The organism is Fluviibacterium sp. S390 (assembly GCF_049800695.1).
In the GTDB taxonomy this organism is placed as follows: Bacteria; Pseudomonadota; Alphaproteobacteria; order Rhodobacterales; family Rhodobacteraceae; genus Meridianimarinicoccus.
Genome location: NZ_JBNAFN010000006.1, coordinates 1 through 111,397, shown reverse-complemented (window position 1 = coordinate 111,397; position 111,397 = coordinate 1). Strand labels below are relative to the sequence as shown.

Here is a 111,397-nt window from a genome sequence, read left to right as displayed (position 1 = left end):
GCAGCGCATAGTCAGACTCGCCCAGGTGCCACTTGCCGGTGAAATAGGTCTTGTACCCGGCTTCTTTCAGCACCGAAGCCAGCGTCCATTCCGCTTCGGGCAGACCGCCGCCCTGGCCCTGGAAGGCCACGGTGGTCATGCCGGACCGGTTCGGGTTGCGCCCGGTCTGCATCGCCGCGCGGCCCGGTGTGCACGAGGGCTGGCCGTAGAAGTTGGTGAAGAACATGCCTTCTTCGGCCAGCTTGTCGAAGTTCGGCGTCGGCATGCCGCGCGCGGCACCGCCCAGATAGGGACCGAGATCGCCCCAGCCGGTATCGTCCGAGACGATCAGGAGGATGTTGGGCTTGCTGCCGGCAGGATCGTCCTGCGCAAGGGCTTGCGACGCTCCGAGTCCGCCAAGGGCAAAGGCGACCCCAAGCGCAAGCGCGCGCCCCGCCATGCCGGTTTGGGTTCCGGAAGTTTGCATATGAATTTCTCCGTCAGAGGTTTCTGATCCCGGCGCTCTCCGTCCGCACGGGGATGCCATCTTTTGCCAGCTCTTTTTCGATCTCGGCTTCGAGTTCGCGGACGAGCCTGTCGTAATCCGCGATCCGACACGACGATTCTGGGTCGATTGCGCGCCATCGGTCAAGTGCTTCCCATGCTTCCCTGTAGTCGGAAAGAAGCTCTCGAAAGCCCGGATCGATGGTGCTCCGTCTACGGAGTTCGGGCATGAGGTTCGGCCAACGTTCCGCAATGATCGGACCAGGCTCCATGTCATCTCTCCGTAAAAAATGTGATCTTGCGACCATTGGTTTCACAACCGGACGGAAGACGTGTCGAAATCGCCTTGAGCTTGCCCCATGCGTGCGGTGCCCGGGAGTGGCGAACATGTTCGAACCCCTCACAAAGGGGTGCCTGGTAAGGCCGCAACACCGCAATACGGCCCTTTAATTCAGGGGGCGGGCGACTATAGTGCTGCCGAACAGGTCCCGGCCGGCATTTTCATGTGGGATCGAGACCAGCGCAGCGAGATGCCCCCGAAAATGGTAAATGCCCGCCAGAACCTGATGGACGAGAGGGGTGCGCACCCCTCGCAGGCGGATGTTCGCGCGGCGTTGGACCGAATGTTCGAGCATCCGGAATTCAGGGCCAGCGAACGGCGGCGCGCATTCCTGAGTTTCGTGGTCGAAGAGGCGCTCGCGGGTCGCGGGCCCGCCCTCAAGGGTTTCGCCATCGCCCATTCGGTTTTCGGGCGCGACGAGAATTTCGATCCCAAGACGGATCCGGTGGTGCGGCTGGAAGCCCGGCGTCTTCGGCAGGACCTCGACAGCTATTATGTCGGCCCCGGTGCCGACGATCCGGTGCGCATATCGATCCCGAAGGGCAGGTACGAACCCCTGTTCGAGGTTCGCCCCCCCCAGGTCGCCACGACTGTCGCGCCAGTTGCCCCGACGGAGGTATCATCCGTCGCGCCGCCGCAGGCGAATACACGCAAGTCCGGGCGCAAGGCACCGCTGATGGCGGCGATCTTTGCCGGGCTGGCGGTTGTTGCGGTGATTTCCTTGTGGTTGTTTCGCGCCGATGGCGTCGCGGTTACAGATCGTACCGTGGCAGAGTTTCCGCGCGTCGCGATCCTGCCCTTCGAGGCGCTCGATCCGTCGCCGACAACCCGGACGTTGTCGCTTGGCCTGAGTTCGGAACTGGTCCTGAAACTGCGCGGCTTCGACAACCTGCGCCTGTTTGCGCCGCTGGCTGCGACCAATCTGACCGAGAGAATGGCGGAACTCGGTGCCGACGGGGTGCCGACCTATCTTGTGCACGGCACTGTCCAGACAGAGGGCGAGGCGGTTTCGGTCAACGTCCAGCTTCTGTCGGCCATCACGGACGAACTGGTCTGGGGCGAAAGCTATGACCTGCATCTGAACCCCGGCGCCCTCATCGACCTGCGCAACTCCGTATCAGCCGAGATCGCGACCGCCATCGGGCAGCCCTACGGCCCGCTGTCCGCCGATATCATGGCGCGGGCAGATGCCTCTCCCGCGCCCACAAGCCTCAACAGCTACCTGTGCGTTCTCGAGGCCATCGCCTACCGGCAGAAGTTCTCGTCAACCGCCTATCAGACCGTGCGGGCCTGTCTTGAAGAAACCGTGGCGCAAAGCCCCGACTACGCCGAGGCCTGGGCAATGCTCGGGTGGCTCCAGCTTGACGCGGCGCGCTTCGGCTTTGTCCCTGCCGAGCAGGCCGATGCCGAAATCGCGGCGGCGCTGGAGGTTGCCGAACACGCCTATTCCATGGCTCCGGACAACGTACTTGCCGCGAAGGCCCTCTCCTCCATCCATCACTACACCGGCAATTATTCCGAAAGCGAACGCTACGGGCGTATCGCGCTGGACCTTAACCCGCACGATCCTGACACGCTCGCGCAGGTGGGGTGGCGGTTGTCGGTGCGGGGCAAATTCGACGAAGGCGGCCCACTCATGGCGCAGGCGATCGAGCGCACGGTCGACCCGCCCGGCTGGTACTATCACCTTCCGTCGCTGCAGCATTTCATGCAGGGCAACTTCGAACGGGCCTTGGAGGAAGCCGAAATCGCCGCGTCAAAGGGGACAGGCTTCGCGTGGTTCCTCGTTGCCATCAACGCGGCGGCACTGGGAGATGCCGAGAAGACGGCCCTGGCTTTGGACGTTTTGTCTGCACATCCATACATTTCCGCCGACCCGGCAGCGTTCTTGCGCCGCCACGGCGCCATCGATGAGATCGTGTTGAAAGCGACAGCCGCCTACGGCGCGGCTCAGCGCCTCGCGCCCTTTTAGACCGTATCGCCCCTCGGAACGCCATCCAGCAGGATGATGCCGGGAGCGTCCCCAGGCGGAACTGGCCGGTTGGTGCTCCGCGTGCTGCCCCAGCCCAAAAATGAAGAAGCACCCCCGAGGGGGTGCTTGCTTGGTCACCTGATATTGTTGGGTGATTTGGCTCCGGCGGTAGGGATCGAACCTACGACCAATTGATTAACAGTCAACTGCTCTACCGCTGAGCTACGCCGGAACATGCGGCGGTGTATAGCTATGCTGTCTGGGGGCGTCCAGAGGCTTTTGACATTTTTTTCACCCCATTTCAGGCCAGCGAAAACAGCGCCGAGGGCGACAGGTTCGGGGCGGCCTGAACCTTGCCGCGCGTGGTCAGATCTATGAGATGGGCCAGCACGTTACGCTCGGCCGCGGGCATCAGGGCGGCAGGGGTTTCGCGGTCATAGATGGCCCGGGTCAGGGCGCTCAGCCCGATGCCGTGCGGGGGAATGGCCGACAGGATCTGGGCCTCGCGGGCATGGCGATGCGCGATCAACCAGTCGATGCGCGCGGCGGGATCGGCGACCGGCAGGCCGTGACCGGGATGCAGGATGCGCGAACCAAGGTCCCGCAACCGGTGGCAGGATGACAGGAACGCCGCCAGGTCGCCGTCTGGGGGCGAGATCAGCGAACTGGCCCAGCCCATCACCAGATCGCCGGTGAACAGGATGTCGTCCCAAAGGAACGCCATGTGGTTGCCCATATGTCCCGGTGTCCACAGCGCCGTCAGCGTCCAGCCCGCGCCGGTCACCTGCGCGCCATCGGGAAGGCACCGGTCGGGCGCGAACCCCGTGTCCACGCCTTCCCCGCCCCCGGCAAGCCCATCCGCCACCAGACCTTGCATCAGCGCGCTGCGGCCCGAGGCGGCCGGTCCATAGGCCAGAACCGGGGCGCCCGTTCGGTCGGCCAGCGCGCGGGCCAGCGGCGAATGATCCCGGTGGGCATGGGTGACAAGGATCTGCGTGATCTTCTGGCCGGGGCGCAGGGCGGCAAGGATGGCCTCAAGATGCGCTGCATTGTCCGGGCCGGGATCGATCACAGCGATCTCGCGGTCGCCCAAAAGGTAGGTGTTGGTGCCCCAATAGGTCATGGGCGAGGGGTTGGGCGCCAGAACACGGCGCAGGCCGGGGGCGAGGTCCTCGACCTGTCCGGGAACGGGGGACTGCGGGGAAGGGTCCATTTGGCGCTTTCCTGTGCTGCTGCTGCATGGTCAGATGTAGCCATGCTCTTCGCCTGGCTCAAACACTCCCTTCCGCGCAGCCTGTATGGACGCGCCGCGCTGATCCTGATCCTGCCGGTGTTCAGCCTGCAACTGGTGGTCTCGATCGTCTTCATTCAACGCCATTTCGAAGGCGTCACCCGCCAGATGACCCGCAATGTGCTGGCTGAAACGCGGTATCTTGTGGACAGCGTGAACGCGGCGCCCGACCTTGCCGCGGCGCAGGCGCTGGTGGACGAGCTTGGACCGGCGCTGGAACTGGCGGTGTTCCTGCCCGCGCCGCTGCGCGATGGCGACACGCGCGCCTTCTATGATCTGTCGGGGCGGGTGGTGATCGAAACCCTGCACCGGCGTCTGACCGGTGTCTCGGGCATCGACCTTACCAGCAACCAGCGCGAGGTGCAGGTGTCGATCGACACCGTGCATGGCGGCATGGACTTGCGGATGCCGCGCGGGCGGGTGTCGGCGTCGAACCCGCATCAGCTTCTGGTGTTGATGATCGCGACCGGCGTTCTGATGACGTTGATTTCCTTCATCTTCCTGCGCAACCAGTTGCGGCCGATCAAGCGGCTGGCCCGGGCGGCGGATGCTTTCGGCAAGGGGCGGCATGTGTACTACCGTCCCACCGGCGCCAGCGAGGTTCGGCTGGCCGGGCAGGCGTTCCTCGACATGCGCAGCCGGATCGAGCGCCAGATGGAGCAGCGCACGCTGATGCTCTCGGGGGTCAGCCATGACCTGCGGACGCCACTGACACGGCTGAAGCTGGCGCTTGGGATGATGGACGACACCGAGGAAACCGACGCCATGCGGCGCGATGTTCAGGACATGCAGCATCTGGTGGACGAGTTCCTGAACTTCGTGCGCGGCGATGCGCTGGACGATGCGGAGGCCACCGATCTGACCGAACTGGTGCGCGACTGCGCCGATTCCGCCCGTCGCGGCGGTCACGCGGTGGACCTGTACCAGCTGGATGAAACCGGCGACGTCACGATCCGGCCCATGGCGATCAGCCGGGCGCTGGAGAACCTGATCGGCAACGCCGTGCGCTATGGCACCATGGCGGCGGTCACCGTCGTTGTGCGCGAGGGCACGGTCTGCATCCGCGTCGAGGACGACGGACCAGGCATTCCCGAGGACAAGTTCAAGGATGCGCTGAAACCCTTTGCCCAGCTCGATGCGGCGCGCAATCAGGATCGCGGCACCGGGGTCGGACTGGGTCTGGCCATCGCCTCGGACATCGCACGGCGGCACGGCGGGCGCCTGCACCTTGGGCGCAGCGCCCGTCTGGGCGGGTTGCAGGCCGAATTGATCGTCGCGCGATAGGCCTTGCCGGTGCGGAACCGTTGCAGGGACGGGCAGTTTCGATCAGACTCGCCCGCATGACCGACCCAACCGCCGCCGAATATCTGACGACCCAGGAACTGGCCGAGCTTCTGCGGATCAAGGAACGCAAGGTTTATGACCTGGCGGCCTCGGGACAGGTGCCCTGCATCCGGGTCGTGGGCAAGCTTCTGTTTCCGCGCGACGAGGTGAAGGCCTGGATCCAGGCCGGGCGCAGCGGACCAGAGGTGCGCGGGGATCTGCCCAGCATCGTCGTCGGCAGTCATGATCCGCTGCTGGAATGGGCGCTGCGCGAGAGCGCCAGCGGGTTGGCGGGCCTGTTCGATGGCAGTTTCGACGGGCTGGGCCGGTTTCTGGCGCGCGAGGCCATGGCCTGTGCGCTGCATGTGCATGAACCCTCGGGACATTGGAACATCGACACGGTTCAGGCGGCGGCCGGGGCGCTGCCGGTGGTGCTGGTGCGGCTGGTGACGCGGCGGCGCGGTCTGTTGCTGGCGCGGGACAACCCGCTGAAGATTTCCGGCATTGCCGATCTGGCGCCGCATCGCGTGGTCCGCCGGCAAGAGACCGCCGCCAGCGAACGTCACTTCCAGCGTCTGGCCGAGGCCGAGGGACTGACCCCGGACGCATTGAACGGACCCCAGGGGGCCGCGCGCACCGAGTTGGACCTGGCCCGCGCCGTGGCGGAAGGACAGGCTGATGCCGCCTTCGGAATCGAGTCCGTGGCAAAACCCTTCGGGCTGGATTTTCTGCCGCTGGTCGAGGAACGCTTCGACCTTCTGGTGTGGCGGCAGGCGTGGTTTACCGAACCGATGCAGGCGCTGATCGGCCTTGTGGGACGGGCGGGGTTTGCGGATCGCGCCGCCGAACTGGGCGGCTATGACGTGGGCGAGGCGCTGCGCGTCGTGATGAACGGCAGCGCCCCGTAACCGTGCGCTATGGCGCGGCGTTGGGATAGAAAAGCTGCGTGCCATCCACCTTGAAAGCGGCAATCGCGGCCTGCCCGTCGGGGCCGGTCAGCCAGTCGGCAAAGGTCTGCGCCGCGGCGGCCTGCACATTGGGATGCCGTTCGGGGTTCACCACGATGACGCCGTACTGGTTGAAAAGACGCGGGTCGCCCTCCAGCAGGATCCGGTGATCGCCCTTGTTGCCAAAGGAAATCCAGGTCGCCCGGTCGGTCAGCACATAGGCGCCCATGGCCACGCCGGCGTTCAGCGTCGCCCCCATCCCCGATCCGGTTTCGCGGTACCAGGTGCCCGAAGCCGCGGCCACATCGGTGCCGGTGTCGCCCCACAGGCGCAGTTCCGCCTTGTGCGTGCCGGAGTCGTCTCCGCGCGACGCAAAGGGCGCCTCGGCCGCGGCGATCCTGGCCAGTGCCGCCACCACGTCGGCCTCGTTGGCCAGTCCGGCCGGATCCGTCGCCGGGCCGACGATCACGAAGTCATTGTACATCACGTCGCGGCGCGGCAAGCCGAATCCCTCGGCCACAAAAGCCTCTTCGGCGGGCTTGGCATGAACCAGCAGCACGTCGCCATCACCGTTGCGGGCATTGCGCAGGGCCTGCCCGGTGCCGACGGCGACGACGCGCACCTCGATCCCGGTGGCGTCCTGGAACTGCGGCAGGATCGCGTCCAGCAGGCCCGAATTCTGGGTCGATGTCGTGGATTGCACGATGATGACGTCATCGGCGGCGGTGGCGGAAATCGCGGTGGCGGCCAGCATCAGGCCACCCAATACAATGTTTCTGAAGAACACGTTCAGTCTCGCTTTGATGGGGATTACCGAAGAAGATCGCCGGACAGAAATGCCTGTGCGGCGGCAGAGCGGGGCAGGGCGAAGAACCGGTCCGTCGGAGCCTGCTCCTGAACCTGCCCGCGATGCAGCAGGATCACCTCGGAGGCCAGCCTGCGGGCCTGTCCAAGGTCGTGGGTGACCATGACAATCTTGATGCCACTGGCGCTGATCTGACGGATCAGGCCTTCGATCTCGCGCGTGGCGGCGGGATCCAGCGGGGCAGTGGGTTCGTCCAGGAGCAGCAGGTCCGGGCCGGTGGCCAGCGCGCGCACCAGCGCCAGCCGCTGTTGTTCCCCACCGGACAGGGAGCGCGCGGGCTGTTTCGCGCGGGTCTGCAGGTGGCCCTGGGCCAGAAGTTCGTCAATACGGGCGCGGCGTGCGCGCCACGGCACCCCCTGTTGGCGCAGCACGAAGCCCAGGTTGCCCGACACGCTGCGCCGCAACAGCACCGGTTTCTGAAACAACATCGCCTGTTTGACCGCGCCGCCGCCCGAGGGATCGGTCAGCGCGATCTGTCCGGTGGTGGCGGGCAGAAGCCCGTGGATCAGCCGCAGCAGCACGCTCTTGCCCGCGCCATTGGGACCGATGATGACGCTGGGGCCGGGGGCGTTCAGCGTCAGGGCGGGAATGTTCAGCAGGGTCTTGCGATCCCGCGCGACGGTCAGATCCGACACATCGACCCGGCAGGCGGGCACGGCGGGGGCCGCGTCCTTGGCCCAGTTGGCGCGCAGTTGATCGGTGTGGTCACGCATGGCTGAGCCTTTGCGCCCGCAGCGCGGTTGCGGCCACCGCTGCGTTCACCATCAGCGCGATCATGATCAGGATCACTCCCAACGCCAGCGCCAGCGCAAGATTGCCCTTCGAGGTTTCCAGCGCGATCGTGGTGGTCATGACGCGGGTCACATGGTTGATGTTGCCGCCAACGATCAGCACGGCCCCCACCTCGGCCACGGCGCGGCCGAACCCGGCCAGCAACGCCGTCATCAGTTGAAATCGGCCATCCCACAGCAGCGTCGGCACGGTTTGCATCCGGCTCAACCCCAGAGAGCGCAACTGGTCGGCATATTCGCCGTCCAGTTCGCTGATGATCTGGCGGGTCAGGGCGGTGATGATGGGCAGCACCAGCAGCACCTGGGCGACGATCATCGCGGTGGGGGTGTACAGCAGGCTCAAGACGCCCAGCGGGCCGGAGTTCGAGAGCAGAAGATAGACCGTCAGCCCGACCACGACCGGCGGCAAGCCCATCAGCGCGTTGACCACGACGACCACCAGCTGCTTGCCGGGAAAGCGCGTCACCGCAAGGATCGCGCCCAGCGGCAGGCCAATGGCCGCCGCCACCACGGTTGCCGTCAGCGACACGCGCAGCGACAGCAGAACAATGGACCACATGTCCGGATCCCCCGAGAGGATCAGGAGCAGCGCCGCCCTGAGTTCTTCTGCAAAATTCTGCATTTCCTCCCCGGATCCGAGAATTTCGGAAATTTCCCTCATCTTGGGGCAGGAGGCGCACCCTGTCTACCGGCATCGTGAAATTTCGACTGCGGCGCGCAGACAGGTCGCCAAACGCAAAAACGCCGCCTGGGCGGCGGCGCTGGAAGGGGCAGGCTTTGAAAGGGCTTCAGCCGTTCCAGGTTCGGATCGGGCCACAATCCATATGGACGAAATTGGACCGGTAGTAGCGTCCGACACCGCCCGCCGAGACCGATTGCGCGGCTTTGGACATCTGGCTGACGCTGCGCGATTTCAACCGCAGGTCGGCGGCCTGGCCGGACATGTGCAGGGATTTCTTGGCAACCCCCCTGGTGCCCTTGCGCAGCATCGCGTTGGTGCGCGGGGTGCGATAACCGGACAGAAGCAGGTAGGGTTCGTCAATATCCAGCAGCGTATGCGACGCGGCCATGATGTCGATGGTGCGGGTGTCGATCTTGGTCGCCTTGTTCTCGCGCCAATCCCGCATGAAGTGGTTGATTTCCTTGAGGGCGGGCTTCACATAGCGGCCGTCCACCCAATAGATCATGTCGATGCTCTCGCCGGTGCGGCCGGAATACATCTTGATCCGTCGAACGTCCCCGGCCCCGCGAAGGAACCCGAATACGCCTGCGTGAACCGGTGCTGCGGTAACCGTCGTTGCGGCGAAGGCCGCCAATAGTCCACGTCTGGAAATGCGGGCTGTGCCCGCCTTGCTGTCATTTGTCATGCCCGTACTGCCTCATATTCGCCACATTCGCGGCTGTTTTGAGAACCATCCCACAGAACGGCTTTTTACACAACAGTATGAACAACCCAACAATGATTTGGACTCACACCGGAATCTGGGCCGAAATCGGCAGCTTTCTGCCAATGCAAAGTCAGGAGGGGTGTCCTAATCCACCGTTGCCGATCCGCGACATAATATTCAGCAACATCTGATTGTGATTTTGACGGATTGAACCCCGCGCGTTACCTCGGGGATAACGGTCCCTTGCGCCGCAACCCAGGAGTTCCTATGTCCGCGATCCTGCGAAGCCCGATTCTGCGCCCTTTCTGGGCGTTTCTGTCTGTCCTTCTTCTGACCGGGGCTGCCTTTGCCCAGTCCGGCGATCAGGCCCTGCGTCAGGCCATTGCCTCGTCCGTGGCGCGCGATGCCACGCTGCAACAGTTCTATGCCCAGCGGAACTATCAGCCCATGTGGATGGGCGGGTCAGCCAAGGACAAGCGCCGCCAGCGCGACTTTCTGAAGGCGCTGAAGCAGTCCGGCGATCACGGTCTGCCCACCGGGGCCTATAATGTCGCGGGGCTGAGCCAGATGGCCGGGGCCAAATCGGTGGCCGACAAGGCCAAGGCCGAGATCGCTTTCACCAAGACCTTCAGCGCGTATGCGCAGGACATCCAGTCCGGCATCCTGACCCCGTCGCGGGTCAGCAAGGAGATCGACCGCGCAGCGCCCCGGCGTGGCACGGTGCAGACGCTGGTGGCTTTCTCGAAAAGCTCGCCGTCGGGATTTCTGAAGGCGCTGCCACCGCAGCGCGCCAGCTACAAGGCGCTGATGGAGGAAAAGACCCGGCTTGAGAAGATCGTCGGCGCCGGCGGCTGGGGCTCGAAGGTGGGCGGCAAGTCCTACAAGATGGGCCAGTCGTCGCAACAGATCGTGGTGATGCGGACGCGGCTGCGGGCCCTTGGCTATGGCAAGGGCGGAAAATCTCCGACTTTCGACCAGGCCTTGCAGCAGGACCTTGCCCGGTTTCAGCGCGATCACGGGCTGGACCCCGATGGCGTGGCCGGTCCCGCCACGCTGGCGGAACTGAACCGCAGCGCGAAGGATCGCCTGACGCAGGTCATCGTCGGGATGGAGCGCGAACGCTGGATGAACTTCCCGTTGGGCAAGCGCCACGTACTGGTAAACATTCCCGACTATTCGGCCAAGATCATCGACAACGGGCGCGTGACCTTTGAAACCCGCGCCGTGGTCGGGCAGAACCGCTCGACCCACCGCACGCCCGAGTTTTCGGACCGGATGGAGTTCATGGTCATCAACCCGACCTGGAACGTGCCGTATTCCATCGCCACGAAGGAATACCTGCCGATGCTGAAGCAGAACCCCAATGCGGTCTCGCATCTGCACCTGCTGGATCAGAACGGCAACCGGGTGTCGCGCGGGTCGGTGAATTTCGCCTCCTACAGCGAAGGCAACTTCCCCTTCCGCCTGAAAGAACCGCCCAGCGACGGCAACGCCCTGGGGCTGGTCAAGTTCATGTTCCCGAACCAGCACAATATCTATCTGCACGACACGCCGCACAAATCGCTGTTTTCGCGTGGACAGCGGGCCTTCAGCCATGGCTGCATCCGGTTGGCCGATCCGTTCGACTTCGCCTACACGCTGCTGTCCAAGCAGACGTCCAACCCCAAGGGAACCTTCAAGGCGCATCTGGACACTGGCCGCGAAAGCGTTGTGCAACTGAAACAGCCGGTGCCGGTGCATCTTGTCTACCAGACGGCCTTCGTCGAAGGCTCGGGCGATGTGCAGTATCGGGTCGACATATACGGGCGTGACGCAATGATCTTCAACGCGCTGGCGAAGGCCGGGGTTTCGCTGCGCGCGATTGGGGGCTAGACAGGCCGGAACAGCTATTCCGGAGTGATCATGGCATTCAGTCTCGACAGCATTGCGCAAGCCCTGGGTGCGCGCCTTGAAGGGGACGGCGCGCTGCAGATCACCGGCGCCTCTGAGCCGGCGCTCTGCGGGGCGCGGGATCTCGCCCTGGCGATGGATCCGAAGTACGCCGAGGGTCTGCCCAAGGGAAAGGCGCAGGCCGCCATCCTGTGGGAGGGCGCGGACTGGCAGGCGCTGAACCTGAAGGCGGCCCTGTTTGTCGCCCGCCCGCGTCTGGCCATGGCGCATCTGTCGAAGATCTTCGATCCCGGCCCGCAGATTGCGCCGGGCATCCATCCCACGGCGGTGGTCGATCCCTCAGCGCGGATCGGGCCGGGGGCGGCCATCGGCCCGCTGACCGTGATCGGCGTCAATGCCCGCATCGGTGCCAACGCCCGTATCGTCGGACAGGCCACCATCGCCGAAGAGGCCGTGATCGGAGACGATGCGCTGATTTGTTCCGGTGTCCGCATCGGCGCGCGTGTCCGCATCGGCGACCGGGTGATCCTGCAACCGGGCGTGGCCCTGGGCGGCGACGGTTTTGCCTTCGTGACGCCCGAGAAATCCTCGGTCGAGCAGGTGCGCGAGAACCTTGGCGACCGCGTCGAGGTCACCAACGCCGAATGGACGCGGCTGCATTCGCTGGGCACGGTCGAAATCGGCGACGACGTGGAAATCGGGGCAAACTCGACCGTCGATCGCGGCACCATCCGGGCCACGAAGATCGGGCGCGGCACCAAGATCGACAACCTGGTTCAGGTCGGACACAACGTCGAGATCGGCGAGGATTGCATGTTGTGCGGGCTGGTCGGCGTCGCCGGATCGACCCGGATCGGCAACCGCGTCGTCCTGGCAGGCCAGGTCGGGGTGAACGACAACATCTTCATCGGCGACGATGTGGTGGCGGGCGGGGCCAGCAAGATCTTCACCAATGTGCCCGCAGGCCGGGTGATCCTGGGCTACCCGGCGATCAAGATGACCACGCACAATGAAATCTACAAGGCCCTGCGCCGCCTGCCACGGATGATGCGCGACGTTTCGGCCTTGAAGAAAGCAGTTTCCTTGCCGGATCAAAGCAACTAAATCCCCCATCAACGAACTCGGAGTGGTCGGATGAGCGTCAGAGACAAGGTGCTGGGCATCATCGCCGAACAGGCGGTCATGGATGTGGCGGATGTCACGCCGGACAAGACACTTGAAGATCTGGGCGTCGACAGTCTGGGCCTGGTGGAAAGCATCTTTGCCATCGAAGAGGAATTCGACATTCAGGTGCCCTTCAACGCCAATGATCCCGCGGCCAGCGACTTCGATATCTCCAGTGTCGAAGCCATCGTCGGCGCGGTTGAATCCCTCGTCGCCCAGCAGTCCGGATGAAGCGCGTCGTCATCACCGGTCAGGGTTCCATCAACGCGCTTGGCCACACGGCAGAAGACACATTGCAGGCCATGCGAGACGGCCGCTGCGGCATTGGCGAGCTGAATTTCCGCGACGTGGAGCGCCTGTCGATCCATATCGGCGGGCAGGTGCGCGACTATGATCCCGAGCAACGGTTCAACCGCCAACAGATCGCGCTGTACGACCGGTTCACCCAGTTCACGCTGATCGCCGCCAAAGAGGCCATCGCGCAATCGGGGCTGAGCTTTGCCGGCGACCTGGCGGCGCGGTCCGGGGTCGTGCTGGGCACCTCGGGCGGGGGCCTGAACACGCAGGATGAAAACTATCGCACGGTCTATGAAGAAGGGAAGAACCGCGTTCATCCCTTCGTCGTCCCCAAGCTGATGAACAACGCCGCCTGCAGTCATGTCTCGATGGACTACAACCTGAAGGGTCCAAGCTTCACCGTGGCCACCGCCTGCGCCTCGTCGAACCATGCCATGGGGCTGGCCTTCCACCTGATCCGGGGCGGCGGTGCGACGGTCATGGTGACCGGCGGGTCCGAAAGCATGCTGTGCTTTGGCGGCGTCAAGGCCTGGGAAGGGCTGCGCGTCATGTCCAAGGATGCCTGCCGGCCGTTTTCGGCCAATCGCAACGGCATGGTTCAGGGAGAAGGCGCGGCGATCTTCATCTTCGAGGAATACGAGCACGCCAAGGCGCGCGGCGCCGATATCCTGGCCGAGGTGATCGGCTTTGCCATGTCCTCGGATGCGGCCGACATCGTGATGCCCTCCAAGCAGGGCGCGGCCCGCACCATTGCCGGGGCGCTGGAAGACGCGAAGATCTCGCCCGACGCGGTGGGCTATATCAACGCCCATGGCACCGGCACGGCCGCCAACGACAAGACCGAATGCGCGGCGGTGGCCGATGTGTTCGGCGCCCATGCGGATCGGCTGATGATCTCTTCGACCAAGTCGATGCATGGACACCTGATCGGCGGTACAGGCGCGGTGGAGCTTCTGGCCTGTGTCATGGCCCTGCGGGACGGCATCATCGCGCCGACAATCGGCTATGAAGAGCCCGATCCCGAATGTGCGCTGGACGTGGTGCCGAACGAGGCACGCGAAGCCGATGTTGACGTTGTCCTGTCCAACGCCTTCGCCTTCGGGGGCCTGAACGCCGTTCTGGCGCTCAGGCGGATCTGACGGGGCCGTGCCCGGTTATTGCGGCCGGGGCAGGGCCATCAACTCGTTATAGGCCGCGGTGAAGCCCGACAGCGATACTGTCAGCGAAATGCGGTTGTCCGGCGCCACCATCGGGTAGATGGCGATTTCGCCGTTCGAGCCGCTGCGCATCCGCGCGATTTCAGCCTCGTTCAGCCCCAGTTGCGCGATACAACCCTGGCGGTTGCAGAACTGGAACGGATAAGTGACGGCTTCGCCGCCATCTGCGCTGAAGGACACGCGGCGGGTCAGCAGGGTTTCCAGCGGCGTGATGACGGTGGCCCCTGCGGTCAACTCGGGATTGTCCACCGGGAACAGGCTGAAATCAGCGGTCGGGTTGCCCTCGGGGTTCAGCAGCGTCTGCTGGATCTCGCAGGGATCGAAAGCCACCTGTTCCAGCCGGATGCAGCGCAGGGACCAGTCGCCATGGGTGGCAATCTCGTAGGTCTGGTTGGGCTGCGCATCGGCGCGGGACTGGGGCAGGGCAGCCGCAGTCGCCTGGGCTGCGTTGGGGGCCGCATTCGGGGCGGTTTGCTGGGCGGTGGCCGGAAGGGCCGCGATCAGGGTGCTCAGGGCACCGGCGATCAGGAAGTTGCGCATCTGAGGCTCCGTGTTGGTCGTTCTGACCTGCTCCTAGCATGGTGCAGAAAGCTTGTCAGAGGGAACCTAGGGAAGCGCGCGAAAAGTTTAAAGCACCCTTTGCAGGTCAAAGACGCGGCGCTGCGCGGGCAGGGAATGGACCGGCCCGCGGACAGGCGCTGCCGGACCTCGCCCGATCAATGACGCGCTGCTTCAATCCTGAATTGTGGTCGGGCCATTGCCCCGTGAGATCGCTGATGCGCCCCAACGGGACTATCCTCGAGATTTCTGCAGCGCAGCATAATGGAGCCATCTGCATTTTCCGCCGGATCCAGATCTCATTGCGCGAAGTCTGCTCAATATCCGGGTTGTGAGTTCTTCTGACAGAGCCGTATCGACGGGGCCGCCGACCGATCGGCAATGGACATCAACAACCGGTGCGAGACATCAGCACTGCGCGACAAGTCTCTGAATAGGCACAGCTATCAGGATGACCGGGTTTTGGGCAACATGCACCGTTGCCCCGTGGCGCGGGTCCCGAACCTGGGAAAGACCATGCTGTCAAATGCGAGATTTTCGATCTGTCTGCCGCAATTGCCGGCAAGTCCAAATCGTGGCGCGAGGGAATACACCCGGGTCGCAAAAGGGTTCCAGATCCCCAAAAAAATAAAAGGGCCCACGAAGGACCCTTTATTTTATTTTTGCTCCCTGTCGGACTGGCCGACTTATGTGGTGAACGCTACGGCGACTCGGATCAAGCGTCAACAGCCAATTACTGGTAAAACTGAAGTGAAAAGGGCCGCGCCAGAGGCGCGGCCAGTCCAACAGGGAGGAATATGCCAGGAACGGCCAAGACCGGCCCCGACAGGACCAAGGCTAGCGCGAAAAGGTTAATGCTCGGTAACCGTTCGTTCCGGCTTCGTTCGGGCCACCGACATCTTGATCTGGGTGATGCGGTTGTTCTCGCGGGCAAGGATCTCGAAGCGGAACCCGTGGAAGACGAACACCTGGCCGACGACCGGAATCATCTGGGCCTCGTGGATGACCAGTCCGGCGATGGTATTGGCTTCGTCATCGGGCAGGGACCAGTCGCGGGCGCGGTTCAGGTCGCGGATGGTCATGGCGCCGTCGATGATGAACTTGCCGTCCACATCGCGATGGATCATGTCCGCGGCGCTGTCGTCGAATTCGTCGGTGATCTCGCCCACGATCTCTTCGAGGATGTCCTCCAGCGTCACCAGCCCCTGAAGGTCACCGTATTCATCGACCACCAGCGCAAAATGGGTGTGCCGTTTCAGGAAATGGCGCATCTGGTCGTCCAGCGTCGTGGTTTCCGGCACGAAATAGGGCTTGCGGGTCACCGACATGATGTCGAAGTCCAACACATGCGAGGGGTCCTTGATGGTGCCCTCGCTGCCGATCGTTTCCAGTGCGGCGCGCAACAGATCCCGGGCGTGGATCACCCCGACGATATTCTCGGGATCGTTGCGGAACACCGGCAGGCGCGTGTGCTGGGATTGCAGGGCCTGCGCGATGATCTCGGGCACCGGCTTGCTCACGTCGATCATCTCGATGTCGGAGCGGTGGCGCATGACTTCTTCCACGGTGCGGTCGCCCAGATCCAGCGCCCCCAGAAGGCGGTCGCGATCTTCTTTCTGAACCACGCCCTCGTGGTGCCCAAGGGTCAGCGTACCGATGATTTCCTCGCGCACGGACAGGACGTTGCGGCCCGGATCGATACGCACGCCGAAGACCCGCAGGACCGAGCGCACGATGAAGCGCACGACCGACACCGCCGGCGACAGCACCGTCACGATCACGTTGATCGCCGGTGCCGCCAGCGCCGCCGCGCGCTCGGACTGGGAAATCGCATAGGTCTTGGGCAAGACCTCGGAAAAGACCAGAACCAGCAGGGTCATGACCAGCGTCGCCATCGCGACACCGCCTTCGCCCAGGTATTTGGTGAAAAGCGCCGTGGTCAGCGACGTCGCGAGGATGTTGGCCAGGTTGTTGCCCAGAAGGATGCCGCCGATCAGCCGTTCGCTGTCCTCGGTCAGTTTCAGCGCGGTGGCCGCCCCCTTGGATCCGGCATCGGCCTGGTTGCGCAACTTGCCGCGGGAGGAGGCCGTCAGCGCGGTCTCCGATCCCGAAAAGAAGGCCGAGCAGGCAAGGAGAATGAACACCGCCCCGGCGGTAATCCAGAATGCAAGGTCAAGACCCGTTGTCCCGTCGCTCATGGTGCAGATGCCTCCGTGCGTTTGCTGTCTTATGGGGGTCCGGACCGAAGGCTGCAAGGCACCTGAGTTGCACGAGGCAGGGCAGGCCGAACGCGGGCGGGCTGGCCGGACCGGCGCCCTGTGTGGGTCGGGGGGAGCGGCGAGGAGATCGAATCATCCGGTGTTTCGACGGAATCCCCGCTGCATCCCCGCTGCGCTGGTGACCCTAGGTCATCCTGCGCGTGCCTGGACCAAGACCCGCAATCTTCGTCTGCCGCGCTGCAGCAACGCAACATTTGATTGCTTACGAACCGTAAACCCTGTTCAATTTGTTCAGTAGGCAATTGCCTCCGGCCCCTAATTCGCTAGTCTCCCGTCACCGCCTGCGGCGTGGGTTCGCGCTTCGTGGGTTAATAATCAATGGGAGGTCCATACCGAATGAACCGTCGCTCTTTTCTGAAGAACTCCGCACTGGGTGGCACCGCCGCCGCCGCATCCTCACTGGCCGCGCCGCTTTACGCGCAAGGCAACCGCACGCTGACCATGGTCACCACCTGGCCGCGCGGCTTTGCAGGTCTGGCTGATGCCGCCGACCGCGCCGCAGCAAACATCAACGCGTTGACCGAAGGGTCGCTGACCGTCGACGTCAAGCACGCGGGCGAACTTGTCGGAGCCTTCGAAGTGTTCGACGCCGTGACCGCCGGTCAGGCCGACATGTACCACGGCGCTGACTATTACTTCGTCAACCAGCACCCCGCCTTCGCCTTCTACACCGGTGTGCCTTTCGGCATGACCGCGACCGAGCACAACAACTGGTACTACCACGGCGGCGGCATGGAAATGCACCACGCTCTGGGTGAGATCTTCGGTCTGAAGTCGTTCATGGCCGGCAACACCGGCGCGCAGTCGGGTGGCTGGTTCACCAAGGAAATCACCGGGCCGGAAGACTTCCAGGGCCTCAAGTTCCGCATGCCGGGTCTGGGCGGCCGCGCGTTGGGCCACATGGGCGTGTCGGTGCAGAACCTGCCGGGCGGCGAAATCTACCAGGCGCTGGCCTCGGGCGCCATCGACGGCACCGAATGGGTTGGCCCGTGGTCGGACGAGAAGGTGGGCTTCCAGGAGATCACCAAGTTCTACTACACCGCTGGCTTCCACGAGCCGTCGGCAGGTCTGTCGCTGGCCACCAACCTTGAAGTCTTCGACAGCCTGACCCAGCAGCAGAAGGCCGCCATCGAAATCGGTGCCGCCGCTGCCGACCACTGGAACCTGCACCAGTACCTGATGAACAACGGCTCGGCGCTGCAGCGTCTGGCGTCGTCGGGCGTCAAGGTTCTGGAATTCCCCGACAGTGTCTGGGATGCCTTCGGTGCCGCGTCGATGCAGGTCTATGAAGAGTTCATGGGCGATGACATCTTTAAGGAAACCTACGACGCCTATGTCGAATCGATGGCGGCGTCTTCGGGCTGGATTTCCAAGTCCGACGCCACCTATCGCAACCAGCGGGACCGGGTGCTGGGCTCCAGAACCTGACCTGATCAGAACCGGCCCGCCCCCCGCGCAGGGGGGCGGGCCTTTGTGCAAAAGCGAGGTCCGGGACAAGGGCCCGCAGCGGGGAGAGGACGATGCTGGACGGTATCCTCTGGGTTGTCACCAATATCGGGACAGCCTTTTACAATTTCGGTTATGCCGTGACCCATCCGGGGCTCTGGCTGAACTGGTCCGACACCGAAGCGATCATGCGGTTTGCCTACTACGGTGGCTCGACCCAGCTCTTCTTCGTCATCTTCACCGCTTTCCTTGTGCTGACCGCCGTCGGCCTGTGGCGCAACAGCGTGCTCTGGGGCTATGTGCGCGGCGCGGAATGGTTCGGCAACACGGTCGGACGCTTCTTCGCCTGGGCCGGCCTGCTGATGGTCCTGCAACAGACGCTGATCGTCTTCCTGCAACGGATCTTCCTTGTCTCCGAGATTTCCATCGGCCCGTTCGGGACCGTGTTTACCAAGGATCTCAGCTGGTACGCCGAGGAACTGAAGCTTTATAACGCCATGATCGTGGCGCTGTGCTGCGCCTATACCTTCATCCAGGGCGGCCATGTGCGGGTGGATCTGGTCTATGGCTCGGTTTCGCGCCGGACCAAGAAGATCATCGACATGATCGGCTGCCTGATCTTCATGATCCCGGTGCTGACCCTGACGTGGATGTACGCCTGGTTCTTCCTGTGGCGTCACCTGATCACCCCGAAGATCTCGGCCAGCGACAAGATCGAAATGCTGATGCGCAAGGCGCGGATCGTGAAATGGAACGTGGAAACCATCGGCTTTTCGCCGAACGGCTTCAACGCCTACTTCCTGTTCAAGGTGCTGATCATGGCCTTCGTTGTCATGATGCTGATCCAGGCCATGGCCTTCTTCTATCGCAATCTTCTGGAACTGATCGAAGGCGAAGAAGCCGACGGCCGGTACCATGACGAGGACGTGCTGGGCGACGATCTGCCCGAGCACTTCCATGAATCCTTCTGAGGGGACCCTGACCCATGCTATTTGGACTTGATGGAGTCGAGGTCGGCCTGATCATCGTATTCTTCTGTCTCTTCGGAGGCATCATGACCGGCTTCCCGGTGGCTTTTGCCATCGGCGGGGCCGGGGTTCTGTCCTTCGGCATCATTGCCGCGCTGGACAGTACCGGATTGTTGATCCACCAGGCGGTGGACACCACCAGCGACGCCTATCGGGCGTTGATCGCCAATGGCGCCAACCAGATCAACATATCGCACTTCCGATACCCGGACTTACCCTTGATCGATCAGCCCCTGTTCCCGGGCGGTTGGGAGCAGGCCGTGGATCGCAACCTGTCGTTCATCGTGAACCGCATGAACGAACGCGTGTTTGCCGGTCAGTCGATCGAAACCCTGCTGGCGGTGCTGATGTTCGTGATGATGGGCATCACGCTGGAACGCTCGCGTATTGCCAATGACCTGCTGACCACCATGGCGCGGGTCTTCGGGCCGATGCCCGGCGGTCTGGCCGTGTCGGTCGTGGTCGTGGGCGCTTTCCTGGCTGCTTCGACCGGGATCGTCGGGGCGACCGTGGTGACGATGGGCCTGTTGTCGCTGCCTACCATGCTGCGCAACGGCTATTCGCCGTCGCTGGCCACCGGCGTCATTGCCGCGTCTGGCACGCTGGGCCAGATCATTCCGCCGTCGATCGTGATCGTTCTGCTGGGCACCCTGGCGGGCGACCTGTATTCGGCCGCGCAGGAAACACGGGCCCAGGCGGCCGGGTGTTCCGACGCGCTGACCTACCTGGGTGAAGCCGCCGTGGTGTCGGTCGGCACGCTGTTCCAGTCGGCGATCCTGCCCGGCATCCTGCTTGCCGGCCTCTATGCGGTCTATGCCCTGGGCTTCGCCCTGTACGATCCGCGGCACGCGCCGCCGGTCGAGATTGAGGACGTCGAAGGCGGCGAAGTCATCACCCGCAGCGAAGGTCTGACCTGGTTCCTGGGTATGCCCATCGCGCTGATCGGTGGCGCCATCCTGCTGGCACAGATCGGGATTGTCGGATCACAGGACATCACCGTCGACAGTTATTCGGATGCCTCTGAATCCGCCGTCCTGCGGACCAGTGTCTCGGAACAATGTCAGGCGTCGATGATCGAACTGCACGGGCAGGAGAAATGGGATCTGGCCATCGAGCAGCAGGAGGCCATCGAGGCTTCGGGCGGGGCGCAAGCCAGCCGCGCGCTGAGCGCCGAAGAGATCGAAACGGCCCGGGTCGAGAAGATCGCCAATGCCGCGCCGATCAGCTCGGGTCTGGCGACCATGTTCATCATGCTGGCGCTGGTCCTGACCACCGCCCGTGGTGTGGCCCCGACCGCCGATCCGACCCCGCTGGCCATCGGTCTGGCGGGTGTGGGTCTGGCCTTCGTGGTGGACTGGTTCCTGATCAGCCCGACAACCAGCGAAGGGGCCAGCTTCCTGCTGTTGGTGATCCCGCTGCTGCTGATCGCCTATGGTTGCCGCGAGGCCATCACCCGCCTGTCGCAGAACGAGCTTCTGCGCGTGGTCTTTCCGCCGCTGATCCTGATTGTCGCGGTGCTGGGCTCGATCCTGGGCGGGATCACCAACCCGACCCCGGCGGCGGCACTTGGCGCATCCGGCGCGATCATGCTGGCGGCCTATCGCAAGCTGCGGGATGACAGCCGGTCGGGCAAGATCATCATCTGGGCGTCCTTTGCCATCATTCTGATGATCCTTGTGGGGGTGAACTTCGACCTGCGGATCACCCGCTCGGAAGTGATGTTCGAAGAATACATCGCCTTCATCGTGGCCCTTCTGACCTATCACTTTGCCATCTTCGGCATCCTCTACAGCTGCTGGGTGCTGCTGCGGGGCGGGGTGCTGACCCCGGTGGTGCGCGAGACGGCCAAGGTGACCTCGATGGTCTTTACCATCCTGATCGGCAGCCAGGTGCTGAACCTCGTGGTGATTTCCTTCGGAGGGGAACACTACATCCAGCAATTCCTGCGCAGTTTCGACAACGAGCTTGTCGTCTTCCTGCTGGTGATGCTGGTGCTGTTCATCCTGGGCTTCGTGCTGGACTTTCTCGAGATCATCTACATCGTGATCCCGATCGTCGGGCCGGTGATCTATGGCGGCACGATGGATCCCAAGTGGGTCACCATCATGATCGCGGTGAACCTGCAGACCAGCTTCCTGACACCACCCTTCGGCTTCGCGCTTTTCTACCTGCGCGGGGTGGCGCCGCCCGAGGTCGCCACCCGTGACATCTACAAGGGGGTTCTGCCCTTCGTGTTGATCCAGGTGGCGGGACTGGGCCTGTTGTGGCTGTTCCCCAGCGTGGTCACCATCGTACCGAACCTGCTGAACTGACCGGATCGGACACCGGGGCGCTGCAGCCCCGGCCCGGACCAACCAAGGCCGTCCCTTCGGGGGCGGCTTTTTCGTGGCGTGGCGGCGCGTGGCAGACGGAAAAACACCCCGGATACCGGGGTGTGGCAGGTCGTACGAATTGCGGGATTTCGGGCGCGCCGGACCCTAGCGCTTGATCGGCACGCTGTCGGGCAGCGAGATCCGCGCCACCTGTTCGGCAATCGGATCGACCGACAGCGGATGGGTCTCGGTCTCGTGGCATTCGGGATCGCCGATGTCCTGCCAGACCCCGTGCTTATAGACCTCAAGCGCGCTGAAGCCGGCCTTGTAGCCCATCTTCGGGCTGCTCGGCACCCAGTAGCCCAAGTAGACATAGGGCAGGCCGCTTTCGCGGGCGATCTCGATATGATCGAGGATGACATGGGTGCCCAGCGAGCGGCGGTTCTCGTCTGGTTCGTAGAAGGAATAGACAAGGCTCAGCCCGTCATCCAGAACGTCCGTCAGGCACACGGCCTTGAGGTCGCCGCGCACCAGGTTGGGCGATTCCCGGACTTCGTATTCTATGACGCGCGACCGGATCGGGGTTTCCTCGATCATCGCGGCGAATTCGAAGATGTCCATGTCGGCCATGCCGCCATCGGCGTGGCGGTTGTCCAGATAGCGGCGGAAGAGCGAGAACTGCTCTTCGGTGGCCCAGGGAGAATTGGCCCGTCGCTTGAGGTCGCCATTGCGGCGCAGGGTCTTGCGTTGCGCGCGGCTGGGTTCGAAATCCGCCACCCGGATACGGGCCGACATGCAGGCGGTGCATTCCGCGCAGGAGGGCCGGTAAAGCACGTTCTGCGATCGGCGGAACCCCTGTTTGGACAGCGTGTCGTTCAGGGTTTCGGCGGTTTCGCCCTGCAAGGCCGTGAACAGCTTCCGCTCCATCCGCCCATCCAGATAGGGGCAGGGTTGCGGCGCAGTTACATAGAACTGCGGGGCAATGGGAAGCGTATGGCGCATGGGCTCCTCGACCTGTTTCGAGGGAGCCTAGCAATCCCGAACGAAACCGCCAAGCCCCCTTGGGACACACCGCGCGTTCAGGGCTTGCGCGACAGGTTGATGGCGGCGGTGCCCAGCAGCATGTCATGCAGGCCCTGACCGCGCGACGAGGTCAGCATCAGGATGATCGAGATGATCTGAAGCACGAAGAAGGTGGTCATGAAATAGAACATCAGCACGTGCAGGGTGGCGGTTGCGGTGTCGAACCGTTCGCCGCGGCTGTTGCGGAATTCGATCGCCATCAGGCGCATGCCGGGGGTGGCAGACCGGCTGGACATGGCCCAGATCCGATAGACCAGACCCACCGCAAGGAACAGGAAGCCGAAGAAAAACAGCCCCGTGAACGCGGTGAACGGAATCGCCAGCAGGCTGATCCCCAGGATCAGGACGGTGTCGACCAGCCACGCGAAGAACCGCTTGATCGTGGTGTCGGCATAGAAGTCGCCATGGGTGTCCGGGTCGGGCAGGCCCCACAGCGCGGTGTCAGGTTGAATCATGGATGTCATTGCAATCGGTCCGCGAAGAAAAGGCAAGGCCCCCCTAGAGGGGGGGCCATGAAGGGCGTCAGGCGCTTTCCGGTGCAGCGGGGGCTGCGGCCGTCCGGACGCGTTCGTCCATGAACTGGTCGAATTCGGCCTTGTCCTTGGCTTCCCGCAGACGCTTGAGGAATTCCTGGAAGCTGTCTTGTTCTTCTTCCAGCCGGCGCAGGGTTTCGGCCTTGTAGGCGTCAAAGGCGCTGTTGCCCGAAGACTTGAAGGCATAGGTGGCGTTGCGGGTGTGGCGGGAACATTTCCCAAACATGCGTTTGCTCCAGATCATATAGGCGAGAAGGGCGAGGCCAATGGGCCAGAAGACAATGAAGCCGAGGATCATGGCCGCGATCCAGGCGCCTTTGCCGCGCTGATCGAGCCAGGTTTCTGCGGCCGTAGGCCAGGTTGCGACGGTGCTCATCGGGATCTCCGTGTTGGTTGTGTGTATGTGAACTGTCTTCACATTGAATAGATTGGGTGCGCCCGCCGCCGCTTCAAGGGTTCATGTGAAAACTTTTTACATTCGCATCTGCAGCAAGATCGGGCGGCGTGCCGTGACCCTGCGGTGCGTTGACCCCGGCGCGGCGAGACGACAGGCTCCGCCCATGACCTTTGCTGATCAGATCACCCGCGCGCCGATTCCCCATGACACCGTTCTGGCACAGGATGCCCTGTCGCAACTGGGCTGGGCCAGCGGGCGCACCCGTGACCTGCTGTGCGGTACGGCTGGATGCAGCCCTTATCTGGCCGGCCTGATGACCCGGCACCGCGACTGGCTTGAGGCGGCCCTGGACCAGGATCCCGCCACGGTCATAGCCGCCGAGATCGCCGCCCTGGAGCCAGGGCCGGCGTCGGACACGGGCAAGGCCCTGCGGTTGGCCAAGCAGCGGGTGGCGCTGTTGACCGGGCTGGCGGATCTGGGCGGGGTCTGGGGGCTGGATGCGGTCACCGGCGCCCTGACGCAACTGGCGGACCGGGCCAGCGATGTGGCGCTGAAATCCGCGCTGATCCTGCCGCTAACACGGGGCAAGATCCCCGGCCAATCGCTGGACGATCTGGATCAGGCCGCCGGTCTGACCGTGCTGGCCATGGGCAAGATGGGCGCGTTCGAGCTGAATTATTCTTCGGACATCGACCTGATCTGCCTGTTCGACGACAGCCGGTTCGAGGGCCCCGACGTGATGGAAGCGCGCGCCATCTTCATCAAGGCGGTCCGGCAGGCCATGGGGCTGTTGTCCGACAACACCGGCGATGGCTATGTGTTTCGCACCGATCTGCGATTGCGGCCTGACCCCTCGGTGACGCCGGTGGCCGTGTCGATCACGGCGGCAGAGCGCTACTACGAAGCCTTGGGCCGGGCGTGGGAGCGGGCGGCCTATGTCAAGGCGCGCCCCTGTGCCGGGGATCTGGAAGCAGGCAATCGGTTCCTGAAGGACATCCGCCCGTTCATCTGGCGCCGCCATCTGGATTTCGCGACGATTCACGAGGCGCAGGACATGCGCCTGAAGATTCGCGCCCAGAAGGGCCGGGCCTCGGACAGGCTGGACGGGCGCAACGTGAAGCTCAGCCCCGGCGGCATCCGCGAGATCGAGTTCTTCACCCAGACCCGCCAGTTGATCGCCGGGGGCCGCGATCCCGAGTTGCGGATGCGTGAAACCCGCCACGGCCTGGCCGCCCTCGCGGAAAAGGGTTGGGTGACCTCAGACGTGGCGACGACGCTGGACGCCGACTATCTTGTCCTGCGCGAAATAGAGCATCGCCTGCAAATGGTACAGGATGCCCAGACCCATGCGCTGCCTTCGGCGGACGAGGGTTGGCAACGGCTGGCGGATTTCACCGGCGTCGGGGATGTGGCGCAACTGAAGGAGTCCCTGCGCGAACGCTTTGAACGGGTCTATGCGCTGACCGAGGAGTTCTTTGCCCCTGAGCGTGCGGACTCCCTGCTGCCCGAGATGACCGGCACAGCGGAAAAAGTGGTGGACCGCTGGAAATCCTATCCCGCGTTGCGCTCGGAACGGGCGCAGGAAATCTTTGCCCGTCTGCTGCCCAAGCTTCTGGCCGGCTTTCAACGCGCGGCCGATTCCGACGAAGCGATCTTGCAGTTTGACGGGTTTCTCAAGGGGTTGCCTGCCGGCGTTCAGGTCTTTTCCCTGTTCGAGGCCAACCCGCAACTGATCGACCTGATGGTCGATATCAGTTCTACCGCCCCGGCGTTGGCGCAGTATCTGTCCAACAATTCGGGCGTGCTGGACGCGGTCATCGGCGGGGATTTCTTCGAAGCCTGGCCGGGCAGTGCCCAGTTGACCGAGGAACTGTCAGCGCTGCTGGCCAACCCCGATCTGGACTATGAATTGCGGCTGGACACCACGCGCCACTGGCAGAAGGACTGGCATTTCCGCATTGGCGTGCATCATCTGCGCGGATTGGTCAGCCCGGATGAGGCGGCGGCAGAGTATTCCGATCTGGCCGAGGCCGTGGTGCAGGGCATGTGGCAGGCCACCTGTGCCGAGTTTTCGCGCAAGCACGGGGTGGTGCCGGGCAGCCGGGCGATCGTTCTGGGCATGGGCTCGCTGGGCGCGCGCAAGCTGGGCGCGCGCTCTGATCTGGATCTGATCGTCATCTACGACGCGCCGCCCGATGCGGAGTCCGACGGCAAGCGTCCGCTGGAGGCGCGCACCTATTTCGCGCGGCTGACCAAGGCGCTGGTGACCTCGCTGTCGGCGCAAACGGCAGCGGGCACGCTGTACGAAGTCGACATGCGGTTGCGGCCCTCGGGACGGCAGGGACCGGCGGCGGCGTCCTGGACCTCGTTCCAGGCCTATCAGCGCAAGGAGGCCTGGACGTGGGAGCATCTGGCCCTGACCCGCGCGCGGGTTGTGGCCGGCACAGAGGGTCTGGGCGCGGAGTTCGAAGCCTTCCGCCGCAAACTTCTGGCCGGGCCGCAGGATCGGGCCAAGGTCCTGCAGGATCTGGCCGACATGCGTCGGCGGCTGTCCGAGGCCAAGCCGCGCAAGGGTGTGTGGGACGTGTCGAACGGCCCGGGCGGTTTGCAGGATATCGAATTGTTCGGCCAGGCCATCGCGCTTCTGGCCGGGGATCCAGAGACCGGCAGTGCCGCACAACTGCGGCTGGAGACCGATCTGGCCTCGGCCGAAGTGCGCGCCAAACTGCTCGAGATCGGCACCCTGCTGGCGGCGGTGAAATCCGTGGCGCGGCTGTTGACCGGACGCGGGCTGGAGCCGTCGCGCCTGGGGCAGGGCGGGTTGGCGATGCTGCTGCGCGATGGCAAATGCGGCGATCTTGAGGCGTTGGAGCTCGCGCTGGACACGGCCACCACAACGGCCGCAGACATGATCGATGTCGCAATCAAATCCGGGGAAGGCGCGGATGAGACGTAGCAACGGGGCCGCGACCGCTAGACAGTTGCCATGGCACCGATAACGCGAGACCCGCGCGATCCCAAGAACCTGATCGCGGACAGCTACCGGATCGACGGCATAACCGCCGCGGATTGCCGGGCGATCTTTTTTGACTGGGCGCTGTCCCTCCCCGACGGGGTGGAGGCCGCCAGTGTCGCGCAGCAGCTATTGCAGATCCACGCGCCGGAAAACCCCGATCATCCGATGACCGGGGTTCTGCGCGAGGCGATGGCCGGAACCGAGCAGCCCCGGCGGCGCGGGGGACGCGCCGCGCGGGTGCCGGGATCTAGCTGACTTCCAGGGCTGCGGCTTCGGCGGCCAGTTTGGTGATGCCGTCCCAGTCGCCCTTTGCCACCAGATCGGCCGGGGCCACCCACGAGCCTCCGGCGCAGACCGTGTTGGGCAGCGACAGATAGGTGTTGGCATTGGCCAGCGAGACACCGCCGGTCGGACAGAAGGCGATCTGCGGCAGGGGGCCAGCCAGAGATTTCAGTGCCGGTGCGCCGCCGATGGCCTCGGCCGGGAAGAACTTTTGGAAGCTGTAGCCGCGTTCCAGCAGGTACAGCGCTTCGGTCGCAGTGGCGGCGCCGGGCAGCATGGCCAGATCGATGGCCTCGCAGACATCCAGCACCTTGTCGGTTGATCCGGGCGAGACTGCGAAAGTTGCGCCCGCGTCCTGGGCGCGGCGCGCGTCATCGGGCGTCAGCACGGTGCCCGCGCCGACGATGGCGCCCGGCACATCCGACATGGCGCGCATCGCGTCCAGCGCCTGCGGCGTGCGCAGGGTGACTTCCAGCGCATAAAGACCACCGGCGACCAGGGCCTGGGCCAGATCGGCGGCGCGTCCGGCATCCGAGACCACCAGAACAGGGATGATCGGCGCCTTGCGGGCCACGGCGATCAGACGTTCGCTTGCGATTTGGGGGGTCATGTCGTGTCCTTCGATTAGCTGTCGGCAGGCAGAGCCACACTGGCCCCGGATGTAGCGGGTCCAACATTGGCGCGGAAGGCGGAAAACAACTCGCGGCCCATCCCGAAACCATTGGCCGAAAGGTCGGGTTCCACAGCAGGCCGATCGGCAACGCCTTCGGTGACCACCTCCAGCACCCCGGCCTCGGCATCGACGCGGATCACGTCGCCATCGGCGATGCGCGCCAGCAGACCGCCTTCGGTGGCTTCGGGCGTGACATGGATGCAGGCGGGCACCTTGCCGGATGCCCCCGACATGCGGCCATCGGTGACCAGCGCCACTTTCAGCCCGCGATCCTGCAGCACGCTCAGGGTCGGGGTCAGGTTGTGCAGTTCCGGCATGCCGTTGGACTTGGGACCCTGGAAGCGAACGACAACAATGGTGTCCTCGGTGAATTCACCTGCCTGGAAGGCGGCCTTGACCGATCCCTGGTCCTGGAACACCCGTGCGCGGGCTTCGATGACGCGGCGTTCTGGCGCCACGGCCGAAACCTTCATGACACCACGCCCGAGGTTTCCTGCAAGCTGCTTCAGCCCGCCGGATGTCTGGAACGGATCGGTGGCAGGACGCAGGATCTTGTCGTTCAGGCTTGTGCCCGCGCCCTTGTCCCAGGTCAGAGTGCCGTCGCTGAGCTTGGGCTCTTGCGTGTAAAGCTCCAGCCCGTCGCCGGCGACGGTCTTGGTGTCGTCGTGCAGCAACCCGGCTTCCAGCAGCTGGCCGATCATGTAGCCCAGCCCGCCCGCAGCGTGGAAGTGGTTCACGTCTGCCAGACCGTTGGGATAGACCTTGGCCAGCAGCGGCGTGATCTCGGACAATTCCGCGAAATCTTCCAGATCCAGAATCACACCGGCGGCCCGTGCCATGGCGGGCAGGTGAATCACAAGGTTGGTCGAACCGCCCGTGGCCATCAGCCCGACGATGCCGTTGACGAACGCGCGCTCGTCCAGCACGTCGCAGGTCGGGGTATAGGCGTTGCCAAGGGCTGTGATTGCCAGCGCCCGCTCGGTCGCGGCGACGGTCAGCGCCTCGCGCAGCGGCGTGTTCGGATTGACGAAACTGGAGCCGGGCAGGTGCAGGCCCATGAACTCCATCAGCATCTGGTTGGTGTTGGCGGTGCCGTAGAAGGTGCAGGTGCCCGGCCCGTGGTACGAGGCCATCTCGGCCTCCATCAGCTTGTCGCGGCCCACTTCGCCCGCGGCGAACTGGTTGCGGACACGGGCCTTTTCATCGTTGGGCAGACCGCTGGTCATGGGACCGGCGGGGATGAAGATCGCCGGAATATGGCCGAAGGTGGCCGCGGCCATGATCAGCCCCGGCACGATCTTGTCGCAGACGCCCAGATAGGCCGCCGCGTCATAGGTGTTGTGCGACAGCGCGACGCCCGCCGCCATGGCGATCACATCGCGCGAAAACAGCGACAGCTCCATGCCGGGTTGACCTTGCGTGACACCGTCACACATGGCCGGAACGCCGCCAGCCACCTGGGCTGTGGCCCCGGCCGCCTGCGCTGTGCGGCGGATCAGATCGGGAAAGGTTTCGAACGGCTGATGCGCCGACAGCATGTCGTTATAGGCGGTGACGATGCCCAGGTTGGGCGCCCGCGCTCCGGCCAGCGTGGCCTTCTGGTCGCCCATCGCCGCATAGGCATGGGCCTGGTTCCCGCAGGTCAAATGGGCGCGCGCCGGGCCATCCTCGGCGGCAGCACGCATCCGGGCCAGATAGGCGTTGCGGGGCTTGTCACTGCGGGAACGGATCCGGTCTGTGACTTTCTCGACGATTGGATGTAGGGCCATGGGACCTCCCGGCGTCTTGGCGAATTCTCGCGTCGTATAAGCCGTTAGCGCTATCAATGCCAGTGGAAACGACAGGCTGCGGCAGGAAGGAGCACGGTGATGATTGCGCATTCCGGTAAATTGCGTCAATCACCGGCAGACCCCCCAAGCAAACAGGAGCGGCCATGAACGCCCCCAGCGCATCGGCGACCGGCACCATTCGGTTGCGCCCGAAGATCGACCCCCGTCCCATTCGTCACGGGTTTCCATGGGTTTATGGCAACCAGGTGGTCACCGACCGGCGCACCAAGGCGTTGGCGCCGGGATCGCTCGCGGTTCTGGAAGATGCCGAGCGCGGGCCGATTGCCCTGGTCACCGTCAACCCGGACTCGAAGATCATCGCGCGGGTGCTGGATCCCGATCCCGCCGCGCTGGTCGATGCCGACTGGATGACGGCGCGGATCGCCCGCGCACTGGCGCATCGCGATCGGTTGTATGCCGCGCCCTTCTACCGGCTGATCCATGCCGAGGCCGACGGTCTGCCCGGTGTCATCATCGACCGGTTCGGTGATGTGGCGGTGATCCAGCCCAACGCGGCCTGGGCCGATTCGCGACTGGATATGCTCACGGACGTGCTGAGCGATGTCACCGGCGTCACCACGGTGCTGATGAACGGCGCGGGCCGGGCGCGCAAGCTGGAAGGCCTGGATGAGGCCAGCCGCCCCTTGCGCGGGGCGGTCGAGGGGCCGATCCCGGTGCCGATGAACGGCGCCACCTATCTGGCCGATGTTCTGGGCGGGCAGAAAACCGGGCTGTTCTTCGACCAGCGCGACAACCATGCCTTCGCCGCCGGTCTGGCGCAGGGCGCGCGGGTGCTGGACGTGTTTTCGCATGTGGGCGGTTTCGGGCTGGCGGCGCTGGCCGCAGGGGCTGACAGCGCGCTCGCGGTGGATGGTTCGACACCGGCGTTGGTTCTGGCCACGCAGGGGGCATCGGCCAGCGGTGTCGCGGAGCGGTTCAATACCCGGCAAGGCGACGCGTTCGAGGTGATGACCACGCTGGCGCAGGAAGGCGCGCAATTCGATCTGGTGATCTGCGACCCGCCGGCCTTTGCGCCGTCGAAACAGTCGCTGGACGCGGGCTTGCGCGCCTACGAGCGCGTGGCGCGGCTGGGCGCATCGCTGGTGGCACCGGGGGGCTATCTGGGCCTGTGTTCCTGTTCCCATGCCGCGACGATCGAGAAATTCCGCGCCGCGTCTGTCCGTGGGTTGGGACGGGCCGGGCGACAGGGGCAGGTGATCCACACCGGCTATGCCGCGCCGGATCATCCGCAGCATCCTCAGCTGGCCGAATCCGGCTATCTCAAGGCGCTGTTCTTCCGGGTCTGGTGATGCGGCTGCTGATCGATGCCTGCGTTCTGTATCCTACGGTGCCGCGCGCCCTGATCCTTGGGCTGGCGCAGACGGGCTGGGCCGAGGTGCGCTGGAGCGCACGCATCCTTGAAGAATGGCGCCGTGCCGTGCTGCGCCAACATCCTGAACAGGCCGGGCTGGTCACACGGGAAATCGCCAGTCTTCAGGCGCTGTTTTCGGGGGCAGAGGTTGCGCCGGATGCGGCGGTGGAATCGGGGCTCAGCCTGCCCGACGACAATGATCGGCATGTTCTTGCCGCAGCCCTTGCCGCGCAGGCGAGCGATCTGGTGACCTTCAACCTGCGCGATTTTCCGGGCCGAACCCTGGCCCGTCACAGCCTGCGACCGCGCCATCCAGATGAACTGTTGCTGGAGGCGCTGGACGACCGGCCAAAGCAGGTGACCCAACTGGCGCAACAGATCGTGGCCCCGCTCTGTACCGGACCCGTGACCCCGGCAGACCTGCGCCGCATCCTGAAAAAGGCGCGGCTGCCCCGGTTGGGCAAGGCGCTGGCAGCGCGGGGCAGCTGACACCCCGAGGTAAAAACGCAACGAGCCGCCCAAGGGGGCGGCTCGCAAATCCGTTGATCTGGGCTCAGAACGGGATTTCGTCGTCGTCAATGCCCGAGGAGGGAGGCTGACTGCCGCCACCGCCACCGCCGCCCTGACCGCCGCCATAGCCACCGCCCGATCCACCACGATCGTCATATCCGCCGCCGCTGCCACCACCGCCGAAGCTGCCTCCGCCGCCACCGCTACCGCCTTCGGAACGGCCATCCAGCATGGTCAGTTCGCCCTTGTAGGGGCGCAGGACAACCTCGGTGCTGTAGCGGTCATTGCCGCTTTGATCCTGCCACTTGCGGGTTTCCAGTTGGCCTTCCAGATAGACCTTCGATCCCTTGCGCAGATACTGCTCGGCCACCTTGGCCAGCGGCTCCGAGAAGATCGCGACGCTGTGCCATTCGGTGCGTTCGCGGTTCTCGCCGGTGTTGCGGTCGCGCCAACGTTCCGACGTGGCAATGCGCAGGTTCACCACCTTGCCGCCGTTCTGGAAGGTGCGCACCTCGGGGTCGCGCCCCAGATTGCCCACCAGGATGACCTTGTTCACCGATCCTGCCATGATGTTGCCTTTCGCGATTCCTGTTGTTGATCGCTTTAAACCACGCAGTCGCGGGCAGGAACAGCCGCTGCGCGACGGAACACTGGCATTGCGGGCAAAAATTGGCTATGGCTTGCCAAAAGAGCAGAGCAGGCACCTCATGCGCAAGACACCCTTGGCAGGGCTTTTGATCGGCAGTCTTCTGGCCGCCCCGGTGGCGGGCGACCAGGCACGCGTGTCCAGCAAGGCGCGCTCGTCGATCTTCAAGTCGCAGACCGATGTGCTGGATCGGCGCTCCTCGAAGCAATACGAATATTCCTCGCGCCTGCAGCCACAGACCGATTTTTCCGGTGCGATCCGCCTGCCGGGCGTGTCGAACTCGAAATACCGCGGGATTTATCTGCCGGTGGCCGAGTCCGTCGCGCGCAAGCATCGCGTGCCGCAAAGCCTGTTCACCCGGCTGGTGCAGCAGGAAAGCGCGTGGAACCCGCGCGCGGTGTCGCCCAAGGGGGCCATCGGGCTGGCGCAACTGATGCCGCAGACCGCACGGTATCTGGGCGTCGACCCCCATGACCCGCATCAGAACCTGGAAGGCGGCGCGCGCTACCTGCGGCGCCAATACGAGCGGTTCGGATCCTGGCGACTGGCGCTGGCCGCCTACAACGCCGGACCTGGCGCCGTCGAAAAATACAACGGCGTGCCCCCCTACAAGGAAACCCAGAACTACGTGCGCAAGATCCTTGGACTGCCGGGATAGTCGAGACTGACCGGCTGCACCGCCGCCGCTGAACGCGCCTTGCACGCACATGAAAAAGCCCCGGTCGATGCCGGGGCTTTCTGCGTTTCGTATGTGTTGTGGATCAGTCCAGCGCCTTGAAGTTCAGCGCCGCGCCGTCCTTGATCCCCGAGAACCACCGCGCGGTCACGGTCTTGGTCTTGGTGTAGAACCGGAAGGCATCGGGGCCATACTGGTTCAGATCGCCGAAGGCCGACTTCTTCCAGCCGCCGAAGGTGTAGTAGCTGAGCGGCACCGGGATCGGGAAGTTGATGCCGACCATGCCCACGTTCACCCGGCTGGCAAAGTCCCGCGCGGTGTCGCCATCGGCGGTAAAGATCGAGGTGCCGTTGCCGTAGTCATTGTCGATGACCAGCTGCAGCGCCTCTTCGTAGGTCTCCTTGCGCACGGTGGACAGCACCGGGCCAAAGATCTCCTGCTTGTAGATCTCCATGTCCGGCGTGACCTCGTCGAACAGGCTGGGACCGACGAAGAAGCCGTTTTCATAGCCCTGAAGCGTGAAGCCGCGCCCATCGACCACCAGCTTCGCGCCCTGGTCCACGCCGGAGTCGATCAGACCGGTGATGCGCTCCTTGGCGGCGGCGGTGATGACCGGGCCGAAGTCCACGTCGTCGCCGGCGGTATAGGGGCCGACCTTCAGCTTCTCGATGCGCGGCACCAGCTTTTCGATCAGGCGGTCGGCGGTTTCCTGCCCCACCGGAACAGCCACCGAGATCGCCATGCAGCGTTCGCCTGCCGCGCCGAAACCGGCGCCGATCAGCGCATCGGCGGCCTTGTCCAGGTCGGCATCCGGCATCACGATCATGTGGTTCTTGGCACCGCCGAAACACTGGGCGCGCTTGCCGTTGGCCGCTGCGCGGCCATAGATGTACTGCGCGATGGGGGTGGAGCCGACAAAGCCCACCGCCTGAATGGTCTCGTTGTCGAGGATCGCGTCAACAGCTTCCTTGTCGCCGTTCACCACCTGCAGCACGCCGTCGGGCAGCCCGGCTTCCTTGAAGATCTCGGCCAGCAGCAGTGCGGTCGAAGGGGCGCGCTCGGACGGTTTCAGGACCATCGCGTTGCCGGCGGCGATGGCGGGGGCCATCTTCCACAGCGGGATCATGGCGGGGAAGTTGAACGGGGTGATGCCCGCGACCACGCCCAGCGGCTGGCGCATGGAATACAGGTCGATGCCGGGACCGGCGCTGTCGGTGTAGTCGCCCTTCAGGAAGCTGGGGGCGCCCATGCAGACTTCGACCACTTCCAGGCCGCGCTGCACGTCGCCGCGCGCGTCGGGCAGGGTCTTGCCATGCTCCCGGCTCAGCACCTCGGCCAGCTTGTCCATGTTCTCTTCGATCAGCGCGCCGAATTTCATGATGATGCGGGCGCGGCGCTGGGGGTTGACCTTGGCCCATTCCTGCTGCGCTGCTGCGGCCTTGTCGATGATCGCGTCCATCTCGGCTGCGGTGGCCAGATCGACCTGCGCCTGAACCTCGCCGGTTGCCGGGTTGTAGACATCCGCCGTGCGGCCCGAAGTGCCCCGCACCTGAGCGCCGTTGATATAATGACCGATTGCTTGCATCACGTCCTCCATTGACTTGACGCGACCCTAGCATTGCGAAAATGCGGAAGCTATAGGATGTTCGGCAAAGTCATTTTGCAAAATTTCAGGTGTAGCCCATGCAGCCCGACGATCTGATGGTGTTCCTGATGGTGGCCCGACGCGGCAGCATCACCGCCGCCGCCCAGCATCTGGGCAAGGATGCGGCCACGGTGGGGCGCCGTGTGGCGCGGCTGGAAAACGATCTTGGCGAAACGCTGTTTGCGAAATCTCCCAAGGGATATCACCTGACCGAGGCCGGGCACGGCCTGCTGCCCAAGGCCGAAACGATGGAGGAACTGGTCACCGACATCAAAGGCGGCTTCCGGCAAGTGGGGCGGCACATCGACGGCAAGATCCGCATCGGGGCGCCGGACGGATGCGCCACCTTCCTGTTGCCGCAGGTCTGCGCCCGGCTGACCCGCGACAATCCCGGCCTGGTGATCGAGGTCGTGGCCACGGCGCGGGAAACCGACCTTCTGGGGCGCGAGGTCGATCTGGCGGTCACGCTCAGCCCGCCCACGGCCAAGGCGGTCGAGCATCTGCATCTGGCCGACTACGAGCTTCATCTGGCCATGGCGCGGCGGCTGGCAGGCACGGTCGCCGATCCCCTGCGCGACCTGCCGGTGATCTCGTATATTCCCGAACATCTGATCGACCCGGCGCTGGATATTCCCGACGACCTGATTTCGGGCCAGCGGGTGCTGCGGTCGAACTCGGTGCTGGTGCAATGGCAATGGCTGCGGCAGGGGGCAGGGCTGGGACTGGTGCATGATTTCACCCTGCGGCAGGACCCCGGCCTGATGCGGGTGAAACCCGACTTCACCATCCATCGCAGCTATTACCTGGCCAGCCGTCGCGCCGACAACCGGTTCGACCGGATGCGCCGGTTCCGTTCCATGCTGCTGCGGCAGGTCGCGCAGGAAATCAGCCGTCCGTCCGTGCAACCGGCAGACTGATTTGCGCAGACCTGCGGATAGTGCTTGACACTTTCTTCAAGGGGCGGAGACTCGAGGGTAATATTATTGCTCAAGAGAGAGTGTCGGGAGGCCACCATGCGAGTCCATCAAATCCTCAACTCCAAGTCCGATGACGGCGTGGTAACCATCAAGCCGGGCACCAGCGTCGAATCCGCCGCGCAATTGCTGGCCGAAAAGCGGATCGGTGCAGTGATCGTGTCGGACGATGGCGAAGTGGCGATCGGTATCCTGTCCGAGCGTGATGTGGTGCGCGAACTGGGCAAGCGCGGCGCGTCCTGCATGTCGGACAAGGTGGATGACCTGATGACTGCAGATCCGATCAGCTGCACGATGAACGAAGACAGCTCGGAAGTGTTTCAGAAGATGACCGAGGGCCGGTTCCGTCACCTGCCCGTGATCGAGGACGGCAAGATGGTCGGCCTGATCTCGATCGGCGATGTGGTCAAGGCGCAGCTCAGCACCCTGTCGATGGAGAAAGATGCCCTGCAAGGCATGATCATGGGCTACTGAAACCGGCGGGCCGCACGCCTGCGGCCCAACGTCTCTTGCAATGCGCAACTTATTATTGTTGCGTTGCCGGGCATTCTAACGACCGACGGAACATCATCATGCGCATCGGGCTTTATCCAGGGACATTCGACCCGCTGACCCTGGGACATGCCGACATCATCCGGCGCAGCTGTTCGCTGGTCGATCGGCTGGTCGTCGGGGTCGCCATCAACCGCGACAAGGGCCCGCTGTTCTCGCTCGACGAACGCGTGGCCATGGTGGAAAGCGAAGCGCCAAGGCTGAGCGCCGGCACCGGGTGCGAGATCGTGGCCCATCCGTTCGAAAACCTGCTGATCGACTGTGCCCGCGATGTGGGCGCTTCGGTCATCCTGCGCGGCCTGCGCGCGGTGTCGGATTTCGAGTACGAATTCCAGATGGTGGGGATGAACCGGGCGCTGAGTTCCGAGGTCGAGACGGTCTTCCTGATGGCCGAGGCCCAGCATCAGGCCATCGCCTCGCGGCTGGTCAAGGAAATCGCGCGTCTGGGCGGGGATGTTTCAAAGTTCGTCAGCGCCGATGTGCGCGACCAGTTGGTGGCAAAGTTCCAGGGCTAGGGCAGCCACCGTGAAACGATCGGCAAGGGATGGGGCCCCCGCAACGGGTGGCCCCTTTTTCGTGCATCAGGCGCGCGGCTTGCGCAGGCGGCGGCCGGCCACCCCAAGCGCGCCCAGCCCAAGCGCCAGCATCGGCAAGGCAGCCGGCAGCGGCACAGGTGCCGGCGTGTTGGAGGGCGCCACGGCAATGCTGTCCGTCACGGTCTTGCCGTCGATCTTGAAGTGCAAACCGGTGTAGCCATAGTTTTCATAGTAGGTCAGCACGAAATCCACCGGATTGCTGCCGACGTCATAGGACACATTGGTGTAGCCAAAGCCGCGCGGGCTGCTGCGGCGCGAAATCTCGGTGCCGTTGATGCTCAACGCGAAGCCGTCATCCGAACCGACCGAAAACGTCTTGGTGCCGCTGCCGGGCTGGAAGCGGCCCGAGATGCGGACAACGCTGGTTTGAAGGCTGGTGGGCTTGGTGCCCGTATACGAGGCCGCATCGACGCCCAGGAAGTCCGAAATGCTGCGGCGGTCCGAGATGGAGCCGATCCAGCCATTGGGATAGTCGATCATCGTCGACACGAACTGTCCCGTGGTCGTGGTCGAATTGGCAAATCCGATGGCGTCGTCAACGCTGCGGAAGCCCCGCGTGCTGTCCCAGAACTCGCCCAGATAGCTTGCGGCATGGCTGGCCCCCGACGACAGGACCAAAGTGGCGGCGACGACAATACCCGTGATTTTCATGACTTTGACTCCTAACCGGGAAACTCTACCGAGGCGGTTCTACGCTTCCGGGGCAGGCTGTCTCAAGCAAAGGGTGACCACACGGTTAATGCCGGGGCGAGGGCGGAATCGCGACCAAAAACGAAAACGGCCCCGAAGGGCCGTTGTCAGATACGTCAGGGATCGGCGGAACCGATCAGATCAGCTGACCCAGAACCCGCGCGGTATCGGCCATGCGGTTCGAGAAGCCCCATTCGTTGTCATACCAGCTGAGGATTCGCACCATGTTGCCATCCATCACCTTGGTCTGATCGGTGTGGAAGATCGAAGAATGCGGGTCATGGTTGAAATCCATCGACACGTTCTTGGCGTCGGTATAGCCCAGCACACCCTTCAGCGGGCCATCGGCGGCAGCACGGATGACCGCGTTGATCTCTTCGACGGTGGTGTCGCGGCTGGCTTCGAACACCAGGTCCACGACCGAGACGTTCGGCGTGGGCACGCGGATGGCGACGCCGTCCAGCTTGCCGTTCAACTCGGGCAGCACCAGACCCACGGCCTTGGCGGCGCCGGTCGAGGTCGGGATCATCGACATGGCAGCAGCGCGGGCGCGGTACATGTCCTTGTGCATGGTGTCCAGTGTCGGCTGGTCGCCGGTGTAGCTGTGGATCGTGGTCATGAACCCGCGCGTGATGCCGATGGCGTCATGCAGGGGCTTGGCGACCGGCGACAGGCAGTTGGTGGTGCAGGATGCGTTCGATACCACCAGATCCTCGGCGGTCAGCGTGTCGTGGTTGACCCCATAAACGATGGTCTTGTCAGCGCCCGATGCAGGGGCCGAAACCAGAACGCGCTTGGAGCCGTTTTGCAGATGCATCGCGGCCTTTTCGCGGTCGTTGAAAATGCCGGTGCATTCCAGCGCCACATCGACACCGTCCCAGGGCAATTCCTTGGGATCGCGGATTGCGGTGACCTCGATCGGGCCGCGCCCGATGTCGATGGTGTTGCCATCCACCTTTACCTCGCCGGGGAACCGGCCATGCACGCTGTCAAAGCGCAGCAAGTGGGCATTGGTTTCCACCGGGCCGAGATCGTTGATGGCGACGACTTCCACGTCGGTCCGGCCGCTTTCGGCAATGGCTCGCAGCACATTGCGACCGATACGTCCAAATCCGTTGATGGCCAGTTTGACAGTCATGGGATCCTCCAGACAGGGGCCTGTGTCGCGACCGGAAAATGGCGCGACGTTGATAGCGCTAACTTCTATGCCGGTACCTATGCCATACACGCCATCCTGGTCAACCGCGTTAACGTGTCACGCGGCAGGTGAAGACACGCGAAAAGGGCCGGCACAAGGCCGACCCTACAGGAGTCTCGCAAGGAGAGGGAATTATTTGGTCAGGCGACCCATGGCGGCGGCAACATCGGCCATGCGGACCGAGAAGCCCCATTCATTGTCGTACCAGGCCAGAACCCGTACCGTGCGCCCGCCGACGACCTTGGTCTGGTCGGGCGCGAAGATCGACGACTGCGTGGTGTGGTTGAAGTCGATGGAGACCTTGGGCTCGGGATCATAGCCCAGCACGGCGCCCATATGGCCGGCGGCGGCTTCACGGACCACCTCGTTGACGTCCTCGACGGTGACATCCTTGCCCGCTTCGAAGGTCAGATCCACGGCCGAGACATTGGGCGTCGGCACCCGGATCGCCGAGCCGTCCAGCTTGCCTTCAAGTTCCGGCAGAACCTCTGCCAGGGCCTTGGCGGCACCGGTCGAGGTGGGGATCATCGCCATGGCGGCGGCGCGAGCGCGGTACAGGTCGTTGTGGCGGCGGTCCAGCGTCGGCTGGTCGCCGGTATAGCTGTGGATCGTCGTCATGATGCCGCGTTCGATCCCGATGGCATCGTTCAGCACCTTGGCCAGCGGCGCCAAGCAGTTGGTGGTGCAGGAGCCGTTCGACACCAAGGTGTGCCCGGCGTCCAGATCGCGATGGTTGACTCCGTAAACCACGGTCTTGTGCACATTCTTGGCCGGGGCCGAGATCAGCACCTTCTTGGCGCCGCGCTCAAGGTGCACGTCGGCCTTGTTGCCGTCGTTGAACTTGCCAGTGCATTCCAGCACCACATCGACACCGGACCAATCCAGTTCGGACGGCTCATAGGTCGAGAACACCTCCATCGGGCCGCGGCCCAGATCCATGGTGTTGTCCTTGATCTTCACTTCGCCGGGGAAGCGGCCATGTACCGAGTCATAGCGCAACAGGTGGGCACTGGTTTCGATCGGGCCGGTCGCGTTGAGCTTGACGACCTGAACGTCGTTGCGCGCGCTGGCGGCGATATGGGCCAGGGTGCAGCGTCCGATGCGGCCGAAACCATTGATGCCAATCGTTACAGTCATGAATGAACTCCCACGGTGTGCGACCGGTGTCACAGTCTCTGTCTGGCGTTCCTATACGGGAGATACCGGTAAGATGGGAAGCAAAAACATATTTAAAGTGAACGTGTTAGCGCAAAAGGTGACCTGTTATCGCCAACATGTATGCGTTTGTATACCGTTGTGCGCCGGTTCCTGTTCGGCCAAATTGCCCGACCACGGCAAAAAAGGGGAGCAGCCTTGCGGCGCTCCCCCGAATTTTCATGTTTGATTCGGTGCCGATTACAGCAGCGACTTGACCTTGTCGGCCACGGCTTGCGCGGTGATGCCGAACTTTTCGAACAGGACATCCGCCGGGGCCGAGGCGCCGAAGCCCTCCATGCCGACGAAGCCGGCCTTGTTGGCCTTGCCGCGCTCGCTGGTCAGCCAGCTATCCCAGCCCATCTGAACGCCAGCCTCGACGGCGACGCGCACCGGTCCGGCGGGCAGAACCCGGCGACGATAGCTTTCGTCCTGTTCGGCGAACAACTCCCACGACGGCATGGAAACAACACGGGTGCCGATGCCTTCCGCCTGCAACAGATCGCGTGCGGCCAGCGCCACCGAAACCTCGGAGCCGGTGGCCAGCAGGATCGCCTGGCGCTTGCCCTCGGCCTCGGCCAGCACATAGGCGCCCTGGGCGACCATGTTCTTGGTCTTGAACTCGGTGCGCACGGTGGGCAGCCCCTGACGGGACAGGGCCAGAACCGTCGGCGTGCCGGTGGCGGTGGCCGCGATCTCCCAGGCTTCGGCCGTCTCGGTGGCGTCGGCAGGGCGGATCACGGTCATGTTCGGCGTGGCGCGCAGCATCGCCAGATGCTCCACCGGCTGGTGGGTCGGGCCGTCTTCGCCCAGACCGATCGAGTCGTGGGTCATGACATAGGTGACCGGCACCCCCATCAGAGCCGAAAGGCGCATCGCACCGCGGGCGTAATCGGCAAAGCACATGAAGGTGCCGCCATAGGCACGCAGACCGCCGTGCAGGGCCAGACCGTTCATCGCCGCCGCCATGCCGTGTTCGCGGATGCCATAGTGCAGGTAGTGGCCGTCGCGCGACTCGGGCAGATGCACGCCCATGTCCGACGATTTGGTGTTGTTCGACCCGGTCAGATCCGCCGAGCCGCCCACGTTTTCGGGCATCAGGGGATTGATGACGTTCAGGGTCTTTTCACTGGCACTGCGCGTCGCCATCTTCGGCCGGGTCTCGGCGTAGTCGCGCTTCATTGCCTTGATGGCCGCAGACAGTTTCTTGGGCGCTTCGCCCGCCTGCATGCGTTCGAATTCGCGCTGCTTGGCGCCCGACAGACCGGCCAGACGGGTCGACCATTCGTCGCGTTCCTCAGCGCCGCGGCTGCCGATCTCTTCCCATTGCGCCTTGATGTCGACGGGCACCTCATAGGCGGCCCAGTCGATTCCCCATGCCGCCTTGGCGTCGGCCACGACCTTGGGGTCGGTCAGCGCGCCGTGGCCCTTGGGCGTGTCCTGCGCGGCAGTGCCAAGCGCAATATGCGTCTTGCAGGCCACCAGCGCGGGCTTGCCGGTCTTCTTGGCGGCGGTGATCGCCTCGTCGATGTCCACGGGGTCATGACCGTCGCATTCATGCACGGACCAGCCCGACGCCTTGAAGCGCGCCAGTTGATCGGTGCGGTCGGCGATATCGACGGTGCCGTCGATGGTGATGTTGTTGTCATCCCACAGCACGATCAGCTTCGACAGCTCCTGCCGCCCGGCCAGACCGATGGCTTCCTGGCTGACGCCTTCCATCAGGCAGCCGTCGCCGGCGATGACATAGGTGTGGTGATCCACGACCTTCTTGCCGAACCGGGCGCGCAGGATTTCCTCGGCCAGCGCGAAGCCTACGGCATTGGCGATGCCCTGACCCAGCGGGCCGGTGGTGGTCTCGATCCCCTTGGCATGGCCGTATTCCGGGTGGCCGGCGGTGCGGGCGCCCCACTGGCGGAAGTTCTTGATCTGATCCAGCGAAATGTCTTCGACGCCGGTCAGATGCAGCAGTGCATACAGCAGCATCGAACCGTGGCCCGCGGACAGGATGAACCGGTCACGGTCCGGCCAATCGGGGTCGGCGGCATCGAATTTCAGGTGGTTCTCGAACAGGACCGTGGCCACATCCGCCATGCCGATGGGCATGCCGCTGTGGCCGGAATTGGCACCGGCGACGCCGTCCAGAGCGAGGGCGCGGATGGCGCAGGCTTTCATCCAGTGGTCGGGGTGGCGTTCGCGCAGCGTCTTCAGGGACAAGGGGCAACTCCAGTTGTCTTGGGATGGATTTTGGACTTCAGCTGCGCGGGGCAGCGCGCCCCTGCGTCTTAGCAACTGCCATGGGAAGTTCAAGCGGGGCCAAAAAACTGCTCAGAACCCGAGAAAAAGCCATTCTGACGGTTTAAAACTGTGGGATTCGATGCTGTTGCGACCTATTGTTGACGCCAGCTTCGGGGTTGGTGCGGTCAAAAAAAATGAATATGCGTACCTAAGTTGGGGCAGAAAGGGGAACCATGACGGAGATTTCCGAGCTTGAGCATCGGCTTGCCGATGCCCTTGGGCGCATGAGGATGGCGCATCAGTCCACGCGAAAAGCGTTGAGCGACGCCCTGAACCGGGTGGCCGAACTGGAAGCCGCAGCACAAGCGCAGCCCGCGGCGGCGCCTGCGGGGGACGCTGGCGACATCGCCGCGCTGGAGGCCGAGATCGAGGCAACACGCGCGCAACTGGCCATCCGCGACACCGATCTGGAGGAGGAGCGCGGGCAAGTCTCGACGCTAGTCCAGCAGATCGAAACCGATCGCGCGGCGCTGCAAGCGGCGCAGACCGAACTGACCGCGCTGAAGGCCGCCGACCGGCTTGGCGGAGTTCAGGCCAACGGCCAGGCGGAAGAGACGCAGGAGCGGATCGGCGCGCTGGAAGCAATCGTCGGCCAGCTTCAGAAAGCCAACGCCCAGTTGCGCCAGAACAACGAGTTGCTACGGCAGGCCATGGCCGAGGGCAGTGACGGCGGCGCCTTGTTCGACGACAGCCTGACCGCCGAGATCGAGTCCCTCAAGGCCGCGCGTGCCGCCGACCGGGCCGAAATCGACAGCGTTCTGGCCGCGCTGCAACCGCTGATCGAGGAGACCGCCGATGCCTGAAGTCACCATCAAGATCGGGGGCCGGTCGTTCGACGTGGCCTGTCAGGACGGCGAGCAGGAATTCCTGCATTCCGCCGCCAAATTGCTGGACGATGAAATCAGTGTCATGGCCGATCAGTTGGGCCGGGTGCCCGAGGCGCGGATGCTGCTGATGGCGGGGCTGCTGCTGGCGGACAAGACGCTGTCGGTGCAGGCCAGCACCGAGACCCTGAAAGCCGAAATCGCCGAGTTGAAATCTCAGGTCGCCACCCTGGAATCGCGTCCCGCCGAGCGGGTCGAGGTGCCGGTGATCCCGGCCGCGGTGGGCGACGGTCTGGCCGAGCTGGCCGCCCGCGCCGAAGCCCTGGCCGAAGAGATGGAGCAGGGCGCGTCCTGAGGCGCGCCCCGTCCGCCGAAATCAGGCGTTGGCTTCGCGGATCTTCTCGGCGGCGTCCTTGTCGAAGGTCACGCCGTTGGTTTCCAGCAGCGTGTCCAACTCGCCTGACAGGGTCATCTCGGTGATGATGTCGCAACCGCCGACGAACTCGCCCTTGACGTAAAGCTGCGGCACGGTCGGCCAGTCGGAATAATCCTTGATGCCCTGGCGGATCTCGTCGTTCTCCAGCACGTTCACGTCCTGGTAGTCGATGCCCATATAGTTCAGCACCCCGGCGACACGGCTGGAAAAGCCGCACTGCGGCATCGCCTTGGTGCCTTTCATGTACAGAACCACGTCGTTTTCGGTCACGGTCTGCTTGATCTGTTCTTGAACGCTCATCTGAGAGCTCCTTGTCTGTGTCGTCGGATCATCGGGTCTGACGGGCAGGTAATGTCTGTATCGGCGATACACAATATCAGGGACATCTGTCCCCGAAGCAGTGCCTGGCCGGGTTGGGGTCAGTCCGGGGCTTTGGTGGTCAGCGCCAGCGCGTGCAATTCGCCGTTCTTGCCGTCCATCTTGCCTTTCAGCGCCGCATAGACCGCCCGCTGCTGCTGCACGCGGTTCTGGCCCCGGAAGCTTTCGTCGATGACCTCGGCGGCATAGTGATTGCCGTCGCCAGCCAGATCTGTGATCGTGATCTTGGCATCGGGAAATGTTTCGCGGATCAGGTTTTCGATTTCCTGGGCTTGGATGGGCATGATCGGTCGTCCTTGGTTTCCCCCGATTTGTAGGGCGCAGCCACAGGGGCTGCAAGCGGCAACGGGCGCGCAGGTCGGGCTTTCCCCTAGGGAAATGCACTGTCTGCCGTGCTATATTGATCCGGCGTAAACCAAAAGGAGGCAAGAGATGACACATCTCGTTCGCACCTGTTTGGTGGCCAGTATCCTTGTTGTCTTCACTGCAACTGCCGGCGTGGCATCGCGGGCCCATTGGGGCACCGCAACCGTGGTCCAGGTTGCCCACGGAATCGTCAATCCGCTGGTGATCTATGGCTTCAATCCACAGCCCGAACCACCAATCCTGTTTCCCGCGTCCACCACGCTGACCCCTTTTTCGGTCGACAAGACCATTCGGGGCGTTTCTGGGGCGCAGTTCTTCCAGGTTCTGCTGGGCGGCAGTCTGGGCGGCAAGCCGCTGGATCCTGTGGCGGGAAGCCCCGGCGCGCGGTTCCCGCAGGCGGATTTCCTGGTGGACACGGGAACCGAAACCCTGACGCTGCGGCTGATGCTTCAGTCGTCTTCAGGGGGCATCGGCGCTAACCCGCTGTTCTTCAATCCGCAGCCCGAACCGCCGCCCGGTGCGGGTCTGTTCGGCACCCTTGGCATGGACTTCCAGTTCACCTCGCTGTCGGATGCGACTGTGTCGTTGCAGGTTCTGGACAGTACCGGACGCGCCCTGGGGCTGACCCGTGTGGCCGCCCCCGTGCCGCTGCCTGCCCCGCTGGCCTTGCTGGGGGCAGGGATCGGCGCGCTGATGGTGTTGCGTCGGCGGCGGCGCTGAGGCCGCCCGCGCCTAGTTCGCGAAGGTGGCCGGGAAGGTCTCTTCGTTCAGCTTCACCAGGTCTTCCAGCGGCGCGCTGGAGCCTGCCAGCGTGACCGTATCGCCGCCGAAACGTCCGATGGTGGCCAGCGGGATCTTGTGCTGGCTGGCCTCTATCATCAGTGTTTCGGCCGCATCGAACGAGCATGACACAATATAGCGTGCCTGATCCTCGCCGAACAGCGTGGCCATATCGCCTTCGTCCACGGTCAGGCCCAGCCCGGCGGCCGCGGCCATTTCGAACAATGCCAACGCCAGCCCGCCATCGGCCACGTCATTGGCTGCCGTGATCAGCCCGCGATTGTTGCGCAGGAAGATGCCGTGGCGCTTTTCAAGGTTCAGGTTCACATGTGGGGCGTCGCCGTCCTCGCGCTTGAATACTTCGGCCAGCAGCGCCGATTGCCCCAGATGGCCATGGGTTTCGCCGATCACCAGGATCAGGTCGCCGTCGTCGGGCGTCATGGGAATGAGGTTGTGCGCGAATTGCACCAGACCCACGGCACCGATTGTCGGGGTCGGCAGGATCGGCTCGCCGTCGGTCTCGTTGTAAAGTGACACGTTGCCCGACACGATCGGCATGTCCAGTTCGGCGCAGGCCTCGCCGATGCCCTGGATGGCGCCGACGAATTGGCCCATGATCTCGGGCTTCTCGGGATTGCCGAAGTTCAGGTTGTCGGTGCTGGCCAGCGGCTTGGCCCCGGCGGCCGACAGGTTGCGATAGGCCTCGGCCACCGCCTGTTTGCCGCCTTCGACCGGGTTGGCGCGCACATAGCGCGGCGTCACATCCGAGGTGAAGACCAGCGCCTTCTGGGTGCCATGCACGCGCACCGCGCCGGCACCCCGGCCCGGAACCCGGACCGTGTCGCCCATCACCATGTGATCGTATTGTTCCCACACCCAGCGTTTCGAGGCGTAGTTGGGGCTGGACAGCAGCGCCTTCAGCCCGTCGATGGGATCAATCTCGGGCACCGGCTCCATCTCGGGGGCAGGGGGCGTGGCCACCCACGGGCGATCGTATTCCGGGGCTTCGCCGGACAGCGCCTTCAGCGGCAGATCGGCCTTCACCTCGCCGCCCAGTTCCACAAGGAACCGATCCTCGGCGATGGTTTCGCCAACGATGGCGAAATCCAGATCCCATTTGTCGAAGATCGCCTTGGCGACCTCTTCCTTCTCGGGGTTCAGCACCATGAGCATCCGCTCCTGGCTTTCCGAGAGCATCATCTCATAGGCGGTCATCGCGTTCTCGCGCACCGGCACGTCGTCTAGCCGCAAGCGGATGCCCAGGTTGCCCTTGTCGCCCATCTCCACCGCCGAGCAGGTCAGCCCAGCAGCCCCCATGTCCTGGATCGAGATCACAGCACCCGTGGTCATCAACTCAAGGCAGGCTTCCATCAGGCGCTTTTCGGTGAACGGGTCGCCCACCTGAACCGTGGGGCGCTTTTCGTCGATGGTGTCGTCGAATTCGGCACTGGCCATGGTGGCCCCGCCGACGCCGTCACGGCCGGTCTTGGCGCCCAGATAGACGACCGGCATGCCGACGCCTGAAGCGGCCGAGTAGAAAATCTTGTCGGCATCCGCCAGTCCCGCCGCAAAGGCGTTCACCAGGCAGTTGCCGTTATAGGCCGGATGAAAGCGCACTTCGCCGCCCACGGTGGGCACGCCGAAGCAGTTGCCATAGCCGCCGACCCCTTCAACGACGCCATGCACAAGGCTGCGGGTCTTGGGGTGGTCCGGTTCGCCGAAGCTGAGCGCATTCATCGCCGCGATGGGACGCGCACCCATGGTGAATACATCGCGCAGGATGCCGCCCACGCCGGTGGCCGCGCCCTGGTAGGGTTCGATGTAGGACGGGTGGTTGTGGCTTTCCATCTTGAAGACCACGGCCTGACCGTCGCCAATATCGACCACGCCGGCGTTCTCGCCCGGTCCGCAGATCACCTGGTCGCCGGTGGTCGGCAGGGTCCGCAGCCACTTCTTCGACGACTTGTACGAGCAGTGCTCGTTCCACATGGCCGAGAAGATGCCAAGCTCGGTGAAGGTCGGTTCGCGGTTCAGCAGGCCAAGGATGCGGTCGTACTCTTCGGCATTCAGACCGTGGGCTGCGATCAGGTCGGGCGTGATGGCGGGTTCTTGCATGGTACTCCCCTTACGTGGGCGCGGTAATACGGGAGCCGGGCGGTCAGGGAAAGACCACATCGCCTGCGGCGGCGGGATATCTTCAAGATCGGCTGGATGTCCCTGTGTGCAGAGGCCTGCAAATTGCGTGCGGCAGTGCAGAAAAAAAAGTGGCCGAGACAAGCTCGGCCAAGTCCAACAGGGAGGTAGAAGAAGACGAAACGCCTAACTTCTATGCTTCAGTTAGACAGCCCCCCCGTTTCGATCAAGAAGAATAATGCCGCAGGGGCAACATAACCGGTATGCAGTATTTACATATCTCCTGCGCGCGAGTTATGCAGTCTGTCCAGTTATTGTGCTTTCTGACGGCTTTCGGCCAGTTGCTCGACGACGAAATCCCGGAACGCAGATATGCGTTTGGATTGCCGCAACTCCTCGGGGTAGGCAAGGAAGACCGGAACCGTGCCCGCGTCGATCTCTGGTAGGACATTGACCAGACGGGAAAAATCCTCGGTGACATAATTGGGCAGAATGCCGATGCCCAGGTTGTTGATGACCGCCTGCAGCACGCCAAAATAGTTGTTCACTGTCAACAGCGACCGAACTTCCTCGGCGATGATCGTTTGGGCGATGCGGGCACCAGCGGCGACCTGAACCGAATTTGGATTCTGGCAGATCAGGCGGTGCTGTCGCATATCTGCAACGGTTTCCGGCGTGCCGTTTTCCTCCAGATATTCCGGCGACGCGTACAGCCGCATGTGAACATTCATCAACCGCTTGCGGATCAGGTCGGCCTGGCTGGGCTCTTTCATGCGGATCGCGACATCGGCCTCGCGCATCGGCAGATCCAGCACGCGCTCTTCCAGCATCAAGTCGATCTTCAGTTCGGGATACTTTTCATAGAGCTTCGACAGACGCGGTGCCAGCCACAGAGAGCCGAATCCCGTGGTGGTGGTCACGCGCAATTCGCCGAAGACCTCTTCCTCGCTGTCGCGGATGCGGGCGGCGGCGGCATCCAGGCGCTTGGCCATCGACCGGGTGGCGTCGAACAGCAACTCGCCCTGTTCGGTCAGGATCAGGCCACGGGCATGGCGGTGGAACAGGGTGGTGTTCAGGCTGGTTTCCAGGCTGCGGATCTGGCGGCTGACGGCGGATTGCGACAGATGCAGGGCGTCGCCCGCATGGGTCAGGCTGCCGGCATCGGCAACCGCGTGGAAAATTCGCAACTTGTCCCAATCCATCGGGCGTCTCCATTCTGCAGCGCGGTTCGACAGTTCGGCGTGCACAGATAAAAATAGTACCCGTCCGGTCCGGGGGGATGGTGCGGGCTCGCTTCGCAAGAAACTGTGGCGTCGCCGCTACAGTCGGACCGGCCCGAAGGCAATGAACCTTCGTGCTGATAAGCCATTCCTGACGCAAAGGTAACCCTGCGGCCCGAATTTCAGGCGGAACTTGTCCAACATGGTTGCCGGTCCTTCGGGCGCATCATCGGGGGCAATCCGCCTCTGTGATGCTGCATAGTCTTGTATCTGGCTTCATGGAGGTGATATTTCACACCACCGGCACGTAGACCGGGGGAGACACATCGTGCGCCAGGTTCACGATACAAAAAACAAGCGGGACGTCACGCGCGAAATCAGCTACGCCCATGCCGGAGCCACGCGCGGTGGACGGGCGATGATCCGGGTGATGGAAAACGCCACCGGGCGTTTGCGCCTGATCCGCAAGGCGCAAGGCTATGAGGAGGAGGTGGCCAGCGGCCGCGACTTCTGGGATGTCATTACCGACCGCTACGGGTTGAGCCTGAAAGTCATCGATGGCGCGTTGGAGAATATCCCGCGCGATGGGCCACTGGTGCTGATCGCCAACCATCCCTTCGGCATCCTCGACGGGCTGATGATGGGGCGAATCCTGTCTGTGACCCGTGGCGATTTTCGCATTCTGGCCCACCAGGTGTTTCGCAAGGCCGAGGATCTGAACCGGGTGATCCTGCCGATCTCTTTCGATGAGACGCGCGAAGCTGTCGCCATGAACCTGCAATCGCGCAAGGATGCGCTGGAGTTGCTGAAGAATGACGGGGCGATTGGCATCTTCCCCGGCGGCACGGTCTCGACTTCGGCCAAACCGTTTTCAGCCCCGATGGACCCCACCTGGCGGTCCTTTACCGCGCGAATGATCCTGCGGTCCGATGCGCATGTGGTGCCGATGTTCTTCACAGGCCACAACTCGCGCGTTTTCCAGGTGGCCAGCCATCTGCACTACAACCTGCGGGTCGGGCTTCTGATCAAGGAGTTCAAGTCGCGGGTCAACAAGCCGGTCGAAGTCGTGATCGGCAAACCGATCCCGAAAGACCAGCTGGCGGCGCACGCAAAGGACGCAGCCGGGATGATGGACTTCCTTCGGCAGGCCACGTATCAGCTGTCTCCAGTGCCTGTCCGCGACATGGGCTATGGCTTTGAAACTGAAGACAGGTACAAGCGCTAGATGGCCGTCGGGGTTTTCGATTCTGGATTGGGCGGCCTGACCGTCCTTGACGCGGTCACGCGACGATTGCCGGGGGTTCCCTTCGTCTATTTTGGTGACAACGCCCATGCGCCCTATGGCGTGCGCGATGCCGACGATGTCTATGATCTGACGACCAAGGCCGTGGAACGGTTGTGGGAGGCCGGCTGCGACCTGGTGATCCTGGCCTGCAACACGGCGTCGGCGGCGGCGCTGCGGCGGATGCAGGATAGCTGGATCCCGCCCGAGAAACGGGTGCTTGGGGTGTTCGTGCCGCTGATCGAGGCTTTGACCGAACGGCAATGGGGCGACAACTCTCCGCCGCGCGAGGTTGCGGTCAAGCATGTGGCCCTGTTCGCCACGCCGGCGACGGTCTCCAGCCGCGCGTTCCAGCGGGAACTGGCGTTTCGCGCCATCGGCGTCGATGTCGAAGCACAGCCCTGCGGCGGTCTGGTCGATGCGATCGAGGATGGCGACGAGATTCTGGCCGAGGCGCTGGTGCGCAGCCACGTGGACGCACTGAAGCGCCGGATGCCGCACCCCGAGGCCGCGATTCTGGGCTGCACCCACTACCCGCTGATGGAAACCACCTTCCAGGCCGCCCTTGGCCCCGATGTGACGGTCTATTCGCAAGCCAATCTGGTGGCCGAAAGCCTGTCGGACTATCTGGACCGCCATCCCGACATGTTGGGGCCGGGCACCGAGCAGGCCTTCCTGACCACCGGAGACCCGCAGGCCGTGTCCTATCGCGCCACCCAGTTCTTGCGACGAAAGATCACTTTCCGCGCCGCCTGATTGCACCCGGTCTTTGGGGGCTTATGTTTTGTGAAAGTTCAAGGAGAAGGTGTCATGGCACACAGGATCGCCATACTGGGCGCAAGCGGGTACACCGGGGCCGAAATGGTCCGCCTGGTGTCGACCCATCCCAACATGGAGATCGTGGCCCTGACCGCCGACCGCAAGGCTGGCCAAAGCATGGCGCAGGTGTTTCCGCATCTGCGGCACCTGGATCTGCCGTTGCTGGTGAAGATTGACGAGGTGGATTTCTCTGACGTCGATCTGGTGGTCTGTGCCTTGCCGCACGCGACATCTCAAAGTGTAATCAGTGCCTTGCCGCGCGACGTGAAAGTCGTGGACCTGTCCGCGGACTTTCGTCTGCGCGATGCCGCAGCCTATGAAAAATGGTACGGCCAGCCGCACAGCGCCATGGATCTGCAGGCCGAGGCGGTCTACGGCCTGCCAGAATTCTACCGCGACCAGATCCGCAACGCGCGCATCGTGGCCTGCACAGGCTGCAATGCCGCCACCGGCCAATTTGCCCTGCGCCCGCTGATCAGTGCGGGCGTGATCGATCTGGATGACATCATCATCGACCTGAAGGCCGCGGTGTCGGGGGCCGGCCGCTCGCTGAAGGAAAACCTGCTGCATGCCGAGCTGTCCGAAGGCTATCACGCCTATGGTGTCGGCGGGGTGCATCGTCATCTGGGCGAGTTCGATCAGGAGTTTTCGCTGATAGCCGGGCGTCCGGTCTGGGTGCAGTTCACGCCGCATCTGATCCCCGCGAACCGCGGGATCCTTGCGACGGTCTATGTGTCCGGCGATCCGCAGACGGTACATGACACGCTGGCGCAGGCCTATGCCGACGAGCCTTTCCTGCAGGTGCTGCCCTTCGGCGAACATCCTTCGACCCGCCACGTGCGGGGATCGAATTTCGTGCATATCGGCGTGGTCGGCGATCGCCGACCGGGCCGGACCATCGTCATTGCCGCGCTCGACAACCTGACCAAGGGATCGTCGGGCATGGCCATGCAGAACGCCAACCTGATGCTGGGAGAAGAGGAGACCACCGGCCTGATGCTGGCCCCGGTCTTCCCATGAGCCAATGAAAAGTCTGAAGAAGCAACGTCGTATCCAGGTCATCATCGTCGCCGCCATCGCGCTGGCGCTGTCCACCGCGCTGATCGGCTATGCCATGCGCGACGGGATCAACTTCTTCCGCAGCCCGTCGCAGGTGGTGGCCGAACCGCCGACCGCGTCGGAGGTGTTCCGCATCGGCGGGCTGGTGGAAGAAGGCACGCTGGTGCGCGGGCAGAGCGAGACCGTCACGTTTTCCGTCACCGATGGCGGCGCCTCGGTGCCGGTGGCCTATACCGGCGTGCTGCCGGATCTGTTCGAAGAAGGCCAGGGCATGGTCGGCACCGGAAAATACGTGAACGGCACATTTGTCGCCACGGAAATTCTGGCCAAACACGACGAGACCTATATGCCCAAGGAAGTGGTGGATGCGCTGAAGGAACAGGGCGTGTATCAAGACCCCAACGAAACAGACAGCTGATCGGAGGGCACACGCCATGATCGCAGAGCTTGGACATTTCGCCCTGATTCTCGCGGCCATGGTGGCCGTGGTGCAGGCCATCGTGCCGATGATCGGCGCGCACAAGGGCTGGGACGGCTGGATGGCCTCCGCCGTGCCCGCCGCCACGACGCAGTTTTTCCTGACCGCTTTCAGCTTCTCGGCGCTGACCTATTCCTTCGTGGTGTCGGATTTCTCGCTGCGGCTGGTGGTCGAGAATTCGCACAGCCTGAAGCCGATGATCTACAAGGTCAGCGGCGTCTGGGGCAACCACGAGGGCTCGATGCTGCTCTGGGTGCTGATCCTGACCCTGTTCGGGGCCTGTGCCGCGTGGTTCGGAGGCAACCTGCCGCCAAGCCTGAAGGCGCGCGTTCTGGCGGTGCAATCCGCGGTCGCGGTGGCGTTCTTCGCCTTCATCTTGCTGACCTCCAATCCGTTCCTGCGCATGGGCATTCCGCCGATGGACGGGCAGGACCTGAACCCGCTGCTGCAGGATCCCGGTTTGGCCTTCCATCCGCCGTTCCTGTATCTGGGCTATGTCGGCCTGTCGCTGACCTTCAGCTTCGCCGTTGCCGCGCTGATCGAGGGCCGCGTCGATGCGGCCTGGGGCGGCTGGGTGCGGCCCTGGACCCTGGCGGCCTGGGTGTTCCTGACGATCGGCATCGCGCTGGGATCGTGGTGGGCCTATTACGAACTTGGCTGGGGTGGCTACTGGTTCTGGGATCCGGTGGAAAACGCCTCCTTCATGCCATGGCTTCTGGCCGCAGCACTGCTGCATTCCGCCATCGTGGTGGAAAAGCGCGAAAGCCTGAAAAGCTGGACCATCCTGCTGGCAATCCTTGCCTTCGGCTTCTCGCTGATCGGCACCTTCATCGTGCGCTCGGGTGTCATCACCTCGGTGCACGCCTTTGCCAATGATCCCGAACGCGGTGTGTTCATCCTGATGATCCTGGCGGTCTTCACCGGCGGCGCACTGACCTTGTTCGCGGCTCGCGCCTCGGCCATGCAGGCCAAGGGGGTCTTCGGGCTGGTCAGCCGCGAAAGCGCGCTGGTGGCCAATAATGTGCTGCTGGCGGTGTCCTGCTTCGTGGTGTTCATCGGCACCATCTGGCCGCTGGTGGCGGAACTGGCCTTCGGACGCAAACTGTCGGTGGGTGCGCCCTTCTTCGACGCCGCCTTCACGCCCTTCATGGTGGTGCTGGCGATCATCCTGCCCATCGGTGCGATCCTGCCGTGGAAACGCGCCAAGCTGAACCGCGCGGTCAAGCAGGTGGTACCTGCTGCCATCCTGGCCTTCCTGATCGCGGCACTGGCCTGGACCCTTCAGACCGAGAAGACCATACTTGCGCCCGTCGGACTGGCACTGGGCACCTGGGTGGTGGCCGGGTCGGCGCTGGACCTGTGGAGCCGCTGCGGCCGGGGCGACGTGGCCAGCCGCATGCGCCGTCTCATGCGTCTGCCGCGTGCCGACTATGGCAAGGCTGTGGCGCATTTTGGGCTGGGCGTGACCATGATTGGCATCTCGGCCATGAATGCCTGGCAAATCGAAGACATCCGCGTGGCCCAGATCGGCGAGCGGTTCGAGGTCGGCGCCTATGAGATCGAGCTGGCCTCGGTCGATCAGGTGCAAGGGCCGAACTACTATTCGACCATGGCCCGGATGAATGCCTATCGCGGTGACCGTCTGGTGGCCTCGCTGACCCCTGAAAAACGGGTCTATCCGGTGGCCAAGATGCCCACCACCGAAGCCGATATCGACAACGGCTTCCTGCGCGACATCTATCTGGTGATCGGCGATGCGCAGGACGACGGCGGCTGGGCGGTACGCACCTATATCAAGCCGCTGGCCAACTGGATCTGGGCCGGGGCGATCCTGATGGGGGTCGGCGGGCTGCTCAGCCTCAGCGACCGTCGCTATCGCATCGCGGCAGGGGCTGCCAAGGCCGGAGGCGGGGGCCCAACCCCCGTGGCGGCGGAATGAGCCTGCGCCCGGTTCTGGTCGCCGCCTTTCTGGCACTTGTCCCGCTGGCGGCCCCGGCGGTTCAGCCCGACGAGGTGCTCTCTGACCCGGTGCTGGAGGAACGCGCGCGCGATCTGTCCAAAGGCCTGCGCTGTCTGGTCTGCCGGAACGAGAGCATCGATGATTCCAACGCCGATCTGGCGCGTGACCTGCGGCTGCTGGTGCGCGAACGTCTGGTGGAAGGGGACAGCAACGACGAGGTCATCGACTTCGTGGTCGATCGCTATGGCGAATACGTCCTGCTGAAACCGCAGACCGATGGCTCCAACCTTGTGCTGTGGCTGGCCGGGCCACTGATGCTGCTGGTCGGCGCCAGTCTGGGCGTGGTCTATATCCGTCGCCGAAATGCGGCCCCCGAGCCCACCCTGCGCGCGTTGGATTCCAAGGAAGAACAGCGCCTGCAGGAAATCCTGAAGGAATGACCCCGCGTTCTTCTGGCTTGGGGACGATTTCCAAGTAACTTGCCCGCAACCTGGCGGAGACGGATATGGACTTTCAGACAATCGACCTGAGCATCGAGGATCACATCGCGCGGCTGACCCTCAACCGGCCCGATGTGAAGAACGCGCTCAATGCCCAGATGCGGGCCGAGATCCCGGCGGCGATCCGCATCGCGCAGGACAACGCGCGGGTGCTGGTGATGACCGGGGCCGGCGATGCCTTCTGTTCCGGGCAGGATCTGGGCGATGGCAGCGGCGCGGTGAACCTGGACATCGAACGGGTGCTGCGGGACGAATACGTGCCGATGCTGCGGGCCATCTTCGACTGCCCGATCCCGACGGTGTCGGCGGTCAACGGCACGGCCGCCGGGGCCGGGGCCAATCTTGCGCTGGCGGCAGATGTTGTCATCGGCACCGAAAGCGCGGTCTTCCTGCAAGCCTTCAGCCGCATCGGCCTGATCCCGGACGCGGGCGGCACCTATTGGCTGCCGCGCCAGATGGGCATGGCCAAGGCCATGGGGGCGGCCCTGTTCGCCGAGCCGATCCCGGCCCGCCAGGCCGCCGCCTGGGGCATGATCTGGGAAGCGGTGCCGGATGCGGACTTCAACCAGCATGTGGCCCGCCGCGCCGTGCATCTGGCCACCGGCCCGACCCAGGCCTACCGGCTGACCAAGCAGGCCCTGCGCGCCAGCATGGCCAATGATCTTGAGGCGCAACTGGCGCTTGAAGCCCAGCTTCAGGGCAAGGCCGGGGCCACCCGTGATTTCAGTGAAGGGGTTCTGGCCTTCCTGGAAAAGCGCGTGCCCGACTACCAGGGACGCTGACGGCTCTGCATGGCTGATCCCTTGCACCCCCTCAAGATGGATGCCGATGCGCTGCACGCCTTCCTGCGGGCCGAGTTCCCGCAGGTGGCCGATCTGATCGAGGTCGAAGAACTGGCGCCGATGCGCCTGCGCGTGGCCATGCCCGTGCGATCGGACAACCTGCGTCCCGGCGGCACGGTCTCTGGCCCCACCATGTTCACGCTGGCCGATCTGGGGGTCTACCTGGCGGTGCTGTCGATGGTCGGCCCCAAGGCGCTGGCGGTCACGACCAACTGTTCGATCGACTTCATGCGCAAACCCGAAGCGGGCGTCGATCTGGTGGCGGATGTAGAACTGCTGAAGTTGGGCCGCAGCCTGGCGGTCGGGGACGTGCGAATCTGGTCGCGCGGGCCGAAACGACGTGACGTCGCGCGCGCCACGTTAACCTATTCCCTGCCTTAAACTTGAACGCACGCAGGGCGCGGAGTACCTGTGTTTCAAGAGTGGGGAGCCGTGCAATGCGCGGCGTGCTTGGGCAAACCTATACCTTTGCATACGCAGCATCGCCAAAAGGGCAGATGCAAATCCGCGGCCGCCCCCCCAAATAAAGCAAGTATTCGTATGTTTATGAGTGAATGCCGCGTGCGTAACGGGGACCGCGGCCAGAAGCGTGGGAGAAGACAATGTCCAAGGCAGGGCACAAGGCGATCATCAGGGCTTTCGCCACCGCAAGTGCAGTCGCAGTTGCGGCCACAAGCGCGTTTGCCGGATCTCCCGACGCCACCACCCCCGAGCTTCTGGTCACTGAACCCCCGGTCAAGGGGTTCATCAACGATGGCGACGAATCCATCGTCGAGACGGTCTACCTGTATCTGGATGGCTGCCCGCTGGTCAGCATCACGCCCCCGGCCAATGGCAAGGGCAACCCGGTCGTCACGATGATCGAACCGGACGGCGAATGCGCCACGTCGGTGGGTCTGGCCGACAAGGCCTCGCTTGTCGTCTCGGATGAGCTTCGCGAGAACGGCGGCATGCATGTCCAGCTGTGGCAGGACGACATGTCCGACCTGGACCCGGTCGAGGACAGCCCCGGCAAATCGCTGATCGTGGAAATCTCGAACCTCTATCCGCCGGACGGCCTTCCGGGCGGCGAGGGGGAGCCGGTGTTCGCGCTTGGCACGGCCCCGTCGTTCTGGATCCCGGGTGTCTTCGGCGATCCTTCGGGCAATCTTCTGGTCGGGGTGTCCAATCCCAACGGCAATGGCGGCACGCCGCTGTTCGGCTCGGGTCCGGGAACGAACCTGGGATTCCTGGGCGGCGGTGGCGGCGGCGGGGGCAATGGATCCGGTGGCGGATCTGGCGGCGGCCCCGGCGGCGGCTCCGGCACGCCGGGCGGCGGGATCTTCCCGGGCAATGGCGGTGGCGGACCGGGCATGCCCGCGGGCGGATCGTCGCCGCAAGTTGCGCCGGTTCCGCTGCCCGCAACCCTGCTTCTGCTGCTTTGGGCGCTGACGATGATGCGCAGCTACGTGCGTCGCCGCTGACCCCGAAAACAACCCCGATTGCACGGAACATCTGCCCTTTCGGCAGATGTTCTTGTTTAACCGGGACTTAGATGGCAGAAGGTCGGGGTATTTTGATACCTTACTTGTAATACGCTCTTTTTCATCCCGAAATCCGCGTTTTCCGCTTGACCGTGGTGTCGGGTTGGCTAAAACCGCGCAATCCGAATACCGGGGGCTCTTGCCCCCAACCCAGACTAAAGGGTCATCCCAATGAAAACCTTCACAGCCAAACCGGCTGACATCGACAAGAAGTGGATCCTGATCGACGCCGAGGGCGTTGTTCTGGGCCGTCTTGCCTCGATCGTCGCCATGCGTCTGCGCGGCAAGCACAAGCCGTCCTTCACTCCGCACATGGACATGGGTGACAATGTCATCGTGATCAACGCGGACAAGATCCAGCTGACCGGCCGCAAGCGGACCGACAAGGTCTACTACCGCCACACCGGCCATCCGGGTGGCATCAAGTCGATCACCGCAGGCAAGATCCTGGAAGGCGCGCATCCCGAGCGCGTGGTGACGAAGGCCGTGCAGCGCATGCTGCCGGGCAACCGTCTGAGCCGCCAGCAGATGACCAATCTGCGCGTCTACGCCGGCGCCGAGCACCCCCATGAGGCGCAAGCCCCGGAAGTGCTGGACGTCAAGTCGATGAACACCAAGAACACGCGGAGCTGATCATGGCCGAGGAAATCAAGTCGCTCGACGCCCTGAAAGGCGCCGTTGAAACTGCCGACGTCGATCTGTCGGTTCTGGAAGATGCCGCCGAACCGCGTGAGCCGGTTCGTGACGAGCTGGGTCGGTCCTACGCCACCGGCAAGCGGAAAGACGCGGTCGCCCGTGTCTGGATCAAGCCGGGCTCCGGCAAGGTCACCGTGAACGGCAAGGACCTGAACACCTATTTCGCCCGTCCGGTGCTGCAGATGATTCTGCGCCAGCCGTTCACCGTTGCCGGTGTCGAAGACCAGTTCGACGTGATGGCCACCGTGAAGGGTGGCGGTCTTTCGGGTCAGGCCGGTGCTGTGAAGCACGGTGTCTCGAAGGCGCTGCAACTGTACGATCCGTCGCTGCGCGCCGCACTGAAGGCCGCAGGCTTCCTGACCCGCGACAGCCGCGTCGTGGAACGGAAGAAATTCGGTAAGCGCAAGGCGCGCCGGAGCTTCCAGTTCTCGAAGCGCTGATCGCGTTTCACGTTACGATCTTGCGAAAGGGCTGCTTCGGCGGCCCTTTTTGCTGTCCGGCCTCAACCGCCGCGGCTGTTCACCCCGCGTCACCGTTTTCCTTCTCGTTGTCCCTGTCTCATGCTAAGGCCGATGTAACAGCCGGTGTTTGTTGGAAACTTGTGAAAAGCGTATTCGGGAGTAGGCGATGAAATGTGTTATTCTTGCGGGCGGTCTGGGAACACGTCTGAGCGAGGAAACGGTCCGCATTCCAAAACCCATGGTCGAAATCGGCGGTCTGCCGATCCTGTGGCACATCATGAAGATCTACGGTGCCCACGGGGTCAATGAATTCGTGGTCTGCCTTGGCTATCGCGGCTACATCATCAAGGAATACTTCGCGAACTTCTATCTGCACCGGTCGGATGTCACCTTCGATCTGGCCACCGGCGAGATGACCATCAACCGCACCGAATCAGAGCCGTGGAAAGTGCATCTGGTGGACACCGGAGCCGAGTCGATGACCGGCGGGCGTCTGAAGCGGGTCATGCCCTATGTGCAGGAGGACGAGGCGTTCTGCCTGACCTATGGCGACGGGGTGGGCGATATCGACGTGCGTGCGGGGATCGACTTTCACAAGTCGCACGGCAAGCTGGCGACCGTGACTGCCGTGCCGCCACCGCGCCGGTTCGGCCAGCTGGAGCTGACCGGCCACACCGTCACCGATTTTCTGGAAAAACCGTTGGGCGACGGGGGCCTCATCAACGGCGGCTTCTTCGTCTTGTCGCCCGAGGTGGGCCGTTATCTGGATGGCGACAGCACCATCTGGGAGCGCGATCCGCTGATGAACCTGGCCCGTGATGGCGAGTTGATGGCCTTCGAGCACAGCGGCTTCTGGCAACCCATGGACACGATCCGCGAGAAACAGGAACTGGAAGCGGCCTGGGCCACCGGGAAGGCACCGTGGAAGATCTGGGAATGAGTTTCAACCGCTTCAAGGGCCGGCGCGTTCTGGTCACCGGGCACACCGGGTTCAAGGGGGCGTGGCTTTGCGCCTGGCTGGTGCGCTGCGGGGCCAGGGTGACAGGCTATGCGCTGGCGCCCGAGACCGATCCGAACCTGTGGCAACTGCTGGGCCTGTCCGAGGTCGACAGCCACATCGGCGATCTGAATGACCGCGCCGCACTGGACGCTGCCATTACCGCCAGCCAGCCAGAGTTCGTCTTTCATCTGGCCGCGCAGGCGCTGGTGCGCCGCTCATATCGCGAGCCGGTGGAAACCTTTGCCTCGAACGTGTTGGGCACCGTGCAACTGCTGGACGCACTGCGCGGGGTCGAGGGGCTGCAATCGGTGATCGTGGCGACCTCGGACAAGGCCTATGCCAATGTCGAGCAGATCTGGGGCTATCGCGAGACCGACCCGATGGGCGGGCATGATCCCTATTCGGCGTCGAAAGGGGCCACCGAACTGGCCACCGCGGCCATGCGCGCCAGTTTCTTCGAGCCGGATCAGCCGGTGCGCGTGGCCACCGTGCGCGCTGGCAATGTGATCGGCGGCGGCGACTGGGCCGAGGATCGTCTGGTCCCCGATATCGTGCGCGGCTGCCTGGGCGGTGACGGTCATGTGACCCTGCGCCAGCCGTTCTCGATCCGGCCGTGGCAGCATGTACTGGAACCGCTGTCGGGCTACATGATGCTGGCGCTGGCGCAGGTGGATCACCCAGAAATGGCCGAGGGCTGGAACTTTGGCCCCGACCGCGCCGAGGAACGCCCGGTGGACGATGTGGCGCGGGCCGTGGTGGCCGCCCTGGGACAGGGCGACATTCGCCACGATCCTGCCGCCGCCGATCTGCATGAGGCCAGATTGCTGCGTCTCGATGTGTCAAAGGCGCGGGTCGAGTTGGGCTGGCGTCCCTTGCTGGACTTCGAGCAGACCATCGACATGACCGCAGGCTGGTATGGCCGCTGGTCGCGCGGGGCCTCCGTGCGCGATCTTTGCTCTGAACAAATTGAACAGTTTGAAATGCTTATGGGGTCTTCTTGATGAATTCCGTTCCCGATTGCCGCCATTGTGGCACCCCGCTGACCCGCACCTTCGTCGATCTGGGCCTGTCGCCGCTGGCCAATTCCTATGTGCCGCCCGAGATGGCCGGCCAGTCCGAGCCTTTCTACCCGCTGCATGTGCGGGTCTGTGAAAACTGCTGGCTGGTGCAGGCCGATGACGCGGTCCCGGCGGCAGAGATCTTCTCGTCGGAATACGCCTATTTCTCCTCTTTCTCGGACAGTTGGCTGGCCCATTGCAAAGCCTATGTGGAGGCGATGACAACGCGCTTCGGGCTGGGGCCGGACGATCTGGTGGTCGAGATTGCCTCGAACGACGGCTACCTGCTGCAGTATTTCGTCGAAAAGGGCATTCCCGTGCTGGGGGTGGAGCCGTCGGGAAATGTCGCGCAGGTGGCCATCGACAAGGGCGTGCCCACGCGGGTGGAATTTTTCGGCGAGGCCTTCGCCAAGGCGCTGGTGGCCGAAGGGCAATTGCCGCGCCTGATCTGTTCGGCTAACGTGCTGGCCCATGTGCCGGACATCAATGATTTCGTGGCCGGCGTCGCCACGCTTCTGACCGGCGACGCTGTTTATACGGTCGAGTTTCCGCATCTTCTGAACCTGATCGAACAGGTGCAGTTCGACACCATCTATCACGAGCATTATTCCTATCTGTCGCTGCTGGCGGTCGAGACGATCTTTGCCAAGGCCGGGTTGCGGGTCTTTGACGTGGAAGACCTGCCGACGCACGGCGGCTCGCTGCGGGTCTTTGCCTGCCGAGATGCGGCCAGCCATGCCGAGGCGCCGGGTGTGGCCCGCGTGCGGGCCCGCGAAGCGGCGGCCAAGCTGGACCAGGTGGCGGGCTACGAAGGCTTCTCGGAAAAGGTCGAGGCGGTGCGCCGCGGGCTGCTGGGGTTCCTGGATCACGCCAAGGTCGAAGGCAGGCTGGTGGCGGCCTATGGCGCTGCGGCCAAGGGCAACACGATCCTGAATTATGCGCAGGTCGGCCCGGATCGCATCGCCTATTGCGTGGATCGCAACCCGGCCAAGCAAAACACCCTTCTGCCCGGCAGCCAGATCCCAGTGCGGCCGGTCGAGGCGCTGCGCGAGGATCGCCCGGATTACGTGCTGATCTTGCCGTGGAACCTGCGCGACGAGATCATCGCGCAACTGTCGGATCTGGCCGAGGACGGCACGCAATTCGTCACCGCCGTGCCCGAGATCCGGATTTCCTGACATGCGGGTTCTGCTGACCGGCGCCACCGGCCTGATCGGGCGGCAGACCGCCCGCGCGCTCTATGCTGCCGGGCACGATGTTTTGCCGGTGTCGCGCAGCGGGCAGGGCGGTTTGACCTGCGATCTGCTGGATGCGGGCGCCGTCGAGGGCCTGCTGTCGCGGGAGCGTCCCGAAGGGCTGATGCATCTGGCCTGGCATGCAGGGGCAGCGGATCGCTGGACGTCGCCCGCCAATCTGGACTGGGCCGCCGCGACGTTGCATCTGGCGCGACGGTTCGCCCAGCATGGCGGCAGGCGGGCGGTGTTTGCGGGCTCCTGCGCCGAATATGATTGGTCGGTATCCGAATTGTCCGAAGACTCTGCGCTGCGGCCTGCCACCCCCTATGGCGCGGCCAAGGCGGGCACCGGGCTGGCCTTGTGTGGGGCGGGATCCGCACTGAACCTGTCGCTGGCCTGGGGGCGGATCTTCTTTGTCCACGGGCCGGGAGAGCCGCGCGGGCGCTTACTGGGCGATCTGATTGCCGGGCTGCGCGCGAGGGAGCGGGTGGCCTGCACCGATGGGCTGCAGGAACGCGACTTTCTTCAGGTCGAGGATCTGGCCCGCGCGCTGGTCGCGGTGCTGGACAACGACTTGCAAGGTCCGGTCAATATCGCCAGCGGCCAGACCATCGCCGTGCGCGACCTGATCGGTGAAGTGGCGCGGCAGTTGGACGGCGAAGACCTGGTTGATCTGGGCGCCCGGCCGCGCCCCGCGTCCGATCCGGCCAGACTGGCGGCGGACACCACGCGCCTGGCCAGCATCGGGTTTCGCCCACGCCATGACCTGACGTCCGCCGTGTCGGCCACCCTGACCGACGGGAGTGCCCCGGCATGATCGGCGATCTTCTGCGTTCGCGCTTTGTGAAATTCCTTGCCGTCGGCGTGCTGAACACCGGCTTTGGCTATGCGCTGTACGCGGTGCTGGTGCTGCTGGGGCTGGGGCCGCAGGCGGCGCTGGCGCTGGCCTTTGCCTGTGGCGTGGTCTGGAACTATTTCACCCACGCGCGGCTGGTGTTCTCAGCCAAGGGCACCTCGCGGATGCCGGCCTATGCCGCTGTCTATGCCGGGCTGTACGCGCTGAACGCGGCCGGTCTGGCCGGGCTGTTGCGGCTGGGCATGGGGCCGATCGTGGCGCAGGCGGTGCTGGTGCTGCCCGCCGCCGCCCTGTCGTTCATCGCCATTTCCAAGGTGCTGACCGACCGCTTCCCGTGGGAAGGTCGCCCCGCCTAGGCGCTGTCTTCGTCGATGTTCAGACGATCTTCCTCGATCACCAGCGGGCCGCCGCGCACCTGGTTGTGGATCGCGGTGATGTATTCGCCCAGCATCCCGATGAACAGCAACTGAATGCCGCTCAGGAAGAACAGCGACACGATGATCGTCATGGTGCCGCGCGGTGCATCGCTGGGCGCGATCAGGAAGAGCAGAACCTCGAACAGCGCAAACAGGATGCAGCCCACCGCGATGACCAGCCCGGAGATCGTGCAGAACCGCATCGGCGCGCGCGAGAAGGCGAAGATCGCGTTCAGCGCCACATCGGTCAGCGCCCCCATGTTGTGCTTGGACAAACCGCGTTTGCGGGCCTTCCACGTATAGGGCACGATGATCCGCCTGAACCCGCAGGAGGCGATGATGCCCCGGATATAGGGGTAGTGGTCGTTGTGCGACAGCACCGCCTTCAGCACCTTCTTGTCAATCAGCTGGAACTCTCCGACCGACGGCTCAAGGGTCACATCCGACAGCCGGTTCAGGGTCCGGTAGAACAGGCCGCGCGCGTTGCGCAGGAAATAGCCTTCCTCGCGGATGTTGCGGGCGCCGGCCACCACGTCATAGCCGCTTTGCCACAGCTGGACGAATTCGGGGATCATCTCGGGCGGGTCTTGCAGATCGACCGGCAGCATCACCACCACCGCGTCGCCGGTGGCATAGCGCAACCCGTTGAAGGTTGACCGGAACACCCCGAAATTGCGGGCGTTTAGCACCACGCGGATCGTGGGATCCTTGGCGGCCATTTCGCGCAAGATCTCGGGCGTGCGGTCGGTCGAGGCATTGTCGACAAAGATATGTTCCAGCCGATAGTCCGGCAGGTGTTCGGCAAAGATCGCGCGGACGGTTTCATAGCATTGGAAGACGTTGTCTTCCTCGTTGTAACACGGCGAGACGACGGAAATGGTTTTCATGGTCGGCACTCCACGCAACCGTTTGACACACAACCGGCCCACCTGTGGACCGGCAGGCCTGTCCCTTGCTGATAGCGGCTGGACGGCATCGGACAAAGGGCTTTCTGGGCTTCTGTGCGCAGGCGTCACGCCCTTGGGTCAACAAGGTCAACAGGCTGTTTACAGGGGCGGGCGCAGGCACAATACTCGCCCGCAAACGGGCAACAGGAACTTCCATGACGGACTTGCGCACATCCGGGGCCAGACGCGGCCTTGCCTTGATTTCTGCGCCCTTGCTGTACGCGGTGCTGCTGCTGGCCGCGCCCATGGCCGCAATTCTGGCGTTCAGTTTCTGGACGCAGGATTATCTGACCATCGACAAAAGCTTCACCCTGACCAACTACCGCGAGGCCTTCACCGATCCGATCTATCGCGAGTTGATGATCCGGTCGCTGAAGATCGCCGGGTTGGTGACTTTGGTGACGGTGCTGCTGGCCTTTCCGGTGGCCTATTTCATCTCGTTTCACGTGCCGGCGGGGCGCAAGTCGCTGTGGATCTTCCTTGTGACGATCCCGTTCTGGACCTCCTACCTGATCCGGGTGTTTCTGTGGAAAGTGATCCTGGGCTACAACGGGGTGCTGAATTCGGGGCTGATCGGGCTGGGCCTGATCGACGAGCCGCTGACGGTGATCCTGTACAATTTCAACGCGGTGGTCATCACGCTGGCCCATGCTTTTGCACCCTTCGCGATTCTGCCGATCTTCGTGTCGCTGGAACGTATCGACCGGTCGCTGCTTGAGGCGGCGCAGGATCTGGGTGAAACGCGGCTGTCGGCGTTCTTCCGGGTGACCTTGCCGCTGGCCATGCCGGGCGTGGTGGCGGCCAGCCTGATCGTCTTCATCCCGACCATCGGGGACTATGTCACGCCACGGCTGGTGGGCGGGCCGGGTGGGCTGATGATCGCCAACATGATCCAGACGCAATTCCTGAAACTGAACAATGCGCCCATGGGCGCGACGCTGGCGGTGGTGGCCATGGTGATCGTGACGATCATTGCCCTGATCTTCGTGGCGCTGAACCGCCGCTATCTGCGGGGGCGGTCATGAGCGCGCTGTTCCGGGGCGGCTGGCTGCGGCTCTATGCGGCGCTGTACCTTGTGTTCCTGTATCTGCCGATTCTGCTGCTGCCGATCTTCGCCTTCAACAGCTCCACCGTCATCGCCTTTCCACTGAGCAACTTCACCACCGAATGGTTCGCGCAACTGGTCGAGGTCGAGGCCCTGCACGCGGCAGTTCTGACTTCGGTGCGCATTGCGATGATCACGGCCGCCGTCTCGACCCTGCTGGGCATCTGCGCCGCCCGCGCCGCCGCGCGCTACAGGTTTCCGGGCAAGGGCGGGATCATGGGGTTGATCATGCTGCCGCTGGTGCTGCCCGAAATCATCGTGGCGGTGTCGCTGCTGGTGGTGTTCCTGCAACTGGGGCTTCAGCTCAGCTCGCTGACGGTGATCCTTGGGCATGTGCTGATCTGCACGCCGTTTTCCATCGCGATCCTCAATTCGGCCTTCCAGTCGCTGGATGTCTCGCTGGAGGAAGCCGCCATCGACCTGGGTGAAAATTCCTGGGGTGTGTTCCGGCTGATCGTGCTGCCGCTGGTGATGCCGGGGATCATCTCGTCGCTGCTGATCGCCTTCACGATTTCCATGGATGAATTCATCATCGCCTTCTTCCTGTCGGGGTCTGACGCCACGCTGCCGGTCTATCTGTGGGGCCAGTTGCGCTTTCCGCAGCGGCTGCCGGTGGTCATGGCCCTGGGCACGATCCTGGTCAGCCTGTCGATCCTGCTGCTGATCCTGGCGGAATGGGCGCGGCGGCGCGGGGTGCGCAAACGCGGTGGTGCAGAAACAGGAGGGTTCCTCTGATGGCGCTCATCTCCCTTCAGGGGATCAACAAGTACTATGGCGACTATCACGCGCTGCGCGATATCAACCTCGAGATCGCCGAAGGCGAGTTCTTCTCGCTGCTGGGGCCATCGGGCTGTGGCAAGACCACGCTTCTGCGGTCAATCGCCGGGTTCGAGATGCCCGAGAACGGGGTGCTGGCCATCGACGGGCAGGACATGGCCGGGGTCGGGCCGAACCGGCGCCCGACCAACATGGTGTTTCAAAGCTATGCCATCTTCCCGCATCTGACCGTGGCTCAGAACGTCGGCTTCGGGCTGCGCAAGTCGCCCATGCCGCGCGCCGACAAGACCCGCGCCGTGGAAGAGGCGTTGGAGATGGTCGGTCTTGGCGGCTATGGCCCGCGCGCCGCGCATGCGTTGTCAGGCGGTCAGCGGCAACGGGTGGCGCTGGCCCGCGCGCTGATCCTGAAGCCAAAGGTGCTGTTGCTGGATGAACCGCTGTCGGCGCTGGACAAGAAACTGCGCGAGCAGATGCAGACCGAGTTGCGGCGCCTGCAACGGCAGGTGGGCATCACCTTCATCCTTGTCACCCACGATCAGGAAGAAGCCCTGATCATGTCCGACCGCATCGCGGTGATGTTCGAAGGCGCGATCGCGCAGGTGGATACGCCCGAAGGCCTGTACCTGCGGCCCAACAGCCGCAAGGTGGGCGAATTCATCGGCATGATGAACCTGCTGCCCGGGGCCTTGCGCCAGGATGGCGCGCATCTGCTGGCCGATATTCCGGGACTGGGCGCAGTGGCCCTGCCGCGTGACTTCCTGCCCGACGGCGCAGCACCGGGACCGATGACCTTCGGCTTGCGGCCCGAATCCATGTCGGTGCTGTTCACCTCGTCGGAACTGCCCACCGGCAAGTTCGTCGATGGGGTGGTCGAGGATCGCGCCTATTACGGCGACATGACCTATTACGAGATTGCCTTGCAGGGCGGGCAGGCACCGGTCACCTGTTCCATGAAGAACATGATCAGCCGTCCGGTGCTGTCGCGCGGCGATGCCATCCGGCTGGCGTGGGAACCCGGCGCGCTGATCCCCTTTGCCGAGACCTGAAGGTCAGCGGTCCGGGGCGATCAGACCCAGCCCGCGCAGGTAGATGCCGACGCCCGCTTCCAGCAGATCCTCGGGCGGATAGGGGGCCTGGCTGCCGGGCTCGCCCCGGCTGAACAGTTCCACCACCCCGTGGCTGAGCGCCCAGACATGGGCGCTGACCATGGCCGCCGGCGGGCGCTTTTCCTTCGGGATGTGCTGGGACAGGTTTTCGGCGGCGTGTTCCAGCACGCCGCGCGCACGGGCCGAGGCGCGTGCCAGTTCCGGGGTACGATTGACCGAGATGCCGCTTTCGAACATCGACACGTAGTGACCGGGATACTTGCGGGCGAAGGCCAGATAGGCGCGGCCCGTGGCTTCGAAGGCCGACAGGGCGGTGGGTTTGCCGCCGTCGAAGGCGAACTCCATCAGGTCGGCGAAGATCTCGTATCCCTGCCGCGCACATTCCGCGATCAGATCCTCGCGACCCTGAAAATGGCGGTAGACGGCCGCCGGGGTCACGCCAGCGGCCTTCGCCGCCTCGGAGAGGGTAAAGCCGGTGGGCCCACGTTCGGCGATCAGGTTCAGCGCCGCATCCACAAGCGCCTGCCGCAGATTGCCATGGTGATAGCCGCGTTTAGCCATTCCAGATTTCAGGGCCGCCGCAGATTGCCGGATCCGGGGCGCAGGCCACCTCGGCATCCTTGCCGGCATAGGGGATCTGGCTGAGCACCCGCTGGATCACCGCGATGCGGGCGCGGCGTTTGTCATCGGCCTTGATGACGGTCCAGGGCGCATGGGCGCTGTGGGTGCGGTCGAAGGTTTCCTGGATGGCAACGGTATAGGCATCCCAGCGGCGCAGCCCGTCCACGTCGATCTGGCTGAGCTTCCATTGCTTCAGCGGATCTTTCTCGCGCGACAGAAAGCGGTGCAATTGTTCGGCGCGGCCGACCTCAAGCCAGATTTTCACCAGATGCACGTTGTCATCCACAAGCGCCTCTTCCAGGGCGGGCACCTGATCGAAGAATTGCTCCCGTTCGGCGGTGGTGCAGAAGTCGAAGACCCGTTCGACCACGGCACGATTGTACCAGGACCGGTCGAACAGGGCGATGTGACCGGCGGCTGGGAAATGGGCGATGTAGCGCTGGAAATACCACTGCGACCGCTCGGTGTCCGAGGGTTTCGACAAGGCCACGACCCGCGCCACGCGCGGGTTCATGTTTTCCTTGAACCGCTTGATCGCGCCGCCCTTGCCCGCCGCATCGCGGCCCTCGAACACAATGATGACGCGCGCGCCCGAGGCTTGCACCCAGGCCTGAAGCTTGGCCAGTTCGATCTGAAGCTTGTAAAGGGTCTCGGAATACTCTCGCGACTTCATCCGATGGTCATAGGGATAAGGCGGGATCAGGATCACCTTGTCGCCGCCATTGATGGCGCTGCGGACGTGATCGGGGGCTTCGGTTTCGAAAAACCGGGTGATGGCGCCATCAAAGGGCAGGTCTGCAACGTCTGTCATCGTCAAAACCTAGCGACCTGAAGGAATTAGCGCAATCCGGCGCGTTCGGCGATGCGTGCGACGGCGTCCAGAACAGCCTCGGGATGGGTGTGATGCGGCATGTGACCGGCATCGTCCAGCATCGTCAGCCGGGCATCGGGCAGCAGGGTGGACAGCGGCGCGGCATGGATGTCGGGCAGAACGATGGTGTCCAGCGCGCCGTGGATCAGTTCGGCAGGCATCTGAAGCGTGCCGTAGTGGCCAGACATGGCGGTGACATGGTCCTTCAGGCCGGTGACCTGCCGGGCATTGGCCACCATTGTGGTGCGGCGCAGGCTCAGCGGCAGGCCGAAATGCGCGGTAAATCCCTGTGGCACCGGCGCGGGGGCAAAGATGCCCGACAGGATCTGATCCATCAGGCTTTGCGGCGGAAAAGCGGTCAGCAGCGGCACCAGCGTGGTGGCCCCGGCGCGGCTGGCGTTGACGTGGTACGAGGGTTTCAGCTTGCCGGGCCAGGGCATGGTGGCGCCGGATACGATCACCAGTCCGGCGGTCATGGCAGGATCTTCCAGCGCCCAGGCCATGGCGACGGCACCGCCGAAGCTTTGACCCAGCACCAGCGCGCGGGTCACGCCCAACTGTCGCGCGGCGGCCTGCAGAAGACGGGCCTGTTCGCGCGGGCTTTCGCCGCGCTTGGCCTCGGCGGCCTCGGGCACCCTGCCGGTGAAGCCGTGGCCGGGCCGGTCGAAGGCAATGACGCGGAAGTCGCGGGCCAGACGCGGGGCCAGCGCAAAGGTGAAGTCGCGCAGGTTGCCGCCCGCACCGTGCAGCAGCACCAGATCGGGGCCGCTGCCCTGAACCCAGGCATGCACCTTCACCCCGTCGATGGTCAGGATCCGGCCTTCGGGCGGAAACTCGGCCTCGGCCTGGGATTCGGCGCGCGTGGCCAGACGATCCACGCCCAGCACCGCGCCGCCGGTCAGCGCCGCCGCTGTGGCCAATTCCAGCATCCTAGTGCCCGATCTCGTTCAGATCGAACGGCGTGTGCTGGTAGATCTCGTTGATCCAGTTGCCATAAAGCAGATGCGCGTGCGACCGCCAGCGGTTCAGCGGCGTGCGCGACGGATCGTTGTCGGGATAATAGTGCCCCGGCACGTTGATTGTCACACCCGCGTCCACATCGCGATCGTATTCTTCCTTCAGCGTGCCACTGTCGTATTCGAAGTGGTTGAAGTTATAGAGCGCGCGATGGCCCTTGTCCTCGACCAGACAGGGGCCGACCTCGTCGCTGCCCAGCAGGGTCTTCAGCCCAGGGGCGGCGTCGATCTCGTCCTGTTTCATTTCGGTCCAGCGGCTGACCGGGATCACGAAATCATCCGAGAACCCGCGCAAATAGGGCGAAGCCGGATCGAGGTTCTTGTGCCGGAAACAGCCAAACGCCTTGTGCGGCAGCATGTGTTTCCGCACGCCGTGGAAATAGTTGATCATCGCCATGCCGCCCCAGCAGACGCCGAAGGTCGATTGCACATGGGTCTGGGTCCAGTCGAAGACCTCGCACAGCTCGTCCCAATAGGTGACCTCGTCGAAGGGCAGATGCTCGATCGGGGCGCCGGTGATGATCAGACCGTCGAACTTGCGGTGCTTCACCGCCTCGAAGGGCTGGTAGAACGCTTCCATGTGCTCGGCCGAGGTGGTCTTGGACTGATGCTCGGACATGCGGATCAGGGTCAGGTCGATCTGCAGCGGTGTTGCGCCGATCAGCCGGGCAAATTGCGTTTCGGTCTGGATCTTCTTGGGCATCAGGTTGAGCAGGCCGATTTGCAGTGGGCGGATGTCCTGATGCGCGGCCCGCCCTTCGGACATGACCATGACGCCCTCGCGGTCGAGAACATCATAGGCGGGCAGGTCGGAGGGGATCTTGATGGGCATGGGTTTTCCCGAGATTGCGTGAACTTAGGGATATAGGCCGTGGGTCAACGGGCCTCAAGCGTGCGGGCGACAAGGTCGGTCAAGTCTTCGGCATTGTGGACGGCGGCGATGTCTTCGGCCTTGACCGAGATGCCCCAGTTGCGGGCCATCGCGGCATAGCGCGGCTGCCGGTGCGCCAGCGCGCGGGCATAGGTCCAGCGCACGAAATCGTCGGGATCGACCTTGTCCTCGGGCACCGATTTCAGGTCCAGGTATTCGGCCCATTTCTCGGTCAGGAAGGCGGGCTGGTAATACATCGGCTTGGGCGCCTTGTCGAAGCGGCGCACCAGTTCGGCGGTATGGGCGTCGGAGCCTTCGATCCAGACCATCAGCGCGGTGTCGGCCAGGGCGGTCAGCACCGGATCTTCCGGGTCTTCGGGATCCACGACCTCGCAGATCGAGCCGCCGCTGTCGCAAACGAAGTCGCGGTAGCCGTACAGGTCTTCGGCGCGATGCGCGAAATGGGCGGTGTCCAGCAGGGCGGCAACCTCGGCCACGCGGTGCTGCTCCTGCCGGCGCAGGTATTCGTCGAAGGGCAGGCCGCCCCTGGCCGGATCACCGGGCTTGCCCAGATAGGTCGAGAGCGGCGCAAGGTTGTGGAAGGTGATGTTCGAGGCGATGTAGATCGAATCGCTCAGCAGCAGTTCCGCCAGAAAGGGGTTGCGCATCGCCTCGCGCTTGAAATTGTCGACGATATGTTCGCCCATGTAGCGGGTGCCGATGCGGTAATCGACCGAATAGTGGAACCAGCCGCCGCAGTCGCGCAGCATCGACGACACATGGGTCTTGCCGAGCCCCGACATGCCGAAAAAGAGAATGCGTTTGCGGTCCTGCTGCCGCCAGGCATCGGCGGTGGGTCGTGTGATCATGTGCTGCCCCTGTCTTGCCGCTCTCGCCTAGCAGGGAAGGCCGGGGCGCTTCAACACAAAGCCGGCGGCAACGACAAAGGGCCGCCCATGGGCGGCCCTTCGGTAAAGCGGTTGGTTGGCTTCAGAAGAAATAGCCGACGCGCAGACCGACCGAGACCGCGCTGTTGTCCGAGAAATCGGCGCGCGCCACGTCCGGCGTGCCGGTTTCGGCCAAGGCATCGCCCAGCCACGTATAGCGAATACCGGCGGCGAATTCGACCTGGTTGACGCGGTAGGTGGCCCCGATGCGCAGCGCCTGGCTGCCATGGGTGGGCGCCAGCGGCGACACCAGATCGTCGCCGTAGACATCGTCGTAGATGTAGGCGATCGAGGCGCTGATCTGATCGGAGAAGCGGTGGCCGACCCCCAGCGTGTAGGTGGTGGAGTTGTCCACTTTCACCAGGCCGGTTCCGGTCAGGGCGGTGAAAATCTCGGGATCCACGGTGAACTGCGAATGATCGACCCAGCGGATTTGGCCGAACACCAGCGTGTCTTCGGCAACGCCGGTCTGGAAGTCCAGGTTCACCGACTGCGGGATGTCCACATCGGTTTTCTTGCTGTTGCCCAGGCTGGCCCCGTTCAGGGTTTCCGTGGTCTTGAAGCTGTGGGTGATCGTCGAGTTGTAGGTCAGCGCGACGCGGAGCCCGATCTCGGGCCGCTCGTAGGCACCGCCGACAATATAGCCCCAGGCCGAATCCTCGCCGAGGTTCACCTCGTACCCGTTGACCCCGCCGTAGGCGAGACCGCCAAGGCCGATCTTGCCGTCGGCTGTCTGGCGACGCACACCGGCATGAAAGCTGAAGTTCTCGTTGACGTGGAAGCGGCCGACCAGCGCCAGCGCGTAGGAATTGGCATCCGCGAGCGTGCCGCCCAGAAGCGAGCCGGTCTCTTCGGGGTACAGGACATCGACGCCGTAGTCCTCGCCGCCCATGAAGGCCACGCTGAACTTTTCGTTGAAGTCGTACTTGATGCCGAACCGCAGGTCGTTGAACGCATCAGCCACGTCATTGTAAGACGCGCCGCTGTCATACGGGACCGGGAATCCCGGCGGCGATTGCGGCAGGTCAGTGCCGCTGACGCTTGGGATGGTCCGGACCGCGGAAAATTCAAGGTAGTTGCCATCCTTGAAAAGAAGGTCCATCGGCTGGCCGGATCGGTCGATGCCGCCGGCCTGCGCTGCGCCGGCCAGCCCGACAATGGCTGTCGCCAGTTTAAGTGATCTCGTCATGTCTCCCCCACTTGATGTGGTCTTCTGTTCCCAGGTTTCATTAAAAATTGCAGGGGATTGGCGTCAAACCAGACGTAGCGTCACAGTTTTTTCAACGCTACGACACGGGCCAAAAAACGTCCGGGTGTTGTAAACGACCTACTGCGTGGCCGGAATGTGGGTGGCGACCCAATACGTCAGATAGGCGACCGCGATCAGCCCGGACACGAATCCCAGAAATGCGATGAAGGACGCCGAATAGACCACCGGCTTTTCCGAATAACAGCGCCGGCAGCGCGTCCCGCCCAGTCGCATGTGATGGCCGCAATTGGGACATTTGAAGAGGCGTAGATGCATGACGTGGCCTCGGTCAACGATGGGAGATGTCCGAGTATACAGAGAATCGGGGCGCTGGCGCAAATTTTGCGGCCCACACGCCCCGGTGTCTGTCAGGTCATTCCCACTCGATCGTGCCCGGCGGCTTCGATGTGACGTCATAGGTGACGCGGTTGATGCCCTTGACCTCGTTGATGATCCGGGTCGCGGTTTCGCCCAGGAACTCGTGGCTGAACGGGAAGTAATCCGCCGTCATGCCATCGACCGAGGTCACCGCGCGCAGCGCACAGGCATAGTCATAGGTCCGCCCGTCGCCCATGACGCCCACGGTACGCACCGGCAGAATGGCCACGAAGGCCTGCCAGATCTCGTCGTACAGCCCGTGCTTGCGGATCTGGTCGATGTAGACCGCGTCGGCCTCGCGCAGGATTGCCAGCTTCTCGCGGGTGATCTCGCCAGGGCAGCGGATCGCCAGGCCCGGACCGGGGAAGGGGTGGCGGCCGATGAAACTGTCGGGCAGGCCCAATTCGCGGCCCAGGGCGCGAACCTCGTCCTTGAACAGCTCGCGCAGGGGTTCGACCAGTTTCAGGCCCATCTTCTCGGGCAGCCCGCCGACGTTGTGGTGCGACTTGATGGTGACCGATGGCCCGCCCGAGAAGCTGACCGATTCGATCACATCCGGGTACAGCGTGCCTTGGGCCAGGAACTCGGCCCCGTCGATACTGTCGGCGTGTTTCTGGAACACGTCGATGAACAGCTTGCCGATGATCTTGCGCTTGGTTTCCGGGTCGGATTGGCCGTCCAGCTCGCCAAGGAACAGGGCGCTTTCGTCGGCATGGATCAGCGGGATGTTGTAGTTGTCGCGGAACATGGCCACGACTTCCTCGGCCTCGTTCTTGCGCAACAGACCGTGGTCGACGAAGACGCAGGTCAGCTGGTCGCCGATGGCCTCGTGGATCAGCACCGCCGCGACCGAACTGTCGACACCACCCGACAGGCCGCAGATGACTTTCTTTTCGCCCACCTGTTCGCGGATCAGGCGGATCGCCTCTTCGCGGTAGGCGCCCATGGTCCAGTCGCCGGTAAACCCGGCCAGCTTCACGAAATTCTCGTACAGCGTCTTGCCGTGTGGGGTGTGGTGCACTTCGGGGTGAAACTGCACCGCATAGAAATGCCGTTCGGGATCGGCGGTGATGGCGAAGGGCGCGTTGGGCGAAGTGCCATAGACCTGAAAGCCCGGCGCGATCTCGCTGACATGGTCGCCATGCGACATCCAGACCTGCTCGGGGCCCTCGGCGAACCAGCCGTCCAGCAGATCAAGCTGGCCCTGCCGGGTGACATAGGCGCGGCCGAATTCGGCGGTGCCATGGCCGCTTTCGACCTTGCCGCCCAACTGGTGCATCATCACCTGCTGGCCATAGCAGATCCCCAGGATCGGCAGACCCATCGAGAAGATGTCCTGTGGCACGCGCGGAGACCCCTCGCGGGTCACGCTGTCCGGCCCGCCCGAGAAGATCACGGCCTTCGGTGCCATCTGGCGCACGAAGTCGGTGGTGACATTCTGATAGGGGTGGATCTCGCAATACACGTTCAGCTCGCGCAGGCGGCGCGCGATGAGCTGGGTCACCTGACTGCCGAAATCGACAATCAGCAAGCGGTCATGGGAAACATCTGTCATGGCAGGCTGATAGGCAAGGGCGCGGGGCCTTGCAAGTGAGTCTGCATGGCTTTCCCGAAGCCCATGCCGCCAGCGGACCTGAAAAGCCGTGCGAATGTCGTTTTGCGCCGCGAGGAGACGCAAAACCGATGTGGTCGCAGCCTGCGGTTGGCTAGGTCTACGCCACCCCTTCGGGAAGAATGCACGATCAAGGGACAAGATCATGGCGGATGAAGGCAGACGACGGCGCGGACGTGGCGGCGGTGGCGCAGCGCGCCGCGCGGAACGCAGCAGCACTCAGGTCGAGACCGCCAAGGTCATCGCCCGCGATATCCCAACATTGGACCTGTTCGATGACGCGGCGCTGGACCGGATCGAGGCCGCGGCGGAAGCCGTTCTGGAAGAGATCGGCGTCAATTTCGTGGAAAACCCTGCCGCGCTGGACCGCTGGCGCGAGGCCGGGGCGGATGTGCAGGGCGAACGCGTGCATATCCCGCGCGGGCTGGCCCGCAAGCTGTGTGCCACCGCACCGGCCAGGTTCACCCATCATGCGCGCAATCCGGAACACTCGGTCGAGATCGGCGGCGACAACCTGGTGCTGGCCCCGGTCTATGGTCCGCCCTTCGTGCTGGATCTGGAAGGGAACCGTCGCTACGCGACTCTCGCCGATTTCCATGATTTCGTGAAGCTGGGGCAGATGAGCCCCTGGCTGCATCTGTCCGGCGGCACCGTGTGCGAACCCACCGACATTCCCGCCAACAAGCGCCATCTGGACATGCTGATGGCGCATATGACCCTGTCGGACAAACCCTTCATGGGGGCGGTGACCGAGCCCGAGCGCGCCCGTCACAGCATCGAAATGTGCGAGATCCTGTTCGGCGCCGAGTTCGTGGCGCAGAACACGGTGATGACGTCGCTGATCAACATCAACTCGCCGCTGACATTCGATTCGGTGATGATGGGGGCGCTGGAAGAATACGCGATGGCCAACCAGGCCTGCATCATCTCGCCCTTCATCGTGGGCGGGGCGATGTCGCCGGTGACCGTGGCGGGCACGCTGGTGCAGGTGTTTGCCGAGGTGCTGGCCGGAATCGCCTACAGCCAGTTGATTCGTCCCGGTGCCCCGGTGATTTTCGGCGCCTTCGTGACCTCGATCGACATGAACTCGGGCGCGCCCACCTTCGGTACCCCGGAAGCCGCCCAGATCACCGCTGGTGCAGGGCAACTGGCGCGCCGGCTCGGGGTGCCCTATCGGTCAGGCGGCAGCTTCAACGGCTCGAAACTGCCCGATGCGCAGGCCGCCTATGAGACCGCGAATTCGCTGAACCTGGCGCTGATGTCCGGCGTCAACTTCATGCTGCACGCCTGTGGCTGGCTTGAGGGCGGGCTGGTGGCCTCGCCCGAGAAGTTCGTGATGGACGCCGATCAACTGGGCATCCTGCACCGACTGGCGCGCAAGCCCACGGTCAGCGAAGACGATCTGGCACTGGAGGCCATTCGCGAGGTCGGGCCGGGCGGGCATTTCCTGGGCTGCGCCCACACCCAGTCGAATTTCAAGACCGCGTTCTGGCGAAGCAACCTGCTGGACTACCGCCCCTACGAGACCTGGATCGACGATGACGCGCCGGACACACGGACGCTGGCCAATCGCAAGGTTCGCAAGTTGCTGGCGGACTATCAGCAGCCGGGGCTGGATCCGGCGATTCGAGATGCCCTGCAGGATTATATCGCCCGCAGGAAGTCCGAGGTCGCTGACGCTTTCAGCTGACGGCGCTTCGGCGCACGAGGGTGTTGCGATTCGTGCATCAGGGCGGACAGAATCTTGACATGGCGGGCCGGTCCATAGACGGGATCCTTGGCCCGCCGCTGGGCGTTCAGCTCTGATTCCAACTCCATCAACTTCAGGATGCACTGGTTGCGGCCGGGCACATTGGGCGTGTTCAGCAGGCGTGGCAGCTCTTTTTCACGGCTGTATCCGGGCAGCGCAAGGCGCGCGGCGGTCACCAGAAGCGTGGGTCGGTTCAGGGACTTCAGGCGCTGAGGGGATCGATCATGTCATTCTCCTGTGCTGGTTTTCGCAACAACATTGATAACCAGATTGAGTGTGTTGCATTTTAAGCAACACGCCGTCCGCCACGGCTACCAAGATTTAGGCATTATAAACAATGCTTAACCATGCAGACAATTTTAACAGACCTGAAAGAAGTGTTGCGACAGGCTCAACAGGCCAATCCGTGGGGGAAGCCTGTGCCGCTCGCAAGGCTTGAGGAGACTTCAGCGTGACCAATCAGGCGATTGTGACATCCGAAACGTTTTCTGCTGTGTGGTGGCTGCCCGAAGCGGCTATTCATTACGTAGTTCATACCGAGTTGGGAAGGTCGATCCGCGCCATCGCACGCGATACCGGATACCAGCCTTCCACTGTAATGCGTCGTGTCCGCCGTTTTGAAAACAGGCGTGAGGACCCGCTCGTAGATGGTGCCTTCAATCGTTTGAGTGACTTACCCTTCGACCACACAATTCAGGATCATTCGCCCGAGGAGACCCGAACCATGACTGCCACGATCCAAGCCCAGTTCTCGCCAGAGTGCCGACAGGACCTGAGCCGCGAGGCCAAACGCGTCCTGCGCAGGTTGGCCGAAAGCGGGGCGGTGCTGGCTTTCGCGCAGGACATGGAAAAGGCGGTCGTGGTGCGGGACCTTCCCGGCGGCGACACCACGCGAACGGCCGTGGTGGACCGCGAGGTGGCCGAGGTCATGGCGCTGAACGACTGGATCCGCATCACCGGTAAGGGCCGGATTTCGAAGTACACCATCACCGGGGTCGGGCGCGCGGCGTTGAAACGGATGCTGGCCGAAGCCAACGATACAACGGAACTGCACGAATCCGCCGATCCCTTTGCCGGGCAGCACCGGCACATGGACCCGGTGGCGCAAAGCCCCTCGGGCCGCCGTCGGCGCCCTTGTTACAACCTGTCGGAATCGCCGTTGTCGGCGCTGGCCCGGCGCAAGGACAAATCCGGCCAACCCTTCCTGACCGACGATCTTGTCGCCGCCGGAGAGCGTCTGCGCGAAGATTTCGAGATGTCGCAACTGGGGCCGCAAGTGGCTCAGAACTGGGCCAATATCCTGAGCGAACCGCAGTCGGACATGGACTGGGCCTCCACATGCGGCAATGCCACCTCGGAGGCGGCCCGGCGCCGGGTCATGGCGGCACTTGAGGAACTGGGCGCGGGTCTGGGCGACGTGGTGCTGCGCTGTTGCTGCTTCCTGGAGGGGATCGAGACCACCGAGAAATCGATGGGCTGGTCGGCGCGCTCGGGCAAGGTGGTGTTGCGCATCGCGCTACAGCGGCTCAAGCGTCACTATGACGAACAGGGTGCGATGGCCAATCGGCTGATTGGCTAGACTCAGCGCCGGGCCGTGCGCGAGTTGCTCTGCCCGATCACCGTGATCCTGCTGACCCCCGCCAATTCATGGTTGCTGAGAAAAGTCGCGACTTCCAGGTCGCGGCTTTCTGCTGTTCCGACGGCCGTTTCGCCGATCGGCGGGCGGGCGCGAAACTCCAATCGGATCTCGCTGGCGGGTGCTGCGTCCTCTCCGACGCGGACCAGTTCCAGGTCCCAGTATCCCTGGGTAGGCGGTAATCCGTTGGCCTGCACGATGACGCCGCCGGGCGACGGGGCGATTCGCAGATCCGTGATGGTGGCGACCGGACGGCGGCTGTCGGTCACGATGGGATCATAGCCGTCCTCGGGCTCTAGCGTGTCGGGGGGCGCGGTGTTGAACCAGCCACCCAGGCTGTTGCCACACCCGGCAAGCGTGCCGCAAAGGGCCAACAGGATCAGCGGGCGCGAGATGCCAAAAGAAAGAATCATCAATATGCTCGTGCTGCCAAGGGTTGGGGTTCTGGACGTGCGCCTCTGTGCGGCTTAGGTGATGGCACGAAAACCAAGAGGGTGCAAATGGCCACGGAACGCTTTGAAGAGATTGCCGATACGTTCGAGTTTCTGGACGACTGGGAAGATCGCTATCGCCATGTGATCGAGTTGGGCAAGGAAATGCCCGCGCTGGACGAAGTGTTTCGCGTGCCGGCGACAAAGGTGGACGGCTGCGCCAGCCAGGTCTGGATCCGTCCGATCATCGACGGCAGCGGGCCCGAGGCGACCTTTGACTTCGAAGGCGAAAGCGACGCGATGATCGTGCGCGGGCTGATCGCCATCCTGCATGCGTTGTATTCCGGCCTTTCGGTGCGCGAAGTGGGGCAGGTGGATGCCGCTGCGGAACTGGGCCGTCTGGGCCTGAACGATCACCTGTCGTCGCAGCGTTCGAACGGATTGCGGGCGATGGTGGAACGCATCCGTCTGGTGGCCGGAGAAACCGCCGCCGCCTAGGCCGGGGTTGCGCGGGTGGCCATCCAGTCGGCCAGCCCGCCGAAACCGGTCTCGCGCCGTTCGAAGGCCAGCCCCAGGCGTTGCGCGCAGTCGCGGGCGCGGGCGTCCAGTTCCGGGTCGGGCACCTGGGCCAGATAGATCAGCCGCTCGTAATGGCTGAAATACATGTCGCGCAACTCGGGGTGGCGATCCAGCCCCAGCGGTTTCCAGACGAAGGCATCGAACTGCCGCACCAGGAAGTCGGTCAGGTAGAAGGCGGTCATGTCGTCCTCGGGCGGTGGCGCGGCCGCGCCCTGGAAGAAGGCATAGCAATGTGGCCCGGCGATCATTGCCATGCCAAGCTCGTCGCAGACATTCTGCAACAGCCCGCCGGTGCCGCAATCGGCGAAGGCCACGTCGATCCGGTCATAGGCCTTGTGATGCTTGGCGTGCAGTTCCCGCACCGCGCCGGGGATTTTCTCGGGGTGGTTGTGATAGATCGCGGGCACGCAGGTCAGATCCAGATGATCCCAGCCGTTGGCCTCTTTCAGCGCAAGGATCTCACGTGCGATGGCGCCACAGCCGATGATGAGGATGCGGTCGGGGGGAGCATGTTGGGTGTCAGGCATGGGCGCGGCCTTGGGGTTGGACGCCCCTCAGGGCGCCGTCCGGGTCAATTGGCCAGTTGGTTGTGTCGGCGTTCCATGAAGGATTTCGCGGTTTCCACGGCCACGGCGGCATCGCGGCAATAGGCGTCGGCCCCGATGGCGCGGCCGAATTCTTCGTTCAGCGGCGCACCGCCCACCAGAACCACATAGTCGTCGCGCAGGCCCTTCTCGACCATCGTGTCGATCACCACTTTCATGTAGGGCATGGTGGTGGTCAGCAGCGCCGACATGCCAAGGATATCGGGCTTTTCGGTTTCCAGCGCGTCCAGATAGGCTTCGACCGCGTTGTTGATGCCCAGATCGACCACCTCGAACCCGGCGCCTTCCATCATCATCGACACAAGGTTCTTGCCGATGTCGTGGATGTCGCCCTTCACGGTGCCGATCACCATCTTGCCAACGCGCGGCGCACCGGTTTCGATCAGCAGCGGTTTCAGGATTGCCATGCCGACCTTCATGGCGTTGGCGGCCAGCAGCACCTCGGGTACGAAGAGGATCCCGTCGCGGAAGTCGCGGCCGACGATGGTCATGCCGCCAACCAGTGCTTCGGTCAGGATGCGATACGGCGCCCAGCCGCGGGACAGCAGGATGTTGACGCCTTCCTCGATCTCCTCCTTGAGGCCATCGTAGAGGTCATCGAACATCTGCTCGACCAATTCGTCGTCGGCCAGTTCGGACAGGATGATGTCGTCGTCTTCACTCATGGCGGCGTATCCCGGATCGGGGGTTACTCTTTCCACCATGTTTTCGTGATATCGGGGCCGCGGACTGTCTGGTTCGCGACACCTGTACCGGCGTTCCCGACCTCAGGTAGGGCTTCTGCGCCGCCGACCGCGCCCGCGCGAGGGGATCGGTGTGCTGTCGAGCCCGTCGCTGGCCGAGGAAAATGCCCCAAGCGCGCCGGCGATGTCATCCAGGCTGGGCCGGGGGCCGGGGGTGGCGTCTTCCAGTGCGGCGCGCATGGCGCGCAGGTGATCGGGGGTGGTGCCACAGCACCCGCCGATGATGGTGGCGCCGCTGTGCAAGGCCAGCACGGCGTAGCGCGCCATCAGGTCGGGCGTGCCATCATAGTGGATATGGCCATCGACATATTTCGGAATGCCCGCATTGCCCTTGGCGATGACCGGGGTTTCCGGCCCCTGCGCGGTGATCCCCAGAACCGTGCGCAGCAGGTCGGATGCGCCGACGCCGCAATTGGCGCCGAAGGCCAGCGGCTTGTGTTGCATCCGGTCGATCATCTTGGCCAGATCGGCGGCGGTCAGCCCCATCATGGTGCGCCCGGCGGTGTCGAAACTCATGGTGCCACACCACGGCATCCCGACCCGTTCGGCGGCCTCGGCGGCGGCCTTGTATTCCTCGGCGGCCGAGATCGTCTCCATCCACAGAACATCGGCGCCGCCGGCCTTCAGCCCCTCGGCCTGTTCGTGGAAGATCTCGACGGCCAGCGCATGGGTCAGCTGGCCCATGGGGGCCATGATCTCGCCGGTGGGGCCCATCGAGCCTGCGACGACGACCTTGTGGTCAGCGGCATCGGCCACCTCGCGGCCCAGTTCGGCGGCTACGCGCGACAACTCGTGGGATCGGTGGCCCATGTCGTGCAGCTTCAACCGGGCACGGTTGCTGCCGAAACTGTTGGTCAGGAACAGGTCGCTGCCCGCCTCGACCGCGCCGCGATACAACGCCCGGATCTTGTCGGGCTGGGTCTCGTTCCACATCTCGGGCGCATCGCCGGACGACAGCCCCATGTTGAAAAGGTTGGTGCCGGTGGCCCCATCGGCCAGGATCCAGTCCCGCGTGGCAAGAAGATCGGAGAGCGCGTCGGGCAAGGGTACCTCCCAGGGTCAGGCATCAACGGCAAAAGCCCGCACGGGCGGGCTTTCTTCTATACAGCGGCCACCAGGGCCGCAGGGCAAGGCCCTTTCGCTCAGGCCTCGTCGCCGAAGACCTTCTTGCGTGCTACTTCAAGGGATTCTTCCATCTTCGCACGGATGGTGGCCTCGTCAGCAACATCTTTCAGGTCGGCAACCAGCTTGCGCACCACCACTTCGGGGCCCGGTTCCGAGAAATCGGCCTTGATCAGGTCCTTGGCATAGAGGGCCGCTTCGGCGGTGCTCATGCCCAATTTTTCGGCGGCCCAATAGGCGATCTGCTTGTTCCGCAGCGATTCCGACAGGAATTCAAGCTCTGCTTCATGGGCGAACTTGTTTTCAAAGGCGCTTTCGCGTTCGTCGAATGTGGTCATCGGGGGTCTCCGCACGGTCGTTGTTGCCCCGGTTATGCAAGCTATGGCCAGATGCCACAAGGGGCAGGGCGGCGCTCGCCTTGCGACACTTACGGCATTGGCATATACGCCCGATACCCGGCGCGAACCGTCGCGCCCCTCATGTCAGATCGGAGACCCCATGGCACGCCGCAAGAAGATCTATGAAGGCAAAGCCAAGATTCTCTATGAAGGCCCCGAGCCCGGCACCTATGTGCAGTATTTCAAGGATGATGCCACCGCCTTCAACGCGGCCAAGCATGACATCATCGACGGCAAGGGCGTGCTGAACAACCGGCTGTCCGAGTTCTTCATGAACGGATTGAACGAGGTCGGGGTGCCGACTCATTTCATCCGTCGGCTGAACATGCGCGAACAGTTGATCCGGCAGGTCGAGATCATCCCGCTGGAAGTCATCGTGCGCAACCGCGCTGCGGGTTCGCTCAGCAAGCGTCTGGGCATTCCCGAGGGCAAGGTGCTGCCGCGCCCGATGGTCGAATTCTGCTACAAGGATGACGGGCTGGGCGATCCGCTGGTCACCGAGGAAAACATCGCCACCTTCGGCTGGGCCAGCCAGCAGGATCTGGACGACATGGTATCGCTGGCGCTGCGGGTGAACGACTTCCTGTCGGGCGTCTTCATGGCCGTCGGCATCCGCCTGATCGACTTCAAGATCGAGATCGGTCGCGTCTACGACGGCGACTATCAGCGCCTGATCCTGGCCGACGAGATCAGCCCGGACAGCTGCCGCCTGTGGGACATCGAAACCGGCCGCAAACTGGACAAGGACGTGTTCCGGCAGGATCTGGGCAGCCTGTCCGATGCCTATTCCGAACTGGCCCGGCGTCTGGGGGTTCTGCCCTCGAACTCCACGCCCATCACCAAACCGACACTGATCAACTGAGGCCGACGATGAAAGCTACCGTGCATGTCATGCTGAAACAGGGGGTTCTCGACCCCCAGGGCGAAGCGGTGCGTCATGCCCTTGGCACGCTGGGGTTCGACGGGGTCGAAGGGGTCCGCCAGGGCAAGATCATCGAACTGGACCTGGCGGGCGAAGATCGCGACGCGGCACATGATCAGGTGACCCGCATGTGCGAAAAACTGCTCGCCAACACGGTGATCGAAAGCTACCGGATCGAGATCGCCTGATGCGCGCCGCTGTCATCGTCTTCCCTGGTTCGAACTGTGACCGGGATCTGGCCGTCGCCTTCGAGGCCTTCGGTGGGCAGAAGCCCGCGATGGTCTGGCACAAGGACACCGAACTGCCCGCAGGCATCGACATCGTCGGGGTGCCGGGCGGATTTTCGCACGGGGATTACCTGCGCTGCGGCGCGATTGCCGCGCAGGCGCCGATCACCCGCGCGGTGGCCGATTTCGCCGCAAAAGGCGGCATGGTGCTGGGCATCTGCAACGGCTTCCAGGTGCTGACCGAAAGCGGCATCCTGCCCGGTGCACTGATGCGCAATGCCGGGATCAAGTTCGTCTGCAAGCCGGTTCCGCTGGACGTGGTCACCACCGACAGCCCGTTCACCGCCGATCTTGAGGCAGGCAGCCAGATCGAAATTCCGGTGTCGCACCACGATGGCAATTATTTCGCCGATACCGAGGTGCTGGCCCGCCTGAAGGGCGAAGATCGCGTGGCCTTCCGCTATGCCACCGACATCAACGGTTCGATGGACCGCATCGCCGGCATCCTGTCGGAAAACCGCCGGGTGCTGGGAATGATGCCGCATCCCGAGCGTGCCATTGATCCACTTCACAGCGGCACCGACGGCGCGGCGATTTTCTCGTCGATCATGTCCAGCCTGGCCACCGCCTAGGCGAAGACCTGCCGCAAGTGGTGGCGGGCATCCGCCACCACCCCCATGTTCCTTTTGCAACGTCAGCACGGGTGGGGCAGGCTAGGGCATGACAAGCGAAAGCCGCAATTCTCACATGACGGGCAGGTTTGACTCGGGGCTTTGGCGGCCACGGGTCTTTCTGGGTTTTCTGGCCATCATCGCAGCGGTGGTAATCTGGGTCACCATCGTGGTGCTCAGCGCCCGCACCGTGGCCGAGATTCGCGCCGAATCCGAGGTGCGGCTGGCGCTGTTTTCCGGCAACGTGATGTCCGAATTGCGGCGAAGCTCGATCGTGCCGCAGCTTCTGGCCCGCGACCCGCATCTGACCTCGGCGCTGGCGGCGGGGGATTTCTCGCAAAGCACGCAACGCCTGATCGAATACCGCGACGAGATCGGGGCCGCCCGGCTGCTGCTGCTGGATGTGGATGGCCGCACTGTGGCCTCCAGCGACCGGCTGGAGCTTGGCACGATCCACCGGACCGATCCCTACCTTGTGAATGCGCTGCGGTCGAACACGACGGTGTTCAACTCGCAACTGGATGAGCTGGGGCTGCCGATCTTCACTTATTCGCGCAAGGTCACCCAGGGCAATGACGTTCTGGGCGTCATCGTGGTCAGTGTCGATCTGAAGAAATACGAACGCAGCTGGGCTGGTATTGCCGAGGCGCTGATCGTCACCGACAGCAGTGGCGCCATCCTGCTGACCACGGACTCGCGCTGGCGCAACAAGACCGAGGAAGAAGCCCTGGCGCTGGGGACCGAGCAGGCCAAGACCTGGACCAACCTGCGCACCGCCTGGCTGACCCTCTCCGGGGCGACCGATACGGTGGTGCATGGCCTCCCGGTGATCCGCTCCGAGGCGCGGATCCCGTTCCAGGGATGGCGCATCGTCGGCTATTCGTCCCATGAAACCGTGCGCGAGCGCGTGGCCACGGCGGTGGCCATCGAGGTCATGGCCTTCGCCATCCTTGCCGCCACCCTGTTCTACACCACCTCGCGGCAGGCCGAACGCCGCTCGGCCCGCTTGCAGAAGGAATCGTCGGAACTGCGCAAGCTGAACGTGTTGCTGCAACGCGAAATCGCCGAACGCCAGAAAGCCGAGAAAAACCTTGAAGTGGCCGAACAGACCATCGCGCAATCGTCGAAACTGGCCGCATTGGGCGAAATGTCGGCGGCGGTCAGCCACGAATTGAATCAGCCGCTGGCCGCGATGAAAACCTATCTGGCCGGGGCCCGCCTGCTGATCAGCCGCAAGCGCACCGAAGAGGCGGTGTCCTCGTTGCAGCGCATCAACGATCTGATCGACCGCATGGGCGCGATTACGCGCCAGTTGAAATCCTATGCCTCGAAGAACACCGAAACCCTGGGCAAGGTGGACATGCGCGAGGCGGTGACCTCGTCGCTGTCGATGATGGAGCCGCAACTGCGCCAGCTTCAGATCGAAGTCTCGGTCAGCCTGCCCGAAGAACCGACGCTGGTTCTGGGCGACCGTTACCGGATGGAACAGGTGATCGTGAACCTGCTGCGCAACGCGGTCGATGCTGCGGCCTCGGTCGATACGCCCGAAATCACGGTTTTGCTGGCCGAGGGCGATCACGTTTCGCTGTCGGTGCTGGACAATGGCGACGGAATCCACGATTTCGACTCATTGTTCGAACCCTTCTACACCACGAAGGATCCCGGCGACGGGCTGGGTCTTGGGCTGGCGATCTCAAGCAGCATCGTCAACGATCTGGGCGGACGCCTGATTGCCCGAAATCGTCCCGAAGGCGGGGCCCTGTTCGAAATGCAACTTCCGGTTTACGGCGAGGATAGCCTGGCCGCCCAATGACGGAGACACGAGGATGAAAGTCGCAATCGTTGATGACGAGCTCGACATGCGCAAGTCCATCAGCCAGTGGCTGTCGCTCTCGGGGTTCGAAACCGAAACCTTCGAAAGCGCCCGCGCGGCATTGGCCAAGGTCGGACCGGGCTATCCCGGGATCGTGCTCAGTGACATCCGGATGCCCGAGATCGACGGCATGATGTTCCTGAAGCGGTTGATGCACCATGACAGTGCGCTGCCGGTGATCCTGATCACCGGTCACGGCGATGTGCCCATGGCGGTCGAGGCGATGCGGATCGGGGCTTTCGACTTTCTGGAAAAGCCCTTCGATCCGGACCGCATGACGGAGATCGTGCAGAAAGCCTGCAACGTGCGGGAAACGGCGCTGAAGAACCGCGCCATCCGCAGCGAATTGTCGGGCGGGTCGTCCGCAGTGTCGAACCTGATCGGCGCCAGCGCCGCGATGCAGGCGCTGCGGGACGAGATCCTCGACGTGGGGCAGGCCGATGGTCACGTGCTGATCGAGGGCGAGACCGGCACCGGCAAGTCGCTGGTAGCCCGTGCCCTGCATGCGGTCGGCGCGCGCGCTTCGCGGCCGCTGGTGCAGGTGTTCTGTGGCCAGCATGACGAAGACAGCCTGATGGCCCGTCTGTTCGGCGGTGCCGACGGTCTGGCCGTCGACAATCCGCCGGCGGTGCAGGAAGCCCGTGGCGGCACCTTGCTGCTGGAAGACATCCAGCTGATGCCCGCCGCGGTCCAGACCCGTCTGGGCGCCTATATCAGCGATCCGGCGCAAGAGGCGATGCCGCGCATCCTGTCGGTTTGCGGACAGACCGTGGAAGGCCTGCCCTGCGATCAGGCCCTGACCGCCGATCTGTTCCATCGGCTTGCCTCGCTTAAGTTGAGCCTGCCGCCGCTGCGCACCCGGGGTGACGACATCCTGATGCTGTTCGCGGAATTCTCGAAAAGCTTCGGCGAGGAATACGGTACCGAAGCCCCGCAACTGACCGCACAGGAAGCCGCGCAGTTCCTGCAGGCGCCCTGGCCGGGCAATGTGCGCCAGTTGATGAACGTGGCCGAACGCGCGGTTCTGCAGGCGCGACGCGGCGGCGGGTCGATCACCTCGCTTCTGATTTCCGACAACGAAGCGGTGTCGGTTCCTTTAACCCAGGAAGGCAAGCCGCTGAAAAAGCACGTGGAAGCCTTCGAGCGCATGTTGATCGACAACACCCTGCGCCGGCACAGCGGGGCCGTGGCCAAGGTCATGGACGAATTGTGCCTGCCGCGCCGGACCCTGAACGAGAAGATGGCGAAATACGGGTTGGTCCGCAGCGACTATACCTGAACACCGTGGCGGTGTTGCATCGAGAAAACTCTGTTTGAGCCATTGTCATTTCACACTTGACGGGTTTAATGAGACATCGGGGCCAAGCGCCCCGAGAGATTTCCCTGCCTTTGCGCTGACCGACCCTTTCGGACCGGGCGCCACAGGCAGACGAAAGACAGCCCCCCTGGGGTAGTATCACGGCCCATCATCAGGCTTCTGCCGCATGGGTTTTCAACGGCGCAGCACGCGCCAAGGACCAGAATGCGATGCATTGCGCACGGAACATGACTGACGCAGCGACGGCCCGGATGGCCGGCCGCGTGTGGCGGCATGGGACTGGGGCAGGCGTCGCCGCAACTAGACACCCCCACCGCAGGCCAGAGCAGATTGCCCACGCGCCTCCGCCGGGTCGGTGCAAAGAGATTACATGGCTAAGAAAATGCTTATCGACGCAACGCATGCGGAAGAGACCCGCGTCGTTGTTGTTGACGGAAACAAGGTCGAGGAATTCGACTTTGAATCGGAGAACAAGCGCCAGATTGCTGGCAACATCTATCTAGCAAAGGTTACGCGGGTCGAACCGTCGCTTCAGGCGGCCTTTGTGGACTATGGCGGAAACCGTCACGGGTTTCTGGCGTTCTCGGAAATCCATCCCGACTATTACCAGATCCCGGTCGCGGATCGCGAGGCGCTGCTGGCCGAGGAACAGGCCTATGCCGATCAGATGCGCGACAATGACGCCGAGGACGGGGAAGAAGAAAAACCTTCGAAACCCCGCCGCTCGCGCACGCGGTCGCGTCGGAAGTCCGACAAATCGAAGGATGCCAATTATGACACGCCGGTGACCGAGGCTGCGGCCGCGGTTGAGCCCGCGATTCCGGGCATGGATGTGGTCGATCTGGGCGAAGATGACCAGACGCAGGACGCAGCCACGCTGGTGGACGATCTGCCCGCCAAGGTGGATGCCGAGGCTGACGTGACCGTGGACACCGCCGAGGTTGCCCCCGCATCCGAGGCCGAAAGCACTGCCCCCGAAGTGGAGCCTGCCGCCGCCCCCGAGGTTGTTGCCGCCGCCGCCCCCGAGGTTGTTTCCGCCCCCGCCCACGAGGTTGATGCCGCCCCCGAGACCGTTGATGTTGCCGTGCAGGCAGAGACGCCGCAGGACGAAGTTGCGCCGCAGGCCGACACCCCCGAGAACTCCGAAGACGCTCCGGCAACGGAAACTCCCGCTCCCGCAGATGACGCCGCACCTGAAGAGACCCCCGACACCGACGGCCCGCGCTCCATCGCGGCCAGCACCCCGTCGGACGTGGTGACCAGTGCCGATCCGGAAACCCTGAAAGACACCGACGACGATACCCCGGCGGCCGAGGTGGCCGACGAGCCGGCCGATTCGCTGCCGCCGCTGGCCGATGCCGCCGCGGATGATGACGCCGAACTGCCCATCGAAACGCCCGTCGAAGAAGTCGAGTCCAAGGACGGAGACGATCAGATCGAAGACGTGGCCGATGATGACACGGTCGAGGACATTCGCCCGCCGCGCCGCCCGCGTCCGCGTCGCTACAAGATCCAGGAAGTGGTCAAGGTCCGCCAGATCATGCTGGTGCAAGTGGTCAAGGAAGAACGCGGCAACAAGGGTGCGGCCCTGACCACCTATCTGTCGCTGGCCGGCCGTTATTGCGTGTTGATGCCCAACACCGCCCGTGGCGGCGGCATCAGCCGCAAGATCACCAACGTCGCTGACCGCAAGAAGCTGAAACAGATCGCCGCCGAGATTGACGTGCCCAAGGGCGCGGGCCTGATCGTGCGCACCGCCGGTGCCAAGCGCACCAAGGCCGAGATCAAGCGCGACTATGAATACCTGCAACGCCTGTGGGAACAGATCCGCGAACTGACGCTGAAGTCGGTCGCGCCCGCGAAGATCTATGAAGAAGGCGACCTGATCAAACGCACGATCCGCGACATCTACAACCGCGAGATCGACGAGGTTCTGGTGGAAGGCGAAGGTGGCTATCGCATCGCCAAGGACTTCATGAAGATGATCATGCCGTCCCACGCCAAGAACGTGAAACACTACAACGAACCGATGCCGCTGTTCTCGCGGTTCCAGGTGGAAACCTACCTGAGCGAGATGTTCAATCCGACCGTGCGCCTGAAATCCGGCGGCTACATCGTGATCGGTGTGACCGAGGCGCTGGTGGCCGTGGATGTGAACTCGGGCAAGGCGACCAAGGAAGGCTCGATCGAGGAAACCGCGCTCAAGACCAACTTGGAAGCCGCCGAGGAAGTGGCGCGCCAGTGCCGCCTGCGCGACCTTGCCGGTCTGATCGTCATCGACTTCATCGACATGGAAGAGCGCAAGAACAACGCTGCCGTCGAGAAGCGTCTGAAAGACAAGCTGAAGACCGACCGCGCCCGTATCCAGGTAGGCCGGATCTCGGGGTTCGGCCTGCTGGAAATGTCGCGTCAGCGTCTGCGTCCCGGTATGATCGAGGCCACGACCCAGCCTTGCGCCCATTGCCACGGCACCGGCCTGGTGCGGTCGGACGACAACGTCTCGCTGGCAATTCTGCGGGAGTTGGAGGACGAAGGCACGCGCAACCGCTCGCGCGAGGTGCTGGTGAAAGCCCCGGTGGTCATCGCCAACTACCTGATGAACGCCAAGCGCGAACACATCGCCCATATCGAGACGCGTTACGGCATGGCCGTTCGGGTCGAGGCGGATGTGACCCTGATCAGTCCCGACTACTCGGTCGAGAAGTTCAAGACCGCCACCCGCAAGGTGGAAGTCGCAGCACCCGTGATCTCGATCGACATGTCGAACATGCCCGAGTTCGAGGAAGAGGATGACATCGTCGAGGAGGCCGAAGAGGTCACCGTCGAGGCCACCCACGAGACCCAGCCCGAGGGCGAGCAGGAGCGGACCGAAGCCCGCGAGGATGGAGACGACAAGCCGCGCAAGCGCCGTCGTCGCCGGCGTCGTCGGCGCGGCAATGGTGCCAACGGCGAAAACGGCGAGGCCACTGCGGCAAGCAGCGAAGACGCGGCCGCTGATGCCGGGTCCGAAGCTGCTGCCGAAGCTCCGCAGCAGGACGATCCGGAGGTCGCGGCGGCCCCCGTCGATGCCGCACCGCAGGACACGGCAGAGGAAACCCCTCTGACAGAGCCCGAGGCCACACCGGCAGAGGAAACTCCGGCTGTTGTTGCCGAGGTGATCGAGGTTCAAACCGAGGCCGAACCCGCGCCCCAGATGGATGTCGTATCGCAGGCTGATCCTGCCCCGCAGGACAATCCGGCGCCGCAGACCGATGCCGCCCCGGCAGTGGTGCCGCTTGCCGAGGCAGATCTGGCCGAAGCGGTGATCAATGGCGCCACGGTCGAACCGGATGCACCTGAAGACAGCCCCCCTTCGCCGGACACCGCCCCGGAACCGGAGGCCGAGCCCACTCCGGCCCCGGCCATCCTTGCGGAACCGGTGGTCGAGGAGACCGCTGAAAGCGCGCCCGCAGAGGACGCACCGGCAGAACCGGCCAAGCCGAAAAAGCGCGGATGGTGGTCGGCGGGTCTCTGACCCGCGCCGTCTATCCCTTGCGGATCAGGTAGCGCGTCACCGCGCCTTCGCTGGACTGCGACAGCAGATCGTGCCCCGCTTCATTGCAGAAGTGGGGCACATCTATGACCGCCGCAGGATCATCGGCCAGCAGACACAACACCTGCCCGGACGACAGGCCTTGCAGGCGCTTGCGCGCGCGGAGAACGGGCAGGGGGCACAGCAGCCCCAGGGCGTCGACTTCAAGATCATGGGTCATGGCCAACGAAATAATCCGCACCGCGCACAAAGACCACGGGAATGTGACATTCGGCGACGTGACGCCCCTCGGCGCTTGAGATAAGCCAAAGCCATGTTTGGGATCGAAATCATCGACGCAGGGCTGCTGCCCGCCATGGCCGTGGCGCTGGTCGCCGGAATGCTGTCTTTCCTGTCGCCCTGCGTGCTGCCCATCGTGCCGCCGTATCTGGCTTACATGAGCGGCGTGTCGCTGGCCGACCTGTCCGATCGCGAAAGCACCCAACGCAACCGGGCGATCTTGCCCGCGCTGTTCTTCGTGCTGGGTCTGTCCACGGTGTTCCTGTTCCTGGGCTTCACCGCCTCGGCCATCGGGACGCTGTTTCTCAGCTACCAGGGATATTTCAACACCATCGCCGGCATCCTCGTGATGATCTTCGGTGCTCATTTCATCGGCGTTTATCGCATCGGCATTCTGGATCGCGAAGCACGTCTGGATGCCGGGGACCGCGGCGGCTCGGCCCTGGGTGCCTATGTGCTCGGCCTCGCCTTCGCCTTTGGCTGGACGCCCTGCATCGGGCCGCAACTGGGCGCAATCCTGTCGCTGGCCGCGTCCGAAGCCTCGCTCACCCGCGGCACGCTGCTGTTGTCGATCTATGCCATCGGTCTGGGCGTGCCCTTCCTGCTGGTCGCGGCCTTCCTGCCGCGCCTGACCGGTGTGATGGGCTGGATGAAACGGCACATGGAGCAGATCGAAAAGGTCATGGGCCTGCTGCTATGGACCATCGGCCTGCTGATGCTGACCGGCGGGTTCTCCTCGTTTTCCTATTGGCTGCTCGAGCATTTCCCGGCGTTGGCCGCCCTTGGGTAATCCCAATGCGCCGCTGATTTTGCAAGGCTCGTCCCGGAAGATTCGAAATACCCGGTATGCGTTAATTCCCGCACGTGTTAGGCGAGTTTTATTCTTATAGGTTGTCACACGAAATTGAGAGAAGAATGAACGCGGTATAATTTCTCAATTCATCAGGGGCTGCCGGGAAATTCAGTCGCAAATCCCAATTTGTTCTACCTCAAATTTATTCGATAAAATTGATATATTGGAGGGACTTTCAAAAGGGAGGGTCTACCAATGGCAATGCGCATCCTACTTGCGGCAGGGCTGGTCATGAGTGTCTCTGCACCTTCGGCGATCAATGCCGACAACCCCAACTGGAGCGAGGCAAAGAAGCACCAGATCGAAATCAACCGAGAAGCGAATGCCGGCAAGGGCAACGGTGGTGAATTCCGCGGCAGGAAAACGCCGTCTGAGTCCGGCAGGGATCTTGATCCCGGAAATTCCGGCGATCACAATCAGGCCGGTAAAAAGAAATAGCCTGCCTGACGTAATTCCACGGCTGACGTAGATATTTGCCGTAGCTTCTTCTTGGTAAAAATACTCACGGCCAAAAGCCTGCCACTTATTCGGCGGCAGGCTTTGGGAAGCGCGTGTTCCAGAATGTCTCCAGTTCAGGATCTTCCAGCAATTCTCCTGGATCGGAAAAACGATTGCGCTTCCATCCTGTCGAGGTGCCGCGACAGTGCAGCAGGCTGACCTGTGTCTGGTTGGTGAACAGATCCTGCAACGGGCCGCCAATATGATGAACGGCCCAGCCAAAGCGATCCTGTACGCCGCCTGGGCGCAGGCACCACTTGCGGTTGCACGGACGATCCGGGCTGCGGCGAAACCCATGCGCCGCGTGTCCCACGGGGCCATCGGTGTCGGGGTCCGGATAGACCCAGACTCCGTTCAGCGTGGCCATGCCGACCATGTTCCCCACCGCCAAATCGAAAATGCTGGGTGCGTCGTCGGCCTTGCGGGCGATCTCGTCGATGTCCACGCTCAGCACCGCGCGGGCGCGGGCCAGCGGATCGCGCCGCCCGATGTTCAGCATGGCGGTCTGGAAGAACCGCGGGCTGACCTCCAATTTGCGCGACCGGTCGGTCGGGCCATAGGGATAAGGTGCCGAGATCACCGCCGAGCGGGCCAGTCCCCGCACCTGTGACAGCCGCGCGTTCACCTCGGCCAGCGTGTAGTCGGTCGAGCCGTTGTCGAACAGCACGACGCCCTCGGCCCCATGTGTCTGCGCGTAATAGGCGGCCCAGTCGGCGATCCAATCCAGGCGGTTGTTCTTGTTCACCGCCACAAGGCAGTTCAGCCCGGCGAAGCAATCGCCGATGCCATCGCGAAAGGCGACCGGCGCGGTCTCGCCCTGCCAATCCAGCGTCAGGCTGCCGCGCGGGGCATGCACTTCGACCTGTTCACAGCGTAGCCACTTGCGCCGCGTCACTGCCCGCGTCTTTTTCCCGTTGACCCGCAGCCCCTGCCGGAACGGCCTCCAGAGGTTCAGGAACCGCGGGGCGGTGAACAGATAGCTGCGCCGCTCGGCCAGGTAGACGCAATCGTAGTAGAGCGTCGTGCGATCGAACCGCTCCAGGTATTGCTGGGTGCGGCGGTCGGGTTTGCGCACATGGTCGCGCACGATCGGGCCGTCCGGGTCCAGGACCCGGCCGCAGGCCTCGAGGATCAGGTGGTCACTGTGCAAATCCAAGCTCCTTCACCTGCCGCTCCAGATCATCCATCAGGCTCTTCAGTTCCGGATCTTCGCGCAGATCCCCGTTGGCCTTGTGCCGCGCCTTGAACGGATGCCAGCCGGTGGAACAGGCCCGGCAATGGACGATTTCATGCGCTGTGCTTTCGCGGTTCAGCTTGAACGCCTCGCCGCCGACATGATGCACGTACCAGCCCATCTTGCTGAGCAAGCCACGCGGTGCCACACACCATTTGCGCGGCGTGCGAGTGCGTGTCGGGTTGCGCCAGCGATGCGCCCATTGCGGCGACGGGCCCTGGGTGCCCGGCGCGGGATCGGCCCAATAGACCGGCAGCCGCGCCGCCCCCCAGGGTTTCGATGCCGCCCGGTCGAAAACCGAGGTGCCATCGCGGCTGAGCACCAGCTCATCAATATCACAATTCAGCACCGCCCGCGCCTGCCGCAGGAACGACCCGCGGGCCAGGTTCAGCATGGCCGGTTGCAGGAAATTCGGCCGGGTTTCGCCCTTCAGCACCTTGTCGGTGGTGCCATAGGGGTAGGGGGCCGAGGCCACGCAGATGGATTTCAACCCCGGCACCTGCGCCAATGCCCCGGCCAGATCCTCGGGCGTGTAGTCGGTCGAACCATTGTCGAAGATCAACACCCCCTCCAGCCGATGCTGCCGCACATGGTGCAGTGCCCAGGTCTGCACCCAGAGCAGCGGGTTGTTGCGGTTCATGGTCACCGCGCAGTTCAGGGCGGAAAACGGTGGCGCGTCATCGGTTCGGGGCAGAATCTCGGTCACTTCCGAGGGGCCGTGAAACGTCAGTCGGTCATGCATCCCGGCGACCCGGATCTGGGCGTACTTGTCGAAATCCCGGATGCGCAACCGCAGCGGCGCGTCCTGCGCATCGCGCAACCCTTCGGTCAGCACCGGTCGCAGGTTCATCAGCGGTGGGGCGGTGATCAGCAGGTCGCCACGCTCGGGCCGGCGGACAATGTCGTAGAACAGCGTCGTGCGGTCATAGGTCTGCTGGTAGTTCTCGGTGCGCCGTTCGGGCGGGCGCATGTGGTCGCGCAGCACCAGGCTGTTGGCGGGCAGGGTCAGGCCGACAAGACGAAGGGTTTCAGGCGCTTGCATGGGTTCCGAAGTTCTGCCGCGCCCCTGTTCGGGTCCGACGGTCGCAAGAGTGGATCGACCGCGACCCTACAGAGGCGGCTTGGAAATGTCATCTGCTGTCACTTGCACCTGTGACCGGGCGCGGGCCAGCGCCTCTTGCGTGTGCGACAGCACGAACAGGCGGATGGCGGTGGCAAGCCCCACTTCCAGCCCGCGCGCCTCATCGACCTGGGCCGCCAGCGCGTTGACCGACAGCCCGTCCTCGATGGCGATCTGGCGGAAGGCATCCCAGAAGGCATCTTCCAGCGACACGCTGGTGGCATGGCCGTGCAGCGTCAGCGAGCGTTTGCGGGGACGGGTGGTCATGCGTCGGTGGGGTCGTCGCGGCGGGCATGATCCAGCAGGCGGGTGATCTTTTCGGACTCGGCGGCGTCGCGGGCCTTTTCGGCGCGGGTGCGGCCATGGCTGACGGCATTGGCATCGGCCTGCCGCTTGCGCTCGGCGCGGACCTTGGCCTTACGATAGCGTGACAGGTTGATGGGGGTGTCTGCCATGGTTCAGAGACCCCGTGCCGAAAAGGTGTCGCAGGCTTGCGGATCGCCGGTCTGGTAGCCCGCCGCGAACCAGCGCTGCCGCTGGTCGCTGGTACCATGGGTGAAACTGTCGGGAACCACCACCCCGCGGCTGGCCCTTTGCAGGGCATCGTCGCCAATGCGGGCGGCGGTGTTCAGCGCCTCTTCAATGTCGCCGGGCTCCAGCACGCCGAACTGGTCCTGCACGGCACGGGCCCAAAGGCCTGAATAACAGTCGGCCTGAAGTTCCACCCGCACCGAGATGGCATTGGACTCGGCCTGGCTGGACTGGGCGCGCAGGCGGTTGCTGTCTTCCAGCGTCCCCAGCAGGTTCTGAACGTGATGCCCGACCTCATGCGCCACCACATAGGCCTTGGCGAAATCGCCGCGGGCGCCCAGTTCGGTGTCCATGATCCGGAAGAAATCGGTGTCCAGATAGACCTGCTGATCGTTGGGGCAGTAGAACGGGCCGGTGGCCGCATCCGCCAGCCCGCAGGCCGAAGACGTGCGGCCGGTAAACAGCACCAGCTTCGGCTCCATGTATTGCAGGTTGGAATTGCGGAAGATCTCGCCCCAGACCTCTTCGGTGTCGGCCAGCACGACAGCCACGAATTCCTCGGAGCTGTCGTCGATCTGGTTGGGGCCGGTGGGGGCGGGCGCCGGGCTCATGCCGCCGCCGCCCAGAAAGGGAGTGACATCGACCCCCAGAAAGGCGCCGATCAGGACCACGGCCAAAAGGCCGATTCCGCCCAGTTTTGCGGGGCCGCCCGTCATGCGGCGGCCACGCCGGTCTTCGATGTTACGACTTGTCCGCCGTCCTTGCCAACGCATCTGACCTTCTCCTCCGGTTTCTGGAAGTGTCCCTGAAACCAGAGGGGTGGGTCAACCGTCTGGCGAAGGAAACACCAATCAGCTTTTCGGGCCGATCATGTCTTCGGGGCGCACCACAGCGTCAAAGGTGGCCTCATCCACGAAGCCAAGGGCGATGGCTTCTTCTTTCAGCGTCGTGCCGTTCTTGTGGGCAGTCTTGGCGACCTTGGTGGCATTGTCGTAGCCAATGGTCGGCGCCAGAGCCGTCACCAGCATCAGGCTTTCCTTCATCAGCTTGTCGATGCGCGGCTCGTTCGCCTGGATGCCCAGCAGCATCCGCTGGGTAAAGCTGTCGGCCACGTCGCCCAGAAGCTGGATCGACTGCAGCAGGTTGTAGGACATCATCGGGTTGTAGACGTTCAACTCGAAATGGCCCTGGCTGCCGGCGAATTTTATCGCCGCGTCGTTGCCCATCACATGGGCGGCAACCTGGGTCATGGCCTCGGCCTGGGTCGGGTTGACCTTGCCCGGCATGATCGACGAACCCGGCTCGTTCTCCGGCAGGATCAGTTCGCCCAGACCGGAACGCGGGCCGGAGCCGAGGAAGCGGATGTCGTTGGCGATCTTGTACATGGACCCGGCCACGGTCGCGAGCGCGCCGGACATGAACACCATCGCGTCATGGGCCGACAGGGCTTCGAACTTGTTGGGGGCGGTGACGAAGGGCAGGCCGGTGATCTCGGCCATATGGGCCGCCACGGCCTCGCCCCAGCCCTGCTTGGTGTTCAGGCCGGTGCCGACGGCGGTGCCGCCCTGGGCCAGTTCATAAATGCCCGGCAGCGCGGTCTCGACGCGGGCGATGCCCTGGCGGATCATATGCGCGTAGCCCGAGAATTCCTGGCCCAGCGTCAGCGGCGTGGCATCCTGGGTATGGGTGCGGCCGATCTTGATGATGTCCTTGAACTCTTCCGACTTGGCTTCCAGACCCTCGGCCAGCTTGGTCAGGCCCGGCAGCAGCACGTCGCGCACCGACATGGCGGTGGCGATATGCATGGCGGTCGGGAAGGTGTCGTTGGATGACTGGCCCATGTTGCAATGGTCGTTCGGATGCACCGGGTCTTTTGAGCCGATGACGCCGCCCAGGATCTCGATCGCGCGGTTGGCGATGACCTCGTTCGAGTTCATGTTCGACTGGGTGCCCGAGCCGGTCTGCCAGACCACCAGCGGGAAGTTGTCGTCGAACTTGCCCTCGATCACTTCACCGGCGGCTTCGATCACAGCATCGGCAATGCGGGCGTCCATATCGCCGGTTGCCTTGTTCTGCATGGCGCAGGCTTTCTTGATGACGCCAAGCGCGCGCACAATGGCCACGGGCTGTTTTTCCCAGCCGATGGGGAAGTTCATGATCGACCGCTGGGTCTGGGCGCCCCAATACTTGTCGGCAGGAACTTCAAGCGGTCCGAAGCTGTCGGATTCGGTGCGGGTCTGGGTCATCGGGATATCCTCTGAAAACAGGTTCCCGATGCCTATAAGCGGCGGCTGGAGGGCTGGCAATGCGACGGGGAAGCGGGTTAGCGATATCAGCCGGTTACCCGCGCGCCCTGCCTACTTGCGGAAACTGTCCAGGCTGACGACTTCGGCGTCTTTCGGCCCGGAAGCCTGTTCTGCCTCGGGTTCCACGTCCTCGGCCATGGGGGCGGCTTCCAGGTCGTCGTCGTCCTCGTCGTCCTGGGTTTCGAAGCGCAGGCCGAATTCCACAGACGGATCCACGAAGGTGCGGATGGCATCATAGGGAATATACAGCGGCTCGGGCCGGTCGCCGAAATTCAGGGTGATGGCAAAACCGTCGTCATCCACCACCAGATTGTCGAACCAGTGCTGCACGACGATGGTCATTTCTTCCGGGTAGCGGTCCGACAGCCAGTCGGCCATTTGCGCATCGGGGTGCAGCGTATCGAAGGTGATGAAAAAATGATGCTCTCCGGGCAGGCCGTGCTCGGACACCTCTTCCAGCACCTGCCGGATCAGGGTGCGCATGGCGCGGTGCATGAGATTTCCGTAGTCGATGCTGCGTGACATATGGCTCGGCCCTCTTTCCTTTCTAAAGGTCTATCGGAAGGGGGGCGGGAATGAAAAGGGCAGAAAACGCCCATTCTTTCAGATGCCCGCCAGCCCGAGCGCCAGCCCCAGCCCGGCCGACACGGCCAGAACCCGTGGCAGCGGCCAGTGCAGGCGCAACAGGCACAGGGCGGCGATCAGGCCAAGGGCGGCGGCTGGGGTGTCAAAACTGGCCCAGTCGGGGCGCAGCAGGGTGACGGGGCCGAAGCGTACCTCGGTGACCTGTCCGAACAGCACATGCAGGGCGAACCACACCGACAGGTTCAGGATCACCCCCACCACCGCGGCGGTGATCGCCGACAGGGCGCCGGACAGGCGCGGCTGATGCGCCAGCCAGTCGATGTAGGGAGCGCCGGCAAAGATCCACAGGAAGCAGGGCACGAGGGTCACCCACAGCACCACCGCGCCCGCGGCCAGTGCCAGCCCCACGCCGCCACGCAGATCGCCCGCCAGCATGCCGACGAATTGCGTCACCAGAATCAGCGGCCCCGGCGTGGTTTCGGCCAGTCCCAGTCCGTCGATCATCTGCTGCGTGCTGATCCAGCCATGCTCGGCCACCACGGCCTGGGTCATATAGGCCAGCACCGCATAGGCGCCGCCGAAAGTCACAACTGCAAGCTTCGAGAAGAACAGCGCCAGATCTGTCAGGAAAGCGGCATCCGCCAGCCACAGGGCCGCGACGGGCAGCAGCCACAACCCGCCCCAGACGGCAATCGTGCGGCGCAGATGCCCGCGCGGCAGCGCGGTCGCGTCGTCAGGGGGGCGGGCGCGGGTGCTGAAAAATCCATAGGTGCCGGCGGCAAGGATGATGGCCGGAAACGGCAGGTGCAGGAAGAAGATGCCCACGAAGGACAGCCCGGCGATGGCCCAGCGGTCGGCGGACTTCAGCGCCTTGCGGCTGACCCGCAGCAGGGCCTCCAGCACGATCACCACCACCGTGGCCTTGATGCCCACGAACAGCGCCGCCACCAGCGGCAGCGTGCCGAACCGGGCATAGAGCAGGGACAGCGCCGCGATCACCGCCGCACCGGGCAGCACGAACAGCCCCCCGCCCAGCAGCCCGCCGGGCACCCCGCGCAACCGCCAGCCCGCATAGGTGGCTAGCTGCATCGCCTCGGGGCCGGGCAGCATCATGCAGAAGGACAGGGCGCGCAGGAACTGGTCCTCGGTCAGCCAGGGGCGGTCCTCGACCAGCTCGCGATGCATCAGCGCGATCTGCGCCGCCGGGCCGCCAAAGGACAACAGGCCGATGCGGCCGAACACGCGCCAGAGTGCGCCAAGGGAAGGGGAAGGCGAGGCCATGCGAATGTGTGACCGCCACGGGCCAGGGGCGCAAGCCGAAGCCTGCGGGTGTCACGACTGCGTCGCATGTTGGGGGGGAAGTGCAGGTTTCTGTTGCCAGGTACCTGCGAACCCCGCCAGCCGCTGCAAAGCGACTGGACTTAAGATTTCGGTATTAGGCACTGCTTACGCAGCGACTGCCACCGGAGCACGATTGTTGTTTGCAACTATGCTTTTTGAACCGATAACGGTGGTATCTCACCGAGACAAAGCTAACCCCTTTAGACGTCCGTCGATCCTGTTTCGGCCCCATGATCCCCAAACAAAGGATTTTTGGTGGAGCCGCCGGGTACCGCCCCCGGGTCCAGTCCGTGTATTACGAGCGCGTTTATGTCCATAGTTCCGAAGAACAATCCAAATGTAGGCGCTGATGCGGCCATGTGCAAGCGGCCGCAGGCAGGATCGGGCTTGATTTGTCGTTTGGACGCGATACAACGGGGATTGAATATTAGAACGGTTCTAAAAAAGGTGGATCCATGTTGTCCCGTTTCACCGGCCGTCGGCGGTTTTCCGACCTGACCGAGCAGGAAGTGCTCGCCCTTGCGATTTCGTCCGAGGAGGACGACAGCCAGATCTACCGCAGTTTCGCCGCGCGACTGCGTGAAAGCTATCCGGCCAGCGCAAAGATCTTCGAAGGCATGGCGCGCGAGGAAGAAGGGCACGCGCAGCGGTTGATCGACCTGCACAAGGCGCGGTTCGGTGACACCATCCCCCTGATCCGGCGCGAGCACATCGCCGATTTCTACACCCGCAAGCCGGTCTGGCTGATGGAGAACCTGTCGCTGGACGACATTCGCGGGCAGGCCGAGGAAATGGAACGTGGCGCGCAACGCTATTACGAGGCCGCCGCTCGCCGCAGCACCGATGCCGACACCCGCGCGCTTCTGAACGATCTGGCCGCCATCGAGGCCGGGCATGAGGCCAGGGCCGCCGATCTGGCCGAACAGCATCTGACCGAAAGCGCCAAGGATGCCGAGGAAAAGACCCGGCACCGGCAGTTCGTGCTGACCTGGGTGCAGCCTGGACTGGCAGGGTTGATGGACGGCTCGGTCTCGACGCTGGCACCGATTTTCGCCGCGGCCTTTGCCACGCAGGACACCTGGCAGACTTTCCAGGTCGGGCTTGCGGCCTCGATCGGGGCGGGCATCTCGATGGGCTTCACCGAAGCGGCCTCGGACGATGGCGAAATCTCGGGCCGGGGGGCAGCATGGAAACGCGGCGTGGCCTCGGGGGTGATGACCACGATCGGCGGGCTTGGCCACGCGCTGCCCTACCTGATCCCGGATTTCTGGACCGCGACCACGATTGCCGTAATCGTCGTCTTCATCGAGCTTTGGGCCATCGCGTGGATCCAGAACAAATACATGGACACGCCGTTCTTCCGGGCAACCCTGCAGGTGGTTCTGGGCGGCGCGCTGGTGCTGGCCGCAGGCATCCTGATCGGCGTCGGTTAGCGACGCCCTGTCTGCCAGACAAGGAAAAGGCCCCGAAGTGGGGCCTTTTTTGTCAGTGGCTTAGAAGCCGGCCTTGATGCGTTCGAACTCTTTGACCATCTGCTCGCGCAGGCGGATGTCCATGGGCACCTGGTTCAGGACCGGCCCGTCGATGGGGTTCAACCCGACCTCTTCCAGCGTGGCGGCGTCGATGGCCTCCATGGCAGCGGCATTGCCGTGACCATAGCCCCATTCGGTGACGATATATTCGGCGACCGAGGGTTGCAGGAAGCTTTCCATGAAGTCATGCGCCTTGGCCTCGTCGCCCGGACCGTCCTTGATGTTGACGTAGCCGCAGAACCACATGGAAGATCCTTCCTGCGGCTCGCGTTCAAAGGCAATCGGCTGGCCCTCGTCGGCCAGTTGCACCGGGGTTTCGTTCCAGGCCCAGCTCAGCAGCACCTCGCCGGTGCCCATCAGTTGCGCCAGTTCGGCGCCATCGGTCCAATAGGTGCGCACAAGCGGATGCACTTCGCGCAACCAGGCGCTGGCCTTCTGGAAATCCTCCTCGGTGGCCTGCGTCCAATCGGTGGTGCCGGTGGCCAGATAGGCCAGCGCATAGGCATCATCGACCACATCGGGCAGCGAGATCCGCCCCGCCAGCGCCGGGTTGGTGAAGACCTGAAGCGTCGAGACATCCTCGGGCGTCAACTCATCAGTGTTATAGGCGATGGCGGTGGCGCCCATGTCGCCGGGGATGAAATAGACCTTGCCATCCTGCACGAAGGTCGGGTCGGTGCGGAACACCTCGGCCACCTGCATGTAGCTGGGGATCTTCGACACGTCCCAGGGTTCGATCAGGTCGGCCTCGATCCACTTCTGGACGGATTGCGGGCAAGGGTGGGCCACATCCGCGCGAAAGCCCGAGCGCAACTTCTGAAACGCTTCTTCCTCATCCCCGAAGAAGGAATAAGTCGGCATGTCGCCATGTTTTTCGGCGTAGGCTTCCCAATAGGGATCTTCCTCGAACCCCGACCAGTCAAGGATCAGCAACTCGCCGTCGTCGGCCTGTGCCGGCAGGGTCAGGGCCAACAGCGATACGCCGGCCAGAAGGGAGAGAGAGGAACGCATCTGTTGGAGACTCCTTGTTTTTCTGCACATCGACCCGATCTTTTTGACCATGGCCGCAATCACATTTGATTGACGTGGCAACGGTAGGCAAGGCCGGGAAAATCCGTCAAGCATGACCCAAGGACGGCATTAACGGATTCCGGGCCGCTTTCACGCGATACAACCGGATAAAACGACAAGGGGAAACGATGTTCAAAGCACTGGTGGTTCAGAAGAACGAAGCCGGAGAAACCTCGGCCGCGATCGAAGACGTGTCCGTAGATCGCCTGCCCGAGGGTGACGTGATTGTGGCCGTCGAATATTCGACGGTGAACTACAAGGACGGGCTGTGCCTTGGATCGGGCGGCGGGCTGGTGCGCACTTATCCGCATGTGCCGGGCGTTGATTTCGCGGGCGTGGTCGAAAGCTCCGACGATCCGCGCTTCACCCCCGGCGACCGGGTGGTGCTGAACGGCTGGCGCGTCGGCGAAAACCGCTGGGGCGGCTACGCCGAGAAAGCCCGCGTCAAGGCCGACTGGCTGGTGAAACTGCCCGAGGCGATCACCACCCGGCAGGCGATGGCGGTGGGTACGGCGGGCTATACTTCGATGCTGTCGGTCATTGCGCTGGAAAACCACGGGCTGACGCCTGACAAGGGTCCGGTTCTGGTCACCGGGGCTGCCGGCGGTGTGGGCTCGGTCGCCACGGCGATCCTTGCCAACCTCGGGTACGAGGTGGCCGGTGTGACCGGGCGGCCCGAGACCGCCGACTACCTGAAATCGCTGGGCGTGTCGCAGATCGTGCCGCGCGACGAGATCAACGAGACCGTCAAGCGTCCGCTGGAGACCGAAACCTGGGCCGGCTGCATCGATGCCGTCGGCGGGCCGATGCTGGCGCGGGTGCTGGGACAGATCAAATACGGCGGATCGGTGGCCGCCGTGGGACTGGCGGGCGGCGCCAATCTGCCCGCAAGCGTCGTTCCCTTCCTGCTGCGCGGGGTCAACCTGCTGGGCATCGACAGCGTGATGCGGCCCATCGAGGACCGGGTCGAGGCGTGGAATCGTCTGGCCACCGACCTGCCCATGGACAAGCTTGAAGCGATGATCCAACCCGCGACCCTTGCCGATCTGCCGCGACTGGGGGCGGATATCCTGAAAGGACAGGTGCAGGGCCGCGTTGTGGTCGATGTGCACGCCTGAGTGATCCGACCCCGATCCCGCGCCGTAAGATATTGTAAAGGCATTTGACGCGCGTGGGGGCGGTATGAGTAGCAAGGATCCGGTCATCTGGTGGGTCAGGCGTGATATGCGCCTGGCCGACAACCCCGCGCTGCGTGCGGCCATCGACCGGGACGTCCCGGTCCTGCCTGTGTTCATCTACGACGAAGTCATGGAAACCCACGGCGCGCTTCCCGGATGGCGGCTGGCGCTGGGGGCGGAGGCGCTGGACAAGCGCCTGCGCGACGCCGATAGTCGCCTGATCCTGCGCCGGGGCAGGGCGCTTGATACCCTGCGGGCGCTGATTGCCGAAACCGGGGCGACGGCGGTCTACTGGTCGCGTCTTGTGGACCCGGACAGTCGCGCGCGCGACAGTTCGGTCAAATCCGCGCTTGTCGACGACGGCATCGACGCGCGCAGCTTCGCGGGCCATCTGCTGTTCGAACCCTGGACCGTGGACACCAAGCAGGGCGGCTATTATCGGGTTTATTCGCCCTATTGGCGGGCCGTGAAGGATCGTGATCCCGGCCTGCCGCTGGCCACACCTGCGCGCATTCCGGCCCCCGACACCTGGCCCGCGTCAGAGACCATTGCCGACTGGCAGCTTGATGCCGCCCTGAACCGCGGGGCCCAGGTGGTCCGCCCGCATCTGGGGGTCGGAGAGGAGGCCGCCGAAACCCGTTTGGCGCGGTTTCTGGACGGGCCGGTCGACGACTACCGCAAGATGCGGGATTTCCCGGCAGAGCCCGCGACCTCGTTCCTCAGCGAGAACCTGACCCATGGCGAGATCAGCCCACGCCGGTTGTGGCACGCCGGGCAAGAGGCCGCGCGGCAAGGCGCGAAGGGGGCCGATCATTTCCTGAAGGAGTTGGTCTGGCGCGAATTCGCCCACCATTTGGCCTTTCACACACCCCGGATCACCACCGACAACTGGCGCGAGGGCTGGGATCGCTTCGGCTGGTCCGGCAAGGAAGACAGCCCCGAGGTGATGGCCTGGAAACAGGGGCGCACCGGGGTGCCCTTCGTCGATGCCGCCATGCGCGAGATGTATGTGACCGGCCATATGCACAATCGGGGGCGGATGATCGTCGGATCTTATCTGACCAAGCATCTGATGACGCATTGGAAAATCGGGCAGGCGTGGTTCGCCGACTGCCTGCGCGACTGGGACCCGGCCTCTAACGCCATGGGGTGGCAATGGGTTGCCGGCAGCGGCCCCGATGCGGCACCCTATTTCCGGATTTTCAATCCGGTGACACAATTGGAAAAGTTCGATCCCGGCCACGGGTATTCCGGGCGCTGGCTGGCCGAAGGCCGCGCCAACCCCTCTGCCGATGCGTTGGCCTATTTCGATGCTGTGCCCCGATCCTGGGGCCTGAGCGCCAAGGATGCCTATCCCGACCCGGTGGTCGGCCTGGCCGAGGGGCGCAAACGCGCGCTGGCCGCCTATGAGGCACGGGATTTTTGAAAGACGCGGGGGGACAACCTCGCCACTGCAACAGGACAAAGGAACGAAGATGACATTCTTGACCAGCACCAAAGGGCAGACCGATTTGCCGCGTTACTTCGGGGCGGCTTTTGCCCAGGCCGCGCGGCTTCCCTGCGGGCGTCTGGATGTGCATCTGGACGACGGGCGGGTGTTTCGCGTCGAGGGGGCATCGCCCGGTCCGGTAGCGGAAGTGCACATTCACAACCGTGAAGTGTTCGCGCGCCTGCTGCGCGAGGGCGACCTTGGGTTTTCGGAAGCCTATATGGACGGGTGGTGGAGCACGCCGGACCTTCAGGCTTTCATGGATCTGATCAACACCGCCGACGACGCCATGCTGAACGGATTCCCGGCCATGGGACTGGTGCGGGCGCTGGAGCGGCTGCGGTTCTGGCTTCAGTCGAACTCGCGGCGTCAGGCCAGGAAGAACATCTCGCACCACTACGATCTGGGCAATGATTTCTATGGTCAGTGGCTGGACGAGACGATGACCTATTCGTCGGCCTTGTTCGACACCGGGCAGGAAAGCCTGGAAGCCGCCCAGACCGCGAAATACGCCGCGATGGTGGATGGCATGGACGTGGCACCGGGCGAGCATGTGCTGGAGATCGGCTGTGGCTGGGGCGGGTTCGCCGAGTATGCCGCGAAAGAACGGGGCCTGAAGGTGACCGGGCTGACCATCAGCAAGGAACAATACGACTATGCCCGCGCGCGTATGGCACGGATCGGCCTGTCGGATCGCGTCGAGATCAAGTTGCAGGATTACCGCGAAGAAACCGGGCAGTACGATGGCATCGCGTCCATCGAGATGTTCGAAGCGGTGGGCGAGAAATACTGGCCGGTCTACTTCAAGACCCTGCGCAACCGCCTGAAACCGGGCCGTGCCGCCACCTTGCAGATCATCACCATCGAGGATCCCCGCTTTGACGCCTACCGCAAGCAGGTGGATTTCATCCAGAAGTATATCTTCCCCGGAGGTTTCCTGCCCAGTCCTAGCGTGCTGCGTCGCGAGGTGGAAAAGGCGGGCCTTGCGGTGGCGGGATCCATCGAGTTCGGCGAGAGCTACAGCCAGACCCTGCGCCGCTGGGCCGAATCCTTCAATGATCGCTGGGACGAGATCTCGCGCATGGGCTTCGATGATCGGTTCCGGCGCATGTGGGACTTTTATCTGACCTCCTGCGCGGCGGCCTTCCGCACCGGAGTCTGCGATGTGACCCAGATCACCGTGCGCGCGCCCGCCTGACCCGTCGCGGGGGTGGGGCCATCTGACGGCTGGACCCGCCCGCGCCAAGAAGGCACCAACGGGCGACAGGCGCAAGGAGATCGCATGGCGAGCTACAAGGTTCAGGGCCCGTTGGCCGACGAGACATTGCTGACGACCGTGTTGGGCAGCGACGCCTACCAACTGGCAAACCTGCTCGATCCCGAAGGCTGGCCGCAGGCCGACCTGACGCTGATCACCGCCGAGGCTCAGGCGCGTCTGGACTACTATCTGGCCGCGCATGGGCTGGACCTGTCCACGGAGTTTGCACAACTCCTGCCGGACAATCAGATACTTGCGGGACGAACCTTCAGTGCGGACGTCTGGACGCCACGGTGGCGCAACATCTGGCGTGCGGCGGCGGAAGAGATCATGCTGCACCGGACGTCGCGCTCGCCCGAGACGCTGACGACCTGGTTGAACAACATCTGGTCGCGCGCGGATTCGCGACTGCGTGCGCAGGCGGCGCGGCGGGTTTGCCCCAGCGGGTTGGATCGCGATGACCTGACCGTCCAGCACAAGTCCTATGGCTACTATCAGTATTTTACCGTGGTCGATTACATCTATGACCACGCCCATTTCGACGGCACCCGCAGCGAGGCCCTGACGCGCGGGGTGTTCATGGCTTCCGACGCGGTGACGGTTCTGCCCTATGACCCGGTCCGCGACCGGGTGCTGGTGATCGAGCAGTTGCGCGCCGCGCCGCTGGCGCGCGGCGATCGCGGGCTCTGGCTGATGGAACCCGTGGCGGGCCGGATCGAACCGGCTGACGATCCCGAGGACACCGCCATCCGCGAAGCCTGGGAAGAAGCGCATGTGCAGGTGACGGGGCTGCACAAGATCGGCGAATACTACCCCTCGACCGGCGCGTTTTCCGAGTACCTGTATTCCTTCATCGGACTGGCGGATCTGCCCGACGATGCCGGAAAACTGGCGGGTCTGGACATCGAGGGTGAGGACATCCGCGGCCATGTCATGAGTCGCACCGGGTTGATGGCCGCCATCACGCGCGGTGACATTCCCGTGGGGCCATTGATGATTTCCGCCTACTGGCTTGATGCAAACCACCACAGGCTTGGTGCGGGCGGTTGAAACCGCCGCCTTGCGTGCCTAGACAAGGCAGACACATCTGCATTCTGGAGTTCCAATGGCGATTTACCCTGACCTGGCATCCGCAATCGGCAACACGCCCCTGATCCGCCTGAACAAGGTCAGTGACGCCACCGGCTGCGAGATCCTCGGCAAGGCCGAATTCCTCAATCCGGGCCAGTCGGTCAAGGATCGCGCCGCGCTTTACATCATCCGCGACGCGGTCGCCAAGGGCCAGTTGAAACCCGGCGGCACCATTGTCGAAGGCACGGCGGGAAACACCGGCATCGGGCTGGCTCTGGTGGGCTGCTCCATGGGGTTCCGCACGGTGATCGTGATCCCCGAGACCCAGAGCCAGGAAAAGAAGGACATGATCCGTCTGGCCGGGGCTGAACTGGTGCAGGTGCCGGCGGCGCCCTATCGCAATCCCAACAACTACGTCCGCTATTCAGGCCGTCTGGCCGAGAAGCTTGCCAAGACCGAGCCCAACGGCGCCATCTGGGCCAACCAGTTCGACAATGTCGCCAACCGGCAGGCGCATGTCGAGACCACCGCTCCCGAGGTCTGGGACCAGACCGGCGGCAAGGTCGATGGCTTCATCTGCGCGGTCGGCTCGGGCGGCACCATCGCCGGGGTGGCCGAAGTGCTTCAACCCAAGGGCGTGAAAATCGGTCTGGCCGATCCCGAGGGCGCGGCGCTGTACAACTTCTACACACAGGGTGAGTTGAAGGCCGAGGGCGGCTCGATCACCGAAGGCATCGGGCAGGGGCGGATCACCGCCAACCTTGAAGGCTTTACGCCCGACATGTCCTACCAGATCCCCGACGCGGAAGCCTTGCCCTATGTCTTCGACCTGCTGCAGGAAGAAGGACTGTGTCTGGGCGGATCCTCGGCCATCAACATCGCCGGCGCGGTACGCATGGCCCGGGACATGGGGCCGGGCCACACCATCGTGACGATCCTGTGCGACTATGGCACCCGCTATCAGTCCAAGCTGTTCAACCCGGCCTTCCTGAAGGAAAAGGGGCTGCCCGTGCCAGCATGGCTGGATCGGGCCCCTGCCAGACTTCCCGCCGTGTACGAGGATTGACACGCATGATGACGCGCATCGCGGCGCATGTGCGCCTTGCGGCGATGCTGGTGTTGCTTCTGGCGGCACCGCTGTCAGCGCAGGATCTCACCGAGGAGACCTTCGCCGACTGGGAAAGCATGGCGGGACGCATCGAGCGTGTGCTGGAGGCCGACACCGCCGATGATGCGACGTTGGAACGGCTGCGCAACGATCTGGCCGAGTATCGAGAGCGGTTTCTGGCCGCGCAGAACACCAATGAATCCCAGGTCGAGCGGATCGAGCGTCAGCTTTCTGCCCTGGGACCGGCCCCTGCTGAAGGCGAGGCCGAAGCCGAAGAGGTCGCCAACCGTCGCGCGGCACTGAACACGCAGCTTCTGGAACTGCGCCAACCGGTCCTGCGCGCCACCGAGGCCTTTGTCGAAGCAGACGGGCTGGTCAGCGAGATCGATGCCGTGCTGCGGGACCGACAGGCGCGGCAGGTTCTGAAACGGTACTCCAGCCCGATCAACCCGTTCAATTGGGGATCGCTGCTCGGCGATTTCTCAAAGGCCTTTGGCCGTCTGCCGAGCGAGATCCTCCTGATTCTGCGGGACGAACACCAGCGCCAGTCGATCATCGACAATCTGCCAAGTGTGTTGATCTCGTTTTTGGCGGGCATCTTTCTTCTGTTCCGCAGCCGCCACTGGCTGGAAAAAGCCTTCCAGAAAACAGCCAAGATCCGAAATCGCGTGCTGCAGCATGTCGTCCGGGTGGTCCTGGCGGCGGCGCAACTGGTGCTGCCCTGGGCCGGTCTTGGCCTGCTGCTGGTCGGGCTGCAACTGACCGGGCTGTTCGGCCGGACGGGCAGCGCGCTTCTGGCCGGCTTTGCCTCTTTCGGGTTCATGCTGATTTCGGGGATCTGGCTGACACGCCACCTTTTCCCCAAGGAGGGTCCCGACGAAACACCGCTGCGCCTGCAAAACTCGCAGGTTTCCGGCGGACGGATGCTGTCGCGCACCATGGTGTTGACCCTGGCGCTTGAGCAGGGGCTGAGCACCTTTTCCCAACGCATGCAGTTCATGCCGCAGACCGAAGCCTATGTCGGCCTGTTGCTGAGCTTCATTTGTGCCTATGCGCTGCTACGCATGGGCCGGTTGTTCCGCCACACGGTCGCCCAGGACATCTCGAAGGATCACGGGTTCTCGAACGGGGTGGTCAACTTCCTTGCTCTGGCCGGGATGTTCCTTGCGGTCGTCGGCCCGCTTGCGGGCATTGCCGGCTATGCGGTGCTCAGCAAGCAACTGGTGTTTTCCACCGCCGGCACCTTTCTGGTGTTGGGTCTGATCTCTCTGCTGGATCGCGAGTTCAGGCAGACCATACAGATGTATCGGACCAGCCGCGGCAAGGACGAGGCTGACGAGGGTCTTCTCCCGACGCTGGTCGCGGCGGCGCTGATCCTGGTGTCGTTGCCGTTCATTGCGCTGATCTGGGGCGCGCGGGTCACCGACCTGACCGAGATCCTGGCCAAGGTACGCGAGGGCTTCAGGGTCGGCGAGATACAGCTGTCGCCCATGGTGTTCTTCACACTGGCTGTGGCGTTCGCGGCGGGCGCGGGCCTGACCCGGCTGGTGCAGGGTGCCCTGCGCAACACGGTTCTGCCCAAGACCCGGCTGGATCTGGGGGCGCGCACAGCCATCGTTTCGGGCGTTGGCTACATCGGGTATTTCCTGGCCGCGATCGTTTCGGTGACGCTGGCGGGCATTGATCTTTCGAACCTCGCGATCCTGGCCTCGGCGCTGGCGGTCGGCATCGGTTTCGGCTTGCAGACCATCGTGTCGAACTTCGTGTCCGGCATCATCCTGCTGGTGGAGCGTCCGGTGTCGGAAGGCGACTGGATCGAGGTGGGCGGCGTCATGGGCTATGTCCGCCGCATCTCGGTGCGCGCCACAAGGATCGAAACCTTCGACCGCACCGATGTGATCATTCCCAACGCCGATCTGGTCTCGGGGCAGGTTACCAACTGGACCCGAGGCAATCTCATCGGTCGCGTTATCGTGCCGGTGGGCGTGGCCTATGGCACCGACACCCGCAAGGTCGAAAAGATCCTGCTCGAGATCGCCAACGAGCATCCCATGGTGGTGATTTCGCCGCCGCCATCGGTCTACCTGATGGGGTTCGGCGCAGACTCGGTCGACTTCGAGATCCGCGCCATCCTGCGGGACGTCAACTTCCTGCTGGGCGTGAAGTCCGACATGAACCACGAGATCGCCCGCCGCTTCGCGGAAGAAGACATCGAGATCCCCTTCGCACAGCGCGACCTGTGGCTGCGCAATCCCGAAGCCCTCGGCGAAATGGCAGGCTCGGGGGCTGCCCCCAAGGTCACCCCCATGATGCCGCCGCCCCAGCAAACGCGCGGAGCCGACCCGGGGGAGCCCGAAGGCGACGATCCCGACTAGGCCCTGACTGCGGGGGTGGTTTCGGCACGGCAGGGCAGGGATCGAGGCCGGGTCGCGACGCAGCCGCGCGCGGTTTGCATCGGTGTGGAAGAATGCAGCCGCGAGCGACAACGACCCCACCGGCTGTCGCGTCAAACGTCTGGCATCCAGTACGAAAAAACACCAAAACCACCTTGCCCTCGGTTCCCGATCTCTGCTAACCGTCCGCCTCACGGAGAGGTGGCCGAGTGGTCGAAGGCGCACGCCTGGAAAGTGTGTAGGCGGGAAACCGTCTCCAGGGTTCGAATCCCTGTCTCTCCGCCATTATCCCCATCGCGAACCAGTGACAGCCCTTCGACGGGCACGGATTTTTCCGTTTTATCAAAGGGGTTTGCGAGAACCGACCGAACTTCATAGACGCGACGTCACGCTGCAGCTGGGCTCAGAATGGCCCTCGGTCTCAGTTTGGGCGAACCTCGCCCGCTCCGGTTCGGTCCCGTTTTCTCGTTACCTTTCAATGCTCTGCCGCCGAACCCCGCCAAAACCCAAATCGGCGATCCGAATGATATCAATGTCAACATAGACAGAACACACGGTAGGCGCGTTGCTCGGGATGCCAGCGTAAAGTTGCGGATTGCTTGGGTGGTTTCGCATCCCAATTCCCCGTCGAAACCCGTGATGAAAAACCGTCCGGCACCGCTGGCGCTTCAGGGACCCCGGATCGCCTCAATCTGGTGCAGAGGCCATACGGCGGCCTCGCAAAGGCGCGTCCTTCGAGCAGGATGGACATGTGCCGATGTCATCTTGCGAGCGGAGTGCGAGCTACCGTTGCGGGAGACCGAGCAATGATCGGCTGCCCAAAGGTGCAGGTCACACTTGTTCTGTGTGCTTTGTTGGTTATATTGAATACAGGTAAGATAACAGGAGCAGCGCGATGTCCCGAACGACAACGATGACCGTCCGCCTTGGTGGGGCCTTGAGCGACTTCGTATCCGCCAATGTCGGCGATGACGGGTCGTACGAGAACGTCAGCGAATACATCCGTGACCTGATCCGCCGGGACAAGGAGAGAGCGGAGCAGGAAGCCTTCAGCAGGTTGAAGGCCGAGTTGACGCATGCCTTCTCCGCGCCGGAGGACTCCTATCAGTCGCTGACGGCGGCCGAGGTGATCGCGCGGAACCGGGCCTGACCCGGTGCCCGCAATCCATATCCAGGAAGGGGCGTCCCATCGCCTCGATGACATCTTCCGCTATACCCGGGACAGGTTGAGTGAGGATCAGGCCGAGACGTACATCACCCGTCTGTTTGCCGCATTCGACAAGATCACAGCCCACGGTGTGGTGTCAAAGCCCATCCCGGCCGAGTTTGGCCTCAACGGGTTCTTCTTTCGCTACGAGCGCCATTTTGTTTACTGGCGTCATCTCTCAAATGGTGACATCGGGATCGTGACAATCCTGCACGAGCGGATGCATCAGATCGACCGCTTCCGGGATGATTTTTATGAGTAGCGTCATTTTCCACCGTACTTTGTATGGTTTACAGACCAACTCTCTGTCGGTCAGGTTTGTGGATTCTTGGGAGTGGAGTCAAAAAAAGTATAACGGGGCTCGCCGATGGATTGCCCAAAATAAAACTGGGGAGAATTGGCTTGGCATATGATGCTGAACGCGCAAGAGAACTACTTAGAATTGGTTCGGGGCATAGATCTGCGGATTTTCGAGAGGGTCAGGAAGATGCCATTCGCCATATTGTTGAGGGAAAGGGGCGGCTACTAGGTCATGTTGACAAAAGGCGGACCCAGAGGCGGATTGACGTGATGTCTATGAAACCGAGGAAGCTCTCAGCCGTTTTGTCGTAGCGTGTGGCGACGCGGCGGGCATTCTTGAGCTTGTTGAAGCATCGCTCGACCAGGTTGCGTAGGGAATACAGAGAGTGATCCACGCCGACGCGCATTTTGCGGGATTTGCGCATCGGGATCTGGGTTAAAACATCCCGCGCGCCCATTGTTTTGCGAATGCTGTCAGCATCATAGCCCTTGTCGGCCAACAGGACGCTTGGCTCGGACAGATTGTCAGCCATGACCAGATCAAAGCCCATGTAATCGGACGTCTGGCCCGGCGTGATTTCGGTTCTCATGGGCAGGCCTGCCGCGTTGACGCGGAGGTGGATCTTGGTCGTGAACCCACCTCTTGAGCGCCCAAAACC

At 63.7% G+C, this 111,397-nt stretch carries 110 protein-coding genes, 2 tRNA genes and 1 other RNA gene (1 of these 113 cut by a window edge); 61 read left to right on the top strand and 52 right to left on the bottom strand.

The features are described from left to right. Together ACP15K_RS06930 and ACP15K_RS06925 are read right to left on the bottom strand one after the other, a co-directional pair. Positions 1-466, bottom strand: the 5' portion of a protein-coding gene (locus ACP15K_RS06930) for an arylsulfatase (protein ID WP_226925766.1). The gene continues 1,211 nt to the left of window position 1, outside the view; only the first 466 of its 1,677 coding nucleotides appear in the window; it begins with the start codon at positions 464-466; its stop codon lies beyond the left edge, outside the window. Positions 467-479: 13 nt separating this feature from the next. Further along, complete coding sequence (locus ACP15K_RS06925) at positions 480-755, bottom strand: hypothetical protein (protein ID WP_193141133.1); 276 nt, start codon at positions 753-755, stop codon at positions 480-482. 231 nt (positions 756-986) lie between these two features. On the opposite strand from ACP15K_RS06925, the gene ACP15K_RS06920 reads away from it, so the two are divergent. Beyond that, positions 987-2,795: a tetratricopeptide repeat protein gene (locus ACP15K_RS06920; protein ID WP_424990131.1), complete on the top strand. Its 1,809-nt coding sequence runs from the start codon at positions 987-989 to the stop codon at positions 2,793-2,795. Positions 2,796-2,952: 157 nt separating this feature from the next. Here the strand turns inward: ACP15K_RS06920 and ACP15K_RS06915 are convergent. Then, positions 2,953-3,027 (bottom strand) — tRNA-Asn (locus tag ACP15K_RS06915). 69 nt (positions 3,028-3,096) lie between these two features. Beyond that, positions 3,097-4,008 carry an MBL fold metallo-hydrolase gene (locus ACP15K_RS06910; RefSeq protein WP_424990130.1) on the bottom strand — a complete coding sequence of 304 codons (912 nt, stop codon included), beginning with the start codon at positions 4,006-4,008 and terminating at the stop codon, positions 3,097-3,099. 42 nt (positions 4,009-4,050) lie between these two features. On the opposite strand from ACP15K_RS06910, the gene ACP15K_RS06905 reads away from it, so the two are divergent. Further along, positions 4,051-5,370 (top strand): ATP-binding protein, encoded by a 1,320-nt coding sequence (locus tag ACP15K_RS06905; RefSeq protein ID WP_193141130.1) that lies wholly within the window; start codon positions 4,051-4,053, stop codon positions 5,368-5,370. Positions 5,371-5,426: 56 nt separating this feature from the next. Beyond that, on the top strand, positions 5,427-6,317 hold the full coding sequence (locus tag ACP15K_RS06900; protein ID WP_424990129.1) for a substrate-binding domain-containing protein: 891 nt from the start codon (positions 5,427-5,429) through the stop codon (positions 6,315-6,317). A 7-nt stretch (positions 6,318-6,324) separates the two neighbouring features. Here ACP15K_RS06900 and ACP15K_RS06895 read toward each other — a convergent pair whose 3' ends face one another. From ACP15K_RS06895 to ACP15K_RS06880, 4 genes are all read right to left on the bottom strand, one after another. After that, on the bottom strand, positions 6,325-7,110 hold the full coding sequence (locus ACP15K_RS06895) for an extracellular solute-binding protein (RefSeq protein ID WP_424990159.1): 786 nt from the start codon (positions 7,108-7,110) through the stop codon (positions 6,325-6,327). A 56-nt stretch (positions 7,111-7,166) separates the two neighbouring features. After that, on the bottom strand, positions 7,167-7,934 hold the full coding sequence (locus ACP15K_RS06890) for an ATP-binding cassette domain-containing protein (protein WP_193141128.1): 768 nt from the start codon (positions 7,932-7,934) through the stop codon (positions 7,167-7,169). After that, on the bottom strand, positions 7,927-8,634 hold the full coding sequence (locus ACP15K_RS06885) for an ABC transporter permease (RefSeq protein ID WP_193141127.1): 708 nt from the start codon (positions 8,632-8,634) through the stop codon (positions 7,927-7,929). Before ACP15K_RS06885 ends, ACP15K_RS06890 begins: the two co-directional genes overlap by 8 nt. Positions 8,635-8,800: 166 nt before the next feature. Then, a complete protein-coding gene (locus ACP15K_RS06880; RefSeq protein ID WP_193141126.1) occupies positions 8,801-9,379 on the bottom strand; it encodes a YcbK family protein in 579 nt (192 codons plus the stop codon). A 288-nt stretch (positions 9,380-9,667) separates the two neighbouring features. Here ACP15K_RS06880 and ACP15K_RS06875 point away from each other — a divergent pair, with 288 nt between their 5' ends. From ACP15K_RS06875 to ACP15K_RS06860, 4 genes are read left to right on the top strand one after another with little or no spacing between them, the layout of a single operon-like run. Beyond that, on the top strand, positions 9,668-11,272 hold the full coding sequence (locus tag ACP15K_RS06875) for a L,D-transpeptidase family protein (RefSeq protein WP_193141125.1): 1,605 nt from the start codon (positions 9,668-9,670) through the stop codon (positions 11,270-11,272). Between the two features lie 30 nt (positions 11,273-11,302). After that, positions 11,303-12,394 carry a UDP-3-O-(3-hydroxymyristoyl)glucosamine N-acyltransferase gene (gene lpxD / locus ACP15K_RS06870; RefSeq protein WP_193141124.1) on the top strand — a complete coding sequence of 364 codons (1,092 nt, stop codon included), beginning with the start codon at positions 11,303-11,305 and terminating at the stop codon, positions 12,392-12,394. Positions 12,395-12,424: 30 nt separating this feature from the next. Then, positions 12,425-12,685 (top strand): acyl carrier protein, encoded by a 261-nt coding sequence (locus ACP15K_RS06865; protein WP_424990128.1) that lies wholly within the window; start codon positions 12,425-12,427, stop codon positions 12,683-12,685. Further along, a complete protein-coding gene (locus ACP15K_RS06860) occupies positions 12,682-13,890 on the top strand; it encodes a beta-ketoacyl-[acyl-carrier-protein] synthase family protein (protein ID WP_193141122.1) in 1,209 nt (402 codons plus the stop codon). Before ACP15K_RS06865 ends, ACP15K_RS06860 begins: the two co-directional genes overlap by 4 nt. 15 nt (positions 13,891-13,905) lie before the next feature. Here ACP15K_RS06860 and ACP15K_RS06855 read toward each other — a convergent pair whose 3' ends face one another. Both ACP15K_RS06855 and ACP15K_RS06850 read right to left on the bottom strand, forming a co-directional pair. Next, on the bottom strand, positions 13,906-14,508 hold the full coding sequence (locus tag ACP15K_RS06855) for an invasion associated locus B family protein (RefSeq protein ID WP_424990127.1): 603 nt from the start codon (positions 14,506-14,508) through the stop codon (positions 13,906-13,908). Between the two features lie 869 nt (positions 14,509-15,377). Beyond that, the gene (locus ACP15K_RS06850; RefSeq protein ID WP_193141120.1) at positions 15,378-16,724 is read right to left on the bottom strand and encodes an HlyC/CorC family transporter; all 1,347 of its coding nucleotides are present in this window, start codon (positions 16,722-16,724) and stop codon (positions 15,378-15,380) included. A gap of 417 nt (positions 16,725-17,141) precedes the next feature. On the opposite strand from ACP15K_RS06850, the gene ACP15K_RS06845 reads away from it, so the two are divergent. The 3 genes from ACP15K_RS06845 to ACP15K_RS06835 all read left to right on the top strand — a co-directional run bounded on the left by ACP15K_RS06845 (position 17,142) and on the right by ACP15K_RS06835 (position 21,591). Beyond that, a complete protein-coding gene (locus ACP15K_RS06845) occupies positions 17,142-18,233 on the top strand; it encodes a TRAP transporter substrate-binding protein (RefSeq protein ID WP_366192543.1) in 1,092 nt (363 codons plus the stop codon). 92 nt (positions 18,234-18,325) lie between these two features. Beyond that, positions 18,326-19,222 carry a TRAP transporter small permease subunit gene (locus tag ACP15K_RS06840; RefSeq protein ID WP_193141118.1) on the top strand — a complete coding sequence of 299 codons (897 nt, stop codon included), beginning with the start codon at positions 18,326-18,328 and terminating at the stop codon, positions 19,220-19,222. A 14-nt stretch (positions 19,223-19,236) separates the two neighbouring features. Next, positions 19,237-21,591: a TRAP transporter large permease gene (locus tag ACP15K_RS06835; protein ID WP_424990126.1), complete on the top strand. Its 2,355-nt coding sequence runs from the start codon at positions 19,237-19,239 to the stop codon at positions 21,589-21,591. A 165-nt stretch (positions 21,592-21,756) separates the two neighbouring features. On the opposite strand, the gene ACP15K_RS06830 is transcribed toward ACP15K_RS06835, so the two are convergent. From ACP15K_RS06830 to ACP15K_RS06820, 3 genes are all read right to left on the bottom strand, one after another. Beyond that, on the bottom strand, positions 21,757-22,593 hold the full coding sequence (locus tag ACP15K_RS06830) for an arginyltransferase (RefSeq protein WP_193141116.1): 837 nt from the start codon (positions 22,591-22,593) through the stop codon (positions 21,757-21,759). 77 nt (positions 22,594-22,670) lie between these two features. After that, positions 22,671-23,129, bottom strand: coding sequence for an RDD family protein (locus ACP15K_RS06825; RefSeq protein WP_193141232.1), 459 nt, complete (start codon positions 23,127-23,129; stop codon positions 22,671-22,673). A gap of 67 nt (positions 23,130-23,196) precedes the next feature. Next, complete coding sequence (locus ACP15K_RS06820) at positions 23,197-23,583, bottom strand: DUF2852 domain-containing protein (protein WP_193141115.1); 387 nt, start codon at positions 23,581-23,583, stop codon at positions 23,197-23,199. Between the two features lie 184 nt (positions 23,584-23,767). Here ACP15K_RS06820 and ACP15K_RS06815 point away from each other — a divergent pair, with 184 nt between their 5' ends. Both ACP15K_RS06815 and ACP15K_RS06810 read left to right on the top strand, forming a co-directional pair. Then, positions 23,768-26,560: a glutamine-synthetase adenylyltransferase gene (locus ACP15K_RS06815; protein WP_193141114.1), complete on the top strand. Its 2,793-nt coding sequence runs from the start codon at positions 23,768-23,770 to the stop codon at positions 26,558-26,560. A gap of 30 nt (positions 26,561-26,590) precedes the next feature. After that, positions 26,591-26,875, top strand: coding sequence for a hypothetical protein (locus tag ACP15K_RS06810; protein WP_424990125.1), 285 nt, complete (start codon positions 26,591-26,593; stop codon positions 26,873-26,875). Here ACP15K_RS06810 and eda read toward each other — a convergent pair. Beyond that, on the bottom strand, positions 26,868-27,512 hold the full coding sequence (gene eda, locus ACP15K_RS06805; RefSeq protein ID WP_193141112.1) for a bifunctional 4-hydroxy-2-oxoglutarate aldolase/2-dehydro-3-deoxy-phosphogluconate aldolase: 645 nt from the start codon (positions 27,510-27,512) through the stop codon (positions 26,868-26,870). The genes ACP15K_RS06810 and eda overlap by 8 nt on opposite strands. 14 nt (positions 27,513-27,526) lie before the next feature. Beyond that, complete coding sequence (edd, locus tag ACP15K_RS06800; RefSeq protein ID WP_424990124.1) at positions 27,527-29,344, bottom strand: phosphogluconate dehydratase; 1,818 nt, start codon at positions 29,342-29,344, stop codon at positions 27,527-27,529. 164 nt (positions 29,345-29,508) lie between these two features. On the opposite strand from edd, the gene ACP15K_RS06795 reads away from it, so the two are divergent. Next, on the top strand, positions 29,509-30,714 hold the full coding sequence (locus ACP15K_RS06795; RefSeq protein WP_193141110.1) for an RSP_2647 family RNA methyltransferase: 1,206 nt from the start codon (positions 29,509-29,511) through the stop codon (positions 30,712-30,714). After that, positions 30,714-31,265 (top strand): RSP_2648 family PIN domain-containing protein, encoded by a 552-nt coding sequence (locus ACP15K_RS06790; RefSeq protein WP_424990123.1) that lies wholly within the window; start codon positions 30,714-30,716, stop codon positions 31,263-31,265. Before ACP15K_RS06795 ends, ACP15K_RS06790 begins: the two co-directional genes overlap by 1 nt. 64 nt (positions 31,266-31,329) lie before the next feature. Here the strand turns inward: ACP15K_RS06790 and ssb are convergent, their stop codons facing one another. Further along, the gene (gene ssb / locus ACP15K_RS06785; protein WP_226925764.1) at positions 31,330-31,854 is read right to left on the bottom strand and encodes a single-stranded DNA-binding protein; all 525 of its coding nucleotides are present in this window, start codon (positions 31,852-31,854) and stop codon (positions 31,330-31,332) included. Positions 31,855-31,993: 139 nt separating this feature from the next. On the opposite strand from ssb, the gene ACP15K_RS06780 reads away from it, so the two are divergent. After that, positions 31,994-32,590 carry a lytic transglycosylase domain-containing protein gene (locus tag ACP15K_RS06780; protein ID WP_193141108.1) on the top strand — a complete coding sequence of 199 codons (597 nt, stop codon included), beginning with the start codon at positions 31,994-31,996 and terminating at the stop codon, positions 32,588-32,590. A gap of 103 nt (positions 32,591-32,693) precedes the next feature. On the opposite strand, the gene ACP15K_RS06775 is transcribed toward ACP15K_RS06780, so the two are convergent. Then, positions 32,694-34,193, bottom strand: coding sequence for a CoA-acylating methylmalonate-semialdehyde dehydrogenase (locus ACP15K_RS06775; RefSeq protein ID WP_193141107.1), 1,500 nt, complete (start codon positions 34,191-34,193; stop codon positions 32,694-32,696). Positions 34,194-34,291: 98 nt separating this feature from the next. Here ACP15K_RS06775 and ACP15K_RS06770 point away from each other — a divergent pair, with 98 nt between their 5' ends. From ACP15K_RS06770 to coaD, 3 genes are all read left to right on the top strand, one after another. Then, a complete protein-coding gene (locus ACP15K_RS06770) occupies positions 34,292-35,170 on the top strand; it encodes a LysR family transcriptional regulator (RefSeq protein ID WP_193141106.1) in 879 nt (292 codons plus the stop codon). Positions 35,171-35,266: 96 nt separating this feature from the next. Continuing rightward, complete coding sequence (locus tag ACP15K_RS06765) at positions 35,267-35,701, top strand: CBS domain-containing protein (protein WP_424990122.1); 435 nt, start codon at positions 35,267-35,269, stop codon at positions 35,699-35,701. A 98-nt stretch (positions 35,702-35,799) separates the two neighbouring features. Then, the gene (gene coaD / locus ACP15K_RS06760) at positions 35,800-36,294 is read left to right on the top strand and encodes a pantetheine-phosphate adenylyltransferase (protein ID WP_193141104.1); all 495 of its coding nucleotides are present in this window, start codon (positions 35,800-35,802) and stop codon (positions 36,292-36,294) included. Between the two features lie 66 nt (positions 36,295-36,360). On the opposite strand, the gene ACP15K_RS06755 is transcribed toward coaD, so the two are convergent. The 4 genes from ACP15K_RS06755 to tkt all read right to left on the bottom strand — a co-directional run bounded on the left by ACP15K_RS06755 (position 36,361) and on the right by tkt (position 41,632). Continuing rightward, a complete protein-coding gene (locus ACP15K_RS06755; protein ID WP_424990121.1) occupies positions 36,361-37,026 on the bottom strand; it encodes a PEP-CTERM sorting domain-containing protein in 666 nt (221 codons plus the stop codon). Between the two features lie 175 nt (positions 37,027-37,201). Further along, positions 37,202-38,203, bottom strand: a complete 1,002-nt coding sequence (gap, locus tag ACP15K_RS06750; RefSeq protein WP_424990120.1) for a type I glyceraldehyde-3-phosphate dehydrogenase — start codon at positions 38,201-38,203, stop codon at positions 37,202-37,204. Between the two features lie 192 nt (positions 38,204-38,395). Next, positions 38,396-39,400, bottom strand: a complete 1,005-nt coding sequence (gap, locus tag ACP15K_RS06745; RefSeq protein WP_193141101.1) for a type I glyceraldehyde-3-phosphate dehydrogenase — start codon at positions 39,398-39,400, stop codon at positions 38,396-38,398. A gap of 258 nt (positions 39,401-39,658) precedes the next feature. Continuing rightward, the gene (gene tkt, locus ACP15K_RS06740) at positions 39,659-41,632 is read right to left on the bottom strand and encodes a transketolase (RefSeq protein ID WP_424990158.1); all 1,974 of its coding nucleotides are present in this window, start codon (positions 41,630-41,632) and stop codon (positions 39,659-39,661) included. 296 nt (positions 41,633-41,928) lie between these two features. On the opposite strand from tkt, the gene ACP15K_RS06735 reads away from it, so the two are divergent. Next, positions 41,929-42,558 carry a hypothetical protein gene (locus tag ACP15K_RS06735; RefSeq protein WP_193141099.1) on the top strand — a complete coding sequence of 210 codons (630 nt, stop codon included), beginning with the start codon at positions 41,929-41,931 and terminating at the stop codon, positions 42,556-42,558. Further along, a complete protein-coding gene (locus tag ACP15K_RS06730) occupies positions 42,551-42,934 on the top strand; it encodes a cell division protein ZapA (protein ID WP_193141098.1) in 384 nt (127 codons plus the stop codon). Before ACP15K_RS06735 ends, ACP15K_RS06730 begins: the two co-directional genes overlap by 8 nt. Positions 42,935-42,955: 21 nt before the next feature. Here ACP15K_RS06730 and grxD read toward each other — a convergent pair whose 3' ends face one another. Both grxD and ACP15K_RS06720 read right to left on the bottom strand, forming a co-directional pair. Further along, a complete protein-coding gene (gene grxD / locus ACP15K_RS06725) occupies positions 42,956-43,315 on the bottom strand; it encodes a Grx4 family monothiol glutaredoxin (RefSeq protein ID WP_193141097.1) in 360 nt (119 codons plus the stop codon). Positions 43,316-43,434: 119 nt separating this feature from the next. After that, entirely contained in the window at positions 43,435-43,677 is a 243-nt protein-coding gene (locus ACP15K_RS06720; RefSeq protein WP_193141096.1) for a BolA/IbaG family iron-sulfur metabolism protein, read from the bottom strand. Positions 43,678-43,825: 148 nt separating this feature from the next. Here ACP15K_RS06720 and ACP15K_RS06715 point away from each other — a divergent pair, with 148 nt between their 5' ends. Continuing rightward, on the top strand, positions 43,826-44,479 hold the full coding sequence (locus ACP15K_RS06715) for a VPLPA-CTERM sorting domain-containing protein (protein ID WP_193141095.1): 654 nt from the start codon (positions 43,826-43,828) through the stop codon (positions 44,477-44,479). A gap of 12 nt (positions 44,480-44,491) precedes the next feature. On the opposite strand, the gene purL is transcribed toward ACP15K_RS06715, so the two are convergent. Together purL and ACP15K_RS06705 are read right to left on the bottom strand one after the other, a co-directional pair. Further along, entirely contained in the window at positions 44,492-46,654 is a 2,163-nt protein-coding gene (gene purL, locus ACP15K_RS06710) for a phosphoribosylformylglycinamidine synthase subunit PurL (RefSeq protein WP_424990119.1), read from the bottom strand. Positions 46,655-46,983: 329 nt separating this feature from the next. Beyond that, positions 46,984-47,874 (bottom strand): LysR family transcriptional regulator, encoded by an 891-nt coding sequence (locus tag ACP15K_RS06705; protein WP_193141093.1) that lies wholly within the window; start codon positions 47,872-47,874, stop codon positions 46,984-46,986. 346 nt (positions 47,875-48,220) lie between these two features. On the opposite strand from ACP15K_RS06705, the gene ACP15K_RS06700 reads away from it, so the two are divergent. The 16 genes from ACP15K_RS06700 (at position 48,221) to ACP15K_RS06625 (ending at position 62,017) form a co-directional block, all read left to right on the top strand. Continuing rightward, a complete protein-coding gene (locus ACP15K_RS06700; RefSeq protein WP_319022446.1) occupies positions 48,221-49,117 on the top strand; it encodes a lysophospholipid acyltransferase family protein in 897 nt (298 codons plus the stop codon). Continuing rightward, positions 49,118-49,930: a glutamate racemase gene (locus tag ACP15K_RS06695; protein ID WP_193141092.1), complete on the top strand. Its 813-nt coding sequence runs from the start codon at positions 49,118-49,120 to the stop codon at positions 49,928-49,930. A 54-nt stretch (positions 49,931-49,984) separates the two neighbouring features. Beyond that, positions 49,985-51,013, top strand: a complete 1,029-nt coding sequence (gene argC, locus ACP15K_RS06690; protein WP_424990118.1) for an N-acetyl-gamma-glutamyl-phosphate reductase — start codon at positions 49,985-49,987, stop codon at positions 51,011-51,013. 4 nt (positions 51,014-51,017) lie between these two features. After that, positions 51,018-51,470 carry a cytochrome c maturation protein CcmE gene (ccmE, locus tag ACP15K_RS06685; RefSeq protein ID WP_193141090.1) on the top strand — a complete coding sequence of 151 codons (453 nt, stop codon included), beginning with the start codon at positions 51,018-51,020 and terminating at the stop codon, positions 51,468-51,470. A gap of 16 nt (positions 51,471-51,486) precedes the next feature. Beyond that, complete coding sequence (locus ACP15K_RS06680; protein WP_424990117.1) at positions 51,487-53,469, top strand: heme lyase CcmF/NrfE family subunit; 1,983 nt, start codon at positions 51,487-51,489, stop codon at positions 53,467-53,469. Beyond that, complete coding sequence (locus ACP15K_RS06675) at positions 53,466-53,930, top strand: cytochrome c-type biogenesis protein (RefSeq protein WP_193141088.1); 465 nt, start codon at positions 53,466-53,468, stop codon at positions 53,928-53,930. Before ACP15K_RS06680 ends, ACP15K_RS06675 begins: the two co-directional genes overlap by 4 nt. Positions 53,931-53,995: 65 nt before the next feature. Then, entirely contained in the window at positions 53,996-54,772 is a 777-nt protein-coding gene (locus ACP15K_RS06670; RefSeq protein ID WP_193141087.1) for an enoyl-CoA hydratase-related protein, read from the top strand. 9 nt (positions 54,773-54,781) lie between these two features. Next, complete coding sequence (locus tag ACP15K_RS06665) at positions 54,782-55,213, top strand: PaaI family thioesterase (protein WP_424990116.1); 432 nt, start codon at positions 54,782-54,784, stop codon at positions 55,211-55,213. A 221-nt stretch (positions 55,214-55,434) separates the two neighbouring features. After that, positions 55,435-56,295, top strand: coding sequence for a hypothetical protein (locus ACP15K_RS06660; protein WP_193141241.1), 861 nt, complete (start codon positions 55,435-55,437; stop codon positions 56,293-56,295). A gap of 231 nt (positions 56,296-56,526) precedes the next feature. After that, positions 56,527-56,988 carry a 50S ribosomal protein L13 gene (gene rplM, locus ACP15K_RS06655; protein ID WP_193141086.1) on the top strand — a complete coding sequence of 154 codons (462 nt, stop codon included), beginning with the start codon at positions 56,527-56,529 and terminating at the stop codon, positions 56,986-56,988. Between the two features lie 2 nt (positions 56,989-56,990). Continuing rightward, on the top strand, positions 56,991-57,491 hold the full coding sequence (gene rpsI / locus ACP15K_RS06650) for a 30S ribosomal protein S9 (RefSeq protein ID WP_193141085.1): 501 nt from the start codon (positions 56,991-56,993) through the stop codon (positions 57,489-57,491). 187 nt (positions 57,492-57,678) lie between these two features. After that, positions 57,679-58,452 carry a glucose-1-phosphate cytidylyltransferase gene (gene rfbF, locus ACP15K_RS06645; RefSeq protein ID WP_193141084.1) on the top strand — a complete coding sequence of 258 codons (774 nt, stop codon included), beginning with the start codon at positions 57,679-57,681 and terminating at the stop codon, positions 58,450-58,452. After that, positions 58,434-59,513, top strand: coding sequence for a CDP-glucose 4,6-dehydratase (rfbG, locus tag ACP15K_RS06640; RefSeq protein ID WP_319022445.1), 1,080 nt, complete (start codon positions 58,434-58,436; stop codon positions 59,511-59,513). The genes rfbF and rfbG overlap by 19 nt, the downstream gene beginning before the upstream one ends. After that, positions 59,513-60,748: a class I SAM-dependent methyltransferase gene (locus ACP15K_RS06635; RefSeq protein ID WP_193141083.1), complete on the top strand. Its 1,236-nt coding sequence runs from the start codon at positions 59,513-59,515 to the stop codon at positions 60,746-60,748. The genes rfbG and ACP15K_RS06635 overlap by 1 nt, the downstream gene beginning before the upstream one ends. A 1-nt stretch (position 60,749) precedes the next feature. Further along, the gene (locus ACP15K_RS06630; RefSeq protein ID WP_424990115.1) at positions 60,750-61,622 is read left to right on the top strand and encodes an NAD-dependent epimerase/dehydratase family protein; all 873 of its coding nucleotides are present in this window, start codon (positions 60,750-60,752) and stop codon (positions 61,620-61,622) included. Then, the gene (locus ACP15K_RS06625; protein WP_193141081.1) at positions 61,619-62,017 is read left to right on the top strand and encodes a GtrA family protein; all 399 of its coding nucleotides are present in this window, start codon (positions 61,619-61,621) and stop codon (positions 62,015-62,017) included. The genes ACP15K_RS06630 and ACP15K_RS06625 overlap by 4 nt, the downstream gene beginning before the upstream one ends. On the opposite strand, the gene ACP15K_RS06620 is transcribed toward ACP15K_RS06625, so the two are convergent. Then, positions 62,014-62,964: a glycosyltransferase family 2 protein gene (locus tag ACP15K_RS06620; protein WP_193141080.1), complete on the bottom strand. Its 951-nt coding sequence runs from the start codon at positions 62,962-62,964 to the stop codon at positions 62,014-62,016. The genes ACP15K_RS06625 and ACP15K_RS06620 overlap by 4 nt on opposite strands. Positions 62,965-63,179: 215 nt before the next feature. On the opposite strand from ACP15K_RS06620, the gene ACP15K_RS06615 reads away from it, so the two are divergent. Genes ACP15K_RS06615 through ACP15K_RS06605 form a run of 3 tightly spaced genes read left to right on the top strand, consistent with a single transcriptional unit; the run spans position 63,180 to position 65,952 of the window. After that, positions 63,180-64,049: an ABC transporter permease gene (locus ACP15K_RS06615; RefSeq protein WP_193141079.1), complete on the top strand. Its 870-nt coding sequence runs from the start codon at positions 63,180-63,182 to the stop codon at positions 64,047-64,049. Beyond that, positions 64,046-64,864 (top strand): ABC transporter permease, encoded by an 819-nt coding sequence (locus ACP15K_RS06610; protein WP_424990114.1) that lies wholly within the window; start codon positions 64,046-64,048, stop codon positions 64,862-64,864. The genes ACP15K_RS06615 and ACP15K_RS06610 overlap by 4 nt, the downstream gene beginning before the upstream one ends. Next, a complete protein-coding gene (locus tag ACP15K_RS06605) occupies positions 64,864-65,952 on the top strand; it encodes an ABC transporter ATP-binding protein (protein ID WP_424990113.1) in 1,089 nt (362 codons plus the stop codon). Before ACP15K_RS06610 ends, ACP15K_RS06605 begins: the two co-directional genes overlap by 1 nt. 3 nt (positions 65,953-65,955) lie before the next feature. Here the strand turns inward: ACP15K_RS06605 and ACP15K_RS06600 are convergent, their stop codons facing one another. The 8 genes from ACP15K_RS06600 to guaA all read right to left on the bottom strand — a co-directional run bounded on the left by ACP15K_RS06600 (position 65,956) and on the right by guaA (position 73,520). Then, on the bottom strand, positions 65,956-66,573 hold the full coding sequence (locus tag ACP15K_RS06600; RefSeq protein WP_193141076.1) for a TetR/AcrR family transcriptional regulator: 618 nt from the start codon (positions 66,571-66,573) through the stop codon (positions 65,956-65,958). Continuing rightward, positions 66,566-67,444, bottom strand: a complete 879-nt coding sequence (ppk2, locus tag ACP15K_RS06595) for a polyphosphate kinase 2 (protein ID WP_193141075.1) — start codon at positions 67,442-67,444, stop codon at positions 66,566-66,568. Before ppk2 ends, ACP15K_RS06600 begins: the two co-directional genes overlap by 8 nt. 26 nt (positions 67,445-67,470) lie before the next feature. Then, positions 67,471-68,433: an alpha/beta fold hydrolase gene (locus ACP15K_RS06590; protein ID WP_424990112.1), complete on the bottom strand. Its 963-nt coding sequence runs from the start codon at positions 68,431-68,433 to the stop codon at positions 67,471-67,473. Between the two features lies 1 nt (position 68,434). Beyond that, positions 68,435-69,352: a homoserine O-acetyltransferase MetA gene (gene metA / locus ACP15K_RS06585; protein ID WP_193141073.1), complete on the bottom strand. Its 918-nt coding sequence runs from the start codon at positions 69,350-69,352 to the stop codon at positions 68,435-68,437. A gap of 44 nt (positions 69,353-69,396) precedes the next feature. Then, a complete protein-coding gene (locus ACP15K_RS06580) occupies positions 69,397-70,260 on the bottom strand; it encodes an ATPase (protein ID WP_424990111.1) in 864 nt (287 codons plus the stop codon). Between the two features lie 121 nt (positions 70,261-70,381). Then, on the bottom strand, positions 70,382-71,527 hold the full coding sequence (locus tag ACP15K_RS06575; RefSeq protein WP_193141071.1) for an outer membrane protein transport protein: 1,146 nt from the start codon (positions 71,525-71,527) through the stop codon (positions 70,382-70,384). A gap of 138 nt (positions 71,528-71,665) precedes the next feature. Continuing rightward, positions 71,666-71,863 (bottom strand): hypothetical protein, encoded by a 198-nt coding sequence (locus ACP15K_RS06570; RefSeq protein ID WP_193141070.1) that lies wholly within the window; start codon positions 71,861-71,863, stop codon positions 71,666-71,668. A 97-nt stretch (positions 71,864-71,960) separates the two neighbouring features. Then, positions 71,961-73,520: a glutamine-hydrolyzing GMP synthase gene (guaA, locus tag ACP15K_RS06565; RefSeq protein WP_193141069.1), complete on the bottom strand. Its 1,560-nt coding sequence runs from the start codon at positions 73,518-73,520 to the stop codon at positions 71,961-71,963. Positions 73,521-73,722: 202 nt separating this feature from the next. Here guaA and ACP15K_RS06560 point away from each other — a divergent pair, with 202 nt between their 5' ends. Continuing rightward, the gene (locus ACP15K_RS06560) at positions 73,723-75,267 is read left to right on the top strand and encodes a trimethylamine methyltransferase family protein (protein ID WP_193141068.1); all 1,545 of its coding nucleotides are present in this window, start codon (positions 73,723-73,725) and stop codon (positions 75,265-75,267) included. Here the strand turns inward: ACP15K_RS06560 and ACP15K_RS06555 are convergent. After that, positions 75,222-75,533 (bottom strand): DUF6477 family protein, encoded by a 312-nt coding sequence (locus tag ACP15K_RS06555; protein WP_424990157.1) that lies wholly within the window; start codon positions 75,531-75,533, stop codon positions 75,222-75,224. The two genes, ACP15K_RS06560 and ACP15K_RS06555, sit on opposite strands and share 46 nt — an antisense overlap. 518 nt (positions 75,534-76,051) lie before the next feature. On the opposite strand from ACP15K_RS06555, the gene ACP15K_RS06550 reads away from it, so the two are divergent. Further along, the gene (locus ACP15K_RS06550; RefSeq protein ID WP_319022444.1) at positions 76,052-76,906 is read left to right on the top strand and encodes a DUF6456 domain-containing protein; all 855 of its coding nucleotides are present in this window, start codon (positions 76,052-76,054) and stop codon (positions 76,904-76,906) included. 2 nt (positions 76,907-76,908) lie between these two features. Here the strand turns inward: ACP15K_RS06550 and ACP15K_RS06545 are convergent, their stop codons facing one another. Then, positions 76,909-77,376, bottom strand: coding sequence for a hypothetical protein (locus ACP15K_RS06545; protein ID WP_193141066.1), 468 nt, complete (start codon positions 77,374-77,376; stop codon positions 76,909-76,911). A gap of 87 nt (positions 77,377-77,463) precedes the next feature. On the opposite strand from ACP15K_RS06545, the gene ACP15K_RS06540 reads away from it, so the two are divergent. Beyond that, entirely contained in the window at positions 77,464-77,892 is a 429-nt protein-coding gene (locus ACP15K_RS06540) for a SufE family protein (protein WP_193141065.1), read from the top strand. Here the strand turns inward: ACP15K_RS06540 and ACP15K_RS06535 are convergent. From ACP15K_RS06535 to ACP15K_RS06520, 4 genes are all read right to left on the bottom strand, one after another. Beyond that, entirely contained in the window at positions 77,889-78,500 is a 612-nt protein-coding gene (locus ACP15K_RS06535; protein ID WP_424990110.1) for a DUF1638 domain-containing protein, read from the bottom strand. The two genes, ACP15K_RS06540 and ACP15K_RS06535, sit on opposite strands and share 4 nt — an antisense overlap. Before the next feature lie 44 nt (positions 78,501-78,544). Continuing rightward, positions 78,545-79,243: a corrinoid protein gene (locus ACP15K_RS06530; RefSeq protein WP_424990109.1), complete on the bottom strand. Its 699-nt coding sequence runs from the start codon at positions 79,241-79,243 to the stop codon at positions 78,545-78,547. 102 nt (positions 79,244-79,345) lie between these two features. After that, positions 79,346-80,365, bottom strand: coding sequence for a betaine--homocysteine S-methyltransferase (gene bmt, locus ACP15K_RS06525; protein ID WP_193141062.1), 1,020 nt, complete (start codon positions 80,363-80,365; stop codon positions 79,346-79,348). Positions 80,366-80,463: 98 nt separating this feature from the next. Then, entirely contained in the window at positions 80,464-80,781 is a 318-nt protein-coding gene (locus ACP15K_RS06520; RefSeq protein WP_193141061.1) for a DUF1476 domain-containing protein, read from the bottom strand. Positions 80,782-80,941: 160 nt separating this feature from the next. On the opposite strand from ACP15K_RS06520, the gene purC reads away from it, so the two are divergent. The 6 genes from purC to ACP15K_RS06490 all read left to right on the top strand — a co-directional run bounded on the left by purC (position 80,942) and on the right by ACP15K_RS06490 (position 89,366). Next, positions 80,942-81,703: a phosphoribosylaminoimidazolesuccinocarboxamide synthase gene (gene purC / locus ACP15K_RS06515; RefSeq protein WP_193141060.1), complete on the top strand. Its 762-nt coding sequence runs from the start codon at positions 80,942-80,944 to the stop codon at positions 81,701-81,703. A gap of 8 nt (positions 81,704-81,711) precedes the next feature. After that, complete coding sequence (gene purS / locus ACP15K_RS06510) at positions 81,712-81,951, top strand: phosphoribosylformylglycinamidine synthase subunit PurS (RefSeq protein ID WP_424990108.1); 240 nt, start codon at positions 81,712-81,714, stop codon at positions 81,949-81,951. Beyond that, positions 81,951-82,622 carry a phosphoribosylformylglycinamidine synthase subunit PurQ gene (gene purQ / locus ACP15K_RS06505; protein ID WP_193141058.1) on the top strand — a complete coding sequence of 224 codons (672 nt, stop codon included), beginning with the start codon at positions 81,951-81,953 and terminating at the stop codon, positions 82,620-82,622. Before purS ends, purQ begins: the two co-directional genes overlap by 1 nt. Before the next feature lie 115 nt (positions 82,623-82,737). Then, entirely contained in the window at positions 82,738-84,474 is a 1,737-nt protein-coding gene (locus ACP15K_RS06500) for a sensor histidine kinase (protein WP_226925762.1), read from the top strand. Between the two features lie 13 nt (positions 84,475-84,487). Next, positions 84,488-85,813: a sigma-54-dependent transcriptional regulator gene (locus ACP15K_RS06495; RefSeq protein WP_193141056.1), complete on the top strand. Its 1,326-nt coding sequence runs from the start codon at positions 84,488-84,490 to the stop codon at positions 85,811-85,813. Positions 85,814-86,222: 409 nt separating this feature from the next. Continuing rightward, positions 86,223-89,366 (top strand): Rne/Rng family ribonuclease, encoded by a 3,144-nt coding sequence (locus ACP15K_RS06490; protein WP_424990107.1) that lies wholly within the window; start codon positions 86,223-86,225, stop codon positions 89,364-89,366. A 10-nt stretch (positions 89,367-89,376) separates the two neighbouring features. On the opposite strand, the gene ACP15K_RS06485 is transcribed toward ACP15K_RS06490, so the two are convergent. Further along, positions 89,377-89,604, bottom strand: coding sequence for a sulfurtransferase TusA family protein (locus ACP15K_RS06485; RefSeq protein WP_193141054.1), 228 nt, complete (start codon positions 89,602-89,604; stop codon positions 89,377-89,379). Between the two features lie 93 nt (positions 89,605-89,697). On the opposite strand from ACP15K_RS06485, the gene ACP15K_RS06480 reads away from it, so the two are divergent. Further along, positions 89,698-90,453 (top strand): cytochrome c biogenesis CcdA family protein, encoded by a 756-nt coding sequence (locus tag ACP15K_RS06480; RefSeq protein WP_193141053.1) that lies wholly within the window; start codon positions 89,698-89,700, stop codon positions 90,451-90,453. Positions 90,454-90,711: 258 nt separating this feature from the next. Then, the gene (locus tag ACP15K_RS06475) at positions 90,712-90,954 is read left to right on the top strand and encodes a hypothetical protein (protein WP_193141052.1); all 243 of its coding nucleotides are present in this window, start codon (positions 90,712-90,714) and stop codon (positions 90,952-90,954) included. A gap of 85 nt (positions 90,955-91,039) precedes the next feature. Here ACP15K_RS06475 and ACP15K_RS06470 read toward each other — a convergent pair whose 3' ends face one another. From ACP15K_RS06470 to ssrA, 9 genes are all read right to left on the bottom strand, one after another. Continuing rightward, entirely contained in the window at positions 91,040-92,164 is a 1,125-nt protein-coding gene (locus ACP15K_RS06470) for a hypothetical protein (protein ID WP_424990106.1), read from the bottom strand. Continuing rightward, entirely contained in the window at positions 92,154-93,290 is a 1,137-nt protein-coding gene (locus tag ACP15K_RS06465; protein ID WP_424990105.1) for a hypothetical protein, read from the bottom strand. The genes ACP15K_RS06470 and ACP15K_RS06465 overlap by 11 nt, the downstream gene beginning before the upstream one ends. Positions 93,291-93,356: 66 nt before the next feature. Next, positions 93,357-93,635, bottom strand: coding sequence for a ribbon-helix-helix domain-containing protein (locus tag ACP15K_RS06460; RefSeq protein ID WP_424990104.1), 279 nt, complete (start codon positions 93,633-93,635; stop codon positions 93,357-93,359). Further along, on the bottom strand, positions 93,632-93,823 hold the full coding sequence (locus ACP15K_RS06455; RefSeq protein WP_424990103.1) for a DUF4169 family protein: 192 nt from the start codon (positions 93,821-93,823) through the stop codon (positions 93,632-93,634). Before ACP15K_RS06455 ends, ACP15K_RS06460 begins: the two co-directional genes overlap by 4 nt. Before the next feature lie 3 nt (positions 93,824-93,826). Then, on the bottom strand, positions 93,827-94,672 hold the full coding sequence (ypfJ, locus tag ACP15K_RS06450) for a KPN_02809 family neutral zinc metallopeptidase (RefSeq protein ID WP_424990102.1): 846 nt from the start codon (positions 94,670-94,672) through the stop codon (positions 93,827-93,829). Positions 94,673-94,750: 78 nt separating this feature from the next. Continuing rightward, positions 94,751-96,145: a class II fumarate hydratase gene (gene fumC, locus ACP15K_RS06445; protein ID WP_193141046.1), complete on the bottom strand. Its 1,395-nt coding sequence runs from the start codon at positions 96,143-96,145 to the stop codon at positions 94,751-94,753. Between the two features lie 111 nt (positions 96,146-96,256). After that, complete coding sequence (locus tag ACP15K_RS06440) at positions 96,257-96,730, bottom strand: SspB family protein (RefSeq protein WP_424990101.1); 474 nt, start codon at positions 96,728-96,730, stop codon at positions 96,257-96,259. 78 nt (positions 96,731-96,808) lie between these two features. Further along, positions 96,809-98,071: a chromate efflux transporter gene (gene chrA / locus ACP15K_RS06435; RefSeq protein ID WP_424990100.1), complete on the bottom strand. Its 1,263-nt coding sequence runs from the start codon at positions 98,069-98,071 to the stop codon at positions 96,809-96,811. A gap of 79 nt (positions 98,072-98,150) precedes the next feature. Beyond that, positions 98,151-98,500, bottom strand: a transfer-messenger RNA (tmRNA) gene (gene ssrA / locus ACP15K_RS06430). A gap of 86 nt (positions 98,501-98,586) precedes the next feature. Here ssrA and mbfA point away from each other — a divergent pair. After that, positions 98,587-99,564, top strand: a complete 978-nt coding sequence (gene mbfA / locus ACP15K_RS06425) for an iron exporter MbfA (RefSeq protein WP_193141043.1) — start codon at positions 98,587-98,589, stop codon at positions 99,562-99,564. Between the two features lie 60 nt (positions 99,565-99,624). Here mbfA and ACP15K_RS06420 read toward each other — a convergent pair whose 3' ends face one another. Further along, entirely contained in the window at positions 99,625-100,674 is a 1,050-nt protein-coding gene (locus tag ACP15K_RS06420; RefSeq protein ID WP_424990099.1) for an extracellular solute-binding protein, read from the bottom strand. Between the two features lie 188 nt (positions 100,675-100,862). On the opposite strand from ACP15K_RS06420, the gene ACP15K_RS06415 reads away from it, so the two are divergent. From ACP15K_RS06415 to ACP15K_RS06375, 9 genes are all read left to right on the top strand, one after another. Then, positions 100,863-101,852 carry an MDR family oxidoreductase gene (locus ACP15K_RS06415; protein WP_424990098.1) on the top strand — a complete coding sequence of 330 codons (990 nt, stop codon included), beginning with the start codon at positions 100,863-100,865 and terminating at the stop codon, positions 101,850-101,852. A 64-nt stretch (positions 101,853-101,916) separates the two neighbouring features. After that, entirely contained in the window at positions 101,917-103,338 is a 1,422-nt protein-coding gene (locus ACP15K_RS06410; protein ID WP_193141040.1) for a cryptochrome/photolyase family protein, read from the top strand. A 49-nt stretch (positions 103,339-103,387) separates the two neighbouring features. Next, positions 103,388-104,599 carry a class I SAM-dependent methyltransferase gene (locus ACP15K_RS06405; RefSeq protein WP_424990097.1) on the top strand — a complete coding sequence of 404 codons (1,212 nt, stop codon included), beginning with the start codon at positions 103,388-103,390 and terminating at the stop codon, positions 104,597-104,599. Positions 104,600-104,683: 84 nt separating this feature from the next. Continuing rightward, the gene (locus ACP15K_RS06400; protein WP_424990096.1) at positions 104,684-105,709 is read left to right on the top strand and encodes an NUDIX domain-containing protein; all 1,026 of its coding nucleotides are present in this window, start codon (positions 104,684-104,686) and stop codon (positions 105,707-105,709) included. 55 nt (positions 105,710-105,764) lie between these two features. Then, entirely contained in the window at positions 105,765-106,796 is a 1,032-nt protein-coding gene (locus tag ACP15K_RS06395) for a cysteine synthase A (protein ID WP_424990095.1), read from the top strand. 5 nt (positions 106,797-106,801) lie between these two features. Then, the gene (locus ACP15K_RS06390; protein WP_193141036.1) at positions 106,802-109,213 is read left to right on the top strand and encodes a DUF3772 domain-containing protein; all 2,412 of its coding nucleotides are present in this window, start codon (positions 106,802-106,804) and stop codon (positions 109,211-109,213) included. Positions 109,214-109,426: 213 nt separating this feature from the next. After that, a tRNA-Ser gene (locus ACP15K_RS06385) sits at positions 109,427-109,516 on the top strand. 610 nt (positions 109,517-110,126) lie between these two features. After that, a complete protein-coding gene (locus ACP15K_RS06380; protein ID WP_424990094.1) occupies positions 110,127-110,381 on the top strand; it encodes a ribbon-helix-helix domain-containing protein in 255 nt (84 codons plus the stop codon). A gap of 4 nt (positions 110,382-110,385) precedes the next feature. Beyond that, on the top strand, positions 110,386-110,700 hold the full coding sequence (locus tag ACP15K_RS06375) for a type II toxin-antitoxin system RelE/ParE family toxin (RefSeq protein ID WP_424990093.1): 315 nt from the start codon (positions 110,386-110,388) through the stop codon (positions 110,698-110,700). A 268-nt stretch (positions 110,701-110,968) separates the two neighbouring features. Here the strand turns inward: ACP15K_RS06375 and ACP15K_RS06370 are convergent. Then, a partial coding sequence (locus ACP15K_RS06370) for an IS5 family transposase (protein WP_424990092.1) occupies positions 110,969-111,397 on the bottom strand: 429 nt, incomplete at its 5' end.

Excerpts from the sequence above, each read along its gene's own strand:
- ACP15K_RS06925 (WP_193141133.1), bottom strand. The coding sequence starts at position 755 with ATGGAGCCTGGTCCGATCATTGCGGAACGTTGGCCGAACCTCATGCCC.
- ACP15K_RS06920 (WP_424990131.1), top strand. The coding sequence starts at position 987 with ATGTGGGATCGAGACCAGCGCAGCGAGATGCCCCCGAAAATGGTAAAT.
- ACP15K_RS06910 (WP_424990130.1), bottom strand. The coding sequence starts at position 4,008 with ATGGACCCTTCCCCGCAGTCCCCCGTTCCCGGACAGGTCGAGGACCTC.
- ACP15K_RS06905 (WP_193141130.1), top strand. The coding sequence starts at position 4,051 with ATGCTCTTCGCCTGGCTCAAACACTCCCTTCCGCGCAGCCTGTATGGA.
- ACP15K_RS06900 (WP_424990129.1), top strand. The coding sequence starts at position 5,427 with ATGACCGACCCAACCGCCGCCGAATATCTGACGACCCAGGAACTGGCC.
- ACP15K_RS06895 (WP_424990159.1), bottom strand. The coding sequence starts at position 7,110 with ATGCTGGCCGCCACCGCGATTTCCGCCACCGCCGCCGATGACGTCATC.
- ACP15K_RS06890 (WP_193141128.1), bottom strand. The coding sequence starts at position 7,934 with ATGCGTGACCACACCGATCAACTGCGCGCCAACTGGGCCAAGGACGCG.
- ACP15K_RS06885 (WP_193141127.1), bottom strand. The coding sequence starts at position 8,634 with ATGCAGAATTTTGCAGAAGAACTCAGGGCGGCGCTGCTCCTGATCCTC.
- ACP15K_RS06880 (WP_193141126.1), bottom strand. The coding sequence starts at position 9,379 with ATGACAAATGACAGCAAGGCGGGCACAGCCCGCATTTCCAGACGTGGA.
- ACP15K_RS06875 (WP_193141125.1), top strand. The coding sequence starts at position 9,668 with ATGTCCGCGATCCTGCGAAGCCCGATTCTGCGCCCTTTCTGGGCGTTT.
- lpxD (WP_193141124.1), top strand. The coding sequence starts at position 11,303 with ATGGCATTCAGTCTCGACAGCATTGCGCAAGCCCTGGGTGCGCGCCTT.
- ACP15K_RS06865 (WP_424990128.1), top strand. The coding sequence starts at position 12,425 with ATGAGCGTCAGAGACAAGGTGCTGGGCATCATCGCCGAACAGGCGGTC.
- ACP15K_RS06860 (WP_193141122.1), top strand. The coding sequence starts at position 12,682 with ATGAAGCGCGTCGTCATCACCGGTCAGGGTTCCATCAACGCGCTTGGC.
- ACP15K_RS06855 (WP_424990127.1), bottom strand. The coding sequence starts at position 14,508 with ATGCGCAACTTCCTGATCGCCGGTGCCCTGAGCACCCTGATCGCGGCC.
- ACP15K_RS06850 (WP_193141120.1), bottom strand. The coding sequence starts at position 16,724 with ATGAGCGACGGGACAACGGGTCTTGACCTTGCATTCTGGATTACCGCC.
- ACP15K_RS06845 (WP_366192543.1), top strand. The coding sequence starts at position 17,142 with ATGAACCGTCGCTCTTTTCTGAAGAACTCCGCACTGGGTGGCACCGCC.
- ACP15K_RS06840 (WP_193141118.1), top strand. The coding sequence starts at position 18,326 with ATGCTGGACGGTATCCTCTGGGTTGTCACCAATATCGGGACAGCCTTT.
- ACP15K_RS06835 (WP_424990126.1), top strand. The coding sequence starts at position 19,237 with ATGCTATTTGGACTTGATGGAGTCGAGGTCGGCCTGATCATCGTATTC.
- ACP15K_RS06830 (WP_193141116.1), bottom strand. The coding sequence starts at position 22,593 with ATGCGCCATACGCTTCCCATTGCCCCGCAGTTCTATGTAACTGCGCCG.
- ACP15K_RS06825 (WP_193141232.1), bottom strand. The coding sequence starts at position 23,129 with ATGATTCAACCTGACACCGCGCTGTGGGGCCTGCCCGACCCGGACACC.
- ACP15K_RS06820 (WP_193141115.1), bottom strand. The coding sequence starts at position 23,583 with ATGAGCACCGTCGCAACCTGGCCTACGGCCGCAGAAACCTGGCTCGAT.
- ACP15K_RS06815 (WP_193141114.1), top strand. The coding sequence starts at position 23,768 with ATGACCTTTGCTGATCAGATCACCCGCGCGCCGATTCCCCATGACACC.
- ACP15K_RS06810 (WP_424990125.1), top strand. The coding sequence starts at position 26,591 with ATGGCACCGATAACGCGAGACCCGCGCGATCCCAAGAACCTGATCGCG.
- eda (WP_193141112.1), bottom strand. The coding sequence starts at position 27,512 with ATGACCCCCCAAATCGCAAGCGAACGTCTGATCGCCGTGGCCCGCAAG.
- edd (WP_424990124.1), bottom strand. The coding sequence starts at position 29,344 with ATGGCCCTACATCCAATCGTCGAGAAAGTCACAGACCGGATCCGTTCC.
- ACP15K_RS06795 (WP_193141110.1), top strand. The coding sequence starts at position 29,509 with ATGAACGCCCCCAGCGCATCGGCGACCGGCACCATTCGGTTGCGCCCG.
- ACP15K_RS06790 (WP_424990123.1), top strand. The coding sequence starts at position 30,714 with ATGCGGCTGCTGATCGATGCCTGCGTTCTGTATCCTACGGTGCCGCGC.
- ssb (WP_226925764.1), bottom strand. The coding sequence starts at position 31,854 with ATGGCAGGATCGGTGAACAAGGTCATCCTGGTGGGCAATCTGGGGCGC.
- ACP15K_RS06780 (WP_193141108.1), top strand. The coding sequence starts at position 31,994 with ATGCGCAAGACACCCTTGGCAGGGCTTTTGATCGGCAGTCTTCTGGCC.
- ACP15K_RS06775 (WP_193141107.1), bottom strand. The coding sequence starts at position 34,193 with ATGCAAGCAATCGGTCATTATATCAACGGCGCTCAGGTGCGGGGCACT.
- ACP15K_RS06770 (WP_193141106.1), top strand. The coding sequence starts at position 34,292 with ATGCAGCCCGACGATCTGATGGTGTTCCTGATGGTGGCCCGACGCGGC.
- ACP15K_RS06765 (WP_424990122.1), top strand. The coding sequence starts at position 35,267 with ATGCGAGTCCATCAAATCCTCAACTCCAAGTCCGATGACGGCGTGGTA.
- coaD (WP_193141104.1), top strand. The coding sequence starts at position 35,800 with ATGCGCATCGGGCTTTATCCAGGGACATTCGACCCGCTGACCCTGGGA.
- ACP15K_RS06755 (WP_424990121.1), bottom strand. The coding sequence starts at position 37,026 with ATGAAAATCACGGGTATTGTCGTCGCCGCCACTTTGGTCCTGTCGTCG.
- gap (WP_424990120.1), bottom strand. The coding sequence starts at position 38,203 with ATGACTGTCAAACTGGCCATCAACGGATTTGGACGTATCGGTCGCAAT.
- gap (WP_193141101.1), bottom strand. The coding sequence starts at position 39,400 with ATGACTGTAACGATTGGCATCAATGGTTTCGGCCGCATCGGACGCTGC.
- tkt (WP_424990158.1), bottom strand. The coding sequence starts at position 41,632 with ATGAAAGCCTGCGCCATCCGCGCCCTCGCTCTGGACGGCGTCGCCGGT.
- ACP15K_RS06735 (WP_193141099.1), top strand. The coding sequence starts at position 41,929 with ATGACGGAGATTTCCGAGCTTGAGCATCGGCTTGCCGATGCCCTTGGG.
- ACP15K_RS06730 (WP_193141098.1), top strand. The coding sequence starts at position 42,551 with ATGCCTGAAGTCACCATCAAGATCGGGGGCCGGTCGTTCGACGTGGCC.
- grxD (WP_193141097.1), bottom strand. The coding sequence starts at position 43,315 with ATGAGCGTTCAAGAACAGATCAAGCAGACCGTGACCGAAAACGACGTG.
- ACP15K_RS06720 (WP_193141096.1), bottom strand. The coding sequence starts at position 43,677 with ATGCCCATCCAAGCCCAGGAAATCGAAAACCTGATCCGCGAAACATTT.
- ACP15K_RS06715 (WP_193141095.1), top strand. The coding sequence starts at position 43,826 with ATGACACATCTCGTTCGCACCTGTTTGGTGGCCAGTATCCTTGTTGTC.
- purL (WP_424990119.1), bottom strand. The coding sequence starts at position 46,654 with ATGCAAGAACCCGCCATCACGCCCGACCTGATCGCAGCCCACGGTCTG.
- ACP15K_RS06705 (WP_193141093.1), bottom strand. The coding sequence starts at position 47,874 with ATGGATTGGGACAAGTTGCGAATTTTCCACGCGGTTGCCGATGCCGGC.
- ACP15K_RS06695 (WP_193141092.1), top strand. The coding sequence starts at position 49,118 with ATGGCCGTCGGGGTTTTCGATTCTGGATTGGGCGGCCTGACCGTCCTT.
- argC (WP_424990118.1), top strand. The coding sequence starts at position 49,985 with ATGGCACACAGGATCGCCATACTGGGCGCAAGCGGGTACACCGGGGCC.
- ccmE (WP_193141090.1), top strand. The coding sequence starts at position 51,018 with ATGAAAAGTCTGAAGAAGCAACGTCGTATCCAGGTCATCATCGTCGCC.
- ACP15K_RS06680 (WP_424990117.1), top strand. The coding sequence starts at position 51,487 with ATGATCGCAGAGCTTGGACATTTCGCCCTGATTCTCGCGGCCATGGTG.
- ACP15K_RS06675 (WP_193141088.1), top strand. The coding sequence starts at position 53,466 with ATGAGCCTGCGCCCGGTTCTGGTCGCCGCCTTTCTGGCACTTGTCCCG.
- ACP15K_RS06670 (WP_193141087.1), top strand. The coding sequence starts at position 53,996 with ATGGACTTTCAGACAATCGACCTGAGCATCGAGGATCACATCGCGCGG.
- ACP15K_RS06665 (WP_424990116.1), top strand. The coding sequence starts at position 54,782 with ATGGCTGATCCCTTGCACCCCCTCAAGATGGATGCCGATGCGCTGCAC.
- ACP15K_RS06660 (WP_193141241.1), top strand. The coding sequence starts at position 55,435 with ATGTCCAAGGCAGGGCACAAGGCGATCATCAGGGCTTTCGCCACCGCA.
- rplM (WP_193141086.1), top strand. The coding sequence starts at position 56,527 with ATGAAAACCTTCACAGCCAAACCGGCTGACATCGACAAGAAGTGGATC.
- rpsI (WP_193141085.1), top strand. The coding sequence starts at position 56,991 with ATGGCCGAGGAAATCAAGTCGCTCGACGCCCTGAAAGGCGCCGTTGAA.
- rfbF (WP_193141084.1), top strand. The coding sequence starts at position 57,679 with ATGAAATGTGTTATTCTTGCGGGCGGTCTGGGAACACGTCTGAGCGAG.
- ACP15K_RS06635 (WP_193141083.1), top strand. The coding sequence starts at position 59,513 with ATGAATTCCGTTCCCGATTGCCGCCATTGTGGCACCCCGCTGACCCGC.
- ACP15K_RS06630 (WP_424990115.1), top strand. The coding sequence starts at position 60,750 with ATGCGGGTTCTGCTGACCGGCGCCACCGGCCTGATCGGGCGGCAGACC.
- ACP15K_RS06625 (WP_193141081.1), top strand. The coding sequence starts at position 61,619 with ATGATCGGCGATCTTCTGCGTTCGCGCTTTGTGAAATTCCTTGCCGTC.
- ACP15K_RS06620 (WP_193141080.1), bottom strand. The coding sequence starts at position 62,964 with ATGAAAACCATTTCCGTCGTCTCGCCGTGTTACAACGAGGAAGACAAC.
- ACP15K_RS06615 (WP_193141079.1), top strand. The coding sequence starts at position 63,180 with ATGACGGACTTGCGCACATCCGGGGCCAGACGCGGCCTTGCCTTGATT.
- ACP15K_RS06610 (WP_424990114.1), top strand. The coding sequence starts at position 64,046 with ATGAGCGCGCTGTTCCGGGGCGGCTGGCTGCGGCTCTATGCGGCGCTG.
- ACP15K_RS06605 (WP_424990113.1), top strand. The coding sequence starts at position 64,864 with ATGGCGCTCATCTCCCTTCAGGGGATCAACAAGTACTATGGCGACTAT.
- ACP15K_RS06600 (WP_193141076.1), bottom strand. The coding sequence starts at position 66,573 with ATGGCTAAACGCGGCTATCACCATGGCAATCTGCGGCAGGCGCTTGTG.
- ppk2 (WP_193141075.1), bottom strand. The coding sequence starts at position 67,444 with ATGACAGACGTTGCAGACCTGCCCTTTGATGGCGCCATCACCCGGTTT.
- ACP15K_RS06590 (WP_424990112.1), bottom strand. The coding sequence starts at position 68,433 with ATGCTGGAATTGGCCACAGCGGCGGCGCTGACCGGCGGCGCGGTGCTG.
- metA (WP_193141073.1), bottom strand. The coding sequence starts at position 69,352 with ATGCCCATCAAGATCCCCTCCGACCTGCCCGCCTATGATGTTCTCGAC.
- ACP15K_RS06580 (WP_424990111.1), bottom strand. The coding sequence starts at position 70,260 with ATGATCACACGACCCACCGCCGATGCCTGGCGGCAGCAGGACCGCAAA.
- ACP15K_RS06575 (WP_193141071.1), bottom strand. The coding sequence starts at position 71,527 with ATGACGAGATCACTTAAACTGGCGACAGCCATTGTCGGGCTGGCCGGC.
- ACP15K_RS06570 (WP_193141070.1), bottom strand. The coding sequence starts at position 71,863 with ATGCATCTACGCCTCTTCAAATGTCCCAATTGCGGCCATCACATGCGA.
- guaA (WP_193141069.1), bottom strand. The coding sequence starts at position 73,520 with ATGACAGATGTTTCCCATGACCGCTTGCTGATTGTCGATTTCGGCAGT.
- ACP15K_RS06560 (WP_193141068.1), top strand. The coding sequence starts at position 73,723 with ATGGCGGATGAAGGCAGACGACGGCGCGGACGTGGCGGCGGTGGCGCA.
- ACP15K_RS06550 (WP_319022444.1), top strand. The coding sequence starts at position 76,052 with ATGACTGCCACGATCCAAGCCCAGTTCTCGCCAGAGTGCCGACAGGAC.
- ACP15K_RS06545 (WP_193141066.1), bottom strand. The coding sequence starts at position 77,376 with ATGATTCTTTCTTTTGGCATCTCGCGCCCGCTGATCCTGTTGGCCCTT.
- ACP15K_RS06540 (WP_193141065.1), top strand. The coding sequence starts at position 77,464 with ATGGCCACGGAACGCTTTGAAGAGATTGCCGATACGTTCGAGTTTCTG.
- ACP15K_RS06535 (WP_424990110.1), bottom strand. The coding sequence starts at position 78,500 with ATGCCTGACACCCAACATGCTCCCCCCGACCGCATCCTCATCATCGGC.
- ACP15K_RS06530 (WP_424990109.1), bottom strand. The coding sequence starts at position 79,243 with ATGAGTGAAGACGACGACATCATCCTGTCCGAACTGGCCGACGACGAA.
- ACP15K_RS06520 (WP_193141061.1), bottom strand. The coding sequence starts at position 80,781 with ATGACCACATTCGACGAACGCGAAAGCGCCTTTGAAAACAAGTTCGCC.
- purC (WP_193141060.1), top strand. The coding sequence starts at position 80,942 with ATGGCACGCCGCAAGAAGATCTATGAAGGCAAAGCCAAGATTCTCTAT.
- purS (WP_424990108.1), top strand. The coding sequence starts at position 81,712 with ATGAAAGCTACCGTGCATGTCATGCTGAAACAGGGGGTTCTCGACCCC.
- purQ (WP_193141058.1), top strand. The coding sequence starts at position 81,951 with ATGCGCGCCGCTGTCATCGTCTTCCCTGGTTCGAACTGTGACCGGGAT.
- ACP15K_RS06500 (WP_226925762.1), top strand. The coding sequence starts at position 82,738 with ATGACGGGCAGGTTTGACTCGGGGCTTTGGCGGCCACGGGTCTTTCTG.
- ACP15K_RS06495 (WP_193141056.1), top strand. The coding sequence starts at position 84,488 with ATGAAAGTCGCAATCGTTGATGACGAGCTCGACATGCGCAAGTCCATC.
- ACP15K_RS06490 (WP_424990107.1), top strand. The coding sequence starts at position 86,223 with ATGGCTAAGAAAATGCTTATCGACGCAACGCATGCGGAAGAGACCCGC.
- ACP15K_RS06485 (WP_193141054.1), bottom strand. The coding sequence starts at position 89,604 with ATGACCCATGATCTTGAAGTCGACGCCCTGGGGCTGCTGTGCCCCCTG.
- ACP15K_RS06480 (WP_193141053.1), top strand. The coding sequence starts at position 89,698 with ATGTTTGGGATCGAAATCATCGACGCAGGGCTGCTGCCCGCCATGGCC.
- ACP15K_RS06475 (WP_193141052.1), top strand. The coding sequence starts at position 90,712 with ATGGCAATGCGCATCCTACTTGCGGCAGGGCTGGTCATGAGTGTCTCT.
- ACP15K_RS06465 (WP_424990105.1), bottom strand. The coding sequence starts at position 93,290 with ATGCAAGCGCCTGAAACCCTTCGTCTTGTCGGCCTGACCCTGCCCGCC.
- ACP15K_RS06460 (WP_424990104.1), bottom strand. The coding sequence starts at position 93,635 with ATGACCACCCGTCCCCGCAAACGCTCGCTGACGCTGCACGGCCATGCC.
- ACP15K_RS06455 (WP_424990103.1), bottom strand. The coding sequence starts at position 93,823 with ATGGCAGACACCCCCATCAACCTGTCACGCTATCGTAAGGCCAAGGTC.
- ypfJ (WP_424990102.1), bottom strand. The coding sequence starts at position 94,672 with ATGCGTTGGCAAGGACGGCGGACAAGTCGTAACATCGAAGACCGGCGT.
- fumC (WP_193141046.1), bottom strand. The coding sequence starts at position 96,145 with ATGACCCAGACCCGCACCGAATCCGACAGCTTCGGACCGCTTGAAGTT.
- ACP15K_RS06440 (WP_424990101.1), bottom strand. The coding sequence starts at position 96,730 with ATGTCACGCAGCATCGACTACGGAAATCTCATGCACCGCGCCATGCGC.
- chrA (WP_424990100.1), bottom strand. The coding sequence starts at position 98,071 with ATGGCCTCGCCTTCCCCTTCCCTTGGCGCACTCTGGCGCGTGTTCGGC.
- mbfA (WP_193141043.1), top strand. The coding sequence starts at position 98,587 with ATGTTGTCCCGTTTCACCGGCCGTCGGCGGTTTTCCGACCTGACCGAG.
- ACP15K_RS06420 (WP_424990099.1), bottom strand. The coding sequence starts at position 100,674 with ATGCGTTCCTCTCTCTCCCTTCTGGCCGGCGTATCGCTGTTGGCCCTG.
- ACP15K_RS06415 (WP_424990098.1), top strand. The coding sequence starts at position 100,863 with ATGTTCAAAGCACTGGTGGTTCAGAAGAACGAAGCCGGAGAAACCTCG.
- ACP15K_RS06410 (WP_193141040.1), top strand. The coding sequence starts at position 101,917 with ATGAGTAGCAAGGATCCGGTCATCTGGTGGGTCAGGCGTGATATGCGC.
- ACP15K_RS06405 (WP_424990097.1), top strand. The coding sequence starts at position 103,388 with ATGACATTCTTGACCAGCACCAAAGGGCAGACCGATTTGCCGCGTTAC.
- ACP15K_RS06400 (WP_424990096.1), top strand. The coding sequence starts at position 104,684 with ATGGCGAGCTACAAGGTTCAGGGCCCGTTGGCCGACGAGACATTGCTG.
- ACP15K_RS06395 (WP_424990095.1), top strand. The coding sequence starts at position 105,765 with ATGGCGATTTACCCTGACCTGGCATCCGCAATCGGCAACACGCCCCTG.
- ACP15K_RS06390 (WP_193141036.1), top strand. The coding sequence starts at position 106,802 with ATGATGACGCGCATCGCGGCGCATGTGCGCCTTGCGGCGATGCTGGTG.
- ACP15K_RS06380 (WP_424990094.1), top strand. The coding sequence starts at position 110,127 with ATGTCCCGAACGACAACGATGACCGTCCGCCTTGGTGGGGCCTTGAGC.